This is a genomic window from Arthrobacter sp. 9V (assembly GCF_902506065.1).
Lineage (GTDB): Bacteria > Actinomycetota > Actinomycetes > Actinomycetales > Micrococcaceae > Arthrobacter.
The window spans coordinates 2,056,436-2,168,058 of the sequence record NZ_LR732912.1 but is presented as its reverse complement, the minus strand read 5'-3'; the positions used below and the strand labels follow the sequence as shown (position 1 = coordinate 2,168,058).

Genomic DNA, 111,623 nt, shown 5'->3' with positions numbered 1-111,623 from the left:
GGGGGTGGGGGCAAGACCTGATGTTAGTTCCTCCCACTCGTCCAGCAGGCTGGAGTCCACTTGGCGCACCAGTTCGCCCAACCAGGCAATCAGGTCCTCAAGGTCCTCGCGAAGGGAATCCTGGGGAACAGTCTGCCTCAGCGCACGGAAGCCATCGGCAAGGTAGCGCAGGACAATGCCCTCGGAGCGGGCCAATCCATAGAACTGCACAAACTCGCCAAAGTTCATGGCACGCTCGTACATATCCCGAATGATCGATTTCGGAGCAAGCTCAAAGTCACCCACCCAAGGGGCTGCTTTGCGGTAAACCTCGAACGCCTCGCCAAGAATTTCCGCCAAGGGCATGGGGTAGGTAACTTCGTCCAGCATGGCCATGCGCTGGTCATACTCAATACCGTCTGCCTTCATGGCGGCGACTGCCTCGCCTCTTGCCTTCTTCTGCTGGGCCGAGAGAATCTGGCGAGGCTTCTCAAGCGTGGACTCAATGACGGAGACTACATCCAAGGCGTAGGACGGAGACTCGGGATCAAGGAGTTCCAAGGCGGCAAGGGCAAAGGGGGAGAGGGGCTGGTTGAGGGCAAAGTTTGCCTGCAAATGCACAGTCAGCCGCACCGAGCGTCCCTCTGCCTCCTGTTCGTCGTCCGGAATGCGTTCCACCACACCCGCGGCCAACAATTCCCGGTAGATCCCTAAGGCTTTCTTCATCAGCCGGAGCTGCGCAGGGCGGCTCTCATGGTTCTCACTCAGCAACCGTCGGGTCGCTTGGAAGGGGTCGCCTGGCCGTTCCATCAGGTTCAGCAGCATCGCGTGGGTCACTGTGAAACTGGACGTCAGGGGCTCTGGAACAGACTCGACGAGCCGTTTGAAGGTGGGCTCGCCCCAGGACACAAACCCTTCCGGCGGCTTTTTCTTGACGACCTGGCGCAGTTTCTTCTGGTCGTCGCCAAATTTGGCGGTGGCCTTGGCCATGGCCTTGGTGTTTTCCACCACGTGATCCGGGGCCTGCACCACCACAGTCCCGGCGGTGTCGTACCCGGCACGGCCCGCACGGCCCGCAATCTGGTGGAACTCGCGCGAGTTCAGTGACCTGGTGCGTACGCCGTCGTACTTGCTCAAGGCAGTCAGCAGCACTGTCCGGATGGGCACGTTGATGCCCACTCCCAAAGTATCGGTTCCGCAGATGACTTTGAGGAGGCCGGCCTGGGCGAGCTGTTCCACCAAGCGGCGGTACTTGGGCAGCATGCCCGCGTGGTGGACGCCAATGCCGTGGCGGACAAGCCTGTTCAACGTCTTGCCGAAGCCGGCGGCGAACCTGAATCCGGCAATCAGCTCGGCGATCCTGTCCTTTTCGGCACGGCTGCACATGTTGATGCTCATGAGGTTCTGGGCACGCTCAATGGCTTCCGCCTGGCTGAAGTGAACCACATAAACGGGGACCTGCTTGGTGGAGAGCAGTTCTTCCAGCGTCTCGTGAACAGGGGTGAGGTGGTAGTAGTAATGCAGCGGAATGGGACGCTCCGCCGAACTCACAGTCGTGGTGCTCCGCCCGGTCAACTCTGTCAGGCCGGTCTCGAACCGGGAGACATCACCCAGAGTGGCCGACATCAGAAGGAACTGTGCCTGCGGAAGTTCCAGGAGCGGCACTTGCCATGCCCAGCCGCGCTGCGGGTCGGAATAGAAGTGGAACTCGTCCATGATCACGGAACCAAGCTCGGCCGAAGAGCCTTCACGGAGTGCAATGTTGGCGAGGATTTCCGCCGTGCAGCAAATGATGGGCGCGTCCTGGTTCACCCCGGAATCGCCGGTAATCATGCCAACGTTTTCTGCACCAAAGATCTCGCAAAGGGCAAAGAACTTTTCGGAGACCAGAGCCTTGATCGGCGCGGTGTAATAGCTCCGCTGGCCCCGCGCCATGGCCTCGAAGTGCGCTGCGATTGCTACCAGCGACTTACCGGATCCTGTGGGTGTGGCAAGGATGACGTTGGCGCCGGAGGCGAGTTCCATGATGGCCTCGTCCTGCGCAGGGTATAGCTGCAGCCCGCGGCCCTCAGTCCACTCCACGAACCGTGTGTAGATTTCGTCCGCGTCCAAGGGACCTGTTGCGGTGGAACCGGGAAGCTGCTCAAGAAGTTTCATTGGTTTCCAGCTTAGTGCCCGCACGGTTTAGGCTCAGCCCAGCAGGGATGCCAGACCCAAGGAGGCTTTCAATGAAGTGGGATCCGTCCAAATACGTGGAGTTCGGCAACCATCGCGACCGGCCATTCCATGACCTCGTCGCAAGGGTGCGTTCCGTGGAACCCGGGAAGGTGGTTGACCTTGGCTGCGGGCCAGGGAACCTGACCGCCACTCTGGCTGACCGCTGGCCAATGGCCAGGGTTGTGGGCATTGACTCCTCGGAGGACATGCTGCGCAAGGCGGATTCCCTTCGGCGCCAGGCACTTCCTCAGCACTCGCACGAACAACAGCCCGGCGGGTTGACCTTTGAGCAAGGTGACATCGCGGAGTGGTATCCGGACGCAGATACTGACGTGGTGGTCACCAATGCCGCCCTCCAATGGGTGCCCGGGCATCAGGAAATGCTGGCCGGCTGGCTTCGCCACCTCAAGCCAGGCGCGTGGTTTGCCATGCAGGTTCCGGGCAACTTCACCTCCCCTTCCCATACGCTTATGCGCCAATTGGCCGAATCCAGCGAGTGGTCCGGGCGGTTGAGCGGCGTGCTTCGGCACGATGGTGTGGTGGGCAGCCCTGCGGACTACTTGGGGATCATGCTCGACGCCGGATGTGCGGCAGACGCTTGGGAGACCACTTACCAACAAGTGCTGCAGGGGGAGGACCCGGTCCTTGAGTGGGTCCGCGGCACGGGGCTCCGTCCGGTGTTGGCTGCCCTGACGGCGGAGGAGGCTGCTGATTTCGAAGCCGAATATTCGGCCCTCCTCCGCGAGGCCTACCCTTCGACGAGCCACGGAACGGTCTTTCCGTTCCGGCGCATTTTCGCCGTAGCCCACAAGCCGGCATGAACAGGCAGAAATCATCGCAGTACGTAGTATTCACTTTCCCGCGCCGTGACGGCTTGTCCCTTCCCGGCGTCGCTGGTCTAATTCTCGGCATGGACCATGGACGCTTCGAACAACAGATGCCGCGGGTGGACCCGGCGCCGGACCGGAGTTCCCTGTGACTCCCACTGGAGATTTTCCGGGAAGCTGGCGCCCCAACACCGGCAGTGCTGTCGCCCTCTTTGAGCAGTTGAGACTGCGGATCATTGAACTCGTGGATGCCGGGGTCCTGGCCGTTGGCGCCAAGCTTCCTCCGGTTCGCAATCTGGCCGGGGTGCTGGACGTCGCCCCGCACACGGTGGCCCGGGCGTACAAGGAACTGGAGGCAGCCGGAGTCGTCGCTACGCGGGGGCGCAACGGCACCGTAGTCTGCGCGCGGGATGACCGCTGGGGAGCACTGGCGGGTGTCGCCGCGGAATACGCTGCCGCTGCCAAGGCGCAAGGCGCTTCGTTCGCCGAGGCCGTGCAGCTTCTCGCCGCGGCCTACGACGCCCACTGATACCGATCAGTAGCATGTGAGGCACGACATGGAAATTCGAAGAAGTTTTCGATTAGCATTGGTAGGTGCCCAAAGCCTTAGCTGAAGATACCGCCATGGACGCCTTGAACGGCGTCTCCGCCCTTTCCGATACCAAACCCGTCAAGCCGGATCTTTCCCGCTTGGTGGTCAAGGGTGCCCGGGAACATAATTTGCGCAACGTGGATCTTGATCTCCCGCGTGACGCAATGATCGTCTTCACAGGGCTTTCCGGTTCCGGCAAGTCATCCCTGGCCTTCGACACCATCTTCGCTGAAGGCCAGCGTCGCTATGTGGAGTCGCTGTCCGCGTACGCACGCCAGTTCCTCGGCCAAGTGGACAAACCTGATGTCGATTTCATCGAGGGCCTGTCGCCTGCGGTGTCCATTGACCAGAAGTCCACCAGCAAGAATCCGCGTTCAACGGTGGGCACCATCACCGAAATCTACGACTACATGCGTTTGTTGTGGGCGCGTGTAGGCCGTCCGCATTGTCCTGTTTGCGGCGAGCCCATCGCCCGTCAAACGCCCCAACAGATTGTGGATCAGCTCCTGGAGCTGGATCCGGGCACTCGATTCCAGGTCCTGGCACCCGTTGTTCGGGGCCGCAAGGGCGAATTTGTGGATCTCTTCAAGGAACTGACGGCCAAGGGCTATTCCCGCGCCCGCGTAGACGGCGAGCTGGTTCAGCTCAGCGATCCGCCCAAGCTCGGTAAACAGTTCAAGCACACCATTGAGGTTGTGGTGGACCGCCTTGTGGTCAAGGACGAGATCAGCCAACGACTCACCGACTCCGTGGAGACTGCACTGGGTCTCGCCGAGGGCCGCGTGCTGGTGGAGTTCGTGGACCTCGACGCCGAGGACCCCGCACGTATCCGCGCCTTCTCAGAGAACCTGGCATGCCCCAACGAGCACCCGCTGGCAATCGATGAGATCGAGCCCCGTTCATTCTCCTTCAACAATCCCTTTGGCGCCTGCTCTGCCTGCAGCGGCATCGGTACCCGGTTGGAAGTTGATGAAGAACTGATTGTTCCCAACCCTGAGCTCTCCCTGGGCGAGGGCGCCATAGCACCTTGGGCCCTCGGCACGGCCACTACGGAGTATTGGAATCGGCTCCTTGAAGGCTTGGCACATGAACTTGGCTTCTCCATGAAGACCTCGTGGGAGAAACTGCCCAAGGAGGTCCGGAATACGGTCCTCCACGGCAAGGACCACAAGGTTGTTGTTCAGTACAAAAACCGCTTTGGCCGTGAGCGTAAGTACAGCACGGGCTTTGAGGGTGCTATCCAGTACGTTCACCGCAAGCATGGGGAAACAGACTCCGACTGGGCACGCGACCGGTACGAAGAGTACATGCGCCAGATTCCCTGCCCCGAGTGCAACGGCGCCCGCCTTAACCCAGCCTCGCTGTCGGTGCTCATCAACGGCAAGTCGATCGCCGAGGTTGCAGCGTTGCCCATGCGTGAGTGCGCGGAGTTCCTGGGCAGCCTTACCCTGACCAGCAGGGAAGCCCAGATCGCCAACCAGGTCCTGAAGGAAATCCAGGCCCGGCTTACCTTCCTCCTGGACGTAGGTTTGGAGTACCTGAACCTCGAGCGCCCTTCAGGGACCCTGTCAGGCGGCGAAGCTCAGCGCATCCGATTGGCCACCCAGATTGGCTCGGGGCTGGTGGGTGTCCTTTACGTTTTGGATGAACCGTCCATTGGCTTGCACCAGCGCGATAACCGGCGGCTGATCGAGACACTCACCCGCCTCCGGGACCTCGGCAACACGCTGATCGTGGTGGAACACGACGAAGACACCATCCACGAGGCCGATTGGGTGGTGGACATCGGACCGGGCGCCGGCGAGCACGGTGGCCAGGTGGTGCACTCCGGTACCTACAAGGAGCTTCTGGAGAACACGGACTCACTGACGGGTGATTACCTGTCCGGACGCCGCAAGATTGACGTTCCCACCAAGCGCCGCAAGTATGACAAAAAGCGTGAACTCAAAGTTGTAGGTGCCAAGGAGAACAACCTCAACAATGTTGATGCCACGTTCCCCTTGGGACTTTTCACTGCGGTAACCGGCGTCAGCGGCTCCGGCAAGTCCACGCTGGTAAACGAGATCCTTTACAAGGTCCTCGCCAACAAACTCAACGGAGCCAAGCAGGTTGCCGGACGTCACCGCACGGTAGCCGGGCTCGAGCACCTTGACAAGGTGGTGCACGTTGATCAAAGCCCCATCGGCCGTACGCCCCGGTCCAACCCTGCCACCTACACCGGCGTCTTTGACAACATTCGGAAACTTTTCGCCGAGACCACCGAAGCCAAAGTCCGCGGTTATCAGCCTGGTCGCTTCTCCTTCAACGTCAAGGGCGGGCGCTGCGAAGCCTGTTCGGGCGACGGCACGTTGAAGATCGAAATGAACTTCCTGCCGGATGTCTACGTTCCCTGCGAAGTGTGCCACGGCGCCAGGTACAACCGGGAAACCCTCGAGGTTCACTACAAGGGCAAGACCATTGCCGACGTCCTGAACATGCCCATCGAGGAAGGTGCCGAGTTCTTCGCTGCCTTCACCCCCATTGCACGGCACTTGAACACCCTGGTGGACGTGGGCCTTGGCTACGTCAGGCTTGGCCAACCCGCAACCACATTGTCGGGCGGTGAGGCCCAGCGCGTGAAGCTTGCAGCCGAGCTCCAGAAGCGCTCCAACGGGCGCAGCATCTACGTCCTTGATGAGCCCACCACGGGCCTGCACTTTGAGGACATCCGGAAGCTGCTCATGGTTCTTCAGGGCTTGGTGGACAAGGGCAACACCGTGATCACCATTGAACACAACCTTGACGTCATCAAGTCCGCGGACTGGATTGTGGATCTTGGCCCCAACGGTGGTTCCGGCGGCGGAAAGATCGTGGCCACGGGAACACCGGAACAGGTGGCCAAATCCACTGAGAGCCACACGGCGACCTTCCTGGCTGAGATTCTCGGATAGTTATCCACGGGCCCCTGAAGGCCACAGCAGGAATATCTTCAGGACGTTGGAAGTATTCCGGTAGCGGCATGCGAGTTTCAGGCATGCCGCTACTCGTGAGAAACTAACCCGGTGACTCAAACAACGGTGCCCGTAATATTCGATCTGGACGGCACCCTTGTCGATCCTGCCGGCGGTATCACAGGAGGCATTTCTGCGGCCCTCCGGGAAATGGACCTCCCCGTTCCGGAACAAGCCGTGCTGAATTCCATGGTGGGTCCCAAACTCAGCGATTCCCTTCTGCATTTGGCGAATGTCCCCGGTGAATTGGTGGATGAGACCATTGAGCGATACCGGAGCCATTACAGGGAAACCGGTATTGGCCAGAGCAAGCTGTACCCCGGGATCTTTGACCTCCTTGAATTCTTCGCTGAGACCGGCAGGCCCGTAGCGGTCGCAACACAAAAGCCACAGTCCATTGCACGGCTGGTGCTGGAGCACCACAAAATTGCTGACTTCTTTGTTTCCATTCGTGGGGCCGCAGACGACGAATCCCTGGGGGCCAATACGGCGCCGGGCAAGGTTGAGATCGTCGGTGCCGCATTGAAGGACCTTCACTCGCAGCCTGCCGTCATGGTGGGGGACCGGCACCAGGATGTCGCTGGCGCCCTGGCCAACGGCTTGGACTGCATCGGCGTGAGCTGGGGGTTCGCATCCGAGGGTGAACTTGAGGAAGCCGGAGCAGTGGCCGTTGTAAGTACCGCCCTTGAACTGCGCACCAAAATTGAAGAACTTGACGCTGTCCGTACGGCAGCCCTGAGCGAGGTACAAAACGATGGCAGTCTTTGATGCGATCCGGTGGACAACCCGTGGCCTGATTTCCTCCACATGCCGGCCTACTGTCATTGGACTGGAGAACGTTCCCAAGGATGGACCGTTCATTGTTGCCCCCAACCATCTCTCCTTCCTGGACAGTGTCATTGTCCAGGCGCTGATGCCCCGCCCTGTAGCCTTTTTCGCCAAAGCAGAATATTTCACCACCAAGGGCGTCAAAGGTGCCGTGATGAAGTCGTTCTTCGAGGCTGTGGGTTCCATTCCCGTTGAGCGCGGCGAACAGGCGGCCAGCGTACAGGCGCTCAAGACGCTGCTGGACATCCTGGAGTCCGGGAAGGGCATCGGCATTTACCCTGAGGGCACCCGGTCCCGGGACGGCATTCTGTACCGCGGCAGGACGGGAGTGGGCTGGCTTGCCCTCACGACAGGTGCTCCGGTTATTCCGGTGGGCCTGATCGGTACTGAGAAGCTGCAACCTGCGGACAAGAACGCGGTGCGCCCCCAACACTTCACCATGAAGGTGGGCGAGCCTCTCTACTTCGACAAGACCGGCCCGGACCATTCGCTGCCGGCCAGGCGCGAAGTCACTGACAAGATCATGGATGCCATTGCCGTGCTCAGCGGGCAGGAACGGTCCACCAGCTATAACCAGAGCAAGTCTGTCGACTGATCTTCGGAACGCAGGGTACCCGGAAGGCCGCAGCATGCAGCCAGTGGCAATGACTGTCGTTCCGGTTCACTAGACTGGAAACGTGGCAGATCCAGCAAGTTACCGGCCCCAAACGGGTGAAATTCCCACCACCCCGGGCGTCTACCGTTTCCGCGACCCCCATGGACGGGTCATCTATGTAGGCAAGGCAAAGAACCTCCGTTCAAGGCTGAATTCATATTTCGCCAACCCTGCAGGTCTTCTCCCCAAGACCCATGCAATGGTCCACGCGGCCAGCAGCGTTGAATGGACCGTGGTGGGCAGCGAGCTGGAATCGTTGCAGTTGGAATACACCTGGATCAAGGAATTCAAGCCACGGTTCAATGTGGTGTTCCGGGATGACAAAACGTATCCCTACCTTGCCGTAACCATGGGTGAGAAGTACCCCAGGGTGCAGGTAATGCGTGGCGAAAGAAGGAAAGGCACCCGGTACTTCGGCCCCTATACAGCCGGCGCCATCAGGGAAACCATGGACACACTCCTACGGGTCTTTCCTGTGCGGAGCTGCAGCGCAGGAGTCTTCAAGCGGGCCGAGTCCAGCGGAAGGCCCTGCCTTCTGGGATATATCGACAAATGTTCGGCACCCTGCGTTGGACGCGTTACACCGGATGAGCACCGTGGGCTTGCAGAGGACTTCTGTTCTTTCATGGGCGGGGAAGCCAAACGTTTCATTGGCCGGCTCGAAAAGGACATGTCTGCCGCCGTAGCGGAACTGGACTATGAGCGGGCTGCCGGGCTCCGGGACGACATCATCGCACTCCGCAAGGTCTTTGAGCGCAACGCCGTGGTCCTCGCCGAGGATACCGATGCGGATGTCTTTGCCCTCCACGAGGATGAACTGGAAGCTTCCGTACAGGTGTTCCACGTTCGCGGCGGCCGGGTCCGCGGGCAACGCGGCTGGGTGGTGGAAAAAGTAGAGGACGCCACGACGCCGGAGCTCATCGAACATTTGCTGCAACAGGTGTACGGGGAAGACAGCGAGGTTCAAGGCCGTATTCCACGTGAGGTACTGGTCCCACAGAACCCCAGCAACCATGCTGAACTGGCCGAATGGCTGGGTGGCTTGCGTGGAGCCCGCGTTGACATTCGGGTCCCGCAGCGCGGTGACAAGGCCGCTTTGATGTCCACAGTGCGTGATAACGCAGAGCAAGCCCTCAAGCTTCACAAGACCCGGCGCGCAGGCGACATTACCGTCCGGTCCCTTGCGCTCCAGGAGCTGCAGGAGGCCCTGGAGATTCCGGTTCCGCTGCTGAGGATCGAGTGCTTCGATATTTCCCACGTCCAGGGGACCAATGTGGTGGCTTCCATGGTGGTGGTGGAAGACGGACTGCCCAAGAAGTCGGACTACCGAAAATTTTCCATTACGGGCCCTGCAGCTTCCGACGATACTGCGGCCATGCACGACGTCCTTACCCGTCGCTTCAGGCACTACCTGACGGACAAAGCGGCCCAGGTCCCCATCGTTTCCGGGGAGATCATCAACCCGACGCGAAGTGTCGCCAAAAGCAGCGCCGACCTTCCGCCGTCGGACGCTGAAGTACCCGCCCCGAAGGCCAAGTTCGCCTACCCGCCCAACCTCGTAGTGGTGGACGGCGGGCAGCCGCAGGTCAATGCGGCTGCGCGCGCCCTGGCGGAATTGGGCATTGATGACGTGTACGTGGTGGGTCTGGCCAAGAGGCTCGAAGAAGTGTGGCTGCCTGACAGTGACTTCCCCGTGATCCTGCCCAGAACGTCACAAGGGCTATACCTGCTGCAGCGGATCCGTGACGAAGCCCACCGGTTCGCCATTACGTTCCACCGGCAGAAGCGCGGCAAGGCGATGACGGTTTCGGCCCTGGACGGCGTTCCCGGCTTGGGTGAGGCCAAACGCAAGGCCCTTGTGGCACACTTTGGCTCGCTCAAAAAGATTAAAGCCGCGTCAGTGGAAGAGCTGACGGAAGCCAAGGGAATCGGACCGGCGCTGGCGGCCGCAGTGGTGCAGCACCTTGGTGTTGCTGCTGATACAGGTGAATCGGCACCTGCGGTGAACATGACTACCGGCGAAATCCTTGAATCTTAGCTAGGGTAAGAACTTGGCCGGTCGGCGCAATTGTGCTGCCGGGCGCTTGTAACCGGCAGCTTGCTCCACTGCGCCCCAAGCGGCCACCACGATCTTTTTTCCAATGACCACTTCCTACGAAACGGGGACAACTGATGGATGAGGCTACGGCAGGGTCCGGCACGGAGCAGGACGGCCTGACCCCCGTCAAGCCACCAGAAGCGGAGTTGCTGGTGGTAACCGGCATGTCGGGTGCCGGACGCAGCACCGCCTCTGACGCCCTGGAGGATCACGGTTGGTACGTAGTGGACAATCTTCCTCCGCAGATGCTGGGCACGTTGGCCGAAATTGTGTCGCATGCGCCCAAGTCGATTCCCAAGCTGGCTGTAGTGGTGGACGTTCGCAGCAAGGACCTCTTCACAGACATCCAGACTGCATTGGGGGCGCTGAGTGCCAGTGGCATCACTTTCCGGGTACTTTTCCTGGACGCCAACGACGACGTCCTGGTCCGCCGTTTCGAGCAGGGCCGCCGCCCGCATCCCTTGCAGGGCGGCGGGAGGATCCTTGACGGGATCGGGATAGAGCGTGAGGTCCTGCGCGAACTGCGCGAACATGCCGACGTCGTGCTGGACACCTCGGACTTCAACGTCCACGGCCTGGCCACTGCCATCACGGAACTTTTCAGCGATACGGGGCCAGTGACACTTCGCCTTAACGTCATGAGCTTTGGTTTCAAGTATGGGCTGCCGGTGGATGCGAACTTCGTAGCGGACGCCCGCTTTATCCCGAACCCCCACTGGGTGCCCCAGCTTCGGCCGCACACCGGCTTGGACCAGGACGTCAGCGACTACGTCCTTGGCGCGGACGGGGTCCAGGAATTTGTGGACCGCTACGTACGGGCTCTGGAACCGGTGTTGGATGGTTACCGCCAGGAAAACAAGCATTACGCCACGCTGGCTGTCGGTTGTACCGGCGGTAAGCACCGCTCAGTGGCTGTCACCATGGAACTTTCAAAGCGCCTGGCGCAGTACCCTCGTGTCACCGTGACCACCACCCACCGCGACCTGGGACGCGAATAGTGGGGGTTCTGACGGGACCGCTCCCGCTCATCCCGCCCAAGGGCGTTCCCGGCAGCCAGCAAAAGAAGAGCCCGTCTGTGGTGGCCCTCGGAGGGGGTCATGGCCTGGCGGCTTCGCTGTCCGCTCTGCGGCTGCTCACCTCCGAGCTGACGGCGATCGTCACAGTGGCTGACGACGGCGGCAGCTCCGGGCGCCTGCGTGATGAGTACGGCGTCCTCCCGCCCGGAGACCTGCGGATGGCGCTGAGTGCCCTCTGTGATGACACGGACTGGGGCCGGACCTGGCGTGACGTCATGCAACACCGCTTCGAGGCAGGCTCAGCCAAGGGCGGTTCGCTGGACAACCATGCCATGGGCAATCTGCTCATCGTTACACTGTGGGAACTGTTGGGGGACACTGTTGCCGGCCTGAAGTGGGCAGGAGCCCTGCTGGGTGCCCGTGGACAGGTGCTTCCCATGTCCAGCGTTCCGCTCACCATCGAGGGCAAGACCCGTGTGGAGCTGCCGGATGGTGGCCATGAACTGCGGAGTGTTCGGGGGCAGGCCAAATGTGCTGTGGCCGGGAAGTTGGAAGAGGTCAGGCTCCTGCCTGAAGCCGCTCCGGCCTGCACCGAGGCTCTTACGGCGATTGAGCTTGCCGATTGGGTCATCCTGGGCCCCGGCTCCTGGTACACATCGGTTCTGCCGCATCTGCTCTTGCCTGAGCTTCGGCGCGCACTGGGGGACACGGCCGCCAAACGCTGCCTCACCATGAACCTGGACGTCGAAACCAAGGAAACCTCCGGCATGACGGCAGCGGATCACCTGGACGTCCTGCGCCGATATGCGCCGGAGTTCACGGTGGACGTAGTCCTGGCCGATCCTGCCGCCGTGCAGGATCTTAAGGCCTTTGAGAAGGCGGCAGCGATGATCGGCGCCGAAGTGGTGTTGGGTAGAGTAGGGGCGTCGAGGCGCCGCCCCGTCCATGATCCACTGCTGTTGGCAGCGGCGTACCACGATATTTTCGGGAACAGTTAGGAACACGCGATGGCACTTACTGCGTCGGTCAAGGACGAACTGTCCCGGCTGGACATCAAGAAATCTTCGGTCCGCAAGGCGGAAGTTTCGGCAATGCTTCGTTTTGCGGGCGGTTTGCACATTATCTCGGGACGGATCGTCATCGAGGCCGAAGTGGACCTCGCTTCCACGGCGCGCCGCCTCCGGGCAGCGATCGCCGAAGTTTATGGACATCAGAGCGAAATCATCGTTGTTTCCGGCGGCGGTTTGCGCCGGGGGAGCCGCTACGTTGTCCGGGTTGTCCGTGACGGGGAGGCACTTGCCCGCCAAACGGGCTTGCTGGATGGCCGCGGACGCCCTGTCAGGGGTCTTCCGTCGGCGGTCGTCAATGGTTCGGCAGCCGATGCCGAGGCAGTGTGGCGTGGTGCTTTTCTGGCCCACGGTTCACTGACGGAACCGGGACGCTCCTCCTCCCTTGAAGTGACGTGTCCCGGACCTGAATCCGCACTGGCACTGGTCGGTGCAGCCCGCCGCCTGGGGATCCAAGCCAAGGCCCGCGAGGTGCGCGGTGTTGACCGGGTGGTCATCCGCGACGGCGACACCATCGCTGCCCTCCTCACCCGAATGGGCGCCCATGACGCCCTTATGGTGTGGGAAGAACGGCGCATGCGAAAGGAAGTCCGGGCCACAGCCAACAGGCTTGCCAACTTTGATGACGCCAACCTTCGCCGTTCAGCGCAAGCCGCTGTAGCAGCGGGTGCCCGGGTGGACCGTGCTCTGGAGATCCTGGGAGATGACGTCCCGGACCACCTCAAATACGCCGGCGAGCTCCGGGTGGCCCACAAGCAGGCGAGCCTGGATGAACTGGGCCGCCTCGCCGATCCGCCCATGACCAAGGACGCAATAGCGGGACGTATCCGCCGGCTTCTGGCCATGGCAGACAAACGCGCGTTGGATTTGGGCATCCCGGGCACGGAGGCAAATGTGACTCCTGAAATGATGGACGAGTAGCTCACACCCATAGAATCGAAAACGTGCGGAGGAAATACTGCAAGGCAACCGCGGGTTGTTCCCCGTGGAGGCAAGATGCAGTCTTCTTCGCCAAGGATTTCCGGCCGGCCCGCTGGCCGGATGACATAACGAGAGTTACCAACCGGACGTCAGTCCACTACATTGGAGGATTTCGTGACAGAGTACGTTCTGCCCGAGCTCGGCTACGACTACGCAGCACTCGAGCCGCACATTTCGGCAAAAATCATGGAGCTGCACCACAGCAAGCACCATGCGGCCTACGTTGCAGGCGCCAACAACGCCCTCTCCCAGCTGGCCGATGCGCGCGAGAAGAATGATTTCGCCAACATCAACCGCCTCTCCAAGGACCTCGCATTCCACACCGGCGGTCACATCAACCACTCCGTGTTCTGGAACAACATCTCCCCGGACGGCGGCGACAAGCCTGAGGGCGAACTGGCTGCTGCCATCGATGACGCCTTTGGTTCCTTCGATGCTTTCCGTGCACAGTTCAGCGCCGCTGCGCTTGGCCTGCAGGGTTCCGGTTGGGCTTTCCTGGCTTACGAGCCCATCGGTGGAAACCTGCTCATCGAACAGCTTTACGATCAGCAGGGCAACGTGGCAGTGGGCACCACCCCGCTGCTGATGCTGGACATGTGGGAGCACGCCTTCTACCTGGACTACGTCAACGTCAAGGCTGACTACGTCAAGGCATTCTGGAACATCGTCAACTGGGTGGACGTCGCCAAGCGCTTCGAAGCTGCACGCGCCAACGCCACGGGCCTCATCGTCCTCTAAGTGGTGAGATCCGGTTCACGCGGATGTAATAAAAGTCACCTTTAGCGTGAATTAGGGCGAAATGCTGAAAAGCCTGCCTCCGCAGTTGCGGGGGCAGGCTTAGTTAAACGTAAGATGGATCACGGAAGGCGGTTAGCCTTCAGCAATGTGGCTGGTCGCCCTCCGATCTGATAATCACCTCTGCCCAACGGCGTGCGGGGTCTGTTAGTTGGAAATATTTGATCCGACTCACTAGGCGTGCTTGCAAGAGCACCAAGGAGATTGACACATAGTGACCACCCGTATTGGTATCAACGGCTTCGGCCGCATCGGCCGTAACTACTTCCGCGCAGCACTGGCCCAGGGCGCAGACCTTGAGATCGTGGCAGTCAACGACCTCACCAGCCCCGAGACCCTCGCGCACCTCCTGAAGTACGACTCCGTGGGCGGCCGTCTGGCCCAGACTGTGGAAGTTGTGGATGGAAACCTGGTAGTCGACGGCAAGTCCATCAAGGTCCTTGCTGAGCGCGATCCCGCCAACCTCCCCTGGGGCGAACTGGGCGTCGACATCGTCATCGAATCCACCGGTTTCTTCACCAAGGCCGCGGCAGCGCAGAAGCACATCGACGCCGGAGCCAAGAAGGTCCTTATCTCCGCACCCGCCAGCGACGAAGACATCACGATCGTCATGGGCGTGAATCACGATCTTTACGATCCTGCAGCGCACAACATCATCTCCAACGCGTCCTGCACCACCAACTGCCTCGGCCCGCTGGCCAAGGTTGTCAACGACGCCTTCGGCATCGAGCGTGGCCTCATGACCACGGTCCACGCTTACACGGCTGACCAGAACCTGCAAGACGGCCCCCACGGCGACCTCCGCCGTGCCCGCGCTGCCGCCATCAACATGGTTCCCACTTCCACCGGCGCGGCCAAGGCAATCGGCCTGGTCCTGCCGGAACTCAAGGGCAAGCTCGACGGCTACGCCATCCGTGTTCCCGTGCCCACCGGCTCGGCAACCGACCTCACGGTCACTGTTTCCCGCGAAGTCACGGTCGAGGAAGTCAACGCCGCTGTGAAGGCTGCCGCAGAGTCCGAGCAGTGGGCCGGCATCCTGTCCTACACCGACGCCCCGATCGTCTCTTCCGACATCGTCGGAGACCCCGCTTCGTCCATCTTCGATTCCGGCCTCACCAAGGTCATCGGCAACCAGGTCAAGGTTGTTTCCTGGTATGACAACGAGTGGGGTTACTCCAACCGCCTCGTAGACCTCACGGAGCTCGTCGCATCCAAGCTGGGCTAGGGTAGACACATGACATCTCACACCCTCAACGAACTCATCGCTGAAGGTGTCCGCGGGCGGTACATTCTGGTCAGAAGTGACCTGAATGTGCCGCTCGACGGCTCTGCAGTGACCGACGACGGCCGCATCAAGGCCTCCCTTCCGGTCCTCAAGAAGCTCTCGGACGCCGGTGCCCGTGTGCTCGTAACCGCCCACCTCGGCCGCCCCAAGGGTGCCCCCGAGGACAAGTACTCCCTGAAGCCCGCTGCCGCCCGCCTGGCCGAGCTTGCGGACTTCAAGGTCCAGCTGGCCGAAGACACGGTGGGGGACTCCGCCAAGGAGCTTGCAGCCGCCCTCCAGGACGGTGAAGTCCTCGTCCTGGAAAATGTTCGGTTCGATGCCCGCGAGACCAGCAAGGACGACGCCGAGCGCGGCGCCTTCGCTGACGAGCTGGTTGCCCTCACCGGAAGCAACGGCGCATTCGTCGACGACGCCTTCGGCGCTGTCCACCGCAAGCACGCCAGCGTATTCGACGTCGCGACCCGGTTGCCGTCATATCTGGGCGATCTTGTCCACACCGAAGTTGAGGTTCTCCGGAAACTCACCACGGATACTCAGCGCCCTTACGTCGTTGTTCTTGGCGGCTCCAAGGTTTCAGACAAGCTGGCTGTCATTGACAACCTGCTGGGCAAGGCTGACACCATCCTGGTGGGCGGCGGTATGCTTTTCACCTTCCTGGCAGCAGCCGGACACAAGGTTGCGGGCAGTCTCCTCGAGCAAGACCAGATTCCTGTCGTCCAGGATTACCTCAAGCGCGCATCCGATGCGGGTACCTCCTTCGTGATCCCCACAGACGTAGTGGTCGCCAGCCGTTTCGCTGCCGATGCTGAGCATGAGGTCGTCAAGGCAGACGCGATTGAAGACAGCCGTTTCGGTGCTTCCGGAATCGGCCTTGATATCGGCCCGGAATCAGCATCTGCATTCGCAGCCCAGATCGAAGGGGCAAAGACCGTGTTCTGGAACGGCCCCATGGGTGTCTTCGAGTTCGAAGCCTTCGCCAGTGGTACGCGCGCCATTGCGCAGGCCTTGACGGATACGGTTGCCTTCACGGTGGTTGGCGGCGGAGACTCCGCAGCAGCCGTTCGCACCCTCGGTTTCGAGGATTCCCAGTTCGGCCATATCTCCACCGGGGGCGGCGCCAGCCTGGAATACCTTGAAGGCAAGGAACTTCCCGGCCTGAGCGTCCTGGACCGCTAAGCATCAACCGGCCGGCAGGGCGCCACCTGCGTCCTGCCGGCCGTTCCATTTCTCAACGCATTTCTTTGGAGTTCATGTGACTACCTCTGCCAATGGCAATTTCGTCCGCAAACCCTTCATCGCCGGCAACTGGAAGATGAACATGGACCACGTCCAGGGCATCACGTTGCTGCAGAAGCTGGCCTGGACACTGTCCGATGCCAAGCACGATTACAGCCGTGCAGAGGTGGCCGTCTTCCCTCCGTTCACCGACCTCCGGGGCGTCCAAACCCTGGTCCAGGGTGACGAGCTGGAAGTTGTCTACGGCGGCCAGGACCTTTCCCAGTTCGATTCCGGCGCCTACACAGGTGACATTTCCGGACAGTTCCTGAGCAAGTTGGGTTGTGCCTACGTCCTGGTGGGCCACAGCGAACGCCGTACCATTCACAACGAGTCCGACGCAGTCTTGAATGCCAAGGTCAAGGCTGCTTTCCGTCACGGGGTCACTCCGGTTCTTTGTGTCGGCGAGGGTCTTGAAGTCCGTCAGGCCGGGACCCACGTAGAGCACACACTGGCCCAGCTGCGCGCCGGAGTAGAAGGACTCACCGCTGAGCAGGCATCCGAACTTGTGGTTGCTTACGAGCCCGTCTGGGCGATCGGTACGGGCGAAGTCGCAGGGCCCGAAGACGCCCAGGAAATGTGCGCTGCCATCCGTGCCGAGCTGGCCGAACTCTTCGACCAAAGCGTCGCAGCGAAGACCCGCCTTTTGTATGGTGGTTCCGTCAAGGCCAACAATGCTGCAGCCATCATGGCTGAAAGCGATGTAGACGGATTGCTTGTGGGTGGCGCCAGCCTGGACCCCGCCGAGTTTGCTAACATTGTCAGGTTCGAGAGCCACCTCGTCACGGACTAGTCCGGCTCCCGTTTTCCGCTTCTTCGAAAGGCCGTCGTGGACGTTCTTCAAGTCATTCTGCAGATACTGCTGGGCATCACCAGCCTCCTGCTGACGCTGCTCATCCTCCTGCACAAGGGACGTGGCGGCGGTTTGTCCGACATGTTCGGTGGCGGAATGAGCTCGGGATTGAGTTCGTCCGGCGTAGCCGAGCGTAACCTTAACCGCTTCACCATCATTCTTGGCATCACGTGGGGAGCCGTGATCATCGGCTTGGGCCTGATCATGCGATTTACCTCGGGTGGCGACTCTTAGTCATTCCGCGAAAGGGAGGCTCCGTAAAAGGAGCCTCCCTTTTTCTTTGCCCATGCCACCCACAGCTACTGCCGCCGTCGGGCACCTCGCACTAGACTGACCCTGTTGGCCGTGAGGCCCGCAGGCCGTGACGGCCAACCACCGAGTCGCGAGGGGTTCGAACATGGTTCATGGCACGTCTGGATATCGGGGCACCCGCGTGGGCGTAGCCCCAGGTTCAACACCTCGCCATCAGAGCGACCACGGTCCCGGACAACAAGTGCCGCGTATTCGCGTCCCCTATTGGTGTGCCAAGGGACATGAAACGCGGCTTGTCTTTCTGAAACTCCCGGACGAACAGATACCCAAGACGTGGGATTGCCCCAAATGCGGCGCCCCCGCAACACGGGATGCAGGCAATCCCGCCCCAACAAGGCCCGAGGACGAGGTCTTCAAATCGCACCTGGATTACGTTAAAGAAAGACGCTCCAGCCAGGACGCCGAAGTAGTCCTGGCTGGAGCGCTGGATCGGTTACGCGCCCGCGGGGTCCTTCCGGACCAACTGCTGGGGGACTCGTGACGCCGCATTCTCGTCAATAAGCCACAACGTCCTTGCACGCCCAACAGGACCAGCTGCAGGAACCTGGACGGGGTTGGCACCTGCCAGGGCCAGGCCCACTGCTCCTGCTTTGTCCTCGCCGGCAACAACCATCCAAATTTCCTGGGCGGTATTGATCGCTGGAAGCGTCAAAGAGATCCGCGACGACGGCGGTTTTGGCGAGTTCTCTACGCCCACCACAGTCCGGGTCTTCTCGCGGATTCCGGCTTGCTCCGGAAAGAGGGACGCGACGTGCGCGTCGGGTCCTACGCCAAGCAGCAGGATGTCAAAGCGCGGCAGTATGCCGGGCTGCTCAGGCCTGGTGTCGGACGTGTCCGCTGCGTGCTCAGCCTCGGCGGCTGCCTTGAGTTCCTCAGCGTATGCAGCTGCTGCTTCGTCCGCTGTGGCATACGCGTCGGCGGAACCGGGTTCATGAACCCGGGCCGGATCGACCGCCAGATGGGCCAACAATGCCTGATGGGCCTGCCGGGTATTCCTGTCTTCACTGTCCGCAGACACAAATCGCTCGTCACCCCACCAGAAGTTAACCCTCGACCAATCGACGGCGGGTGCCGCGGCGGAATCGGCCACAGCTTTCAGCGTTCCGATGCCAACGGTTCCGCCGGTGAGGACCACCGTGGCCTCGCCGTGCTTGTCCTGGACATCCACAAGCTTGGTGATGAGGCGCGCCGCAATTGCGGCCATCAGCACTTTCGAGTCGGGGTGGATGCTTACTCTTGGCTCAGCGTGCACTGGTCTGGACTCTCCTCTGGCTGGTTAGTGGAAGTCCCATCGTAATCACTTCTCCGAAGACTTCGTCGGGGTCGAGCCTTCGAAGTTCTTCGGCGAGGCAGTCCTTGAGGCTTCGCCGGGGGAGTGTGATGCGCTGCGCAGGCTGCCCTGGTTGGGTCAGTTCCGCAACGGACAAACCGGGACGGAAGAGCTGAACGTCTCCGCTGGCGCGCGTCAGACGGACCCGACGGATGCCGGTACCTGCAGGGTCAGCCACAATCGTCACGGGCGCTTCCAGTGCCAAGCTGAGCCAGGCGGCCAGGAGCAGGGTGCTGGGGGAGTCGGAAGCCCCTTCAACGGCTACGGCGGATACAGGGTCACTGTCAACCTGGTCGAAAACCGCGGCGAGTTGCATGCGCCAGTTGGTCAGGCGGGTCCAGGCGAGGTCGGTGTCCCCGGCCTTGTACGTTGCGCGGATGTTCTCCAGCGCCAGGCGCGGGTCCGGTTCGTTGGCTGAATCGGTGATGCGTCGGTGAGCGATCCGGCCAATGGAGGTCTCACAGGCGCTTTCCGGGGCGCCGTGCGGCCACCAAGCCACGATCGGGGCATCGGGCAGCAGCAACGCGGCCACCAGTGATTCGCTCTCGTGTGCCATGTGCCCGTGGCCGCGCAGGACGATGACTTCGGATGCGCCGGCGTCGCCGCCTACCCGGATCTGGGCGTCGAGGCGGTCCGGTCCTTCAACGCCGGCGTCGGCCAGGACAATGATCCGGCAGGGGTGTTCCCTGCTGGCTTCATTGGCTGCCTCGATGGCTTCTTCTTCCTGCCCGGACTTGGTCACCACCACCAACGTCAGTACGCGACCCAAAGCGATCACGCCGCCTTGCTCGCGCAGGGACATGATCTTCTTGGAGATCTTTGAAGTAGTGGTATCGGGAAGATCTACAATCATGGCCTTCTCCAGGTTCGTCCGTCACGGGCCAGCAGGGCATCGGCCGAAGCCGGACCCCAACTGCCGGGCGCGTAGGGTTGCGGTTGTTCATCCAGGCCGGCCCAGTATTCCTCGAACGGATCAAGGATCTTCCAGGACAACTCCACTTCCTGGTGGCGCGGGAACAGCGGCGGCTCGCCCAAGAGCACATCCAGGATCAGCCGCTCATAAGCTTCGGGACTGGACTCGGTAAAGGAGTGACCGTAGCCGAAGTCCATGGTCACATCACGGACTTCCATCTGCGTGCCCGGAACCTTCGAACCCAAACGAATTGTGGCACCCTCATCGGGCTGGACACGGATCACCACGGCGTTCTGGCCGAAGTCATCCTCACCATGATCACGGAACAACAGATTCGGTGCACGCTTGAACACCACCGCGATCTCCGTCACGCGGCGGCCCAGCCGCTTACCGGCGCGCAGATAGAACGGCACACCGTTCCACCGGCGGGTATTGATATCCACCCGGATCGCAGCAAACGTCTCCGTCTTCGAATCAGCAGGAATACCGTCCTCGTCCAAATACCCGAGGACTTCCTCACCGCCCTGCCAGCCGCCGGTGAACTGACCACGCGCCGAATGCGTGGACAGGTCATCGGGCAGCTTGACCGCAGCGAGGACCTTTTCCTTCTCCGCCCGCAAATCATCGGCATTGAAGGAAATGGGCTCTTCCATGGCCGTCAGCGCCAGCAACTGCAGCAGATGGTTCTGCAGGACGTCACGGGCAGCACCCACGCCGTCGTAATAGCCTGCACGCCCGCCCGTACCGATGTCCTCGGCCATGGTGATCTGGACGTGGTCCACGTAATTGGCGTTCCAGAGCGGTTCGAACAACTGGTTCGCGAAACGCAACGCCAGGATGTTCTGCACCGTCTCCTTACCCAGGTAATGGTCGATCCTGAACACCGCATCAGCCGGGAACACCGATTCCACAATGTCATTGAGCTGACGGGCAGACTCAAGGTCATGGCCGAACGGCTTCTCGATCACCACTCGCCGCCACTGGCCCGGCTTCGCCTGCGCCAGACCGTGCTTGGACAACTGACGACAAACCTGCTCGAACGCCTTGGGCGGGATGGACAAGTAGAATCCATGATTCCCCCGGGTACCCCGGGTTTCGTCCAGCTCATCCAGGACATCACCGAGGCGCTCGAAAGCGTCGTCGTCGTCGAACTCGCCCTGAACAAAACGGATACCCGAAGCCAACTGCTCCCACACCGCTTCATCGAACTTCGTCCGTGCATGAGCCTTGACGTTTTCCTTCACCTCAGCGGCGAATTCAGCGTTGTCCCAATCACGACGTCCGAAACCCACCAAGGCAAAACTCGGAGGGAGCAGACCACGGTTGGCGAGGTCATAGACCGCCGGCATGAGCTTCTTACGGGCGAGGTCACCGGTAACTCCGAAGAACACCAACGACGACGGCCCGGCAATGCGGTTCAGGCGCCGGTCCCGCGGATCCCGCAAAGGATTCCGGGCAGTGCCGTTCCTAGTTTCTGGCATGTCTGGTTCTGTGCCTTAGCTTTCGAGTGCGCTGGCTTGTTTGGCCAAAGCAGAGACGAGTTCCTGGAGTTGAGCTACACCCGCCGCGCGATCGGTGAGGTGCAGGCGCAATACCGGGCGGCCGTGACCTTCCAGCACCTGGGCATCGCCCGAGGCCTGTGCGGCAATGAGCTGGCCGAACGTGAAGGGCCGCTCCGGGATCTCCAGATCCGTTTTTGACGCTGCCGTTACTTGAAGGAAAACTCCAATGGCCGGTCCACCCTTGTGGAATTGGCCGGTGGAGTGCAAGAACCTCGGACCCCAACCGAACGTCACTGGACGCCTGGTCACGGCCGCGAGTTCATCACGGACACCTTCCAGTGGCGCATACGAAATGCGGTCCAGGTAGGCCTGAACGCTCAAGTAACCATCCGGACCCAACTGGCCAAGGAGCGCCTGCACAGCTTCTGTGGCAGTCGACGCGGAGCCGAGCCATTCGCCGCCGCGTACTTCCACGGCTCCATCGGTGAACGCGGCCGGGGTGGGTTCAGGACGGGCATCAAGGAGCCCGCGCGCAGCAACCTTGGCAGCCTCGACGTCGGGCTGATCAAAGGGATTGATGCCCAACAGACGGCCCGCTACTGCAGTGGCGAACTCCCACACGAACATCTGCGAAGGCAGGCCACCGGCGATCGCAACCTCGTTCTCACGAAGCTCGACGTCGTCATCAGCACCAACCAGGCGTACCGCCAGGACGTCGGCGGCTCCGCCATGGGCCTCCGGGGAATCCGGGCCTGCAACCACCGGCAGGACACCAGTGCCCAGCTTGCCCGTGGACTCCGCGATCAGCTGCTCAGCCCAGTCAGCGAAACCCACAATGCCCGAGCCGTCCTCGGCGATGACAATCTTGTTGCGCAGAGGGTTGGTACCACCCAAAGCGATACCAAGAGCCAAACCAATGTTGTCAGCCGAATCCTCATTGAGAATCTCAGCTGCCTCCTCCGCTTCGTCCAGGAACGCCTGGATGTCCACACCGGCCAGACCACACGGAACAAGGCCGAATGCAGTAAGCGCCGAGAAGCGGCCTCCTACATTGGGATCGGCGTTGAACACAGCGCGGTAACCGGCCTCGCGGGAAGCCTTGTCCAAAGGCGAACCAGGATCCGTGACGATGATGATCCGGCTCTTGGCATCGATACCGGCGTCGTTGAACGCCTTCTCAAACACACGCCGCTGGGAGTCGGTCTCAACGGTGGAACCGGATTTGGAGGAAACCACAATTGCCGTCTCCGCCAAACGGTCTGCCAGAGCAGCACTGACCTGTTCGGGGTCTGTGCTGTCCAGCACGGTCAGCTCGACGCCGGCGGTACCGGCGATGACCTCGGGAGCCAAGGAGGACCCACCCATCCCACACAGGACAATGCGGGTCACTCCTTCGGCACGAAGGGCATCACGAAGTTCCACAATGTCCTCAACCAAAGGCTGGGACACAGTGGCAGCTTCTACCCAGCCGAGACGGATCGCAGACTCGGACTCGGCCTCAGGACCCCACAGTGTGTGGTCCTTCGCGAAAATCCGGGTTGCTATCTTTTCCTCAACCAAGCTGTCAATATGCTGCGCGATGGCCTCTTGGGCGGCACCGCTGGCGTCGTAGCTGATGGTGCTCATGTTAGTTAGGAAGCCTTCCGTGCAGTGGCGAGTGCGCCTTCGACGTCGGCGAGGAGTTCCTTCCAGGAGCCCACGAACTTCTCAAGGCCTTCTGTCTCAAGGAGCGTGACGACGTCGTTGTAGGAGACGCCGAGGGCTTCGAGGGCGTTGAGGGTCTCATTGGCTTCGTCATAAGTGCCGGTGATGGTGTCACCAGTGACTACCCCGTGGTCAAACGTGGCGTCCAGTGTCTTTTCCGGCATGGTGTTTACCACGCCGGCCGCCACCAGTTCGGTTACGTAAAGGGTGTCCGGGTAGGCCGGATCCTTGACACCGGTGGATGCCCACAGGGGACGCTGAGGGAGTGCGCCAGCCTCGGCAAGCACTGCCCAGCGCTCAGTGGAGAAGAGCTCTTCGTAGACCTGGTAGGCAAGGCGTGCGTTGGCAACGCCGGCTTTACCCTTGAGTGCCTTGGCTTCATCGGTGCCGATGGCGTCGAGGCGCTTGTCGATCTCGGAGTCAACGCGGGAGACAAAGAAAGATGCCACGGAGTGGATCTTGGAGAGGTCGTGGCCGTTCTCCTTGGCCTGCTCAAGGCCGGACTGGAAAGCGTTGATGACGGCCCGGTAGCGCTCCAGGGAGAAGATCAGGGTCACGTTGACGCTGATGCCCTCGGCCAGGGTTGCCGTGATGGCTTCAAGGCCTTCCAGGGTTGCCGGAATCTTGATGTGGACGTTGTCCTTGTTGACCTTCGCGTAGAGGTGCTTGGCCTCGGCGATGGTTCCTGCGGTGTCCCAGGCCAGGCGGGGGTCCACCTCGATGGAGACGCGACCGTCCACACCATTGGTGGCGGCGGCTACCGGGGCGAAAAGATCGCAGGCGTCGGCCACATCCGTCGTGGTGATTTCAAAGATGGTCTCTTCGACGCTGGCACCGGCCGCGGCCTTCGCTGCGATGGTGGCATCGTAGTCCGTACCGGCCGTGATCGCGGCGTGGAAGATTGACGGGTTGGTGGTCACACCAACCACGTTCTTCTCGTCAATGAGCTTCTGAAGCGTGCCCGTTTCCAGGCGGGTGCGGGAGAGGTCATCGAGCCAGATGGAAACGCCGGCGTCGGAAAGCTGCTGCGTGGGAGTGCTTGACATGTGTTTTTCTCCTGTGAGAGGGAAGCAGACGGTTATGCGTTGGAGTCTGCGAGGGAGTCTTTGGCGGCGGCGGCGACAGCTTCGGCGGTGATGCCGAATTCGTTGAAGAGCCGCTTGTAGTCAGCCGAGGCGCCGAAGTGTTCCAGGGAGATGGAACGGCCGGCGTCACCGACGAATTCACGCCAGCCCAGAGCCAGGCCGGCTTCAACCGAAACACGGGCCTTCACCGATGCCGGGAGCACCGACTCGCGGTAGGCCTCGTCCTGCTTGTTGAACCATTCAACGCACGGCATGGACACGACGCGTGCTGCGATGCCTTCGGCCTGCAATGCTTCGCGGGCCTGCACGGCGAGCTGGACTTCCGAGCCGGTGCCGATCAGGATGACCTGCGCGTCAACGGTTTCGCCGTCCTTGGAGGCCTCGGCCAGCACGTAGCCGCCCTTGGCCACACCTGCGGTGGAGCCGAACGTGTCGCCTGTTGCTTCGCCTTCGCCGCGGGCGTAAGTGGGGATGTTCTGACGGGTCAGGACAATGCCGGCCGGGTTCTCGTGGTTCTCCAGCATGGCCTTCCACGCTGCGGAAACTTCGTTCGCGTCACCGGGGCGGACAACGTCCAGGCCCGGGATGGCGCGCAGCGAGGCAAGCTGTTCCACCGGCTGGTGGGTGGGGCCGTCTTCGCCCAGGCCGATGGAGTCGTGCGTCCACACGTACAGTGACGGCACACCCATCAGCGCGCCGAGGCGGATGGCCGGGCGCTGGTAGTCACTGAAGATCAGGAACGTGCCGGAGAAGGCACGGGTGCGACCGTGCAGGGAGATGCCGTTCACAATCGAGGCGGCAGCGTGCTCACGGATACCAAAGTGGAGCACACGACCGTACGGGTTGCCCTTCCAGGCATCCGTGGAGCGCGACGTCGGAATGAACGACGGCGAACCCTCAATGGTGGTGTTGTTGGACTCGGCGAGGTCGGCCGAACCGCCCCAGAGCTCAGGCAGGACCGGGCCGACGGCGTTCAGGACCTTGCCTGAGGCTGCACGGGTTGAAACGTCCTTGCCTGCTTCGAACACGGGAAGTGCTGCATCGAGCTCAGCCGGCAGTTTCTTGGCCTCTACACGCTCCAGCAGGGCGGCGGCGTCCGGGTTGGCGGACTGCCATGCTTCAAAGCTCTCCTGCCAGGCAGCGCGTGCGTCGGCGCCGCGGTCCAGGACCTTGCGGGCGTGGGCCAGAACTTCTTCGTCAACGTCGAAGGACTTGGCCGGATCGAAACCAAGGACAGTCTTCAGTGCTGCGACTTCCTCGGCACCCAGGGCAGAGCCGTGGATCTTCCCGGTGTTCTGCTTCTTTGGTGCCGGGTAGCCGATGATGGTGCGCAGCGAGATGATGGACGGCTTGTTCGTCTCAGCCTTCGCAGCCAGCAGCGCCGAGTAGAGCTCCTGGACGTCTTCGACGTAGTCGCCGGTCTTGGTCCAGTCCACGCGCTGGGTGTGCCAGCCGTACGCTTCGTAGCGCTTGAGGACGTCTTCGGTAAAGGCGACGTCGGTGTCGTCTTCGATGGAGATGTGGTTCTCGTCGTAGATCACTACGAGGTTGCCCAGTTCCTGGTGACCGGCCAGTGAGGAAGCCTCGGAGGTGACGCCTTCCTGGAGGTCACCGTCGGAAGCGATCACCCAGATGGTGTGGTCGAACGGCGATTCGCCGGCGGGAGCATCGGCGTCGAACAGGCCACGCTGGCGACGCTGTGAGTAAGCAAAGCCAACAGCCGAGGCAAGCCCCTGGCCCAACGGGCCGGTGGTGATTTCAACACCTGCGGTGTGCTTGTACTCGGGGTGTCCCGGGGTCAGTGAACCCCAGGTACGCAGTGCCTCAAGGTCCTTCAGTTCCAGCCCGTAGCCGGAGAGGAACAGCTGGATGTAAAGGGTCAAAGACGTGTGACCGGGGGACAGGACGAACCGGTCGCGGCCGATCCAGTCCGGGTTCTTCGGATCGTGGCGCATCAGCTTCTGGAACAGCAGGTACGCTGCCGGAGCCAAGCTCATCGCCGTACCAGGGTGGCCGTTTCCGACCTTCTCCACGGCGTCAGCGGCCAACACGCGAACGGTGTCAACTGCCTTCTTGTCCAGATCGGTCCATGACAGTTCTTGCTCTTCCAAATGTGGCACGAAAACCGAGCCCCTCTCTGTGCTGACGGCAGGCGTACGGACACGGCACGCAGGAAGCACAGGATGGCGCCCGCTGCAATGTGTCTACCAGCCGTTCACCATTGAAACGTTGATCTCTCATCCAGACGCACGGATATCCGAGAATACGGTTTCCCGGATGGTCAACGTGTGCTGATCTGCTCAACAGCTTAGCCCTAAACGTGTCATGGAACTCAGGAAATCCCACTAACTGGACAGAAATTCCCTTATATGAATCACGATGGCCCGGCGGGGGAGTGAAGATTCGGAAACATTGACGTATTTTGCGGACATCGGCCCTCTTTCCGCCACGGTATGATATTTGGAGGCCAGCAGCGGTTCGTGCGCCCGTTTTGAGGGACGGCAGCCGCTGCGAGAACCCCAGAGCATAGAACAGAGTGACTGCCGCCGTGAGCACAACTGATACGCCCCTTAACGCGTCCCCGGCCCGGGGAAGCATCGGAATGTCCCGTAAATTCAAGGCGTATCTGGCTCTGACCAAACCGCGGGTCATCGAGCTGCTCCTGGTCAGCACACTGCCCACCATGATCTTTGCTCAACGCGGTTTCCCTTCAATCGGGCTGATCCTCGCCACCCTGGTTGGCGGCGCGTTCGCTGCCGGCAGTGCGGGTGTCTTCAACTGTTACATCGACCGCGACATCGACAAACTGATGCACCGCACGGAGAAGCGTCCGCTGGTCACCGGTGAGGTGACTCCGCGAGAGGCCCTGATCTTCGCCTGGATCCTGGGCGCCGCCTCCATCGCCATCCTATGGTTCGGCGCGAACCCGCTTTCGGCTTGGCTGGGCCTCGGTGCGATCGTCTTTTATGTAGTGATCTACACCATGATCCTGAAGCGGCGCACAGCCCAGAACATCGTCTGGGGCGGCGCTGCCGGATGCTTCCCCGTTCTCATCGCCTGGGCGGCAGTCACCAACACGGTCGAGTGGCCTGCCATTGTTCTGTTCATGGTGATTTTCCTCTGGACGCCTCCTCACTACTGGCCGCTGTCCATGCGGTACGGCGAGGACTACCGTAACGCCAACGTTCCAATGCTCGGCGCCATTGCCGGTGCGAAGGTAGTCTCCGTACAGGTAGTCCTCTACGCGTGGGCCATGGTTGCCTGCTCACTGCTGATGGTCCCGGCGGGCGGGGCAGGCTGGGTTTACACCATCGTCGCCGTTGCCGCCGGTGCATGGTTCCTTTACGAGAGCCACGCCTTGTACAAGCGTGCTCAGGGTGGCGACGTCTCCAACAAGGGCGCCATGAAGGTGTTCCACGGTTCCATCAGCTACCTCACGTTGCTGTTCATCGCCTTGGCTGTGGATCCGTTCATCGGGTCGCCGATCGTCGGCGGCTAGCACCGCCCGCTCACGTCCCTCGGGCATAACCCCAACGCTCCCTCACATCCCTCGGGCATAACCCCAACGCTCCCTCACGTCCCTCGGGCATAACCCCAACGCTCCCTCAGTTCTCAAAGGATGCAACCAATCGATCCAGCGGGGGAGGTGCCTTGCCGGAGGGCAGTGCGGAGACCAGCAGGGGCGCATACCGGATCTTGTTGCCGCTGCGGCCACCGAAAAACCTCCGCAGTTGTCTTTCCAGAGGCAGCTCCCGCAACGACGGCTGCCGCTGAAGAAGCTCAAACGATGCGAGCTCACCCTGTTCTGCAATGACGCTCAGCACCCCGTCTACGCCCAGGCAACGAACAAGTTCGTCCTCTAAATCAGCCTCACAGACCTGGAACCCCAGCTGGATCAGCGAAGCAGAGCCCATGCCTGCCTTGGTTAGGGCGCGGGCAATGCCCAGGGATTCACGTGAGTCACAGAGCCCCAGCAGCCGGTGGTTTTCTCCCTTCGGGCCATAGCGGTCGAGGAAATGGACAATGTTGGTAGCCCCACCCATCGGAACGATCGAAACTCGTTGTCTTTGCAGATCATGGCCCAGCCGCTGAGCCAACGCTTTCACCGCGAGACGGTCGCTCTCACCTTCCACCAACACCGTTGTCATCTGCACATGACCAGTATGGCCGACGAGAATGACGAGGCTCCGGGACGTCACGGGCCAGCACCTAGAAGCCCCGAGGCAGTACCTAGTTTGGGGCTTTGGGGCACCTAATTCGTGCTTAAACGCCACCTAATTCGTGAAAACGCGTCTAGGTGCTGGCCTCGAAGCCTTAGCGTTCGTGATGGAACAGAGTGGTTCCGCATCGCACGAACCTAGGGGACATACATGAAGAACATCTTGCGCACCGCCGGAGTTTTTGCACTTGCTTCAGCCTCGGTATTTGGTGGAGTCACTGCGGCCGAAGCTGCACCCACGTGCTCCAGCGGCCGAGTGTGCCTGTACGACAACTACTGGTTCACCGGCACCTCCAGATCTTTCGGTTGGGTCACGTACAACGTGGGTGTCGACGCCAATGACAAGGGAAGTTCCGTGGTGGTCGGACCGGCCTCAGATCCGGCTTCACCCTACGTATACCTCTATGTTGACAACAACTTTGTTGGCAACAGTGTGGTCTTTCGTGCAGGCAATGCATCAAATGATCTGCGCGGCATCTACATGACGCCTAACCGCAACTGGGACGATGAAATCACGAGCGTTTGGGGCTGAGGCATTGCCAATTCCAAAGAGGTTTGGGCTCGCAGGACGCAGTGCCGTGGCTTTGCTGGTGGTTGCCTGCATGACAACCGCCTGCTCCGCGCAGACTGACTCATCGCCGGCTCCGGTTCCAACCCGCAGCCTTCCCGCCGTGGACCGTGCACTTGGAGCTGGAGCCCGGGCTATCCTCAATGAGGCCACCGGGGAGATGGTGCTACCGATGAGTGCTTACTGGTACTCGGACCGTGAGAACGTTCTGGTCAACTACGCAGTGGCATTCCTTATCTATGACTGCGTTGAGGAAGCCGGTTTCACTGTGGCCACGTGGGGCGGTGACGGAAAAGCACTTCAGGAGCGCAGGTACGGACAATGGTCGCGGTCGTTGGCCGCGAAGAACGGAAATCTGCCACAGATCCGCATAATTCCAGGCCTGTTGCCTGCACAGGCGGAACGACCCGGCCAAAGCCCGGAGCGCGAGCGGGCAGAGGCCAAGTGCAGCAACACCGTGGGGCGTGCCGGCTTCCCGGAACTCCTTGAAGGCTTGGCAGGTGATCTCTCAGTCCAGCAACAGATTACTCAGGACGCCGTAGGGCTCACGGCCCGTGACCCTGAATATCTTGCGTATCGCGAAGCTTGGCAGGAATGCCTCGCTGAGAAGGGACTGAAGCTGGGCGCCGGTGATACCTGGACTGTCGAGTCGGGTGGCTCCAAGGAGGACGAAATCCGCGTTGCTGTACTCGACGTTGACTGCAAGGAGTCCAGCGGGGGTGCCCGAAAACCGTATGACATCTTCGCGCAGTACCAAGCTGCCCTGATAAAAGAGCATCAGGCCGAACTTAACGCTTTGGCTGAACAAAAGAAGGCCTCGGTTGAGCGGGCCAAGCAGGTTCTTCGCGATCACGGCGTGGCCGATGCGCGGCTTTGAGCTGCACCGAAGTGGCCCCGCCATGAAGCGGGTACCCCGCTGGTGGCTATTGTTAGTGGCCGTAGCACTGGTCTTGTCAGGGTTGGTCGCGGCCTATTGGGCTGGCTCCCAGGCTGCTGCTTTGGCCACGTCCCAGCAAGATGTAACTGCCGTGATTCCCGTTTCCGCCACCGTTGAACGTCGCGCAGTGGCCCAACAAGTCACGCTTGCGGGAATGGTGGTGGCCGGGAATACGTCCCCTGTCACTGCCAGCCTGGCAGACGGTACAGACAGGTTGATTCTTACCTCCACGCCCAAGGCGGTGGGAGATTTTGTGGAGCCAGGTGAATTGCTCGCCGTCGTTTCCGGGCACCCCCTCCTCGTTATGCCAGCCAGCGTTCCGCTGTACAGGGACATCATCCCGGGCGACTCCGGACCAGACGTGCGGGCACTTCAGGCGGCGTTGGCTGGCCTTGGGCTTGCCGTGAAGACCAATGGCACCTTTGACCAGCAGACACAACAAGCGCTGAAAACCTGGTACGGAAATGCAGGCTTCCCAGCCCCGGTTCCGCCGGCCTCGGCTCCTACCGAGTCAACCAACATGGCAGGGGCCAAGGCCGCACCTGCCGCTATGGTCCGCTGGCGGGACTTCGTCCAGGTGCCCGGTGATGCAGGCAGAATTGCCTCCCTCGCCGGGACTGGCGCGGTCCTGGCCGAGGACGGGGTCGTCGCACAGATTTCCGTCTCCGACGACACCATCGTCGCGAGGGCAGATGTCCTTCAAGCGGAGAGCTTCGCTGTCGGAACTTCAGTCACTGTCAGAGCAGGAGCACTGGCGGTGACTACCACGGTGACTGCGGTAGGTGGATTCACCGAGGGGGACAGCAGCAGAAATATCATTCCGGGGATGGACATCACAGCGTCGATTCCGCCGGGGACGACAGGCCTGGCTCCGCAGCAATCTGTCACGGTGACGTCCGGGAACGCACCGGCTGAGACGCTCGCGGTGCCGCTCCTCGCCATCCGACAGGAAATGGGCGTCGCCTATGTCCAGGTAGCCGGAGAAGCTGGTCCGCACCGGGTTGACGTCACCGTCACAGCGCAGGCTGACGGATGGGCTGCGATCGACAATGTGGAAGGCCTCGATGTGGGAGTCAAGGTGATGCTGCCGTGAGTGGGAAAGGAGAGGAAGAGCACGTCCTTGAACCCAAATCCCCTAGCCCAATTATCTCACTGCGAAATGCGAGCCGCGGATTTCCTGGCACCAAAGCCCTGTCCGGGGTGCACCTCGACATCTATTCGGGCGAGTTCCTGGCTATCGTAGGGCCCTCGGGTTCCGGCAAGTCAACTCTTCTCAACATTCTGGGCCTTTTAGACACACCGACCGCCGGCTCGTATCTAGTCCATGGGAACGATATGGGGGAGGTACCGGCCGCTGAGCGGGCGTCACTCCGGGCACGCGTATTCGGCTTCGTGTTCCAAGAATCGCATATGGTGGGTCGGGATGCCGCCGCCCGGAACGCCGTCCTGGGCCTCCGGGCACGCGGAGTCGCCTGGAAAGAGCAAAATCGGCTGGTCATTCCCACGTTGCGAAGATTTGGCTTGGAGGGTCGCGCAGCCACCCCCGCCGCTATGCTATCCGGTGGCGAGCGGCAACGCCTGGCGATGGCAAGGGCAGTCATAGGTGCTCCCGATGTCATTTTGGCCGATGAGCCAACAGGAAGCCTGGACACCGCCAATGGGCAAATAGTGGTTGACCACCTCCGCGAGCTCCAGCTGACCGGCACAACGGTGGTTATGGTCACCCACGATCCCGCCATCGCAGCTACCGCGGACAGGATCGTCACCATGCGGGATGGCGAAATCGTAGAGGACACAGGACATAAGGTCCGCGTACACGACGACGCCCACGAACACACGTATGTTGAGGGAGGCCAACCAAAACTGGTCCGACGGCGTCGCGACGAAATCATCGACCTCACGGCTGACGCGCTCTCCACCCTGACGATCCGCCCGGCCAAGGCGCTGCTTTTGGTGCTTGCCTTCCTTCTCGGCAGCGGCGGCTTGGTTGCAGCCGTAGGGCTCAGTGAAAGTGCTGCCGTCAAGGTTACCGCGCGCATAGACGCGGCATCCAACGATGAAGTGAGGGCTACACGGGACGGCGGATATGCCTCTTGGAAGCAGGTGTCTACTGACCTGGCAGCATCAAGGCTACTGTCTGGGGTCGTCGATGCAGGCGTTGTGGCCGATCTCCCGGCCACTGAAGCTCAACCGGCGACTTTCCGTCCGGGGGCCGTGCTGGAGGCACCCGCTTTCATTGGTGGAGTCCGCATCGCCGACGCCGCCTACCTTCGGCTGCAGGGCGCAACTCTCTTGTCCGGAGACAGCGCCTTGCTGGACAACTCATTCGGGGCCCCGGTGGCGGTGCTCGGTCAGGGCGCCGCTCGCCAACTGGGCATCGCAAAGCCGGGACCCGGCGTCGTCATCTGGCTCTACGGTGAGCCAGTGGCTGTGGCAGGAATCATCGACGATCCGGGACGGGACCCTGTCCTGGAAGGCGCCGTTGTGGTCGGCGTTGGGTCCTACCCAATAGCGTCAACCAAGGTGAACGCGAGCTTGGTCCTTCGTACGCACACAGGCGCGCCTGCGGCCATAGCGGAAGTCCTCCCAAAGGCCCTCAGTCCCGCGGCAGCCGAGGCAATCACGGTGCAGACCGTTGCTGACCTGAGGGATCTCAAACACGGAATAAACACGGACCTCGGCCGGATGGTGGCGATCGTTTCGGTGATCCTACTGGTTATTGCGAGTCTCAGTGCCGGTACCACCATGTATCTAGGAGTGCTTGGGAGGTCCCAGGAGATTGCACTCAGGCTCGCGCTGGGCATGCGTAAGAGCGCTCTGGCCTCCATGTTCCTGATGGAAGGGGCGGTAGTGGGTGTACTGGGCGGCACGGCCGGTTCTGCCGTAGGCGTGGGCGCGGCGCTTGCCTACGCCGAAAACGAGGGCTGGGTCCCGGTAATCCCGGCAACTGCGGCCCTTTGGGGTATTGGAGCAGGACTTCTCAGCGGCCTTCTCTCTGCGGTCTATCCGGCGGCAGTGGCCTCGCGGGCGAATCCGGCCCAGCTGATCCGGGGCTAGCTAAGTGGGCTGTGCTTTGCCACGTCGGCCGCATTGGTTGAGGCGCTCATCAGAACCGCAGCACCGAACATGTGTGCACCGACCAGGAGGGCCGGGATCCCGTTGTAGTACTGGGTAAAGCCGACGACAGCCTGCAAAAGTGTCACACCCAGCAGCAGGTAGGCCGCGGTACGGAAAGGGCCGCCGATCTTGTGGCGAAACACCAGGAACACAGCGAACAGGGTCCCGGCCGTGATCAGGTACGCGGGAACGGCGTGGATGTGGGAGAAGAGGTCCCAGTCGAGGTCGTTGCGGGGAGCATCTGCGTCTCCGGCGTGAGGCCCGGCTCCCGTCACGACGACGCCCAGCATCACCGAAAGTGCGGAGAAAACTGCCACGGCAAGCATTACAGGACGGGCGACGGCGGGAAGTGGCGTCAAGGTGCGGTTCATGAAGCGCCCTGTCCGCCCGTAAGCCCGGTTGACCAACAGGGTGGCAAAGACCACCAGGGCCATGGAGACGAGGAAGTGCAGGCCCACTACCCAGGGGTTGAGGCCGGACAGAACCGTGATTCCACCGATGATTGCCTGAGCCGGAATGCTGGCAAGAAGTCCCAAGGCAAGCAAGAAGAGATCGCGACGTTCCTTGCGGAGGTTCCACAGGTACACCAACATCATGGCGGCAACAGCCGCAAGCGCGAAGGTCAACAAGCGGTTACCGAATTCGATGAAGCCGTGAATGCCCATCTCCGGGGTGTTCACCAACGAATCGCTGGTACAGCGCGGCCACGTGGGGCAGCCAAGGCCGGAAGCGGTGAGTCTCACGGCGCCACCGGTCACCACCAGAATGGTCTGCCCTATGAGCGAGAACAACGCCAAACGACGCACGGCCTTGTTGACCTCCGTGGGCAGCTTGGATGTCAATCTCTGGACAGTTTTCGGTAGGCGTGATGCCGTGCTCACAGTCGTCTCACTTCTCAGTTCTGCGTTGGTGGTTGGTGCCTGGACGGGTTAGTTCCACTTGAACCATCGGATGGCCGCGGCGCCGGCCAGTACGGTCCACAGCAGGAGGACCAGGACAGCGGGGAAGGGAACGATGCCCAACAGGAAGGCGTCCCGAAGCGCTTGCCCTAATGCCCCGGAAGGAAGGAAATGAACGATGCCTTGAAGCAACGAGGGCAATCGTTCGGCCGGGACCACAATTCCGCCCAGAGCCCCGAGGAGAATCCACAGCAGGTTGGTGATGGCCAAGGTAGCTTCCGGCCGCACAGTACCGGCAACCAGCAGGCCAAGCGCAGTAAATGCAGCGGCGCCGAGAATAAGCAGCCCGAGCCCCGGAAGCCAGGCCTCCGGCCGTGGGTGCCACCCCAGCATGCCCGCAACGGCACCCACAACCACTACCTGAAGAAGAAGGACTACCAACACGGCCAGGATCTTGCCGGCAATGAGTCCGCCTCTGCCAAGGGGAGTAGTGGAAAGGAATCGGAGAACGCCGTAGCGCCGGTCGAAGCCGGTGGCGATGCCTTGGCCGGTGAAGGCCGTGGACATGGCACATAGCGCCAGGATCCCCGGCGTGGCGACGTCGACGCGGGATCCGCCGAGGCCGTCCAGCAACGGAGTGACAGCCAGGCCCACGAGCGCCATCAAGGGCAGGACCACAGCGAGGATGAGTTGTTCACCGTTACGCAGCATGGTGATGGTCTCATAGCGCCCCTGTTGCATGATCCGGCGCGGCAACGATGCCGGTCCGGCGTTGGGGGAAAGCAACTTACTCATCGGAGGTCCCTTCCTGAAATGTCCAGGAACACGTCCTCAAGACTGCGCGCTTCCAAGCGCAGTGAGGCGGGCATGATGTTCCGTTCAGCCCACCAGGCTGTCAGTGCCGCCAGATCTTTCGGCGCGATGGAACCCGTGATCGAGTAGCTCCCGGAGCGTGTCTCAGTCAGCTGGAGGTCCGGCCCCAAAGCTCCGGCAAAGTCGAGTCCGGCAGGCGCGTCGAAGTAGAGCGTCCGGTCCGTAATGGCAGAGTCCCCGGCATGATCATGCCGGAGCAGCTCGGCGACTGTTCCCTCAACTACGTTGTGGCCGCCGTCGATGATGTAGACGTAGTCCGCCAAGCGCTCCGCGTCATCCATCAGATGGGTTGTCAATACAATGCCCATCCCTGCATCCCTAAGCTCGGCTATGAGGTCAAAAACCATCTGCCGGGATTGCGGATCCAAGCCGGCGCTGGGCTCGTCGAGGAACAGGATTTCGGGATTTCCCACCAGCGCTGCCGCCAGGGCCAGCCGCTGCTTTTGTCCACCGGAAAGGCGGCGCACGCTGGTCCGGCTGAACTGGTTGATGCCCAGGCGTTCCACCAGGTCATCAACGTTCATGGGCCTTTGGTACATGCCGGCAATGTGTCGCAGCAGCGGTATGGGACGGGCCGACGGCGGGAGGCCGCCGTCCTGGAGCATCACACCTACGCGGGATCTCAAGTGGGCACCCGCCGTATCCGGATCCCCGCCAAGCAGGGAGATGCTGCCGCCTGTTCGCTTCTGGAGGCCTTGGGCGCATTCCAGGGTTGTGGTTTTACCGGCGCCGTTCGCTCCCAACAAGGCAGTCACTTGGCCGCGTTCGGCCACCAGGGAGAGTCCGCTGACCACCCTGAGCATTTTGCCGTCAAGGGAGGCCAGGGGGCCTACATCCTTAATGAGTCCATCTATGGTGAGGACAGGAGAATCGGGGGATCGCACCAGAGTATTCTACGGGAAGTAGTACGGTCACACTTGGCAGCTTGCAAAGGTCAGTCTTGCCTTACTGGATGCATGAAACAAATTACGACATGATTGTGTTGTGTATTCCATGAGCAGTCCAACTTCCATGCCCTCACGGCATGCTGCAGCAGCAGAGGCCTTCGTTGCCCCGCCTGCGCTGCCGGACGCGGATGACCGCACAAGGGACCGCGTCCTGAGCGCCGTCCTGGAGAACGGCCCGGTGAGCGCTGCTGAACTCGGCGACCTCCTCGGCTTTACGCCGGCAGCAGTCCGCCGCCACCTCGATCACTTGGAGCGCAGCGGCGTGATCGAGGTCAAGCGTGTGGCCAAGGCCGGTTCCGGCGCGGGACGTCCCGCACGCCGCTACGTCCTGAGCTCCCAGGGACAGTCCACTCTTGGCGACGATTACCTGAACATCGCCAGCTCAGCCCTCCGCCGCCTTCAGGAACTCGCCGGCGAAGGTGCAGTCCGTGAATACGCCGAGGAACGCTTCTCGGACATGGAACGGCGCTATGCTCCTGAGGTCGAGGCCGCGGGTGATGACATCACTGCCCGGGCCATGGCACTTTCCAAGGCACTTAGTCGCGATCGCTTCGTAGCTTCAGCCCATTCCATTGAGGCCAAAGCTCCGCTGCCCGCGGCGCTGTCAAGCGTCCAACTGTGCCAAGGTCATTGCCCTATTCAGCGGCTCGCGGCAGAGTTTCCCGTGTTTTGCGATACCGAGACCAAGGTCTTCTCGCGTTTGGTGGGCGTCGATGTCCGGCGCCTCTCCACACTCGCGCAAGGCGGACATGTTTGCACCACCCACATACCTACCGGGCGCCCGGCTGCCACGTCATCTCCGGATGTCGCAGAGCAGTCCGGGGACCCGTACCAGGAATCAAACAACCAGCAAGAAAGGCCGTGATGACGGACCAAATAGCAGAGAAAGCGGTAGCTGACGGCACTGTGATCTCGGAGATTCTGGAGAAGAATCCCGAACTGCACGGTATCGGAAACTACGAGTACGGCTGGGCCGACAAGAACGACGTCGGCGCCAACGCCCGTCGTGGCCTCAACGAGGAGGTCGTCCGCGACATCTCCTCGAAGAAGAACGAGCCCGAATGGATGCTCGATCTGCGGCTGAAGGGCCTCAAGTACTTCGACCGTAAGCCCATGCCTACCTGGGGTGCAGACCTCTCCGGCATCGACTTCGACAACATCAAATACTTTGTGCGTTCCACCGAGAAGCAGGCGGCAACGTGGGAAGACCTTCCGGAAGACATCCGGAACACGTACGAAAAGCTTGGTATCCCCGAAGCTGAGCGCAGCCGCCTCGTCTCCGGCGTAGCAGCCCAGTACGAGTCCGAGGTTGTCTACCACCAGATCCGTGAGGACCTGGAAGCCCAGGGCGTCATCTTCCTGGACACGGACACAGCACTGCGCGAGCACCCGGAGATCTTCCAGGAGTACTTCGGCACCATCATCCCGGTGGGCGATAACAAGTTTGCGTCGCTGAACACGGCCGTATGGTCCGGCGGATCGTTCGTGTACGTGCCCAAGGGCGTTCACGTGGACATCCCGCTCCAGGCGTACTTCCGCATCAACACCGAAAACATGGGCCAGTTCGAGCGCACGCTGATCATCGCAGACGAGGACTCGTACGTTCACTACATCGAAGGCTGCACGGCTCCGATCTACACTTCGGACTCACTGCACTCGGCTGTTGTGGAAATCATCGTGAAGAAGGGCGCCCGCGTCCGCTACACCACCATCCAGAACTGGTCCACCAATGTGTACAACCTGGTGACCAAGCGCGCTATCTGCGAAGAGGGCGCCACCATGGAGTGGATCGATGGCAACATCGGTTCCAAGGTGACCATGAAGTACCCGGCCGTTTACCTCGTTGGCGAGCACGCCAAGGGTGAGACGCTGTCCATCGCCTTCGCCGGCGAGGGCCAGCACCAGGACACCGGGTCCAAGATGGTGCACATTGCACCGAACACCAAGAGCTCCATCATTTCCAAGTCCGTGGCCCGTGGCGGCGGACGCGCAGCTTACCGCGGCCTGGTTCAGGTCCGCGAAGGCGCAAAGCACTCGGCCAACACGGTCCGTTGTGATGCCCTCCTGGTGGACACCATTTCCCGCTCGGACACGTACCCGTACATCGACATCCGCGAGGATGACGTGGTGATGGGCCACGAGGCCACCGTTTCACGCGTCAGCGAAGAGCAGCTCTTCTATCTGATGTCCCGCGGAATGCCTGAAGACGAGGCCATGGCCATGATCGTGCGCGGCTTCATCGAGCCGATCGCCCGTGAATTGCCCATGGAATACGCTCTTGAGCTGAACCGCCTGATTGAACTGCAGATGGAAGGGTCCGTCGGTTAACAATGACTGATATCACTACTGAAAAGGCGCGCATCGGCGCGCCCTCGGCCCAGCCGTTTATCAACGGCTTCACCGAGGAAGGCGAGAACCTTTCGCCCGTCAACACCGGAACAAACACCAGCACGACGTCGGAGCAGCCTTCTGCTGGTCCACTCGGCGGCGCTTCGGCCAAGAGCCACTCTCATGGTGGCGGCGTCGGCATCCCCGACAGCTCCCGCGCAGGGCGTCTGACTTCTTATAAGAAGGCAGACTTCAAGCCGCTGAACGGCCTTGAGGAAGACTGGCGGTTCACTCCGTTGAAGCGACTGCGCGGCCTTCACACGGACGTCCTTAACGGCGAAGCTCCGGCTGTCAGCGTCACCGCACCGGCCGGCGTCGTTGTTGAAACCGTTGGCCGCGATGACAAGCGCATTGGCCAGGCGGCCATCCCCGAGGACCTTGTGTCCGCCAACGCGTGGGAGAACTTCGCCGAGGCCACTGTGGTCACCGTTCCTGCCGAGCTGCAGGCCGAGAGCGAAGTTTCCGTCCTGATCACCGGCGCCGGTGAGGCACCTTCGGCCCAGCACATCGTGATTGTGGCAGAACGCTTCTCCAAGGCAGTGGTTGTTCTGGATCACCAGGGCTCCGCTGTTGTCTCCGAGAACGTGGAGATCATTGTTGAGGACGGCGCTGAGCTGACCGTTGTCTCCCTGCAGGAATGGGCAGATAACGCGGTTCACGCGTCATCCCAGCAGGCAAAGATCGGCCGCGACGCGAAGTTCAAGCACATCGTTGTCAGCCTTGGTGGCGACCTCGTTCGCGTCACGCCGTCCACGCGTTTCACGGCTCCCGGTGCCGACGTCGAAATGTTCGGCCTGTACTTCGCCGACGCCGGACAGCACCTTGAGCAGCGCCTGTTCGTTGACCACGCAGTGGCCAACTGCAAGTCGCGCGTTCTTTACAAGGGCGCCCTTCAGGGCCGTAATGCACACAGCGTGTGGGTTGGCGACGTCCTGATCCGCAAGGAAGCAGAAGGAACGGATACCTACGAGGCCAACCGTAACCTGGTGCTCACCGACGGTGCACGGGCCGACTCGGTTCCCAACCTTGAAATCGAAACCGGCCTGATTGAGGGTGCGGGCCACGCCAGCGCCACCGGACGTTTCGACGACGAGCACCTGTTCTACCTCATGGCCCGCGGCATCCCGGAAAAGGTTGCCCGCCGCTTGGTGGTCCGAGGCTTCCTCAACGAGATCATCCAGCAGATCAAGGTCCCGGCGATCGAAGATCGCCTGACCGCAGCCGTTGAGCGCGAACTCGCCGCGACCGACAACTAAGACAGGCCAGGCAGAGCAACAATGAGTGAAGAAACCAAGGGCGAACTGGTATGCAACGCCAATGACATCCAGGTCAAGCAAGCGCTGCGTGTCCTGATCGATGACTACCCCGTAGCCATCGTCAAGGATTCGATGGGCGAGATCCACGCCATCGCCGATACCTGCTCGCATGCGGACATCTCGTTGTCCGAGGGTGAGGTTGAAGGCTGCGCGATCGAATGCTGGGGACACGGTTCCCAGTTCGACCTCCGCAGCGGACAACCTCTCCAGCTGCCTGCTTATGATCCCGTCCCGGTTTTCGCCGTCACCATCGACGGAGACGACGTTTACGTGGATGTGACCAACGTTGTGAACGGCGCTTCGGTAGATCACTACTGAGCGCCCAGTACCGCCAGACTTACGAACGGAAAGAAAGAAGAGCATGTCAACTCTTGAGATCAAGGACCTGCACGTCAGCATCGAGACGGAACAGGGCACCAAGGAGATCCTGAAGGGCGTCAGCCTCACCATTAAGACCGGTGAAACACACGCCATCATGGGTCCCAACGGCTCGGGTAAGTCCACTCTTGCCTCCACCATCGCCGGACACCCGCGCTACAACGTCACCAGCGGCACCATCACGCTGGACGGCGAGGACGTTCTGGAAATGAGCGTCGACGAACGCGCCCGTGCAGGCGTCTTCCTGGCCATGCAGTACCCGGTGGAAGTTCCCGGCGTGACCATGACCAACTTCCTGCGCACCGCCAAGACCGCGATCGACGGCGAAGCGCCGGCTCTGCGCACGTGGACCAAGGACGTCAAGGCTGCCATGCAGCAGCTCCGTATCGACGCCGATTTCGCACAGCGTAACGTCAACGAGGGCTTCTCCGGTGGTGAGAAGAAGCGTGTTGAAATCCTTCAGCTGGAACTCTTCAAGCCGAAGTTCGCCATCCTTGATGAGACCGACTCAGGCCTTGACGTGGACGCCTTGAAGGTTGTCTCCGAGGGCGTCAACCGCGCCCACGAAGAGGGAAACATGGGCACGCTGCTCATCACCCACTACACCCGCATCCTGCGCTACATCAAGCCGGACTTCGTTCACGTGTTCGTTGACGGCAAGGTTGTTGAAGAGGGCGGCCCCGAGCTCGCAGACCGCCTTGAAGACGAGGGCTACGACCGCTACGCCCCAGGCGCCGGCGTTGCCGTTGCTCCTGCTGTGCAGGCCTAGTTAGGATCGTTCCATGACCGAAATCAACACGGCGCGAACCAGCCTCGAGGACGTCGAGGAAGCGCTCAAGGACGTCATTGACCCCGAGCTCGGGGTCAATATTGTGGACTTGGGCCTCCTTTACGGACTCAAGTACTCCGACGACGACGGCGCGCTCCTGATCGACATGACACTGACCACGGCGGCCTGTCCGCTGACGGACGTGCTTGAAGAGCAGGTTGGCAAGTCCCTTGACGGCGTAGTTGATGACTGGCGCCTGAACTGGGTATGGATGCCGCCATGGGGTCCCGAGCGGATTACCGATGACGGCAAGGACCAGATGCGGGCCCTCGGCTTCAACATCTGATCAGCATTCGCCCGCTCAGCGGGTATAAGGAAGGGTTCCGGGTATATCACCCGGAACCCTTCCTTTTTCATTTCGTCGTGCCTTATGGAGCAGTTACACCGAAGGTGTCGCACTTGTTGATGTCTCCGGTGGTGTACCCCTGATAGAACCATTTCTGCCGTTGTTCGCTGGAACCGTGCGTCCATGACTCGGGTGAGACGCGGCCGGTGGCTGCTTCCTGGATGCGATCGTCGCCGACTGCGGAAGCGGCGGAGAGCGCATCCTGCAGGTCCTGCTGGGTGAGGGGGTCAAGGAACGGTTTGCCGCTGGCGTCCGTTTGAGTCGTGGCATGCCGGACCCACAGCCCCGCATAGCAATCAGCTTGGAGTTCCACCCGGACGGCTCCTGATTGGGGCCCCTGCGGGTCCTGTTGCGCCTGATCAAGGTTTCCGAGGACATTCTGGATATGGTGTCCAAACTCGTGAGCCACTACATATTCCTGTGCAAGAGGACCACCGGAGGAGCCAAAGCGGGTCACCAGTTCATCGAAGAAGCCGGGGTCGAAGTAGGCAGTGGTGTCTGCAGGGCAGTAAAACGGACCCACGGCACTCGTGGCAGCCCCACAGCCGGTGTTGGTGGCTTCGCTGAAGATCACTGTCTTTGGACGCGGGTACTGGACGTTGTAGTCCGCCAGGTAATCAGGCCAGAATGCATTCAGACTGTTCACCGTGCCGGTGATCCGACAGTCCAGTCGTTTGTCCGCGTCGGCACCGGTCTGGCATTCCTGGAGGCCGCCTGCTCCCGCACTGCCGCTTTCGACGGCGGGGGGTTGGCCTCCGCCCCCGGTCAGGTCCCCAAGGATGTTGGGATTGATGCCAAAGAGTGCCAGGAGCAGCACCACTATGCCGCCGCCGATGCCACCACCTATTTTTGTCCCGCGGCCCATGCCACTGCCGCGTCGGTCCTCCACCTGGGAGGGGTCAAGCTGTGCGCCGTCATTGAAACTCATACAGTCAGAATAGACGTCACTTTTGGTGCCCGGTGCCGGACACTGCCGTAAAATTGTTTGGATGCCTTTCCTGGATAAACTTCAGCTCTGGGCCGAGGAGCGCCCCCACCACACCGCCGTCGTTGTGGGTAGCGGCCGGCTCACCTGGTCGGGACTCCGCGACGCCGCAGCCGGCCTGGTGGGGTCTGCCCCAGCCACTACTGTTCTGGCTGAGCCCAACTCTGTCCGCTTCGTGGAACGCTATGCGGCTGCTGTTGCGGGGGAGCGTCGCTGTGCCGTTCTGGACCCGGAGTGGCCTGCACCGATGATCGATGAAGTTTCTTCCCGCGTCCTCGGGACCAGCAGGCCGGTTGAGGCGGAACTGGTGGACGGGGATCCGGCGAGCACCTTCCTTATCGGCTTGACGTCCGGGACCACGTCGGTTCCCAAAGCCTTCACCAGGTCCCGGCGTTCATGGCAGATGTCGTTCGAGGCCTCCGTAGAGTTTTTTGGCCTCTCACAGGACGATCGGACCCTTGCCCCCGGGCCGTTATCGGCCAGCCTGAACCTCTACGCCCTCTCGGAGTGCCTGTACGCGGGCGCAGCTTTTCACACCCTTGAATCCTTCGACGTCGGCGACGCCCATGCTGCCATCAACCACGATGGCATCACCCGCCTGGTCCTGGCTCCCACGGCGCTGAGGTTGCTTAGCGAGAGGGGATTGGCCGGGGACGTTGATGCTTCCGGCATCCGCAGCATCATCTGCGCGGGTTCCAAGTTGGATGCCCGTACGTTGGAGGCGGCTCGTCGGTGGGCTCCACACGCGGCCATCTTCGAGTACTACGGTGCCTCTGAGTTGAGCTTTGTCTCCGGTACCCGACTGGCTGCGGGTGAACCGTTGGACGCCGGCGGTACAGGCATCGGCCTGCCATTTCCGGGGGTAGAGCTGAACATCCTCGATGACGCGGGCAGGGCACTCCCGGAGGGCGAGCACGGAAACATTAGTGTCCGCAGCCCAATGGTCAGCAACGGCTACCTGTGGGGCGACGACGGGCAGGCCTTGCGATGCCTGGATGGCTGGTACACGGTGGGAGACCAGGGCTTTCTGGAGAACGGTACCCTTCACATCCTTGGCAGGCGCTCGGACATGATCATCACCTCGGGAAAGAACGTCTACCCGCATGAGGTTGAGCTTGCCGTCGCATCCGTACCCGGTGTGGATGTTGCTGTTGCCGCTGGTGCGCCCGACGACATCCGCGGCCAAAAGGTGATTGCCGGCGTCGTTCCTGCCTGTGGTGCGCTTACTGCCACCCAGCTCCGCACGGGCCTGGATGGGCTGCTGGCACGGGACAAATGGCCAGTGCAGTACTTCGTGTTGTCGGAACTGCCCATGACGGACCGGGGCAAGATCAGCAGAAAAGTCCTCCTGGACTGGGTCAAGAATCATGACCCCCGGGCGCGGGCCCTTGCATAGCGGCGAGCCCTTGCATAGCGGCGGGCCCTTGCCTATGGCGAAGTCTTTGAGCAACCGTTCAGGTTTGCTCAGCGGATCCGATGAGGCACGGCAGCCGGTGATCATTGCTGCGCTGAGGTCGCCGATTTGCCGCGCCAACGGTCAGCTGAAGAGTCTCCGCGCGCCGGACCTCCTGGCACCTTTACTGGAGTCCCTCGTGGAAGCAGTAGGGGTGGAGCCCGGGGACGTGGAGGACGTGATCATGGGGAACGCCGTGGGCGGCGGCGGGAATGTGGCCAGGTTCGCCGCGCTCCAGGCTGGTTTGCCCATCAGTGTTCCAGGCATCACTGTTGACCGCCAGTGCGGCTCCGGCCTTGACGCCATTGCTCTGGCATCCCGGCTGGTTGCCGCCGGCGGTGACCCGCTGTTTCTGGCTGGCGGCGTTGAGAGTATTAGTACTGCGCCGGTACGGGCAAATAGGAGCGACGACGGCGGACTCGACTTCTACTCCCGGGCCAGCTTTGTGCCGCAACGGTTCGGGGACCCTGACATGGGTGTTGCGGCGGAGAACGTCGCACGTCAATTCGGCGTGACGCGCCAGAGACAGGACGAGTACGCTCTCCGGAGCCATCATCGAGCCGTTGAAGCCGCCAGAACGGGAGTCTTTGCGGAGGAGATTGTTCCGCTTCAAGGCAAAGAAAAACTGGTGGACTCTGACGATGGCCCCAGGGCTTCACTGCGCGCCCCGCTGATGGCGAGGTTCCCTGCAGCATTCGTGGCGGGCGGTTCAGTCACGGCAGCGAACTCATGCTTCGACGCGGACGCAGCGTCCGCCGTCGTCGTGACGTCGCTGAAACGCGCCCGTGCGCTTGGCGCGGTTGACGGGATGGTGGTTTTGGGCTGCCACACTGCGGGGGTTGATCCGGAACTCCTTGGTATCGGAGCCGCCCATGCTGCCCAAGGGCTTCTGGAGCGCCACGCACTGGCCGCAGCAGAGATTGATCTGGTGGAGTTCAACGAGGCCTTCGCCTCCCAGGCCATCGCCTGCCTGGAGTACCTGGGAGTTGATCCTCAAAAAGCGAACCTTGACGGCGGAGCGCTGGCCTTGGGTCATGGCTACGGAGCCTCCGGCGCGGTCCTGGTCACCCGCTTGATGGCGCAGGCGCGCCGCAGCCATGCATTGCGGGGCGAGAGCGCGCTGGCGTTGGCAATGATCAGCATCGCGGGAGGCATGGGAACCGCAGCTTTGCTGCAGTACATACGGCTCTAGCACCATGGTCCAGGCGCCTCCCGGCTTAGTCCCTCTCCGGTTCCCCCAGCCCACGGGCTGCCAACGCGTCACCGGTCTGGCGGGCATACGCCACTGTAGTGATGAAGACGGGAAGTACCAGTGCGCGGGGATTGCGTTCAAGGCCGCGTGCCCGCGCTGAGTCCCGCACGTCAGAGAATGCGCCAGCGATGAAGGGGATGCTCCTGAGCATTACGGCGATAGTCAGGGCGAAACGTTCCGGGTCGGCACCGAAACGACGGAATGGTTTTGCCATGGCCACCACGCCGTCAAGCAGGTCCTGCACGGGAGTTGTTGCCGTCAGGACTGATGCTGCCACCACACAGACGAGCACGTTCAGCACTATTCGGGCCGCCGTGGGCCCACCGAGTTGCCACCATTGAAAGAGTCCAATTACCAGCAGGATAGGCGCCACTAACCAGATAGCCCGGAGAAGTCGATGGAAGCCGGCGCCGGTGAGCAAGAACATTCCGCACATGATGAGGAAAATCATCAGCGAAACGGCCCAGTCCACAATAAGGAAGGACGCCGCTCCGCAGGCCGCCACCACCAGGAACTTCGCCCATAGGGGAGTGCGGTGGATGATCGAATCTCCACGAACATAGTTCGCAATCAAGAAACCATGGCCTCTCACTTGGACACATCACCCAAGCGGGCACCAGGCAGCGGAGCCGCGCAGAGCTCACGGTATCGGGCGACGCCCCCGGCAGCATCGCCGTCGAACACGATGCGCCCGGCCTCCACCACCAGCACCCGGTCCATATCAAGCGCGAGGTCGAGATCATGCGTGGACATGATGACCTGCTGGCCCAGTCCTGCTACCGTACGCCGCAGGAGTTCGCGGTTCCGGAGGTCCAGGAGAGTGGATGGTTCGTCCAGAACCAGCACAGCGGGTTCGACGGCAAGGACTGCGGCCAGGGCCAGCAGCTGCCTTTCCCCGCCGGAAAGTTCATAGATGCTTTGATCGGCCAGATGCAGCAAGCCGAATCGATCCAGGACTACTTCTGCCCGGGCCGCCCGCTCCTTCGAATTCCTGATGGAACGGCGCAGGGACAGTTCAACGTCTTCCCGGCCAGTGGGCATCACCAGTTGGGACAGGGGATCGGTGAAAACGAAACCCACATTGCCCCGGACACGACGGACGTCGGCAACAGTGTTGTCCCCGTGGACCGCTACAGAGCCTTCACTCGGTTCAACCAAGCCATTGATGAGCCTCAGGAGCGTGGACTTCCCGGAACCGTTGGCACCGATTACTCCGATCCGGCGCTCTGTCAGGTTCAGGGAAAAATCGTGCAGCAGGGTTTTGGGCGTGTCGCTGCCATCGACTGTGACACGCACCGAAACCCTGCTGAAACTGATGGAATTCATGGAGCGATTGTTTCCGTTTTACTTGACCCGACGTACCAGGACATCCGGGAAGGCTTTGTGGATTGCCATGGCGATGATCACAGCCAGGACGTTCTTAATGATATCTCCGGGGACAAAGGGGAGATCGGCGAGGAAGGCCTTGGGAAAGTCCAACTTGGCGTTGACCATCATGCCAAGGACACCCAAAGCGTGGATGACAACGATGCTGCTGACCATGGTTGCAGCGAAGAGCCACAGGGCACGGAACTTCACCGTCCTGCGGATGACCACCGATGCGAGGTAGCCGGTTGCGGCTGCCGCCATCGGAAACGCAATGATGTAACCGGCAGAGGGCGTGGCGAGGATGCCCAACCCGCTGCGGCCTCCACTGAAGATCGGCAGCCCGGCGAAACCAAGCAACACATACAGCCCGACGGCGGCGAACCCGCGCCCGGCTCCCAGCACCAATCCGCTGAGCATCACCGTCAGGGTCACCAAAGTAATAGGAACACCAAGGGCGCCCACCGGGATGCCGGGGAGGATCGCGGAGGCAGCTACGAGGGCAGCGAAAACAGCAATAAGGCCAAGGTCGGTGGCAGTCCAGCGTTTTCGGGAGGATGCGGTGCGCTGAGGCGTGTCAACGGAAGTGGAAGAGTTGGTCTGGCTCATGACGGTCCTATCGGATGTAATGCGATGCGATGAAAGTTCTTGTTTCCCCTGTTCTTGAGAGTACGGAGGGGACGGCAGCGGGATTTTGGAGTCTTTCCACAACACTGGCCCGGAATTCTTTGGCCGTCGGCACAGTTTTCTCCTTTGCTGGCCCGATGTCAGGCCGCGGCCCGGGTACCGGTAGACTTGAACAGGCTGTTCTCACGGCCACCCCGCCGCACTTATCGGACCCACCGGTCCCCGCGAGCGTTCCCCATTGAAAGGCATCACCCGAATTGATTACCGTCCAGGACCTCGAACTCCGCGCCGGCGCACGCCTGCTCATGGACCAGGTCAACTTCAGGGTGGACAAAGGGGACAAAATTGGACTCGTCGGGCGTAACGGCGCCGGCAAGACCACCCTTACCCGGGTCCTCGCAGGCGAAGGGCTTCCCGCAGGCGGTAAAGTCACCCGCAGCGGTGAGATCGGTTACCTGCCGCAGGATCCCCGGACCCCGGACATGGAACAGCTGGCACGGGACCGCATCCTTTCCGCTCGCGGCCTCGATGTAGTGGTAGGCAAGCTGAAGAAGGCCCACGAGGACATGGCCAGCGATGACGCCGCCGTCCAGCGCAAAGCAATGAACCGCTATGACCGGCTTGAGGCTGAGTTCCTCTCCGGTGGCGGTTACGCAGCGGAAGCTGAAGCCGCCGCCATCTCCTCAAACCTTGCGCTGCCGGACCGTCTCCTCAACCAGCCCCTCAAGACCCTCTCCGGTGGCCAGCGCCGCCGTGTGGAACTGGCGCGCATCCTTTACTCCGATGCCGAGACCCTGCTGCTGGACGAACCCACAAACCACCTCGACGCCGACTCCATCACGTGGTTGCGCGACTTCCTCAAGAACCACCAGGGTGGCCTGATCGTGATCAGCCACGACACGGACTTGCTCGAAGCAACCGTCAACAAGGTGTTCTTGTTGGATGCCAACCGTGCCCAGATCGACTACTACAACATGGACTGGAAGCGCTACTTGCTCCAGCGCGAAACGGATGAGCGCGCCAGGAAGCGTGAACGCGCCAACGCAGAAAAGAAGGCCCAGGTCCTGATTGACCAGGCAAACAAGATGCGCGCCAAGGCAACCAAAGCTGTTGCAGCCCAAAACATGGCCAAGCGTGCTGAACGGCTCCTGAGCGGTTTGGAGGCCGTGCGCGAAAACGACCGCGTGGCCGCACTGCGCTTCCCTGATCCATCACCTTGCGGCAAGACACCGCTGACCGCGGAAGGGCTGAGCAAGTCCTACGGTTCCTTGGAGATTTTCACAGACGTGGACCTGGCCATCGACCGAGGCTCCAAGGTGGTTATTCTTGGCTTGAACGGCGCCGGTAAGACCACCCTGTTGCGCATGCTTGCCGGCGTGGACAAGCCGGATACCGGCGACATCATCCCCGGGCATGGCCTCAAGGTGGGCTACTACGCCCAGGAACATGAAACGCTCGACGTCGACCGCACGGTCCTGGAAAATATGCGGTCTTCGGCTCCGGACATGAAGGACGCTGAAGTCCGCGGCATCCTGGGTTCGTTCCTGTTCTCCGGCGACGACGTCGACAAACCTGCCGGCGTCCTTTCCGGCGGCGAAAAGACCCGCCTGGCCCTGGCTACTATCGTGGCCTCCAGCGCCAACGTGCTGCTCCTCGATGAGCCCACCAACAACCTGGACCCCGCCAGCCGTGCCGAAATCCTGGGCGCGCTCAAGAACTACAGCGGCGCAGTGGTCATGGTCAGCCACGACGAAGGCGCAGTGTCAGCGTTGAATCCGGAACGCGTTGTTTTGCTTCCGGACGGCGTAGAGGACCACTGGAACGAAGACTACCTGGACCTGATCACGCTCGCTTAAGCCTGCCTGGCGGTCCGCTGCGCGGTGCTGTGTGGTTGCGTGCGCTGGCTTGCGTCCGCTGCGCGGCGTGGTTGATGTGCCGCGTGCTCGCTCGTTCCTCGCTTGGACGCACGCTACGCACATCAACCTCTCCGCTCCGCTGGTGGCCAAGTCACCTCATGCGAGTTATCGAACCGGCAGGGGTTCGGCGGCGGTGATGCGTGCTAGTTCTTCGTAGCTGATGGAAAACATGGAGTTGTGGTCTCCGGCTCCTGCCCACAGCAGTGGGTGTTCTTGGAGTGAAGTGTCCAGGATGGTTCTTAGCTTCTTTGGGTGGCCCAGTGGCGCTACTCCGCCTACCTCCTGGCCGGTGTGTTCCAGCACGAAGTCGGGCTTGGCGCGGCGAATCTTTGCTGTGCGCAGTTGTGTCGCTACCAGTTGCGTATCCACCTTGGCCGCACCACTGGCGAGGATGAGCAAAGGTGCGCCATCGAGCTCGAAAATCAGGCTGTTGGTGATGGCAGCAACTTCGCACCCCAGAACAGCGGCAGCGGCGGCCGCCGTCGGGACCTTGTCCTCGAAAATCCGGACGGTGTCCTGAGCGCCGGCAAGAATCAACGCTGACTTTACGTTGAGGACAGAGCCAGGGATTGAATCAGTAGCCTTGTGCATCCAGGATTGCGTCTTCCTCTTCTTCGGACGTTGGCCGCTTGTTCTTACGCGGAGCAGGCGCGCGCTTGGGAGGAGTACCTCCGGCTGCGAGAATCTGTTCGTCCTCTTCCTCTTCAGCATCAATTGCAGCGTTTCGGGCCTGTTGCCGTGCCGCGTAGCCAAAGCCGATGAACATCAGGACGCCAAAGGCGAACCATTGTAAAGAGTAGGAAAGGTGTGTTCCTTCTTCAGTGGCAGGCTTGGGGAAGGGAGTGGGCATCGGCTGCACCGACGGATTTTCACTGGCAAGTTGCCCGTACGCACCTGTGGCGATCGGATAGGGAAGTTCTCCTGCGAAGCTCGCCAGGTCAATGGAGGCCAGCTGACCATCCACCGCGCCACGGTCCAACTTGGGTTCGGCGGGCTTAAGGCGTGCCACCACTGTGACTTCACCCGTGGGAGGAGCCGGAATAACGTCAGGGCGGCCTGGCGTGTTGTTGCCGATGGGCAGCCAACCGCGGTCGATTACCACAGCTTCGCCGGTGGTCAGCCTGAAAGGAACAACGACGTCGTAGCCCGGCTGGCCGTTGAGGGGCCGGTTGCGCACAACCCTCTGGCCATCCAGGTCATAGCTGCCGCGCAGCTCAACCTGCGTCCATTCCCTTTCAGGGTCCAAGGTGTCGAATTGGCCCTTGATCTCCGAGTACGGGATGGGGGTGGCCGAGTAGTTACTCACCACGCGATTGATTTCCGCCAGCGTTTCAGCCCTGCGGTCCATCTGCCAACGGCCCAGGAAAACACAGGCTGTGGCGAAAATAACAGCCAGCACGAAGTACCCCAGCCACTTGCTGGAGAACAGAAAACGGTACATTCAGCCAGCCTCATTCGCTGTTGTTTGACTGGCCGTAAACGGGAGAATTTCTTTCCAGAGGCCACGCGTCTGCAGGTAATCCTCCAGCCAGTCCCGGTGTTCACCGCACGAAAGCCACACCTTACGGCGATCGGGGGTGTGAATGCGCGGATTGTTCCACAAGAGCTGCCACTCTGCGCCGGCACGGCACCCTTTGCGGGAGCACGTGGCCGGTCCTGTGGCGCGTTCGGACTCCCCGCTGGCCCTACCTTGGCCGCCGAGGTTGAAAATATTCATGAAGCCGCCCGTTCGTCGCCGGGATGTCCGGCCTCGCTCGCATGGCCCGTGGCGGGGCCTTCTGGTTTGCCCGGTGTTTCGTCATCCACCAGTTCCCCTTGGAGTACTGTTGGCGCGTCCACAGGAGGTTCTTCAGGCTCGGGGGAGCGTTCAAGTTCAGGGACGGCCACGTAGTCCAGCAAGGACTCACTGTGGTCCTCGGCTTTGTCATTGCCGTTGGCTATCACCACCGCAATCCACGGCAGGAAGACAGCGCCTGCGATGGCAATGATCTTGAACCAGCCATCAACCACGAAAATCAGAATGATGCAGACCATGCGAATACCCATGGCTACCGCGTACTTGATCATGCGATCACGCATGTCTTCGGAGTGCGCGGCAGCGGCATCCGTGATGCTGTGGACCTCGGGGTCGCCGGAAAAAGCGTCCGGTTCCCCGGGCACTTGCTGCAGGGGACTGTTTTCTCGTGTCACAACTGAATCATCACGCTCCAAAGGCCTTCCCCAATTCTCTCACCAAGGGCGTACCCACCCAAACCGCGCTGATCACCGGTTACCCGCCGGTTGCGGCGGGCTGCAGATAGGATCAACACAGGAAAATCCCTCTCTCTCATAGCGGCATGGCAATGCCGCGGAACCTGGAGCGAAAGCATGTCTGAAGCAGCATCCACCGGCCGCAGCGTCCTCATTACCGGCGGCAACCGGGGCATTGGCCTCGCTATTGCCGAATCGTTCCTTGCCAACGGCGACAACGTTGCCGTCACCTACCGAAGTGAATCAGAACTGCCTGAGGGGATCCTGGGGGTTAAGGCCGACGTCACGGACGAGGCGTCAATCGACGCTGCATTCAAAATCGTTGAAGAAGCCCATGGACCGGTGGAGGTCCTGGTTGCCAACGCAGGTATCACCAAGGACACGCTGTTGTTGCGGATGAGCGAGGACGACTTCACCTCAGTTCTGGACACCAACCTCACCGGCGCTTTCCGTGTTATCAAGCGGGCATCCAAGGGCATGATCAGATTGCGCAAGGGCCGCGTCGTCCTCATCTCCTCTGTCTCCGGGCTGTACGGCGCTCCTGGCCAGATCAACTACTCGGCTTCCAAGGCAGGCATGGTGGGCATCGCGCGATCCCTGACGCGCGAACTCGGCAGCCGGGGTATAACGGCCAACGTTGTCGCACCCGGCTTCATCAACACAGACATGACTGCCGAATTGCCCGAGGAAACTCAGAAGTCCTACCTGGCCAGCGTTCCTGCGGGACGCTTCGCCGAAGCTTCCGAGGTAGCAAACGTTGTGCGCTGGATTGCCAGTGACGAGGCCGCATACATTTCAGGAGCCGTGATTCCAGTAGATGGCGGCTTGGGGATGGGCCACTAGGCAACTAGTCTGGACGGCAGTTTTTGTTCGGGAGCCACAACGTATTTCATGCGTCCCGCTGGCAAGATGGAACCCGAGCCCACGGAATTTTGGATGAAGTGAACAAAAGGAGCACGAATGGGAATGCTGGATAACAAGACCGCGATCGTTACGGGGTCCTCCCGCGGAATCGGTGCCGAAGTTGCCAAGATCCTCGCAGGTGAGGGTGCCGCCGTCGTGGTCAACTACCGGCAGAAGGCGCCTCGCGCCAACAAGGTAGTAGCCGGAATCCAGGCATCGGGTGGGCGTGCCGCCGCGGTAGGTGCGGACCTCACTACCGATGAAGGTGTTCACGCACTGGCAAGTACCGCCATGGAGGAATTCGGCTCCCTGGACATCCTGGTCCTCAATGCCTCCGGCGGCATGGAATCGGGCATGGAGGAAGGGTACGCACTCAAGTTGAACCGCGATGCCCAGGTCAACATGCTCAATGCAGCCGTTCCCCTCATGCCCGAGGGCTCCCGGGTGGTCTTTGTCACCAGCCACCAGGCGCACTTTGTGGAGACCGTACCCACCATGCCCGAGTATGAGCCTGTGGCGAAGAGCAAGCGGGCCGGCGAGGACGCCCTGCGCGCTCTCCTGCCCAACCTTGCGGATAAGGGCATCTCTCTTGTTGTTGTTTCCGGGGACATGATCGAGGGCACCGTGACGGCCACTTTGCTTGATCGCTCCAACCCGGGAGCCATTGAAGCGCGCCGCGCAGAGGCCGGCAAGCTGTACTCCGTTGAGGAGTTCGCGGCTGAGGTTGCCAAGATGGTAACCGCCGACGTCGAAACCGGTCACACCGAATATGTGGGCGGTGCCGACTACTTCGACAAGACGTCCGAGTAGCCAGCAGCGCACACCCCTCCAGCAGCGGTCCGGGACACGAGTCCCGGGCCGCTGCTGCGTTAACGAGCGGATACTCCAGGAAAATGACGATTTCATAAATAGTTCAGTTTTTCGCATCACGAAATGCAAATTGTTGTTTCAGTTATATCGCTTTGCATTATGGGATTTCATCTGATTGACTCTCAAAAGCGCCCTCGTCCTTGATTTTATGCGGGCCGCACAACCCAGGTGGAAAGTCCATGCCACGCCTGCCACCTCAGATAGCAGTGGAAGCTTCGCGGAGGACTCACAGGGGCGTTTATTGTCCCATTGCCTTAGGAGCTTTCTTTGGACCTGTTATTGCACGCAGAAGATATTCATGCCTCGTATGAGCATCGACGAATCCTTAAAGGCGTTGCACTTTCGTTAGGACGCGGCGAGATCCTGGGTCTGATCGGAACAAACGGTGCAGGCAAAACCACTTTGATGGGCGTACTGGCCGGTTCCCACCAACACGAAACCGGGCTCATGACCCTTGCCGGGGAAAAGTACGCGCCGGAAGGCATCGAGGAAGCTCAAGCGTGCGGCGTTGGCCTCATCCCGCAGAACTTCACGATCGACCCCCAACTAACCATCGCAAGCGCCATTTTTCGCGGCACTTTCCAGGCCGACAAGCCGCATGGGGAACTCCGCGACCAAGCAAGCGAACTGATACGGGAGATCGGCGTCAGCTTGGATCCCGACGCCAGGATCGGATCGCTCATCCGTGCTGAACAGGCTCTGGTGGAAGTGCTGAGGATGGTTGCCGAAGAAGCTCAGTTGGTGATCATGGACGAGGTGGCTGCCTCGCTTCCTGACCATGACGTCGCCGTACTCCATCAGGTGTTGCGGATGCTGGTCAGTCAAGGACGGGCCATCATTTACATCACGCATCGCCTGGACGAGGTCCGATCCATTGCGCATCGCATAGCCGTCCTCAGGGAAGGCCGGGTGCACAAGATCCTGGAGGCCAGCCGCACCAACGTCGAGGAACTGGCCTTCCTTCTGCTTCAGCATGAGCTCGAAAGCAGCTCCCGGCCCAGCGATGCCCCTGACGGTGATGAACTCCTGCGGGTAGTGGGCCTCGGCATGGAGGACAAAGTTCGCGACGTTACTTTCAATGTGGCCAAAGGCGAGATTTTCGGGCTGGTGGGAACTCATCGCTCAGGGGTCTACGAGCTGGTCGAAGCGCTTGCCGGCGTCCGTCCCGGCACCTCGGGAAACATCTTCATCCACGGCCAGGAAGTGACAGTTCGCACGGTGCAGGATGCCCGCCGCTTGAAAATCGGATACTTGTCCGATGCTGTTGAAGATCCCAGTGGCACAGGGACCATTGTGGAAGGCCTTCAGCTCAGCCCTGATGAGGGAGAGCCGAATCTTCGGGATGAGATCACACAGCTGCGCGGAGTTGCCGACGTGATTCGACGCATGCGCATCAGCACCACCAACATCCACGGAAATATCAGCACGCTGTCGGGCGGCGACCGTCAGAAAGTGCAGCTGGCCAGATGGATGGCCACTGACTGTGATGTATTGATCCTCAGCCATCCAAGCCGCGGCATAGACATCGGCGCCAAGGAAGCCGTTTACCGGATGCTCAACGAGCTCAGCCAAACAGGCGTGGGCATCATCCTCCTGTCCTCCGATCTGTCCGAACTGATCAGCTGGTGCCACAGGGTTGGTGTAATGCGCGACGGCGAACTAGTCACCATCGAGGCTAATGCCAATACCAACGAGGACGTCCTGATACACCATATGTTGGGCGTGAAGTTCGAATCGGGCGGCAGCGATGCGAGGCGTGTGAGGACCTAACCCGAGCGGTCTTCGCTGCGAAAAAAAGGGGGCGGTGGCGCATCACGCGCCGCCGCCCCTTTTGCCGTTCCCAGCGGGACTAGATGGTGATGTCCTTGGCAAGGTTCTTGAGCTTGTGCCGGGCAAGTGCCAGGTTTGCATAGGTGCGGTCCAGCACGAGGTAGACAAATAGGCCCTTTGATCCACTCGAGTTCAGTACGTTGATGAGGTGGTACTGGGTTCCGAGGGTAATCAGGATGTCTTCGATGTCGCTGTTGAGGCTCAAATCGGCCATGGTCCGCAGTTTGGCGCTCACCACGTTTGAGTTCCCTGCTGCAGCAACGCCGAGGTCGAAGCCAGGGCTTCCGCCTTGGGCCAGGGCCATGCCGCTGGTGTAGTCCACCACGGCGGCACCGGTGGATCCTTCGATGGCCAGCAGTTGCTTTATGGCTTCATCCAGTGTGCTCATATCGAGTTGTTCCTGTTCTGTTATGTCATCGGCGGCGTCGGGGTCGTGGGCAGTTGATTGGAATCGGTCGTCGCGTTTCCACCATTTCCAGGTGCGCTCGGAACGGTTCACTTCCTGCCCTCGCAATTTGTCATACCGGCCTGCCGCTTTCTCCGCGGGAGTTAATGATGAGGGTCTTACTTTACACAACAAATACCACCGGCAAAGCAAAATACTATTACCGCGACCACGGGTTTTGACCTCATCCTCAAAGGGTGACAATTCCATAAATAATTGCAGTTTCCGCGTCACGAAATTGGCATTAGTGTTTCGCCATGGTTCTTATGCAGCGAAAGAAGGCACCTAGGCACCCGGGTACGGCAAAGCACCGACGCGAAACCACGCCGGTGCTTTGTGGGAGGACAACAAGGCGCCGTAGGGGACGTGACGCCAGGACGTCAGACGTTCGCTATATGCCGCACGGCGTCAAGATACGGCATGGTGATCACTGCATCAGCCACGGCGCGGACAGCTGGCTTGGCATTGAAGGCGACACCTATGCCGGCAGCACTGAGCATGTCAAGGTCATTGGCACCATCGCCCACCGCAATGGTGTGCTCAAGGCCGATTCCCTCAGCCGCGGCCCACTCGCGCAAGTACTTTTCCTTGGCGGCCCGATCGATAACCGCGCCCAGAACCTTACCGGTCAACGCGCCGTCGACGATTTCCAGCTCGTTGGCAATCCAATAGTCCAAGCCAAGGTCATCTGCGATCGGACCCAGGATTTGATTGAATCCGCCGGACACAACCGCCACCACATGGCCGGCCTTCTTAAACGCCGCTACCAGTTCGGCAGCACCAGGGCTGAGGCGCACCTCTTGACGAACAGAATCGACGACGGCGGCAGGAAGTCCGGCGAGGACGGCAACGCGGGCATGCAAACTCCGGGCAAAATCCAACTCGCCGCGCATCGCAGCTTCGGTGACGGCAGCCACTTCTTCTCGCTTGCCCGCGTGAGCTGCCAAGAGTTCGATGACCTCTTGTTGGATCAGGGTGGAATCAACATCCATGATCAAGAGCTTCCGGGAGGCCTCCCGAAGGGCAACAGGGACAACAGCAGTGTCCACCCCTTCTTCTGCGGCCTCTGCGACCAGCCGCCTCATGGTAGCGAGGTCCGCGTCCCCGCTCACTAACAGACCGGCGGTATGGACACCGAAGCGGTCATCTCCGCCGTGTGATTCCGACGACACCGATGCCCCGGCGCCGGCCAGTACTTTGAGCACATTCTCCAGTGATGCGGGGGACAAATTCACGCCGTAGCTGACTGCAGCCAAGTTCGAAGTCATGGCCTCAATCCTACTGAGAGTGCTGCGGGCGCCCGAATTCGTTTCGGCCGCTAGAGCAGGAGTAACACCGGTTATCAGTCATGTGCGTTTTTGTCCTAGTGTCTACTGCTATGAGTGATGTTCTGGAATTGGCTTCCGTCAGCGTTGTCCGAGGCAAGAAGACCCTGCTGGACAAGGTTGACTGGGAAGTCAACGAAGGCGAACGCTGGGTCATACTGGGGCCAAACGGCGCCGGCAAGACCACGCTCCTCCAGATAGCTGCCGCCCGCATGCACCCAAGCAGCGGCAAGGCCGGAATCCTCGATGAGACGCTGGGACGCGTTGATGTCTTTGAACTGCGCCCCCGCATCGGCCTCTCTTCGGCAGCACTGGCCACCCAGATCCCGGAGCACGAAAACGTCCTGAACGTGGTGGTGACCGCAGCCTATGGCGTCACCGGTCGCTGGCGCGAGGGCTACGAGCGCGACGACGAACGCCGGGCTTTCGCCCTGCTCAATGACTGGGGGATGGGACCCCTGTTGAACCGCACCTTTGCCACGCTGTCCGAGGGTGAGCGCAAGCGCGTGCAGATTGCCCGCGCACTGATGACAGACCCGGAGCTGTTGCTGCTCGACGAGCCTGCAGCTGGCCTTGATCTGGGCGGGCGCGAAGAACTGGTACACAAGCTGGGCGAACTCGCCAAGGACGAAGCAGCTCCTGCCATGGTCCTTGTCACCCATCACCTTGAAGAAGTACCGCCTGGATTCACACATGCCATGCTGCTCCGTGAAGGCGGAGTGGTTGCTGCCGGTCCCATCAAGGAAGTCCTCACCGAGGAGCACCTCAGCAACACCTTCGGTCTCGCCCTGGACGTCTCGGAAAGCGGTGGCCGCTACACTGCCACCGCTCGCCGCTAAGCCGGCAGGTCTCAACAGTGGAAATCTTTAGCAGCATCCTGGTCTTTTTCGCGGGCTTGTGGGCCGGTACCATCAACGCGGTGGTCGGTTCCGGCACGCTGGTAACGTTCCCCGTGCTCATTGCCCTTGGCATCACTCCTGTAGTCGCTTCCATGAGCAACGCCATGGGCCTTGTTGCCGGCACAGCGGCGGGAGCCTGGGGATACCGCCGCGAGCTGGCAGGCCGCGGAAGGCAACTTCTGAAGCTGCTGCCTGCGTCATTGCTTGGAGGCATCACAGGCGCTTGGCTGCTGCTGCACCTGCCGGAAAAGGTGTTCCACTATGTTGCCCCGGTCCTGCTGGTCCTTGCCCTCCTGATGGTCCTGTTCCAGCCCAAGCTGCAGGCCTGGGTGCGAAGCAGGGAAGAGAACCCTGAACACGCCATCCGGGACCGGAGCCACGGCATCCTCCTGGTGGTTTTGGTATACCTGGCCGGCGTCTATGGCGGCTACTTCGTTGCTGCGCAGGGCATTCTTTTGGTGGGCATCCTTGGGGTGTTCCTCAGTGGAACCATGCAGAACGCCAACGCCATGAAGAACTTCCTGGTGCTGGGCGTCAACATGGTAGCGGCTATCTCCTATCTTCTCTTTGCCTTTGACCGCATCAACTGGCTCGTGGTCTTGCTCATCGCCGTGAGCTCCACCATTGGCGGGCTTGTCGGTTCCAAAGTAGGCCGGAAGTTGTCTCCCCGGGTTCTCCGGGCGGTCATCTTCACCCTCGGCATGGTGGCCCTTGGCTTCATGATCGCCAACCTGCTGAAATGATCACCCGGTGACCTTCCACTATCTTGAGTCAGCCAATGATCCCCGTGTGACGGACTACACCACGCTCACTGATGTTCACTTAAGAAAATTGCGCGAGCCCCGGGAAGGCATGTACATTGCCGAATCCTCCAAGGTCCTCCGCAGGGCCCTGGCGGCGGGCCACCAGCCGCGTTCCTTTTTTCTGGCGGAGAAATGGCTGGAGGACCTGGACGACGTCTTCAAGGCCCACCCTGACGTCCCGGTCTTCATCGGCAAAGCATCATTGCTCGAAGAAATTACCGGGTTCCATCTACACCGCGGTGCCATGGCTGCCATGCACCGGCCGGCGCCTGTTCCTCTGGCGGACCTTCTGGCAAATGCGCACAGAATTGCCGTTCTGGAGGACATTGTGGACCACACAAACGTGGGGGCGATCTTCCGATCCGCCGCCGCGCTGGGGGTCGATGCTGTCCTCGTTTCGCCACGCTGCGGGGACCCCCTCTACAGACGCAGCGTTCGCGTGAGCATGGGCACCGTTTTCCAGGTGCCCTGGGCGCGACTTGAAAGCTGGCCGGCCGGTCTCAGCCAACTGAAAGTGCAAGGCTTCACTGTGGCGGCCATGGAGTTGACGGACGACGCTGTGGACCTGGACGATCTTGCGGCCCGTGAGATTCCCAAGCTGGCGCTGGTCCTTGGGACTGAAGGGGCGGGCATGAGCGAAGAGACGTTGGCCGCAGTCGATCTAGCCGTAAAAATCCCCATGCGGGCAGGGGTCGATTCCCTCAACGTTGCTGCCGCCTCGGCCGTGGCGTTCTGGGAACTCCGTCCACGCGACTAAGCGAGGTTCGTGCCGGATGGCCGTTTCCGCTATGATTGGTTGTTGGCCCGTCCGCTGAAATGTCCGCATTGCAGCAGAGGGTCACCTCCATTCATACCTGGCAGCTGGCAAAATCCAGCTGCGTGAACAAAAGGTCCCATTATGAAGTCTGATATCCACCCGAAGTACGAAGCTGTTGTTTTCAACGACTTGGCTTCCGGTACGCAGTTCCTGACCAAGTCCACCGTGTCTTCCTCGAAGACCATCGAGTGGGAAGACGGAAACACCTACCCGGTTATCGACGTCGAAATCTCTTCGGAGTCCCACCCGTTCTACACGGGCAAGCAGCGCATCATGGACTCCGCTGGCCGCGTCGAGCGCTTCAACGCCCGCTTCAAGGGCTTCGGCGGCAAGAAGTAACCACTTCACCCCAAGCTTTTTCAAAGCCCGCATTGCTGAATCTTTCGGCAATGCGGGCTTTTGCGTTTTCCGGCAAGATGGAGACCATGACTTCCCACCCGGCCAACGAATCAGACCTCCGCAGCGACTCCTCGCGCCTTCACGGGGAATACAAGGTTCCGGGCGGCAAACTCGTCGTGGTGGACCTGGACATAACGGACGGGCGATTCTCCCGGGTTTCGCTGAGCGGTGATTTCTTCCTGGAGCCTGATGAAGCCCTTGAGGACATCAACCGGGCACTGACCGGCCTACCGGAGAACTCCACAGCGGCAGACATCGCCCAGGCAGTCTCGGCCGGACTGCCCAAAGGTGCCGTGCTCTTCGGTTTCTCCGCCGAAGCGGTGGCTGTGGCAATACGCCGGGCGCTTTCCAAGGCCACCGGATGGGCAGACCACCAATGGGAGGTGATCCCGCCAACAGTTCTGCCCACGCAGGTGAACGTTGCCTTGGATGAGGTGCTCACCACCGAGGTGGGAGATGGCCGGCGTAATCCCACCTTGCGTTTTTGGGACTGGGAAGAACCATCCGTGGTGATCGGAAGCTTCCAGTCGGTGCGCAACGAGGTGGATCCGGACGGCGTCTCGCGGCACGGTATTACCGTGGTGCGTCGCATCAGTGGCGGTGGTGCCATGTTCATGGAATCGGGCAACTGCATCACCTATTCGCTGTACGTGCCGCAGACGCTGGTGGACGGAATCAGCTTCGCCGACTCCTATGCGTTCCTGGATGCGTGGGTGATGGCAGCGCTCGAAAAGTTGGGCATCACCGCCTTTTACGTACCCCTGAACGACATCGCCACCGATCAAGGCAAGATCGGAGGTGCAGCGCAGAAACGGCTTGCGAACGGCGGCATGCTCCATCACGTCACCATGAGCTATGACATCGACGCCGACAAGATGGTGGATGTCCTGCGCATCGGCAAGGAGAAGCTCTCGGACAAGGGAACCCGTAGCGCCAAGAAGCGCGTGGACCCCTTGCGTCGCCAGACAGGCCTTGCACGCTCAGCAATCATTGGCGCCATGAAGGATGTCTTCATGGAGCGCTATGGTGCTGTTGAATCCCGGCTCACCGAAAGCGAGCTCGAAGAGGCCAGGAAGCGCGTGGATGAAAAGTTCGGCACCGAGGAATGGCTGAACCGGGTTCCCTAGGGCTTCCCGGTCAGCTTTCCCCGGTCAGCCGGCCGCTTGGGCGGTCAACGCCCGCAGCAGGTGGTTTCGCTGCTCGATGATTATGCGCCGCAGGGCTCGGGGAGCGTCAGGGTGGTCATGAAGCCACTGGTCCGTCCGCACCAGCACCGGATGCTCGGCAGGCAGCGTGCCTTCGGTATGATCCTGGGCTCCTGGGAAGAGGCCACGGACAATCCGTCCGGCAATTTCAATACTGCGTTCGGACCAGACGCGCTCAAGGCACTCAAAGTAGGGCTCGATGTAGCGTTCCAAGAGATCTGCGGGAGCAGTAACGAACCCGGCTATCGTTGCGCTGAGGATCTCATTGGAAAGACCGGTGCTGTTGACGGTCGAATCCCAGGCTGCTGCCTTGACTGAGGCCTCGGGTCGGGCTGCGGCGGCCAGAGCATGGCCTTCTTTGCCCGAGGCTGTGGTGTCAGAGTCAAGCTCCCGGTCCAGCTCAGCGAGGGACGCCTGTCCATGGGCTGCCAGTGCCTGCCACAGGCTCCACCGCAGTTCAGCGTCCACAGCCAGGCCTTCAACCACGGTGGTGCCTTCCAGGATTTCCCGCACCAGGCCTTGTTGGCTCTCTCCGTGCCGGGAGACGTCGGCCAGAGTCCTGGCCCAGGCGAGTTGCTGATCAGAGCCGGGTGCAGCACACCTAAGCTGCTCAGCGGCTACTCCCAGAAAGCCTTTTCGCACACGGGCGCGGGACTCCGCGGCCACGTACCGTTCAATGGCGCCTGCAGCGTTGCCCAGCACATTAAGCAGGACACCTATGCCCGTTTCAGAGGGCGCAAACTGCTCGACGGCGGATACGTAGCGCGCCGCTGGAGTGACGCCATCCCGCGCGGAATCCCAGAGCGCGGTCCAGCAAAGAGCACGTGCCATGGGGTCCGAAATCCTGTTCAGGGATGTCCGCACTGTGTGCTCGGATTCGCTGTCCAACCGGACTTTGACGTAGCTGAGGTCATCATCGTTGATCAGAAGCAGCGCTGGCCGGCGCTTTCCCTGCAATTCGGTCACCAGCGTGCTGGGACCGGCAACATCTACGTCGATGCTTTCCGTCCGGACCAAGGCACCGGCCGCGTCGGCGTCATACAAGCCCAGCCGCATACGATGCGGACGGAGTTCCTGGTGCCCGGTGAGGGGATCGATGGCTTCTTGTTGGAGCGCCACGGTACCCATGACTCCGCCGTCTTCAGCGATGTCGGCGGCAATGGTTGAGATTCCGGATGTTTGCAGCCACTGGCGTGCCCACTGGGCAAGGTCCCTGCCCGAGGCAGCACTGAGCGCCTGGAGGAGGTCCCGCAGGGACGTGTTACCGAATTCGTGGTCACGGAAGTACTGGCGGGACCCGGCGATGAAGGCATCAAAACCCACATAGGCCACTAGTTGCTTCAACACCGATGCGCCTTTGGCGTAGGTGATGCCGTCAAAGTTCTGTTTGGCGGCCTCAAGGTCCGGGATGTCCGCCACGATCGGGTGGGTGGTGGGCAATTGATCCTGCACGTAGGCCCAGGCTTTGCGCTTACTGGCGAAATTTACCCATGCCGTGTCCCAGTCGGTAGCGCGGTCCACGCCCAAGGTTCCCATGTAGTCGGCGAACGATTCCTTAAGCCAAAGGTCATCCCACCAGTTCATGGTCACAAGGTCCCCGAACCACATGTGTGCCATCTCGTGCATGAGGGTATTGGCTCGTGCCTGGTACTGGGCATCAGTGGCGCGCGAGGCGTAAACATACTTCTCGGTAAACGTCACCAGCCCGGGGTTTTCCATGGCGCCAAGGTTGTATTCAGGCACAAACGCCTGGTCATACTTGCCCCATGGGTAGGGGTAGGCGAAGAGGTCGTTGAAGAACGCCAGCCCGCTCTTGGTCAGCCGGAATAGTTCGTCGGTGTCGAATGAGCCTGCCAAGGAGGCGCGGCAGAAAAGTGACAGCGGCACATCAAGCCGGGTGCCGTCGTCGAGCATTGCTCCCCAGTGATCCGTGGCCTTGAAGTACGGGCCGGCGAGCACCGTGGTGATGTAGGTGGACATTCGCTTGGTGGTGGCAAAATCCCACAGCACGGCAGAGGAGTCGCCGGCCACCGGCGTGCGCGCCTCCTCCACCCCATTGGACGCAACTTCCCATCCGACGGGGGCAATGACGTGGAAAGAAAATTCGGCCTTGAGGTCCGGCTGCTCGAAGTTGGCGAAGACGCGGCGACTGTCCGCGGGCTCGTATTGCGTGTAAAGATAGCATTGGCCATCCGCGGGATCCACGAAGCGGTGCATGCCCTCACCGGAGCGGCTGTAGAGCGCTGTCCCGGTAACGGTCACGGAGTTTTCGGCATCGAGGCCTTCCAGGATGATCCTGTCGCCGTCCACCACTGTTCCCACGTCCAGTCCACGGCCGTTCAGCACCACTGATTGCACACCGCCGCCAATGAAGTCCAGGAAGGTAGCGGTGCCGGGGTCGGCTGAGAAGGAGACCGTGCTGGTGCTCGAATACCCGGCGACAGCGGGATCTGCCGCGTCGCGGACATCGAGGGTGACGTCGTAGCTGTGGGTGGTGATCAGGGCTGAACGGATTGCGGCTTCATCGCGCGAGAGATTGTGATTCGACACACAGCTATCTAATCATGACCCATGCAGCCCCAAGGCCCAGGGAGGCGATGAGCAGCCACGAGCCCAGTGCCACCAGAACGGCGCGCCCTCCTGTGTGTATCAACGTGCGTACCCGCACGGCCGAACCCAGCCCGAACAGCGCCGTTGCCAAGAGAATGTCTTGGACAGCGGCCGCAATTTCCAGTCCGGCGTGCGGTGCCCAACCCAGTGATCGAAGTGCCACCATAGATAGGAAACCCACCACGAAAAGTGGGACGACAGGCGGGAACCGCCCCTCGGAGCCATCAGCAGGATCATCTCCGCCATTATTTCGTTTCCTCATGTGGACCACCCGTTGGTGCACCCCGGCGGCAGCCGCGACCGGCGCCAGCAGAACCACGCGCGTCAATTTGACGACGACGGCGATCGCCAGTGCCGAGGTACCGGCGGTCTGCGCCGTGGCCACCACCTGGCCGACGTCATGCACGGAGGCACCGGTCCACGCCCCGAATTGTTCGGGATTGAGGTTCAGTGGATGCATGAGCAGGGGCAGAACACCGATTGCGAGGGTGCCGCAGAGTGTCACCAGAGCTACCGGGAGCACGGTGTCTTGATGCTTGATCCGGCGCACAGCTGCCATGGCCCCGATCGCGGACGCCCCGCAAATGGAAAAACCTGTGGCGATCAGGAGGGCAGCTTCTCCGGGGAGGCGCAGAAGACGCGCCAACCCGTAAGTCCCGGCGAAGCTCACCAACACCACAGCGGCGATCAGCAGGAGGGACAGCCACCCAAGGCCGAGGACATCACCGATGCTGACCTTGAGGCCGAGCAGCACGATCCCGGCACGCATGAGGTGCTTACCTGCGAAGTCGAGTCCTGGCCGGGCGCGCCCCGCGGTGAGAACAGCAGTGCCCGGTATATTTGCTGAGAGCAAGCCCAACGCAACAGCGAGTGTCATGGCCGGGACAGCCGGAAAAACGCTATGGATGGCGAAGGCAAGACCCGTTGCGGCGATGCTCAGGACCAACCCGGGCCCCAGCCGGGACAGCTGGGGCGCAAGACTCTTGAAGGGCATGCCTCAACCCTGCCGGATGGGGGCACGGAAGGCGAACCGGGAGCATCCGGAAACGGCGACACAACCAGCGCGTAATGCGCCCGACTCAAAAAGGTGATTACCTGAATCCCATGTCTGACCTATTCCAGGATTACTCCGAGGCCGCTGCGCGCAGCGGCGCCTATGACGAGATGTTTGCCCAAGGCCACGTTGCCAGAAGATCCTACGGTCAGGTTTCCGGAGCTCTCCGCGAGCTTTCCCTGGCGGATGTCACCGCCCGCGCCGACTCCATGGCACGCACCTTCCTGGACCGTGGCGTGACGTTCGACTACGCGGGGGAGGAGCGGCCGTTTCCCCTGGATATTGTTCCGCGCGTCATTCCCGCCGACGAGTGGGATGTCCTGGAGCGCGGCGTTGCCCAGCGGGTCAAAGCTTTGGAGGCTTTCCTCAACGACGTTTACGGACGAATGGCTGTGGTCACCGACGGTGTGATTCCGCGCCAATTGGTGACCACCAGCGCACATTTCCACCGCGCGGTGCACGGTTTCGAGCCCTCTGGCGGCGTCCGCGTCCATGTTTCCGGTATTGACGTTGTCCGTGATGCAGCCGGCACATTCCGCGTACTTGAGGACAACGTCCGCGTACCGTCGGGGGTCAGTTACGTCCTGGAGAACCGGCGCGCCATGGCCAAGGGCTTGCCCGAGGCTTTCGGTCAGCAGCACATCAGGCCGGTGGAGGAGTACCCCCGGCGCCTCCTCTCGGCCCTGCGCAAAACTGCTCCCGCAGGCGTGGACGATCCCACCGTGGTTGTCCTGACACCAGGTGTGTTCAACAGCGCTTACTTTGAGCACACCCTTCTTGCAGGACTCATGGGCGTGGAGCTCGTTGAGGGCCGCGACCTCATTTGCCGCGGCAACCGTGTTTACATGCGGACCACAGCCGGTGAGCAGCGCGTGGATGTGATCTACAAGCGCATCGATGACGATTTCCTGGACCCGCTGCAGTTCCGCTCCGATTCCATGCTCGGTTGCCCCGGTCTGGTCAATGCCGCCCGCGCCGGGGGAGTGACCATTGCCAACGCTGTAGGCAACGGCGTAGCCGATGACAAGCTCGTGTACAGTTACGTCCCTGACCTGATCCGGTACTACCTTCACGAAGAGCCGATCATCGCCAATGTTGACACTTTCCGGCTTGAGGAAAAGGAAGCCAGGGAGCATGTTCTGGACCGCCTCGAGGAACTGGTGGTCAAGCCCGTGGACGGTTCCGGCGGTAAAGGCCTGGTCATCGGACCGGACGCCACCAAGGACGAGCTTGACGCCCTTCGCAAGCGCGTCATTGCCGATCCCCGCGGTTGGATCGCACAGCCGGTTCTGCAGCTCTCCACGGTACCCACACTCTCCGGAGATAAGTTCGGCCCACGCCACGTGGACCTGCGTCCTTTCGCAGTCAACGACGGCGACGACGTCTGGGTCCTGCCCGGCGGCCTCACCCGCGTGGCGCTCAAGGAGGGTTCCTTGATTGTGAACTCCAGCCAGGGAGGCGGCTCCAAGGACACCTGGGTTTTGGCCGACTCTCCGCAGCTGCCGGCCGAAATCATTCCCCGCCAATCGGTCACGGTCCGCGAGCAAGTGTCGGTGTGGCCGGTGGAAAGCAACTGGCGGGACCGCCAAACGGAGCAGCAGCAGTGATGGCGCTCCATCAACATTTGAACTTCGATCTGCACCACGCGAAGGAGGCAGTTCCATGCTGAGCCGCATTGCTGAGTCACTCTTCTGGATCGGACGCTACGTTGAGCGCGCCGATGGTACTTCAAGGATTTTGGATGTACACCTTGAGCGCTTGAACCACCTGCCCCTTGAGGAACAGCGCAGCGTCGCCCGGGAGCTCCTTGCCGTTATGGGTGCCAAACCGCAAGGTGAGGAGTTCGGCCTCCCTGAACTCCTCCACGCGCTGGCCTATGACAAGCACAGCGCGTCTTCCATTGCAGGTTCGCTGGGCGCAGCGCGTGAAAATGCCCGGCGTGCCCGCGAGACTGTTTCCCAGTCTCTTTGGGAAAGCCTTAACACCACTTATTACGGACTCAATCAACACCGCAAGGACGTTGTAGGGACCTACCGGTTCTGCAACTGGGTTTTGGAGCGCACCGCCATGGTCCGCGGTCTCGCGGATACAACGGTCAGCCATGATGAGAGCTGGTTGTTCATGGTGCTCGGGCGTTCCCTGGAACGCGCCGATATGACTGCCCGCATGTTGTCCACCCGCGATGTCCAGTCAGCTGGAATGTCCTGGGTGAACATGCTGCGGTGCGCGGGAGCGTACGAGTCGTTCATCCGGACCCGCAGGGCGGCGTTCGGGGACCAGCACGCGGCGGAGTTCCTGCTGCTGGACCGATTGTTCCCGCGTTCGATCGTCTATGCGTTGCGCGATGCCGATGAATGCCTGGCAAAGTTGGATCCTTCGGCACAGCGTGTCGGATTCATCAACGATGCCCGTCGAATCGTGGGCCAAGCCCGCACGTTCCTCGAGTTCCATCGCACGGACGATCTCATGTCCGAACTGCCTGAACACATGGAACGTGTGCAGAAGGCAGTGACGCAAGCATCGGACGCCATTTCCCGTAAGTACTTCAATCAGGCTGATGAGCACGCCTGGGTGGGAGAAGTTTCATGACCCGGCTGAGCATCGTTCACAAAACCGCCTATAAGTACAACCGCCGGGTGACCCTGTCCTACAACGAGGCCCGGATGACCCCGCTGACTGACGGTCAGCAGGTAGTCCTGGAAGCTTCGCTCAAAGTCTCCCCGCATCAGGCTTCAGTCAGTACCTATCGTGACTATTGGGGCACGCGGGTTACCGCGTTTGATATGCAAATGCCGCACGAGAGCCTTGAGGTCCTCGCCACAGCTACTGTTGAGGTGCACCGCACCGAACGGGTGGCAACAGAAGATGACATCGTGGGATGGGACGTCATTGCCTCGGAGAAGGTTCAGGACGAATTCAGCGACTGGCTGCCCCAGTCCCGTCTCAGCGGCCCGGGTGAGGAGGTCCTTGAGATCATTCCGGACGTTGTCAAGGGGAAGAACCCCCATGAGGCCGCGCTTGCCGTATTTGCGTGGATGGCCGGCGAGATGACCTACATGAAGGGCACCACCGGGGTCACCACTAACGCCGAACAAGCATGGTCCCAGCGCCAAGGTGTTTGCCAGGACCTGGCGCATCTGGCCATCGGCGCCTTGCGCTGCAGTGGCATACCGGCCCGGTACGTATCCGGCTATATCCACCCACGCTCCTCGGCGGACATCGGCGAAACTGTAGCCGGCCAATCACATGCATGGTTGGAGTGGTGGGATGGAGAATGGCGTAGTTGGGACCCCACCAACCACAAGCCGGCAGGGGACTACCACGTCACCGTAGCCCGCGGCCGTGACTACCGCGACGTTCCCCCGTTGAAGGGCATCCTCTCCGGCGGAGGCGGCTCCGGTCTTTCCGTATCGGTGGAGATCACGCGCCTCGCCTAGGCGCTGAGTTCCCGCACAGATAAGGCCCTTAAGAACTGCTCTTAAGGGCCTTATCTGTACTCAAACCCGAGGTTTTCTACCAGGGTGACGGTTTGTAATCCTTGAGGAATACGCCGTACTGGTCCTCACCCTTTTCGCCCATCACTATGGGGTCGTAAACACGCGCCGCGCCGTCCACCAAATCCAAAGGAGCATGGAATCCTTCTTCCATGAGCCGGACCTTTGTATAGTGCGGCCTTTCGTCCGTGATCCATCCGGTATCCACCGCGGTCATGAGGATGCCGTCTGAATCCAGCATTTCCTGGGCGCTGGTGCGGGTCATCATGTTCAACGCAGCCTTGGCCATGTTGGTGTGGGGGTGTCCGGGGCCTTTGTAGGCGCGGGAGAACTGTCCCTCCATGGCCGAGACGTTGACGATGTACTTCCTATGGGCGGTGGACCGCTTCATGGCTTCGCGAAGGCGGCTAACCAGCAGGAAGGGCGCCGTGACATTGCACAGCTGCACTTCGAGCATCTCCAAGGGGTCCACCTCGTCCACAACCTGGGTCCAGCTGTTGATGGAGGCGAGGTCCGGAACAAGGCCGCCGGCATCGATCGCCGTTCCCGATTCAATCCGTTCCAACGACGCCGATCCGGTGGAGAGCGCCAGAGAGGTGATCGCATCGCCGGCCAGGACGGGATGTTCGGTGACACTGCTGGCGAGGGCGAGTGGGTGTTTGTCATGGGCGTGCCCGAAAGTTACCAGCTCGGGGCCACCGTTTGCGGTTTCAAGAGCCGCCGGCAAAGGCTCGTCCTCTGCATCGACCAAGGGCTTGTAGGCATTTCCGGAGCGCCGCACGGTTTGGGCTGCATTATTGATAATGATGTCCAGCGGGCCCGCCTCGCTGAGTGAGTCGGTCAGGGCCATCACTTGTGCCGGGTCGCGGAGATCAATACCGACGATCCGGAGCCGGTGCAGCCACTCGCCGCTGTCTTCCATGGCAGCGAATCGCCGCGCAGCGTCTTTGGGGAAGCGGGTGGTGATGGTGGTGTGTGCGCCGTCCCTGAGCAGGCGCAGCGCGATATACATCCCGATCTTGGCGCGCCCGCCGGTCAACAAGGCGCGTCTTCCTGTGAGATCCGTGCGGGCATCGCGCTTACTGTGGCTGAAGGCTGCGCATTCAGGGCAGAGCTGGTGGTAAAAAGCGTCTACCTGCGTGTAGTGCTTCTTGCAGATGTAGCAAGGTCGCGAGCGGATGAGGTGGCCTGCTATCTCGCCTGTAGCGGACGGGGCCAGCTTGTTGCCACGGGTTTCGTCGTCAATGCGGTCCGGGGCAGCCGTAGCAGTCATCGCGATGACGGCGCGGTCGGCCTCTGCGATGGAATCGCGCTTGGTGACACGGCGGTGGCGTTTGACGGCTTTGAACATCTTGCCGGTGGCACGGCGGACAGCAACGTAGTCCGGGTGCTCTTCGTCATAGACGTGGATCGTGGTCAGAACCTTGAGGCAGGCCTGGATCTCTTCAGGCGTCAGATCGGTGGAGCTCATTGACCTGATTTTACAGCCTTGGGAGCCGGAGGCCTGCCTCGGGTTCTGTCTGCGTCAGCGGCGAAGTTACCTGCTAATGCGAGGCGGCCTGCGCCGCGGCATCGGCCACGCGTGATTGGATGCCGGCCGCCACCTTTTCCGCGGAGTCGCGGATGTCGGGATCATCATGGGTGGCAGCCTTGACAGCTTCCGGCAGTCCGCGGCGATGCTGCGCAGACAAAGCAAGCTCTGCCTCACCGGGCTCGGGAACAACCTGGCCCTTCGCCAGCACCGTAATGCCGGACTCCGTGACCTTGTATCCGCGCGCCTTATCCAAGGCGGGGTCCAGGCCGATAGCCGCGCCCGCTGGAACCTTGACGTTCTTATCCAGAATGGCCCGCTTGATCACGGCGCCCTCGCCCACCCGGACTTTGTCCATCAATACCGAGTCCTGAACACGGCTTCCTGCCGCCACGTAGGCGTCGTTGGAGATCACGGAACCTTCAACGATTCCACCGGAAACCACCACGCCGCTGGCAACAATGGAATCGAGAGCCGTTCCCACTGTGTTGTTCTCGCCACGGACAAACTTCGCAGGGGGCGAGATGCTCTGGCGCGTGTAGATCGGCCACTCGGAGTTGTAGAGGTTGAAGATGGGCACAGGGGAGATGAGATCCATATGAGCGTCGTAGAACGAGTCGATGGTACCGACGTCGCGCCAGTACGTCCGGTCCCGATCCGTGGCGCCCGGGATGTCATTGAGCGTGAAGTCGTAGACGCCGGCTTCGCCTTGGTCTACGAAATACGGAATGATGTCTCCGCCCATGTCGTGCTTGGTATCGAGACGTTCTGCATCCACATGCAAAGCCTCAACCAGGGCGTCTGCGTTGAAGACGTAGTTGCCCATGGAGGCAAGGAACTGAGTAGGGTCAGCTGCCAGCCCGGGGGTGCTGGCCGGCTTTTCCACGAAAGCGGCAATCTTCTGAGGATCGTTCTGGTCTACTTCGATCACGCCGAACTGGTTGGCCATGTTCAGCGGTTGCCGTACTGCAGCTACCGTGGCTTTGGCGCCGCTCGCAATGTGCTGCTCCACCATTTGGGAGAAGTCCATGCGGTACACGTGGTCAGCGCCGACCACTACCACGATGTCCGGGGCGTCATCATGGATGAGGTTCAGCGATTGATAGATTGCATTGGCACTGCCAAGGAACCAGCTCTTGCCCACACGCTGCTGCGCGGGAACAGAAGCCACATAACGGCCCAGTTGAGTTGACATGCGCCAGGTTTCCGAGATGTGCCGGTCAAGGCTGTGCGATTTGTACTGCGTAAGTACCACGATTTTCAAATATCCCGAATTAACGAGATTGGATAGTGCAAAGTCAATTAACCTGTAGCCGCCTGCGAACGGAACCGCGGGCTTGGCCCGATCCGCCGTCAGCGGCATCAGTCGATTGCCTTCTCCGCCTGCCAATACTATTGCCAGAACTTTCTTCAACGCCATGGTCACAGCTCCCCGTACGTCTTCGTATCCCCCAAAAGTCCGATTTTCCGGACTCTTTCACACTAGAACACATACGCCGGAACGACTACGTTGGTTAGCGTGCGAATAGACATTGTGACTAAAGAGTTCCCTCCGGAAATATATGGCGGTGCCGGTGTCCACGTTGCCGAGCTCAGCCGGGTGCTGGCAAAGCACGTTGACCTTCATGTCCGGGCGTTCGGCGCGCCCCGTGACGCCGACTATCATGGGGCCACTGTGGCGTCCTACGCCACGCCCGAAGACCTCGGCGATGCCAACGCCGCCCTCCAGACCCTGGGCGTGGACCTGAGGATTGTTCCGGACATTGCGGGAGCGGACGTTGTCCACTCGCACACCTGGTACGCCAACATGGCCGGACACCTTGCCTCGCTGCTCCACGGCATTCCCCATGTGCTCAGTGCTCATAGTCTGGAGCCGCTGCGTCCCTGGAAGGCTGAGCAGCTTGGCGGAGGCTATGCGTTGTCTTCCTGGGTTGAGAAGACCGCGTACGAAGCAGCCGCGGCGATCATCGCCGTCTCCGATGGCATGCGCCAGGACATCCTCCGCAGCTACCCCGATGTTGATCCGGACAAGGTCCGCGTGGTCCACAACGGGATCGATGTTTCTCTCTGGGAACGCGACGAAGAGGATGACGCAATCCGTGCGCTGGGCATCGACCCCGCCAAGCCCAGCGTTGTCTTTGTGGGACGCAATACCCGCCAAAAGGGCGTACCGTACCTGCTCCGCGCCGCATCCAGCCTGCCTGAGAACGTCCAACTGGTCCTTTGTCTTGGGGCCGCGGACACTCCAGAGCTCGCCGCCGAGACTGCACGCCTCATTGAGGAACTGCAGGCCAAGCGCGAGGGAGTCATCCTCATTGAGCGGATGCTGCCGCGAAAGGAACTCATCCAGGTCCTCAGCCATGCCACGGCGTTCGCCTGCCCTTCGATTTACGAGCCCCTTGGAATCGTGAACCTTGAAGCCATGGCCTGTGGAGCCGCCGTAGTGGCAAGCGCCACGGGCGGCATTCCCGAGGTTGTCCAGCACGGCGAAACGGGACTTCTGGTGGAACTGGAGCAGGTAACCGATGGCACGGGTACGCCGCTGGACCCGGAAAAGTTCGTGAGCGATTTCGCCGCCGCCCTGAATGAGGTGGTAGCCGATCCCGCGCGGGCACGCGAGATGGGCATCGCCGGGCGTCGCCGCGCGGAGGAGCACTTCTCCTGGGAGTCCATCACTGAGACAACACTTGAGGTCTACCGCTCGGTCCTGCGGTAACCCCCGAGGCTCCAACAGCAGGCCAAACCTCGACGGCGCCGCCCAGCTTGGGTTCTAACGGTCGTTGCAACACCCTAGATTTTTGGGAGTTGCAACGACCGTGCCGCATTTAAGCGATGTTTCCTCGGAGTCCCGGAAGTTTGCGAGATCTACCCCTGAGCAGAGGGAGGCTTTCTTCAGGGCTTNCTTGGCAGCGAGGGTCCAATGAGAACACCAACGGACTTCTACGCCAATACTTCGAAAAAGGCACGGACCTTTCCGTATACGGGCCCGAAGACCTCGAGCACGTCGCCCAGGAACTCAACGGCCGCCCACGCAAAACGCTCGACTGGGATACCCCAGCCGAGCGTCTGCGTGATCTACTAATGACCACATAACACCAGCAGTGTTGCAACGACCACTAGAAACCGCCCCTTGGCGCGGACGGCGCCGTCGTGCTTTAACCGCTGGTTTGGTGGTGCTTTAGCCGCTGGTCATAACTGCGGAGAAACCCGAGTGCTACTTGCCGGCCTTGGAGGCCTTGAGTGCCAGAAGCGTCTTCTCGTCCGCGGGTGCGCTGCCGCTGGCCCGCTGTTCACGGAAGTGCTCGCGGGCGGCGTCCTGACGCGTTGCTTCGGCGCCGGTGGCAATGGAGGCACGGAGATGCTCCGGGCCATAGCCGAAGGCGTCAACCAGATCCACGGCGTGCGGACGGATTTTTACCAGCAGGCGGTTGATGTAGGTACCAACGGTCCTGCCGCGCTGCATGGACAACCTTCCGTTCATGAGGTACCAGGAGAGGTGCTTCTCAATCAGCGACAAGCCGAACAAGTCCCGCAGCCACGTCAGGACTCGTTTGGTTCCCTCATCTGTTACCTGCGCGAGGGCTTCAGTGAAGGCCTCCCACTGCAGAAGTTCGGCATGCGCTTGGGCTGCTTCGATGAGTTCGTGTTGGTGCTGGTTGAAAAGTGCGGCGGCTTGGTGCTGGGGAAGCTTGTTGGCCCCCTTCAACGCAGCACCTACTTCGGCAACCATCGACTGAACGCGGTCGGCCAGGAGGGTGCGTTGACCTTCCTCGTCCCGCAACGCCAAAGCCGCCTTCTGAACCGAACCGGTATCGGCCACGAACTGGGCCACCTGCCGCAGGCCCGTCCTGTGAAGAGCTACACCGGCTGCCTGATCCACCACATAGCGGGCAAGGACGCCAAAGTCAGCGCTCCGGAATTCCTTCGCGTAGTCCGCCAGGAGCCGCTTGGCAACAAGCTGCAGAAGGACGGTGTTGTCTCCTTCAAACGTCACATATACATCCAGGTCCGCTCGCAGGGAAGCAAACCGGTTCTCGATCAGGAAACCTGCGCCGCCGCACGCTTCGCGGCATTCCTGCAGAGTGTCCAGGGCATGCCAGGTACTGAGGGGCTTGAGGGCGGCGGCCAGCGTTTCCAGGTCCTGACGGTCAGCATCGGTGTCGTGGGCGCCGGAGAACACGTCATCGAACTTCTGCAAAAGCTGTTCGTGCGCGAAGCTGGCAGCGTAGGTGGTGGCCAGCCGGGTGAACAAGCGGCGTTGGTGACGCTGGTAGTCCAGCAGGACTTCCTCATCAGTGCTCGAGGAGGCGTTGAACTGACGACGCTCAGTGGCGTACTGGATGGCGGTCTTGAGCGCCAGCTTGCTGGCAGCCACTGCGGCGCCGTCAAGGGAAACACGGCCCTGGACCAGCGTTCCAAGCATGGTGAAGAAGCGGCGTCCCGGGCTTGCGATGGTGGAGGAATACGTGCCGTCCACAGCCACGTCGCCATAGCGGTTCAAGAGGTTGGTACGGGGGATGCGTACATCGGTGAAGTGCAGCCGGCCATTGTCGATGCCGTTTAGTCCACCCTTGATCCCGTCATCTTCGCCCCCGATGCCCGCAAGGAACTCCTTGGTAGCAGGATCGCGGAGTTCCACATAAAAGGCGTGGACACCGTGATTGACGTTCTTGGTGATCAGCTGGGCAAACACAACAGCGGCCAGGCCATCATTTGCCGCGTTGCCTATGTAGTCCTTCCACGCCGCCCGGAAGGGGGTATTGATGACGAATTCCTGATTGGCTTCGTCGTAAGTTGCAGTCGTGGCAATGCTGGCCACATCCGAGCCGTGGCCTGTCTCGGTCATGGCAAAGCAACCGGGAATTTTGAGGCTCATGATCCCGGGGAGCCATTTGTCCTGGTGCTCCGTGGTGCCGAGATGCATCACTGCAGAGCCGAAGAGACCCCATTGGACGCCGGCCTTGATCTGAAGGGACGGATCAGCTGTGACGATCTCTTCAAAACCGGCTATGTTGCCGCCGTGGTCATCCGAACCTCCCAGACGGGTAGGGAAGGCGCGATGGACGGTGTTGTTGTCCACCAGGAACTTCAACTGCTCGAATACGCGTGCGCGGTGTTCGGTGTGGTGCAGGCCTTCAATCTTCTGCACCACCGGATTGCCCGCCACTTTGCGGGCCTCATGGCGGATGTGCGCCCATTTGCCGAGGAGTTGCTCGCCCAGGGCGGCGACATCCACCACGGGTTCGGCGCCAGTGGCAGCGGCGCCCTTACTGCCCGTGGGGTGCTGGGCGGATGCGGTCCGGTCCACTACTTCAGTCATGTTGCTTCCTTCTTTGGTTCCGACAACTGATGAGTCATTGCTGGTGTCACGTGGATGCCTTGAGTGCCGGGGCTATACCGAGGCACAGCCAGTCCGTGATCTGCGCGGCCATTGTTTCCTGGTCCGGCTTGGAAGTGCCTGCCGGGCTCCCCAGCCACATTTCCCCGGCGTTCCTGACCAGCCCGATGGCAGCGGTGGGCCAGTACACAATCACCGCTTCCTTCTCTTCGCCCAAGTACTCCCGCATGGGCGTGGCGATCATGTCAGTGATTTGCTCAAAAAAGTGTCCCAGCGCACCGGAGGCGGCAATGGCGTCCTGCGCTGAGGCTTCACCGGGGGTGAGGCGGGTGATGAACGCGTAGACGTTGGGGCTGGATTCGGCCATCTGCAGATAAGCAGAGACCATGGCGAACAGTCCTTCGCGGGGGGTTTGGGCCAGCTGCGCGGCCTCCTGCATGCGTCGCTGCATTTGTCCCAGCACTACTTCGCCCATTGCTTGCTGAAGGCCTGCCTTGTCCCCGAAGTAGCGGTAGAAGACCGACTTCGAGGTACCTGCGGCGCCGGCGATGTCCTCCATGGAGGCGTCGCTTCCAAGCCTATGGACGGCCTTTCGGGCGGTTTTGATGAGTTCCCGCCGGCGCTCCTCACGATGGGATTGCCACCGGGCCGCACGTCCATCCATAACGGCTCCGGCCGCGAGGGCACCGGGGACTTCAACCGCAAACTGTGGAGAGCCTGCGGTGCTGGCGGATTCTTCGTGGCGACTGTTCACGATACCCAGCGTATCAGGTACGCTGGGTATCAGTAACTGGCATTGATCGAAGGAGACAAGCATGGCTGCAGCAGACGTGACTACGAATGGCCCCTCGGACCCGGCTACCGCCCCCCGCGCAACGCGCTCGGCAGTTATTGTGGGCGGCAACCGCATCCCGTTCGCCCGAACCGGCGGCGCGTATGTTAAATCCTCCAATCAGGACATGTTGACCGCCGCACTGGAAGGGCTCATTGCCAGGTTCGGACTCCAGGACGAACGTATTGGCGAAGTAGCAGCCGGGGCAGTGCTTAAGCACTCAAGGGACTTCAATCTCACCCGGGAGGCCGTCCTCGGCTCTGCGTTGTCGCCGGAAACTCCGGCTTATGACCTCCAGCAGGCCTGTGCCACCGGCTTGGAGACCGTCCTCGGGCTGTCCAACAAAATCAAGCTGGGGCAGATTGAATCAGGAATCGCCGGCGGGGTGGACTCTGCATCCGACGCCCCGATCGCCGTCAGCGAAGGACTGCGCGAGATCCTGCTGGATCTGAACCGGGCGAAGACCACCGTACAGAAACTGAAGATCATCGGCCGGATTCGACCCAAAGATCTGGCCCCCGATGCCCCCAATACGGGAGAGCCCCGCACCGGGCTGTCCATGGGCGAGCACCAGGCCCTCACAACTGCGCAATGGAAAATTTCCCGGGAAGCCCAGGACGAACTTGCGTACAACAGCCACCGCAACCTGGCAGCAGCGTATGAACGGGGTTTCTTTGATGACCTCATCACCCCGTACCGCGGCCTGAACCGGGACTCCAACCTCCGCGCGGACACCACGCTGGAGAAGCTCTCCACCCTCAAGCCCGTCTTCGGCAAGAACCTGGGCTCCGAGGCAACCATGACCGCCGGTAACTCCACACCCCTGACGGACGGCGCATCCACGGTCTTGCTGGCAACAGGTGAATGGGCGGATGCCCACGGTCTGCCCAAGCTCGCTACTGTTCTGGACGGCGAGGCAGCCGCCGTCGACTTTGTTCACGGTAAGGACGGCCTGCTTATGGCCCCGGTCTTCGCGGTTCCGCGCCTTCTGGCCCGCCACGGGCTCACATTCGAGGACATCGACTTCTTCGAGATCCACGAGGCCTTTGCCGGAACGGTGCTGAGCACCCTGGCTGCGTGGGAGGACGAAGAATTCGGCAGGACCCGCCTGGGCCTGGACGGTGCGCTCGGAAAGGTTGACCGTGCCAAACTCAACGTCAACGGATCCTCCTTGGCCGCCGGCCACCCGTTCGCCGCAACGGGTGGCAGGATCGTAGCTTCACTTGCGAAGATGCTGCATGAGAAGGGCACCGTCGATGGCCGTCCTGCCCGTGGCCTGATTTCGGTGTGCGCCGCCGGCGGTCAGGGTGTCGTAGCCATTCTGGAAGCAGCGTAGGGGGAGCGACATGACTGACAAGTACACACAGCTGGTGAGCCATGGATTGGGGAAGGACGTAGCCAAAAGGCTCGGTCTGCCTCAGCCGGTGGTGCTTCGCCGCTACCAACCCGGCGCGCCGCTGGTTACCGGCCCGGTCCTGGTCAGTGGCGACAGCGCCGGAGCAGATGATCTGGCTACCACTTTGCTTGGATGGGGCTTGGACGTCCGGCGGAACGCGTTGCCCAAAGAGAAACTGGGGGCAATCGTGCTGGTCCTTGACGCCGTCCAGCACCCGGAGGACCTTGGCAAACCCGTCCTTACGGCAGGCGCCTCCTTGCGGGACCTGGCGCCCAACGGACGTGTAGTCACCATCTCCCGGACTTCGCAGTCAGCCGGGAACCCGGCATCTGCTGCTGCACGGCAGGGCATTGACGGCTTGTTACGCTCCCTCGCCAAGGAACTGCGGGCGGGCGCTACAGCCAACGGCATTCTCCTAGACGAGCACCTGGATGAACATCTGGCAACCACCAGTCCTTCGGCGCTGGGTGCGCTGCGGTTCTTCCTCTCCGGCCGATCCGCTTATGTGGACGGACAGTTCCTCACCGTCCGTTCAACGTCAGGCAGCTTGCCCAACGACGCCGATAAGCCCTTGGCCGGGAAAGTTGCAGTTGTTACCGGCGCGGCCCGTGGGATCGGTGCAGCGATCGCCAGGACCCTGCACCGCGACGGAGCAAAGATTGTGGCTGTGGACATCCCGGCTGCCGGTGACCACTTGGCAGCTGTAGCCAATGAAGTCCGGGGGACGGCGTTGCAGCTTGATATCAGCCGGGATGACGCCGGACACCGCATCATTGAACACGCGGTGGAACGCCACGGCCGGCTCGACATCGTGGTTCACAACGCAGGAATCACCCGCGACCGGCTCCTTGCCAACATGGATGAGGCCCGCTGGCGGTCAGTCATCTCCGTCAACATTGCCGCTCAACTGAGAATCAACGAAGCCCTTCTGGCCTCGGAGCATTTCAAGAACTCGCCGCGCATCGTCTCAGTTGCTTCCACCAGCGGAATCGCCGGAAACAGGGGGCAAACCAACTACGGCGCATCCAAGGGTGGTGTCATAGGCATGGTGAGGTCCACGGCAGCCTTGCTGGAACCTTTTGGCGGGACCATCAACGCTGTTGCCCCGGGCTTCATCGAGACCGAGATGACTGCCAGGATGCCGTTCGCGATCCGTGAGGCTGCGCGCAGGCTAAACTCTCTCAAGCAGGGCGGCCAGCCCCAGGATGTGGCCGAGGCCATCGCGTTCCTGGCCAGCGACGCCTCCGGTGGCATCTCCGGAGAAGTGCTGCGCGTCTGCGGGCAACAACTGGTGGGAGCATGAACCATCCCCAGCCCGTCGTCCTGGACGAACTGCCCTCGCTCTCCAAGCTGTACGTCAATGCAGCCGCAACGGCAGCCCGTCGTCGGGTCCTCGGAGCATCCACGGGCAAGAAGCGGCTTCCTGCTGTCAGTCACGAGGTCAAGGGAGTACGGGCCGACGTCGGGAATCTTACGGCCTACCAGCATCTGGTAGGGGAGACGGCCAGCGATACCTTGCCTGCCGGCTACGTGCATGCCTTGGCGTTCCCCGTGTCCATGAGCGTCATGAACCGTGATGACTTTCCGCTGCCGCTTCTGGGCATGATCCATCTGAGAAACAAGATTGAACAGCTGGCGCCCATTCAGTTCGCCCAAGATCTGGACATCCGATCCTGGGCGGAGAACCTCGCCGGGCACAAAGCCGGAACGCAGTTGGATGTGGTCTCAGAAGTCCGGGCCGGTTCCATCGATGAAGTGCTGTGGCGCGGGACCTCAACTTACTTGGCCAAGGGAGTCTTCCTGCCAGGGATAGACAAACCGGGCAGTCCCAATGGCGCCACCGGGCCCAGCGAATTCGTCCCTCCGAATCCCACCGCGGTATGGCAACTGAACTTGGACACAGGCAGGAATTACGCCGCAGTTTCCGGCGACTTCAATCCGATTCACTTGAGTGTCCTCTCGGCCAAGGCCCTTGGCTTGCGGGGCTCCATTGCCCACGGCATGTACTTGGCCTCCCGGGCACTGGCGGACGTAGGAGCCGTCAAGGCGGACTCGTTTGCCTGGGATGTCACTTTTGAAGCACCGGTCTTTCTTCCGGCACGCGTTGCGTTGGACATCACCACTTTGCAGACGGAGTCCGGAAATTGGAAACGCTCGGACTATGTTGCGTGGAACCCCCGTAGCGGCAGGCGGCACTTCACCGGGAGCGTTACTGCCCTGGCCTGAAGCACGACACCAACCCAAACGTAAGATGGCGGCGGCCACCACCAGGTGGACGCCGCCATTTTTCGTTAAGGACAACCGAAGAAACAGTTGTGATGAAGCTCGCAAGAAACAGCTGCCCATGTGAACAGCAAGAAAAGCCAGGCAAACAAAACAAGGCCCGAAATCCATGGATTCCAGGCCTTGCGATGGTGCGCGGAGGGGGACTTGAACCCCCACCCCCTTTCGAGGACTAGCACCTCAAGCTAGCGCGTCTGCCATTCCGCCACCCGCGCAGGTGGTGTTCAGATAGTCCGTTTTGCGCCTTTCGGCGCTTCACTTTCCTCCGAAGCAGCGAGAAAAACTCTAACACGGTTTCAGGTCGCTGAAAAATCGGCACCGCTCCGGGCAGATCCAGCACCAGCCCGGCCGGCGCTACGACACACAATTCTGACGTCTGCAACCGCTGGTGGGTAGGCTGAGGGAACAAGGGACGTCAGACGCCGCGCATACCGCAGCCCTCGTCACCCGGACCTGCAGCCCAGCCACGCAAGGAGAGTTTCCATGTCTGTCATCCGCCCTGAAGACGAAGTTGTCCGGATCTGCCAGGAGCTCATCCGGATCGACTCCTCCAACTTTGGCGACGACACCGGACCGGGAGAGCGTGCAGCAGCAGAGTACACCGCCGGGTTGATCACCGAAGTGGGCCTTGAAGCCGAGATTTTTGAGTCCGCGCCGGGGCGAGCGAACGTGGTGACGCGCATGGCCGGCGAGGATCCCTCGGCCGACGCCCTGGTGGTTCACGGACACTTGGACGTGGTTCCTGCCCTCAAGGACCAATGGAGCGTAGATCCCTTCAGCGGCGAGCTGAAGGACGGCCTGGTCTGGGGCCGCGGTGCCGTAGACATGAAGGACATGGACGCCATGATCCTTTCCGTTATGCGCAACTTCGCCAGGACGGGACGCAAACCCAAACGCGACATCATCTTCGCTTTCTTCGCCGATGAAGAGGCCGGCGGCACTTACGGTGCCAGGTACGCCGTCGAACACCGACGTGAACTCTTCGACGGCGCAACCGAAGCGATCTCGGAAGTGGGTGGCTTCTCCGCCACTATCGGAGGACAGCGGACCTACCTTCTGCAAACGGCGGAAAAGGGGTTGTCGTGGTTGCGTTTGCTCGCCCATGGGCGGGCAGGCCACGGCTCCCAGATCAATACTGACAATGCCGTAACCCGCTTGGCCGCGGCCGTCACCAGGATCGGAGAATACAAGTGGCCCGTGGAGCTCACTCCCACTACCCGGCAGTTCCTGGACGGCGTCACGGAACTGACCGGCGTCGAGTTTGATGCCGACAACCCGGACATCCTTCTGAAGGAGCTTGGCACAGTGGCGCGGTTTGTTGGTGCCACCCTTCAGAACACCTCCAACCCCACGTTCCTGCGCTCCGGCTACAAGCACAACGTGATTCCGGAGTCGGCCGAGGCGTTCGTTGACTGCCGCACGCTTCCGGGCCAGCAAGAGCTGGTGTTCGAGACCATCAAAGAACTCGCCGGAGACGGCATCGAGATCAACTACGTCAACAAGGACGTTTCCCTGGAAGTACCGTTTGCCGGGAACCTGGTGGATTCCATGATCGATGCCCTTCACTCCGAGGACCCGGGCGCGAAAGTCCTCCCGTACACGCTCTCAGGTGGCACGGACAATAAGTCGCTGAGCAAGATCGGGATCACCGGTTACGGTTTCGCCCCCCTGATGCTGCCCGATGATCTGGACTTCACGGGAATGTTCCACGGCGTTGACGAGCGCGTGCCGGCAGAATCCCTTCAGTTTGGAGCCCGGGTCCTGAACACGTTGCTGAGCAATTACTAGAAGGAGCCCTCCGTCATGACTCCCGAAGAAATCCTTCCCGACGAACTGCTTGAACGGCTTCGCGGGCGCGCCGCCGGCTACGACCACAACAACCAGTTCTTCCACGAAGACCTTGAAGAGCTGGCCGCAGCCGGTTACCTGAAACTGTTTGTGCCGGAGGCCGACGGCGGTTTCGGGCTGGGACTCGAAGCGGTGGCTTCCTTGCAGCAGCGTCTCGCCACGGCCGCACCGGCCACAGCGTTGGCCGTCAATATGCATTTGGTCTGGACCGGCGTCGCGCAAGTCATGGCCGCCCGCGGTGACGCATCGCTGGAGTTCGTCTTAAAGGAGGCGGGGCAGGGCGAGATCTTTGCTTTCGGCATTTCCGAAGCGGGCAACGATTCCATGCTGTTCGATTCCGGGACTGTTGCCGAGCCGTTGCCTGACGGGAGCTACCGTTTCACCGGGCGGAAGATCTTCACCAGCCTCTCCCGGGGTTGGACCCGCCTGGGAACCTTCGGCAAGGATTCCGAGGCGCGGGAAGGTGCAGGGGAGCTGGTCTTTGGCTTCCTCCGGCGTGATGAACAGGGACATGAAACGCTAAGCGACTGGGACACGCTGGGCATGCGGGCCAGTGCCTCCAACACCACTCTCCTCCACGGGGCCGTGATTCCGGCGGAGCGGATCTTCCGCAAATTGCCCGTGGGACCTGGAAAAGACCTTCTCTTCTTCGCGATCTTCGCATGCTTCGAGACGTTGCTCGCCGCCGTGTACACCGGCGTTGCCGAGCGTGCCTTCACCCTGGGGGTGGCGAATGTGAAGCGCAGGGTTTCAGCGAAACACGGTGGCCGTAGCTATGCCCAGGACCCGGATATCCGCTGGAAGGTGGCCGACGCTGCCCTGGCCATGGATGGGATCGCGCCGCAAATCTCATCCCTGGCCAGGGACGTGGACAACCTGGTGGACCACGGAGCCCAATGGTTCCCCAAACTTGTAGGACTGAAGTCGCGGGCCACTGAAAACGCACGCTACGTAGTGGACTTGGCGATCCGTGTCACAGGAGGATCCAGCTACTTCCGCGGGTCCGAGATGGAGCGGTTGTACAGGGATGTCCTGGCGGGAATCTTCCATCCTTCCAACGACGAGTCCGCCCATAACACCGTGGCGAATGCATGGTTGGGCCAGCTGGAGGACTAGCCGCACCAACCCGGCCGGGTGGCGCCTCCGAGTTACACGGTTCGTTGAACTGAATAGACTTTGCGGCGAAGCCAGAAGCGTCGCCCGCCTCCCAGGTAGAGCACGCTGCGCTCGAGTTCCCACTTGCCGTACTCGGAGTGTTCGGCGAGTCGTCGCCGGGCTTCCGGCAGCGAGTCGTCAGGTCCTACCGTCAGAACGAGGTATTCGTACTGACGTGCGTAGTCTCGTTGGCGCTCAACGGAGCTGCCCGGAAATTGTTCTCTCATCCCTCTCCATTTTCGTCTTTTTCCGGCTAACGTGAAGTCATGAGCATCGATCCGCGTGTCGCGCTTCAATCATTGACTGCCGCCCTGGAAGAACATCTGGCTGCCGCATCGGCCCGGCGGGGTGAAGGCGACCCCAACGTGGAGGCGGCTTTTTTCGCCGTCGCTGATGCCTTCGAGGTTTATGAAGATGCCCTCTACGAGGCCTACTCCGAGGTTACTCCGCTGCAGGTCTTTGATGACGAGGATGATGAAGACGACGACGTCCTGGACGAAGATCTGGAGATTGTGGAGGACTGACTACCCGGATGAACCGGCCACCTCGAGGTGGCCGGTTTTTTTGTGTCATTTGCGGGATCCAAGGTGCCGTTTCCGGCAGTGATTTCTGCCGTTTTAGCCTTCAAGGACTGCAACAAAGCACGTAGTGCCGTGGTTGCCTGCTAGGTACTCGCACGTAGGTGTCATGGGTAATCCTGCGCAAACTTGAGTACCGACTACTGGTGCGCCACCACAGCGCCGCCGCTTCACTGATTAGTAGGCAATGGCAGGTCTGCAAAGAAGGCTGACATGGTGAAAGTTCCAGTGTTGCGTACGGGCAAGGTAGCTGCACCCCAGGGCGCGGACCACGCTTCAGTGCGTTCAGTCTTTCCCGCAAAAACTGCCATCGTCGACGTCAATCCGCCGGCGTCTCCCTGGATTGACAGGACCGTTGCTGCACAACTGTCCGAAAAGGCGGGACTGGCGGCACCAAAGTCCGAGGTCACCCTGGACTTCGTGCCGCCAGTCACCCGCGAAGCTCCACGGAGCACGTCCACCCGCCGAGGCCGCACCGATTGGGCGCAGTCACTCACCAACAGTCTTCGCCTGACGGACACGGCCTTGGTCGCTGCTTCTGTATTCGCCGGCTTCGCCCTGAACACCCGCGGGTTGTCATTATCTGCCGAAAGCCCCGAGTACACCCGCCACCTGGCGATGGGACTGATACTAGGACTCCTGTGGTTGGGGTCTTTGGAGGTCTACCGCACCCGTGATCCCAAAGTCCTTGGCGTTGGTCCGGAGGAGTACAAGCGCGTCCTCTCAGCCAGTTTCAGGGTCTTTGGATTCCTGGGGATTGTGGCCGTGGTTTTCCGGCTTGACGCGGTCAGTTCGTTCGTTCTGGTCTCCTTGCCGCTTGGCTTAGTGTCGCTCACCGGCAGCAGATGGAGTTTCCGCCGATGGTTGAGCCACGAAAAGTCCCGTGGCCGCTGCCTTTCCCGCGCCATTGTTGTAGGCGAACCCCAAGATGTCAGGTACGTCATCAAACAGATCAACCGGAAGTCCGGTGCTGCCTACGACATCCTCGGAGCATGCCTCCCGGGCGCCCGGCGTGGCGCGGTCCTGAAGGTGGACCACCTGCGCGTCCCCGTCCTGTCATCGATCTACGGCATTTCAGATACTGTCCGTCAAACAGGGGCCAATGCAGTTATTGTGGCTGGCCCCGTGCCGGGCGGAAATCAGTTCATCCAGGAGCTCGGATGGCGGCTCGAGGAGAATGCGGCCGAACTTGTCCTCGCCGCAGCCCTGACCAACGTTGCCGGCCCGCGCATCCACTGGCGGCCGGTGGAGGGCCTTCCTTTGATGCACGTGGACATTCCCCACTATTCCGGGGGTAAGCACACGCTGAAGCGGTTGATGGACATCACGGTCTCGGCCTCGGCATTGCTGCTCCTGTCACCGATCTTGCTGCTCCTCGCCGGCATAGTTCACCGGGACAGCCCCGGACCCGTTCTTTTCCGCCAGGAACGGGTTGGCAGGAGGGGCACCACGTTCCGCATGCTGAAGTTCCGTTCCATGGTTGTGGATGCAGAATCCCGACTGGAGGAGCTCAACACCCAGGATGAGGGAGCGGGCGTCCTGTTCAAGATCCGCGGGGATCCACGGGTCACACGGTGCGGACGATGGATGCGTAAATACTCGCTGGATGAATTGCCCCAGTTCTGGAATGTCCTGGTGGGCAACATGAGCCTGGTGGGGCCGCGGCCGCCACTGGCCAGGGAAGTCAGCGGATACGAACGTCATACGCACCGCCGGCTGCTCATCAAACCCGGCATCACCGGCCTGTGGCAGATCAACGGGCGGTCCGACCTGCCATGGGATGAGGCCGTGCGACTGGACCTCTACTACGTGGAGAACTGGTCCATAGCGGGAGATCTCATGATCATGTGGCGAACTTTCAGGGCAATGATCCAACCGAACGGAGCCTACTAGCCAAGGGCTACTGGCCAGGAGTCGAACAACACCAAACGAATCGGACTGTCAACACAGAAGCAGAGTGGGAAATGACCATACGAACCATTCCATCAGGACAACTGAACGGCCACGGACCAGTGCCCAGGCTTCGCATCGCTGTGGTGGGAGCCGGATATTGGGGCCCCAACCTCGCCAGGAACCTCAAAGCCAGCCCGGACTGGGACCTGGTAGCCATCTGCGACCTCGACGTCGAGCGAGGTATGAAGCTCGCAGAGAGCGTAGGCGGGGTGGCCGTGGTCGAATCCCTGGATGAGCTGTTGGATGGCTACAACCTCGATGCGGTAGCTGTAGCGACGCCGGCACATACCCACCATGGGGTGGTGATGACGGCCCTGCGCGCAGGCAAACATGTCTTGGTGGAGAAACCGCTGGCTGATAGCCGCGCCAAGGGCTTGGAGATGGTGGAAGAAGCGAAGGCCAGGGGTCTGGTCCTCATGGCAGACCATACGTACTGCTTCACGCCGGCGGTCCTCAAGATCCAGGAATTGGTGGCCAGCGGCGCGCTGGGTGAGATCCTGTATGTGGACTCCGTCCGCATCAACCTTGGCCTGGTCCAACCGGATGTCAACGTTTTCTGGGACCTGGCCCCGCACGATCTGTCCATTTTGGACTTCGTCCTGCCCGGGGGCCTGCACCCTACGGAAATTTCGGCCCACGGCGCAGATCCCCTGGGAACCGGCAGGGACTGCGTGGGACACCTCACCTTCGGTCTGCCCAACGATGCCATGGTCCACATTCACGTGAATTGGCTCAGCCCCACCAAAATCCGCCAAATGATCATCGGCGGGTCAAAGAGGACCTTGGTGTGGGACGACCTCAATCCCCAGCAGCGCCTGAGCGTGTACGACCGTGGTGTCAGCCTGGAACATCAGCCCAGGTCTGCCGCGGACAAGCGTACTTCAGCCATTTCTTACCGGCTGGGGGACACCTGGTCCCCGGCCCTGCAGGAACGGGAGCCGCTTGGCCAAGTAGTGAGCGAACTTGCTTCCTCCATCCGCAACCGGACAACGCCACGCACAAGCGGCGAATCCGGGCTCCGCGTATTGTCCGTCCTCGAAGCCGTCACGCGAAGCTTGGGTACCGACGGACAATCAACCATAGTGGCCGGGAATGAAGTCTCCCTTCAGGTTGCACGGTGAAAAAGCTTTCAGGGGCACGCATCCTGGTTACCGGCGGTGCCGGCACCATAGGCTCAACGCTGGTTGACCAGCTGATCGACGCCGGTGCGGCGCACATAGACGTCCTGGACAACCTCGTCAGGGGCCGACGCGCGAACCTTGACGACGCACTTTCCACTGACAGGGTGCTGCTGGTTGAAGGCGATTTGCGCGACCGCGACCTCGTCCACGACCTCACCCGCGGCAAGGATCTGCTCTTCCATCAGGCGGCCATCCGCATTACCCAATGCGCGGAAGAGCCACGGCTGGCCCTTGAAGTGCTGGTGGATGGGACCTTCAACGTCTACGAGGCTGCCGCGGCGCACAAGGTTGACAAGCTCATCTCAGCATCAAGCGCCTCCGTTTACGGAATGGCTGAAGAATTTCCCACCAAGGAAAGCCACCACCATCACAACAACGACACCTTCTACGGCGCGGCTAAGTCCTTTAACGAAGGCATGGCCAGGAGCTTCCGCGCCATGTCAGGCCTGGACTATGTGCTGCTGAGGTACTTCAACGTTTACGGTCCCCGCATGGACGTCCACGGCCTGTACACCGAAGTCCTGGTCCGTTGGATGGAGCGAATAGTCGATGGCAAGCCTCCGCTGATTTTCGGCAGCGGACAGCAAACCATGGACTTCATCCACACCGCGGACGTCGCAAGGGCCAATGTGCTGGCTGCAGTCAGCAATGTCCGCGAAGGCGTCTATAACGTGGCCAGCGGAACCGAAACCAGCCTCGCTGAACTGGCACAAACCCTGCTCAAGGTCATGGACTCACCACTTCATCTGGAACACGGTCCCGAGCGCGCCGTCAACGGTGTTGCCAGACGCCTTGCCGACGTCACGGCAGCCAGGAAAGACCTGGGCTTCGAGGCCGCCGTAGATCTGGAAGAAGGGTTGCGTACACTCGTCTCCTGGTGGCGTCCGCTGCGGGAAGAAATTGCCGCAACCCGCTCGGTAGGCCGCCCGTCTGTACCGGCAGTTGGTGCGCGATGACCATCTCCGAAACCCAAGTGGGCCGCATCGATGTCATGAAGCCCTGGCTCGGTGAAGAAGAGGCACAAGCGCTCGCTGAGGTCATCGCCTCCGGATGGGTAGCCCAGGGGCCCAAGGTACGCGAATTCGAGGACGCCTTCGCGGCAGGTCAAAATGCAGCGTTCGCCGTTGCAACCTCGAGCTGTACCTCGGCACTGCATTTGGCCCTCATTGTTGCCGGCGTCGAAACCGGCGACGACGTCGTGGTGCCCTCCTTCTCGTTTATCGCTACCGCAAATGCCGCTACTTACGTGGGCGCGCGGCCCGTTTTCGCCGACGTCGATCTTCATACAGGCTGCGTCACGGCGGCAACCATCAAGGCCGCCGTGACTCCCGCTACGCGGGCGGTCATCGCCGTTGACCAAGGTGGTGTCCCTGTTGATTTGGAACCCATCCGGGCCCTTTGTGATCCCCTCGGGATCATGGTGGTGGAGGATGCGGCGTGCGCAATCGGCTCCCGGTACCGCGGACTACCGGTGGGTGCCAACGCGGAGGTGGCAGCTTGGTCCTTCCACCCGCGCAAGATCCTCACCACAGGAGAGGGCGGCATGCTCACCACTTCGCGGCAGGACTTCGGTGACAGGGCACGGCGACTCCGCGAACACGCCATGAGCGTTTCTGCCGCTGACCGGCATGCCAGCCTGCTCGCCCCCTCGGAGGAGTACCTCGAAATCGGGTTCAACTACCGCATGACCGATCTTCAGGCCGCCGTCGGAATCGTCCAACTCGGGCGCCTCGAAGCCGCTGTCCGGCGTCGGCGCGAACTCGCTGCTGCCTACGCGAGTGCCTTTGCCGGGGTAGAGGGACTCCGGCTGGTGGGCGATCCCGGGTATGGCACGAGCAACTTCCAATCGTGCTGGCTGGAAGTGGGTCCGGCATTCCCCCTGGGACGTGAAGCTCTCATGGCACATTTGGCCTCGGACGGCATTTCTGCCCGACGCGGAATCATGGCCGCGCACCGGCAGCCTGCCTACGCCGGTGCAGACTCAGGTAACGCTGAGCTGGGCGTCACGGAATGGTTGTCTGACCACACACTCATCCTCCCGCTCTACCACGAACTGGCGCTGCACGACCAAATCCGCGTCATCGACTCCGTGCTCCGCGCGGCGGGAAAGCCATGAGTGAACTACTCCTCATTGCTGCAAGCGGCCTCGCCCGGGAGGTGCTTGCCATGGTCCGCAGCAGCGGGCCGTTCGACGTCGTAGGGATCCTTGACGACGACGAAGACAAGCTCGGCCGTGTAGTGGACGGGGCCCACGTGCTGGGTCCTGTGCGTGAGGCCATGAACTACCCCCATGCGTTGCTGCTAATCTGCATTGGATCAGGGAGCGGCCGGGAAAGCGTCGTGATGAGGCTCCGTGCCCTGGGGCTGGACGAAAACCGCTACGCCACAGCGATCGATCCGTCCGTGCACGTTCCCGAGGGATGTGTGATCGGCCGGGGAAGCATCATCCTCGCCCATGTGAGCATCACTGCGTCCGTGACCATAGGCGAGCACGTTGTGGCCATGCCAGGGGTCACCTTCACCCACGATGACCTGATCGGCGACTACGCCACGTTTGCCTCCGGGGTGTCCCTCGGAGGCAATGTCCACGTAGGCAGGGCCGCATACCTTGGAATGAATGCCAGTGTCCGCGAGCGCCTGAGCATTGGTGCGAAAGCAACCATAGGCATGGGGGCCGCGGTCCTTGCCGATGTTCCTGATGATGAAACCTGGGCCGGCGTGCCGGCAAAGGTGATCCGCCGGGGAAACACGCCGGAGTTGGAGGGTGTCCAGTGACACTTCGGAACCCGGTCGCTTCACGGCGTACGCCGACGCCCAACAGAGCCTTTGTGATCAGCGTGGTCAATGCGTTCATCACCAGGATCGGGACAATCGGCATTGGAATAGCGCTCGCACGTTTGCTTGGACCCGAGGAATTCGGAACGTACGCCGTTGCGTTTGTTGCCCTGGTTGCGGTCTTGAGCTTCAACGAGCTGGGCGTCAGCCTGGCGATCGTTCGTTGGCCGGGTGATCCGAAATCAGTGGCTGCCACCGTGACTACTATTTCAGTGACGTGCAGCCTCCTGCTGTTTGGCGCCTCCTATGTGGCTGCGCCCTACTTCACTTCCGCCATGGGCAACGAAGCAGCAACCGATGTGGTCAGGGTCCTGGCTTTCTGCATTGTGCTCAATGGACTGGTGGCTACCCCTGCGGCCCTTTTGCAACGCAATTTCCGGCAAGGCCAGCGCATGGTTATTGACCAGGTGAATGTATGGGTGGGGGCTGGCGTCTCCTTGCTAATGGTGATCGCGGGAATGGGCGCCATGAGCTTGGCCATTGGCCGCGTATTGGCCAGTTTGGTGGCTGGTGTTCTGTTCCTCATCTACTCACCTCTGCCTTACCGTTTCGGATTCTCACCGCAGTCCGCCAGGCAGCTCCTGGTGTTCGGCCTTCCCCTGGCCGGCGCAAGTGCGGTGGTCTTTGCGGTGGGCTACGTTGACCAGCTCATTGCGGGACGGCTGTTTGGTCCGGTAGTTCTGGGGTTCTATGTAATGGCCTTCAATATGGCGGGGTGGCCCTCAAGCCTGCTGTCCCAACCCCTGCGTAGCGTGGCGCCGGCAACGTTTGCCCGGCTGCAGGACCGGCCCGAGGACATGAGGGAAGCTTTGCTGGCCATGATCGGCGCGTTGTCGGTGGTGGTATTGCCGGTATCGGCGGTCATGATCGGATGCGCCATGCCTCTTGTCAGGGTGGTCTATGGGGAAGCTTGGGCCCCGGCGGGAACGGCCCTGATGTGGTTGGCCCCGCTGACAGTGTTCCGTATCCTCCATGAACTGCTCTACGACTATTTGGTGGTTCTGGGATCATCGCTGTCCATATTGAATGTGCAGGTAATTGCACTGTTCGCCCTGGTTCCGGCCTTGCTGGGCGGTGGTGCGCTCGCAGGGATGCCTGGACTTGCTGCAGCGCCGGTGCTGGTAGCCTTGCTGGTCACCTCGCCTCTCTACCTCAGGGCATTGCGACGGGCGAACGTATCGCTGGTGGCTGTGGGGAAGCGGCTTTGGTTTCCATTTGCGTTGGCTGCCCTGACGACGGCGGGCTGTTTTGCGCTGACGGATGCCATCGATTTTCCGCTCGGAGCCGTCCTCGCGTCTACGGGCGTTGGCATTATTGCGATGGCATTGCTGATGGTTGTTCGACGTCAAGACCTGCGGGACGTCAGGCGCTGGGGCCGTGGACGGGACGTGTCACCGTCATGAGGATCCTTGTTTATCCGCACGACCTCCGTATGGGCGGCAGCCAGCTCAATGCGATCGAGCTGGGTGCCGCGACCCAAAGCCTGGGTCATGAGGTGGTGTTGTTTGGGCAGCCGGGTCCGTTGGCGGACGTGGCCGTTTCCCGGGGCATGGAGTTCGTTCCCGCACCGATTCCGGGTAAGCGACCCTCGCCCGCTGTGATCAGTGCCTTGGTACGTACGGTCCGCGAGCGCAGGGTGGACATTCTCCACGGGTATGAGTGGCCGCCGGCGCTGGAGTGCCTTGCCGCTTCGAAACTGGTCCCTGGCTCTACGGCCGTGGCCACTGTCATGTCAATGGCTGTGGCTCCCTTCATCCCCAAGTCCATGCCCCTCATGGTGGGGACCGGGCAAATCCATCAGTGGGAGGTTTCACGCGGCAGGGGGACTGTGCACGTGATGGAACCGCCGGTGGATACGGAAGCCAACCAGGTTTCCACGACGCCGGGCCTGGACGCGTTCACACGGGCCGTCGGCCTGACCGACCGTGTCCTGAACGTTGTGTGCGTTACCCGTCTGGCGTACGAGCTGAAGCTGGAGGGGATCATGAGCGCCATGGACACAGTGGGATTGATGTCGGCTGAGCGGCCCGTGCGGCTGATCATTGCGGGAACGGGCCCGGCCAGGGACGAGGTGGGTGCCCGGGCTGCGCTTGTCAACGCGGCGACTGGACGGGAGACGGTAACGCTGACAGGTGAATTGTCTGATCCCCGACCCGCCTACGCTGCTGCAGATGTGGTGCTGGGCATGGGAGGTTCAGCGCTTCGTGGGCTCTCCTTCGGAAAGCCGCTTGTGGTGCAGGGTGAGCGTGGTTTCTGGGAGCTGCTGACGCCCCGTTCCCTGCCTACGTTTCTGTGGCAAGGATGGTACGGATCCGGTCCGGGTACAGCAGGCCAGGGACATGAAGCGTTGGGCGTTATCCTGCGAGGGCTCATGGATGATGAGCAATTGCGTAACACCTTGGGCGTTTACGGCCGAAAAGTCGTCGAGGAGAGGTTCTCCCTTGAATCCGCCGCCCCACGTCAGCTTCGCCTTTATCAGGATTTTGCCGCTTCCCGCCCTGCTCCGGCCTCGATTCTGGGCTCGGAACTGGCCGCAGCGGCAAGGTATGCCGGTTATGTCGGAAAACGACGTTACCAACGCATTCTGAAAAGGCTGCCGATGGACGATTTCAATTCCCGTCCTGTAGCGATGGCGGCCACGGCGTCCACCAGATCCTCGGAGGTGCGGGCATGAGCGGCACCATCATGTACATCTCTGGTGGGCAATGGGATGGAGTTCCCGGAACGGATAGATTTCTGGCGGAGGCGTTGAGTAACCGGGCGAACGTCATCTGGGTGGATCAGCCAATCTCCGTAGCCAGGAACGCAGAGGTTCGTCGTCACGCCCTTGGCAGCCTTCGGGGAGTAACTGAGAGGGTAACCAACTCGGTTGAGAGGTTGCGTCTGCCTGCCTTACCTGGCTTCAGCCGGCCACTAATACGGCGTTCAACCGAGGTCATCGCCAGCTCGTCCATTCAGTCAACAGCCACAAGGGTGACCGACCGCATTGCCGCGGTTATCAACGCTTCCCCCTTGGTTCAGTTCCCGCGCGGGTTATCGGCACCCCGGCTTCTGCATGTGACCGATGACTGGCTTGCCTCCTCGGAGCTCATGGGTTTGTCCGCTGCTCATGTTGAACGGGTCCTGCGCGCCAACATCGCTGCCGCAGACCTCGTCACGGCAGTGTCGCCCGGACTGGCACAAAAGATTTCTGCCTTCTCGGGCAGGACAGTGGAATTCCTTCCAAATGGTTGCAGGGCGCCCGCTTTGGCCGAAGCCGTAGGCGCCCGCCAACCCGTGGCTGTGTTGGTCGGTCAACTCAATGAACGCCTGGACTTTGACACACTCAGCGAACTGGGGCGGTCCGGGATTCCAGTCATGGTGTTGGGCCCCAGAACCGAACGTGCACCGTCCGCCAGGAAACGGCTCGACGAATTCCTGTCCTGGCCCACTGTTCAATGGCTCGGCGAGGTGTCACGTCTCGAGCTCGCAAAAGTGCTGGGCACAGCCACTGTAGGTCTAACCCCTTACACAACGTCCGAATTCAACCGGTCAAGCTTTCCACTCAAAACGCTCGAATATCTCGCTTTCGGGTTGCCCGTTGTTGCCACTGACCTGCCGGCTACGCGGTGGATCGGCTCGGAATTCGTGAACATAGCAACTTCGTCACGTGACTTTGTGGAGCTCGTTCGATCGAACCTGGCGACCCACCTGACCGGTCACCAGCGGCGGCTCGTCCAAACCACGGTGCAGGAGCACACGTGGGATGTCAGGGCAGAAAGACTGCTTTCCCTTCTAGCTCAGCAGCCAACCACGGAGCCGGTGTCCTATCAGGCTCCCCGTCACATTGGGAGCACATAATGCAGTTGCGTACCGTTCTCGCGAGCGTAGCCCGGCGGTGGTATGTGGTGGTTGCCGGCATTCTTGTTACCGGACTGCTGTGCCTGGCCGTCCAAACCACCGCCCCGGAAAAATACAAGTCGCAGGCCAGCCTCGTCCTCATGCCATCGAGTCAGAGCATCGGCGATGCGGGAAACCCATATCTCTATCTGGGCGGAATGAGCGAAGCTCTTGACATCCTGATCCGAAAAATCACATCACAGCCTGTCAGGGAACGGCTCCTGGCCAACTATGGTTCGGCAACCTACGTGGCAGAACCAGACCGCGGCACCAGCGGCGCGATCCTGGTCATTACGGCCACTGCGGACAACCCCGAGGAGACCACGGCACTCCTGAAGGCCGTGATGGATGAAACTCCCCGCTCGCTCAATGACATGCAGGAAGCCCTCAACGTTGCAGTGCCTGCAAGGATCACCACAATGAGCCTTCTGGTGGACCGGGAAGCCGTCCCTGAAGTAAAGGCCCGCACACAGCTGGTTCTCATCTCCGCGGCCGGCGGGATAACACTGACGCTGGTCCTGTCCGTCCTGCTGGATGGCTTGTTGATGACCAGGGCCCGCCGCAAGGAAGCCTCAAGGACCGATGTACGCCCGGAAGAGGACAGTGCTCCTCCAGGTCGACGCGCCATGCCGTTGTCGTCGGGTTCAAGCTAGTCATGACTGCCTCAACCATCCTCGGTATCCTGCTGCGCCGTTGGTATATGGTGGCTCTCGGACTGGCCCTGAGCATGGCTGCCCTTGGTGCGATCCGCTCTTCAGAACCTGTCTTTTGGACTGAAGCTGACGTTACTTTCCTCGCCCCTGAACGCGAACCGGCTTATTGGATCTCCGGTGGCAGCGCCATGACGTTAACTGAATTCGCTGACATTGTCCGGCGTCGCGTCAATCAGGAAGCACCATCGATAGATCTCGCCCTGACCCGTGGAACCCTCTACGGGGCCGGTGTTCAAAAAGGGTTCTCCGTGACTCTTCCCGCCAACGGCGGGCAATGGAACAAAACGTTCAGCCAACCGGTGCTAAAGGTCCAAGTAGTGGACACCAGCGCCGAACGAGTGAACCAGGTCCTTGCAGGAGTACTCGACCACATCAATGACGCCACGATTCGCCTACAAAACGAAGCATCCGTCAAGGCGGACCTCATTTCCACACAGACAACTCCGTCACAAGCGGAAGTCATCTTCGGGGGAGGAACGCCGGTGACCCGCATCAAAGGGGCCGTGGTGTGGGCAGGCCTGTCCTTGGCCCTCACATCATTCCTTACCCTCTACGCTGATCGCATTTTGGCACGCCGGAGGCAAAACCTTACCGCCACTCTTCAAGGAGGGTCGTAATGCATCCAAGCAATGAAAAGACGAACTTACCGCCCGGCGTCAGCTACTTGGACACCTCGGAACGGAAGGACGTTTCATGGTTTGTCATCATCTACTTATTCGCAACGTGCCTGTTTCCCTCCAATCTGACCCTCACCGCGCTGGGATCCGTTGGCCGCCCCACCACACTGTGCGGACTTCTGGCATTTGCCTGGTGGCTCCTCTATCAGTTGCAACGGACAACACCAACGCGCGCAGGGGTCCAAGCAGTCCGAATCGCCATGGCGATTTTCCTGGCCGTGGCCTTAACAAGCTATTCGTTGGCGATGCTCCACGGCGTGCCTGATTCAGAAGCCAGCCCCGCAGACAGCGGGCTCATCAGATTGGCCAGCTGGGCCGGAATTTTTCTGCTTATTAATGACGGACTCTCCAGCCGCCAAACGCTGATCAAAGTGCTCCGGTGGCTCGTCATTGCCGGGACGGCAACGGCAGCACTGGGCTTGATGCAGTTCGTCACGGGCTCATCGCTCGTGGAGTGGATCCGCATCCCGGGGTTCAGCGCAGCTTCCGAGCTGACAGGAGTCCAATCCAGAGGAGGATTCGTGCGTGCGGCAGGCATGGCCAGCCACCCCTTGGAGTATGGAGTGGTGCTTGCCGCATCCCTCCCTATCGCCATTGCGCTAGCCATGACAGACCGCACCAAAGGCAGGCTCCTGCGTTGGCTTCCTGTGGCCGCCATCTCTGCAGCTGCCGTCCTGTCCGTCTCAAGGTCGGCGTTGATGGCCTTCGGCGTCGCAGTCCTTGCCCTCATTCCGTCCTGGCCGAAAAAAGTCCGGCTAAGGGCCATGCTGCTCGGGGTCGTTCTCGCCGCGGGAATGTACATGCTCACTCCCGGGATGCTAGGCACACTTCGAGGTCTTTTCACCGTTGGAACCGCGGACCCGAGCATCAACTCCAGGACAAGCGCCTACACCACAGCTTTTGGCATGCTGGCGAACAACCCCATCGCAGGACGCGGATTCGGAACATTCCTACCGGACTACGTGATCGTGGACAACCAATTCCTCGGCATTCTGGTGGAACTGGGCTTCGTAGGACTGACGGCCTTCGTAGCCCTGATTCTGTGCGCCATCATTTGTGCCTTGCGTGCCCGCAGGCTGGCCACGGATGATCAAATGCGCCAAGTCAGTCAGGCCGTCCTCGCCTCAATCACCGCGATTGCCGTGACTTTCGCCTTCTTCGACGGCTTGTCCTTCCCCATGGCGGCCAGCCTCTTCTTCTTCATGCTCGGAATCGCCGGAGCGCTGTGGCGCCTGGCACGACAAACCCATCAAACGCAACCAACGCGTCAAAGCGGCGCTGAAGCGACGTAGCAACTTTGGAAAGCCGGCCAGGAAAGCGGACACCATGAAGCGGACAACAACAGCGATACTCGGTGTCATGGCCCTGTGCCTTATCGCAGCAACTGCAGTCGCCATTGGCCTCCCCATGCCTGGCCCGCTCTCCGATACAGAACAAGGAACCCCATCACCTCACAGCACACCGACGCACCTACCCGGCATGGAAGTCCGCGAAATCGATGGTGGCCTCGGCTTCTACTCGCGGTTCACCAACGGCCTACCCATCGAACCGGAATTCTTCCCGGTTGGCGTGTGGTTCGAAAGCGCTTTGGAAAAGGACTATGTGGCAAAGGACCGTGCCGCCGGACTTAACACTTACGTCGTTCTAACCACAGACTCCGATCTCAACCTCGTGCGGGCCTCAGGTATGCACGCCATTCCCACGTACCCGGCAGCCCAAGCATCCGGTTACGCCCTGGGTGACGAAGTGGACATGTGGGCCGGCGCCGGGGACTCTCCTTGGACCGGCAAGTACCCGGGTGAAGGCCCTATCTGCGTCCCGGAACAATCCAAATGCGGCTACACGGTCCAGAAGAAGCTGCGCACGTCCGCACCGGCAGGAATCATGACCTATGCGAACTACGGCAAAGGGGTAACCTTTTGGCTCTCGGACGAACAGTCGCGGGCATTCATCAACGGAACCCAGGACCTCGTATCAGCAGATAACTACTGGTTCACTGACCCCAACATCTGCGCCCAAACAGAGGGCGGAGCAATCACCGGCAATACCAAGGACCTGACAGCGTCCGAATGCCGGCTCGCGGCCAACTACGGATGGACCGTTGAGCGCATCCGAAAGCTCACCGAGGCAAAAGCACCCGTCTGGGGATTCGTCGAAGTTGGACACCCTTTTGAAGACTCACCGCAGGCGGGAACCATCACCGGACAGCAAATACGTGCAGCAGTCTGGAGCAGCCTCATCCACGGAGCCCGCGGAATCGTCTACTTCAACCACAGCTTCGGCGGTGACTGCGTCACCCAGCACGTGTTGCGGGATTGCCCAGGAGAAACCCTGCCGGCAGTCACTGCAGTCAATACGCAAATCAAAAACCTCGCCCCCGTCCTCAACGCCCCCTTCCTTGACGGCGCCACCACAGTCACCGGACCAGTGGACCTGGCCACCAAACTCCACGACGGCCGCGTCTACGTTTTCGCAGGAGCGAACAAGAGCACCGGCGGAACGGCCACCTTCACTGTGAAATGCGGCGGCAGCACCGCCGTCGTTATTGATGAAAACCGGACCATCCCCATAGTGGAGGGAACCTTCACCGACGCCTTTGCTGACGGCAACGCAGTGCACCTCTACAGCATCGAGGGCGGCGGGAGCTGCGGCTACTGACTAACGGCTGCTATCGTCCCGCTCCCAGCGGGGCAGCGCCTTACGGCTGAACAGCGGACGACGGCGGCCCGCACCGGCGAAAGCCACATAGACAGCGGCATCAAAGACACTTAGCGGCCCCCTCACCGAGGCAAGCAACTGCCGCACGGTCCGCCCGGTCGATGCCCCGCCGGATACCCTATCCTGCTCAGCATTCCCCCTATAGGTACGCCGAAGAACAGACAACAGCGCCGCACACGTCCGAGGCGTCCGAACCACCACGGGCTCAGTGGGCAACACCGCTTTCTCATGGGCGGAAAACAGCCGATCCACATAGTAGTCATCACCGGTGAGTGCAGGGAAAGCCCCCAACCGCTGGTGCCCGGAAAAGCTCAACGCATAAGCACCCGCACCCCACAGCCCCTCGGAAGTCCCCGGAATACGGGAACGGGCGCGATAGTACGCCCTCACCCAAGCAGAAGCACCCTGGGTGTCATACCGAAAAGCAGGACGCGCAGCCAACAAGGACCCGCCTTCCAAAGCAGCAAACACCGAATGAAGCGCAGGGGCACTGACCTCAATATCAGCATCCAGGTAAAGGCGCGGCCAGCGGTGCGTTGCTCGGTCCGCAGCGTTCAACGCCGCAGTCTTGGACGCCTCCGGAACATTGAGCACCTGAACACCCCTGTACCGGGACGCAATGGCCTCCGTGCCATCCATGCACCCATTACACGCCACCACCACATCAACTGTGCCCCACCCGATAACCTCGCCCAAGGCCTCAAGTGTCCTGCTGATAACCCCGGCCTCATTATGTGCAGGGATGATCACCGCACCGGAAGGATGGGCCCCGGTCATGGCATGCCCGCCCTCGAGCCCTGCGTCGCGTGGGGGAGTGCCTCCCAACGCCGCTGACTCAACACAGCCAACGCCGCATCCCTATGCCCCGGCTTGTTCAAACGCGCAACCTCAGCAGCCAGGACAGCACCACGGAAAGCCAGCGCCCGCCCACGCCCAAGATACTTCGCCGCATACCGGACCCGGTTCACCGACATCAGGGCAGCCAACTGCGGCGAAGACCCCGAACCCCCACGCTCATGCCACATCCGTGCGGAAGGCTCAAACCAGATGCCAAAACCCGCGTCCCTCACCCGATGGCAATAATCCGTCTCCTCCGAATACAAAAAGAACTGCTCATCCCAAGCACCCACGGCACCCGCAGCCGCAGCACTGATCAGGAGGGCCGCACCCGTAGCCCAATCAACCCGGTGCCCATGCAAATAACTCTCCGGGTCAAAATCCATCTCAGACAACCAACCCGGCCTGCCCTTCACATGGCTACCCAAAGCCGCATCACCCAGCGCTCGCAGAACGCCCGGTTCACGGCGCAACGACGGGTAAATGCTGCCGTCATCGTCCAGCAGGACCGGTACCACCGCGCCGGCGCCCTGCTCCTTCATGCGTCTGAGCATGGCAGTCACCGCGCCCGGCTCCACGCGAAGGTCCGGGTTCAAAATCAGGTAGCTCCCGGCTTCCCCTGCCACGGTCATCGCGGCATTGATTCCACCGGCGTAACCAAGGTTTCCCCCCGTTCGCACCGTTGTGACATCAGGGTGATGGGCGAGTTCCAGCACCGTTCGCTCATCGGCGGAATTGTCCGCCACCACCACTTTGATGGACACCTCGGCTGCTTCCTTGCGCAGGCTTGCCATCAGCGGTCCGACGTCGTCAGCGTTGTTATAGGTGACAACCACGACGGCGACGTCGGCCGCTTCGGTGACAGGCACGAACGATCCCGGAGCCCGGCTGGGCACGGGTTCCGGGACAGGATTGCCAGTGGTGGAAAACCGGGTTCTTCTCTCAAGGATGCAACTGCTCGAAGTCCTCAGCTTCACATACGCCTCCGGCCCCTCTACCAGATAGCGGCGTGCCAATCTGCGGGGTTCCAGCATGAGGCGCCACGCCCATTCAAGGCCGTGCGAGCTGGCCCATAGGGGAGCACGCCGAACATTTCCTGCCAGGAAGTCCACCACGGCACCGAATGCCAACAGGACCTTGGCACCGGTCAGGTGCCCGTACTCTGCTATCCAGAGTTCCTGCCGGGGTTTTCCCAAACCCACTACCAGGACGTCGGGGGCGGCCGCCCGAATCTCCTCGGCAAGCTTGCGGGAGGCGGCGGCGTCCCCCAGCGTGGACCTTGCCGGAGCCCACCAGCCCACAACCGCCAGCTCAGGCCGCTCTGTTGCAAATTTCCCTGCGATCAGTTTCTGGGTCTCCTCGGATCCTCCCAGGAATCCGAGGTGCAGCCCCCGTGCAGCAACGCCGGCGAGGAGGGGTTGAATGAGGTCGCTGCCGGCCAACCGCGGCCAGGTCTTCGAGGTGATTCGTTGTGCCTCGGTGGCCAAAGGCGCTCCGTCGATCAGGGTCAACCATTCAACGGGCCCCGGCGGGTCCAGCGTGCCTATCCAGCGGCTTCCGGTTCCAAAGTGCCGGATGTGGTCCAAATTTGCGGAACAAACACCCAGAGGTGGCCCATCAGGGGCGGCGGCACGATCAAGAATCTCCCGAAGGGCGCCCTCAGCGTCCATGAGCTTTACCGGGGCACCTCCCAAACTCACCCAGGGGGTTTCCGATGCCGGGACGCCGGAACCGGCAGTTTTTTGTTGACGCTGATCGGGGAGTCTTCCGACGGCGACACCGCGTCGCGGGTAGAGGTGGGGGACTGCCCTGTGGAGGAGCTCTCCAGTGGGCATGATTTTCGGTAGCAGCATTCTCGGCTCCAACTCAAGGCATCACCATGTGGCCGACGATCCGAGGCTGCTGCACTGCCTGGATCGTCGGTGGCGGACCTGTGCCGCCGTGTCAACATGTTCATTTGAGTTGTCTCCCGGCCTCCTGCAAGAGAGGCTGCCGTACGGCTACTTTAGGACGTTTCTCCTCACTCCGCTAGAGTTCCAGGCCCTTGAGGTACTCAGCCAGTCGCAGGGGCGCCGGGGGTGGATCAAATCCGGTCGCGCGGATTCCTGACAGATCCAGCACGCTGCTGCGCGGCCTTGGAGCAGTGTTGGGTTTGGCGTAATCCGCTGCACTGATGGGCGCCACGAGAGCCGGATCCGCACCCAACAGACGGTAGACATCGCGCGCTATTTCATGCCATGTCTGTGGTTCTCCGTCATTGCTGAGGTTGTACGTCCCATAGGCGGCTTTGCTGTGGAGCAGGTGACGAATGCCCGAGGCGATGTCAGAAGCGAAGCTCAGCCGCCCCCATTGATCATCCACCACCGTTGGCGAGGCGCCCCGGGTGGCCAACGAGGCCATGGTTCGAACAAAGTTCTTCCCTTCGCCCACCACCCAACTGGTCCTGATGATGTAGTGCCTTGGCACGGTGGCTGCCGCGAGATCTCCGGCCGCCTTGCTCTGTCCATAAACGCCCAGGGGAGCGGGAACCTCGTCCTCCATGTGAACCTCGGCTGTGCCGTCGAACACGTAGTCGCTTGAGATGTGGACAAGCGTCAATGAATGCTCGACGGCGGCACGCGCCAGACGCGAAACAGCAGCAGCGTTGATGGCCCAGGCAGCTGAACGTCCTTCCGCGGTTTCAGCAGCATCCACCCCGGTGAAAGCAGCGGCATTGATGATGGTGGAGTAATTGCGCCAGGTAACTGCCTGGTAGGAGGGCTCAGCTGTGATGTCGAACTGCGCGCGGCCGGCGAATTCCACTGTGGAGTCATCCGCGAAAGCAACTCGAAGGGCGGATCCCAGCTGGCCGTCCGCGCCAAGGACCAAGGTGCGCCTCCGGCTCATAGGGGCAACGTCACCGAGTCGCGGATGCTTCCTGTCCTGATCAGAGACGACGGAACTCTCCAAAGGGATCGGCCATGGTACGGCTACCCGCTCATCGGCAACGTTGAGGAACGTATAGTCCCTTTGCGACTCCGCGCTCCAATGGTCATTGACCAGGTAGGTGTAGGCGGTGTCATCCTCCAGGGTCTGAAAGGCGTTGCCCACACCGCGCGGGACGAAGATGGCCTGGCCAGGGGTCAGTTCTGCGGTAAACAGTGTTCCGAACGCCGGCCCCTCGCGCAGGTCAACCCAAGCGCCGAAGATCCGTCCCGATGCCAGTGAAATGAACTTGTCCCAGGGCTCTGCATGGATGCCACGGACGGTTCCACGGGCGGCGTTGAAGGAAATATTGTTCTGTACCGGGCCGAAGTCCGGCAGTCCGGCGGCAAGCATTTTGGCGCGATGCCAGTTCTCCTTGAACCAGCCTCTGCCGTCCCCGTGAACAGGAAGCTCAAAGAGCAGCAGTCCGGGGATGGGCGTGATTCTCGAACGTAGCTGCTGTCCCTGTTCCACGCTTTAGTGTCCTTGGCCTGCGTAGTTGGACTCGGTTGCTGCTTTCTGCGGTCGCCACCAGGATTCGTTATCCCTGTACCACTGGACCGTGTCAGCCAGTCCGGCGTCGAAGTCAGGGTACCCTGGCGCCCACCCAAGCTCGCCTCGCAGCTTGCTTGAATCGATGGCGTACCGGAGGTCATGGCCCGGCCTGTCCGTCACCAGCTCATAAGCGTCCCGGGGCTGGCCCGCCAAGGCAAGGAGCATCTCCACAACCTCCCGGTTGGACCGTTCCCCGTCTGCGCCAATCAGGTAAGTTTCGCCCACACGGCCACCCTCCAGGATGGCCAACACTGCGGAGGAATGGTCTTCTACATGGATCCAGTCGCGAACGTTGCCTCCGTTGCCGTAAAGGCGCGGCCGGTTCCCGTCCAGGATGTTGGTAATCTGCCGCGGAATAAATTTCTCCACGTGCTGGTAGGGGCCGTAATTGTTGGAACAATTGCTGATGGTTGCCTTCAGGCCGAAGGAGCGCACCCACGCGCGGACCAGCATATCCGAACCCGCTTTTGTTGCCGAATAGGGACTTGTTGGCCGGTAGACGGAATTCTCAGTAAACCGCCGGGGGTCATCCAGGGCAAGGTCGCCATAGACCTCATCGGTGGAAATGTGATGAAAGCGTGTGCTGTGCTTTCGCGCAGCTTCGATCAGGGTGAACGTCCCCGCAAGATTTGTATCCAGGAAGGGGCGGGGGTCCTGCAGCGAATTGTCGTTGTGGGACTCTGCTGCGAAATGCACCACGGCGTGAACCGATTCCGTCAGCGCGTCAACCAGCGGGGCATCGCAGATGTCGCCCTTGACGAAGGTGAAGCGCTCAGGGGGCAGACCGGAAAGGGATTCGATGTTGCCGGCATAAGTCAGTTTGTCCAACACCGTGACATGGAGCGCGGTGTGCTCCATGATGTAGTGGACAAAGTTGCATCCGATGAATCCGGCCCCGCCGGTGACAAGGATTCTCTGCATGGCCCTAGAGTAACCGCCCGCGGCATTTCGGGGCATAGGTGAGGACGGCAGGTTTGCGAGGAATTGTTCTTGCAGGTGGAACGGGTTCAAGGCTTCACCCCATCACGCTCGGAATCAGTAAGCAGCTGGTTCCGGTGTTCGATAAGCCCATGATCTATTACCCGCTGTGCACCCTGATGCTGGCGGGAATTCGCGACATCCTGGTCATTACTACACCCGGTGATGCCGCGCAGTTCCAGCGGCTCCTCGGAGATGGCTCACAGTTCGGCATCAATTTGAGCTATGCCGAGCAGCCCACCCCCGACGGCCTTGCCCAGGCTTTCATCCTGGGGGAGGACCACATCGGAACAGGCAACGTGGCCTTGATCCTGGGTGACAACATCTTCAACGGACCAGGCATGGGCAACCAGCTTCGGCACTACGCTGACGTCGACGGCGGTGCGATCTTCGGTTACTGGGTCAAGGACCCCTCCGCCTATGGTGTGGTGGAGTTCGACGAGCAGGGCATGGCCATCTCCATCGAAGAAAAACCCGCAGTCCCCAAAAGCAACTATGCCGTTCCGGGGCTCTACTTTTATGACAACAACGTAGTTGCCATGGCAAAGGACCTGAAGCCCTCTGCCCGGGGGGAACTGGAGATCACCGATATCAACCGGACATACATGGAGCTTGGCCGCTTGCATGTGCAGAAGTTTCCGCGGGGTACTGCCTGGCTGGACACCGGGACCTTCAGCGACCTCAATGATGCGTCAAACTATGTCCGTACCACCGAGAACCGGCAGGGTTTGAAAATCGGTGCTCCCGAGGAGGTGGCGTGGCGCATGGGCTACCTGAGCGATGACGAACTCCGCCAGCAGGCCGCCAAACTCGCCAAGAGTGGCTACGGCAGCTACTTGTTGGACATCCTGGACCGGCAATAGCGGGAACTAGGCAGCTGAGACGTCCTCAAGGGCGCGCGCAATCTCGGCCGGCAGAACCGTCAATTGCGCGTCCAGCAGTTCCTTCAGCTGAACAGCGTTTCTGGGGCCAATGATTGCGGTGGCAACACCTGGCCTTGAGAGCAGCCAGCTGAGGGATACATCCATGGGAGTCCGGCCCAGTCCACGGGCTGCCATCGCCACGGCTTCCACTACGCGGGACGCGGGGGACTCAAGATAAGGCTCAACGTAACCGGCCAGGCGGCTTTGCGCCGCACGGGAATCGGCAGGAATCTGCCCCCGGTATTTACCGCTGAGTACGCCACGGCCCAAGGGCGCCCACGCCATCAACCCCAGTCCGGCGTCTTCCACGGCAGGGACGAGTTCGGCCTCTGCTTTGCGTTGGACAAGGGAATATTCGGACTGGTTTGCCACGAGGGTGAACCCGGCCACGGCCGCTGCCTTGGCTGTTTGCCAGCCGTTGTAATTGGAGATCCCCACATAGCGGGCACGTCCGCTCCGCTGGGCGAGCTCCAAGGCAGAGAGCGTTTCGTCCAAGGGCACGTTCGGATCCCACTCGTGAGCGAACCAGATATCGATGTAGTCCGTGCCAAGCCTCGCGAGGCTGGCATCAAGGGCGGACAGCATCGCGCCCCGGGATGCGTTGATACTTCGCCTGGAATCGGACGACGACACGCCGGCTTTGGTGGAAATCACAATCTCGGAGCGGGCCACAACGTCGCCCAGCATGGATCCCAACATGGCCTCTGCCCGGCCATGCGCATATGAAGCGGCGGTGTCCACAACAGTGCCTCCGCCGGCAACAAATCCGTGGAGCAGTTCTGCAGCATCCTGCTCGTCAGTCTCCTGGGCCCAGGACATGGTTCCAAGGGACAATGAGGACACACGGAATCCACTGTTTCCGACATAACGCTGCTGCATAGCAGCTAGCTTACGGGGAGTTGGAGTACTTCATGACGTAGGGTCTATTCACGTGAACTGGATAGAAGCAGCCTTGCTGGGCCTGGTGCAGGGCCTCACCGAATTTCTCCCGATTTCCTCGAGCGCACACCTGCGGATCGTGGGCTCATTCCTTCCCGATGCCTCGGACCCCGGTGCTGCCTTCACGGCCATCACGCAGCTGGGCACGGAAACCGCCGTGATTGTCTACTTCTGGCGTGACATCGTCAGGATCGTCCGGGCCTGGTTCGGCTCCCTCACGGGCAAGGTGGAGCGCAACAATCCGGATGCCCGCATGGGCTGGCTGGTCATCCTGGGCAGCCTGCCGATCATCGTCCTGGGCCTGTTGTTCCAAGACCAGATCGAGTCAGTGCTGCGCAGTATGTGGATCGTTGCCACCATGCTGATCGTGTTCGGCATGATCCTCGCTGTTGCCGACGCCATTGGCCGGCAGGAGCGGGATCTCACCCAATTGAGCTACAAGCACGGCATTCTCTACGGCTTCGCCCAAGCAATGGCCCTGATTCCCGGTGTTTCCCGCTCCGGCGGCACCATCACCGCCGGCCTCCTCATGGGGTACACCCGTGAAGCGGCTGCCCGGTACTCCTTCCTCCTGGCCATACCCGCCGTGTTTGGCAGTGGCCTGTACCAGCTCTACAAGACCGTTTCCAACGAAGGTCTTAGTGGTCCCTACGGCCTCCCCGAGACTGCGCTGGCCACAGTCATCGCTTTCGTGGTGGGATACGTCATCATCGGCTGGTTCTTGAAGTTCGTCTCCACCCGCAGTTACCGGCTGTTCGTTTGGTACCGGATCCTCCTGGGCCTGGCTTTGTATGTCCTGCTCGGTTTCAATGTGATCAGCGCCTAGCACTAAGGTTGAGTCGTGAAATCGTGGACCTCCCGCCCTGTACCTGAGCTGCCCGGCACTCTGCCGCAACTACGGCTGTATGACACAGCCCTCGGCCGGGTGGTGGACATTGAGAGACAGCCGGAACAATCAATGTATGTCTGCGGCATCACCCCGTATGACGCTACGCATATGGGACACGCGGCCAGTTATGTGGCTTTTGATCTCCTGAACCGTGCCTGGCGCGATGCCGGCGTCCGGGTCTCCTATGTACAGAACGTCACGGACATAGACGATCCCCTTCTGGAGCGCGCCACAGCCACCGGCGTGGACTGGCGCGAATTGGCCCAGAGCCAGATCGAACTGTTCCAGACAGACATGGACGCCCTGAACGTCCTCGCGCCGAACCACTACATTGGTGCTGTCGAAGCCATCCCGGACATAGTTCCTGCCATCGAGCAGCTCATCGCCGACGGCGTGGCCTATCGCGTTGCCGGCTCCGAAGGAGATCCGGACGGCGATGTGTACTACGACGTCCAGACTGCCGGCAAGCGCTCGGACGCCACAGATGCCTGGACACTGGGCGACGTCTCCGGCCTGGGCGAAAAGGAAATGCTGGAGCTGTTCGCTGAACGGGGTGGAGACCCTTCCAGGGCCGGAAAGCGCCATGCTTTGGATCCTTTGCTGTGGCGCGTTGCCCGCGAGGGCGAGCCCAGCTGGCCCGGAGCCACCCTGGGCGATGGCCGTCCGGGTTGGCACATTGAATGTACGGTGATCGCGCAGAAGTACCTTCCCGCCCCCTTCACCGTCCAAGGCGGTGGATCGGATTTGGTTTTCCCGCACCATGAAATGGGCGCGGGCCATGCCTATTCACTCTCCGGGGTTCCACTGGCCCGGCACTATTCACACGCCGGCATGGTGGGGCTGGACGGGGAGAAGATGAGCAAGTCCAAGGGCAACCTGGTTCTTGTCTCAAAACTTCGCGCTGCCGGGGAGGAACCTGCGGCAATCCGACTTGCCATCCTTGCCCATCACTATCGCTCCGACTGGTCATGGACCGAAGCAGAGTTTGCCGAAGCCAAGGAACGGCTCAAGCAATGGCGCCAGGCCCTGGACCACGCCCCTGCCGGCTCAGCGGCGTCCGTTATAGCAGCGATGCGCAACGAACTTGCCAATGACCTCAACGCTCCCGGTGCGATCGCCGTCGTCGATCACTGGGCAGAAGAAGCAACCAGCTCCGGTGCGGACAGCTCAGCACAGGATGCCGCGCTTGTTAGCGACGCCATCGATGCGCTACTCGGGGTTGAAGTCTAAGCAACCCAATAACCCAGGCAACTCAGGTAACGGCTACGGCCCTGACTTCATGTCAGGGCCGTAGCTTCTTTCAGGGGAAGCGGCCTCTTAGGGACGCTCTTTACCGCGCCTCTTCAAGTAACGCTCGAATTCACGGGCTATGGACTCCCCGGATGCCTCCGGCAGGTCAGCGGTGTCCTTCGCTTCTTCGAGTTGCCGTACATAAGCAGCAATCTCCGGGTCCTCGGTTGCGAGCTCATCCACTCCGCGTTCCCAGGCTTCAGATTCTTCAGCCAAAGGTTGGCTGTCCAACGGGACCTGCAAGAGGTCTTCGATCCTGTGCAGGATGGCCAGCTGCGCCTTGGGGGAGGGCGGTTGGGCAACGTAATGGGGAACCGCTGCCCACAGCGAGACCGTAGGCAGACCTGCAAGCATTGCGAACTCTGCCAGGACACCCACAATGCCCACCGGCCCTTCGTACTGTGAGGCTTCCAGGTTGAGGCGCTCCCGCAGGGAACTGTCTTCCGTGGTGGTGCTCACCGGGATGGGACGGCTGTGAGGAACGTCAGCGAGCAGCGCGCCCACCAGAATCACTGAATCCACCTTGAGGGCTTCAGCATGGACCAGTATCTCGGTGGTGTAAGCACGCCAACGGTAGGAGGGTTCGGTACCGAGTACCAGAACCACATCCACGTTGCTGTCCGGGACTTCGGCTTTGTAAATACGCGTTGAAGGCCATTTCACCTTTCGCGCGCCCGAGGAAGTCCGCCGCACAGTGGGACGGGTGAACTGGAAGTCGTAATATTCCTCAGCGTCCACCGTGGCGACCTTCTTGCCGCCCCAGAGCTTGTTCAAGTAGTGCAGCGCATCACTGGCGGCCTCACCGGCGTCGTTCCAGCCCTCAAACGCGGCGAGCATTACGGTGACACGCTGGCCGTCCGCGGGTTCCTTGAGGAAACGCTCGGGCTCCGCGGTGATGTCCTGTCCTTCGGGGGTCCCGTCCACACTGTTCATCCACTCACCCTACGTCCAAGACCCTTGTGGATGCATGGCATTTCACGCCGAAGCGTGTCCGCGATTCGCCCACAGCGCAACCCGCGGACGGCCGCCCGCCAGGTTCCACGTAGACTGGAAACCATGCATTCCTCACCCAGCCAGCCCCTCCTCAAAGCCGTGCTCTGGGATATGGATGGCACACTCGTGGACACCGAACCCTATTGGATCGCTGCCGAGCGGGAGCTGGTTGAGTCCCACGGCGGGAGCTGGTCCCACCAGCAAGCCATGCAATTGGTGGGACAGTCCTTGCTTCACTCGGCGGCCGTCCTCCAGGCCGCCGGCGTCGAGCTCGAGGCCCGCGAAATCGTGGACACATTGAGCGAACAGGTGATCACACAGGTCCGTAAAGAGGTTCCTTGGCGGCCCGGTGCCCGCGAACTGCTGGACGACCTCCACCAGGCCGGTATTCGCTGCGCCCTGGTCACTATGTCCGAGGGCCCGTTGGCCGGCGTTGTGGTGGAGAGCCTTCCCAAGCCCTACTTTGAGTTCATGGTCACCGGCGATTCCGTGACCAACGGGAAGCCGCACCCGGAGGCCTACCTCACGGCCGTAGAGAGGCTGAGGCTGGAGGATCCTTCCGTGAGCATCCACAACTGCGTTGCCCTCGAGGATTCCATCCCGGGAGCCACCGCGGCCATTGCATCAGGCGTGGTCACCGTTGGAATTCCCCATCAAGTGCCCCTTCCGGAAGACCCCCGAATGATCACGTGGCCTACGCTGGTTGGCCGTACGGCACCGGATCTCCAACGACTCGTGGCTGACCGTTTCGCCGCAGCGAACCTGCTTGAAGGGGCCAACTAGGTGACCAGCCCGTCCACACCGCACCACGCACAAAGCAAAAAACGCGATGGTATCCCGCTCGGGAGAATCGCCGGCATTCCGGTCTACTTGGCCTACTCGTGGTTCATTATCGCTGGCTTCACGGTGATCGTGTACGGCCCCGCGCTGCTGGTTCGAACGCCCGATCTCGGCGTCGGAGCGTATTTCGTCGCCTTGGGATACGCCTTGCTCCTTGCGGTATCCGTGCTGGTCCACGAGTTGGCGCATGCTCTCAGTGCAAAGGCCTTCAATTGGCCCTCGGAAAAAATCGTGCTCAACCTTTGGGGCGGCCATACCCAATTTGAGAGCTTCACAGCTTCGCCGGGTCGCTCGGTAGTGGTCGCCCTGGCCGGACCTGTCTCCAACTTCGTTTTGGCGGCCGGGATGTGGGCCGTGCTCTCCACCGGTGTTCTGAGTGGTGTCCCGGATACCCTCGCGAACATCCTGATGTGGGCCAACCTCCTGATCGGCTTGTTCAACGTTCTTCCCGGCCTGCCGCTGGATGGCGGCCGCCTGGTGGAGTCCGCCGTTTGGAAAGCCACCGGCAGCCAGGACAAAGGCACCATCGCCGCCGGTTGGTCAGGTCGCATCATCGTCGCCGCGCTGGTTATCTGGTTCATCGGACTGCCACTCCTTAACGGCACCCCCTTGGACATCAGCCTCATACTCATCACCGTGCTCGTCTGTGGTTTCCTTTGGATGGGCGCCTCGAGCTCCATCCACCACGCGAAGCTGCGCAGCCGCCTCTACCTGGTCAGTGCCGCCGGCCTGGCAGAACCTGCAGTAGGAGTGGCGAACTCGGCCACGGTGGCAGACGTCCTGGCCATCTCACCGGCCGGAAGTCCCGCCGTCGTCATTTGCGGTCCGGACGGCAAGCCTCAAGGCGTTGTGGATTTCAGCGCAACCCTCGGAGTGCCCGCCGCATCTGCGGCGACGACGCCCGTTACCGCCGTGTCACACGCCCTGGGTGCCGGCGCTTATGTCCCTGAATGGTCCAAGGGGCAGGAATTGATCCAGTACTTGGCTCGTCTGGACGGCGGCGAATACGCTGTGGTTGATCACAACGGAATCGTCACGGGGCTGCTTCGGCAACAAGCTGTAGTGACTGCCATTACAGGTAAGGAAGCACGCAGGAGCGGGCGCGCCTGACTGCGTTGCCGGTAGAGTTACATGCCGGCGGTTAGACAAAAGTAGAGCCATTGACTTTTTGGCGCCCACCAGCCGGTCAGACACCGCGGCCCAGCCGTACAGGAGCGAGGAACACCACATGAGCAGCGAAACCGCCGCCCCCGCAGCAAGCACAGGCACTGACGAGTCAGCCAACGGTCCGGCCGCACAGCCGACGGGTGCTGCACGACGCCGCGGGCCTTTCCGTGTGGGCGAGCGGGTCCAGCTCACGGACGAGCGCGGGCGGATGAATACCATCACGCTGGAGGTGGGCGGGGCTTTCCACACCCACCGGGGTTTCCTGAACCATGATGAAATCATCGGCAAGGTTGATGGTTCCGTGGTCAGCAACAACGTTGGCCAGCAGTATCAGACGCTGCGCCCGCTGCTCTCTGACTTCGTTCTGTCCATGCCCCGTGGTGCGGCAGTGGTTTACCCCAAGGATGCCGCCCAGATCGTCACCATGGCGGACATCTTCCCCGGCGCGCGGGTGGTTGAGGCAGGTGTCGGCTCCGGTGCGCTCTCCATTTCCCTGTTGCGCGCAGTCGGCGACGGCGGCTACCTCCACTCCTTCGAGCGGCGCGAAGAATTCGCGGACATCGCCCGTGGAAACGTTGAGACCATCTTTGGCGGTCCCCATCCCGCATGGCAGATCTCCCTGGGTGACTTCCAGGAAGAGGTTGTCAAAGCAGAAGCCCCGGGTTCCGTGGACCGGGTTGTCCTGGACATGCTCGCTCCCTGGGAGTGCTTGGACGCTGTGGCCACTGTCCTGGCACCCGGTGGTGTCTGGATCAATTACGTGGCTACTGTTACCCAGTTGTCCCGCACCGCCGAAGCGATCCGCGCTGATGGCCGCTTCACTGAGCCGGATGCCTGGGAATCAATGGTTCGTGGCTGGCACCTGGAGGGCTTGGCTGTTCGTCCGGACCACCGCATGGTGGCCCACACCGGTTTCCTCCTGGTTACCCGCCGCCTGGCTGAGGGAGTCACCGGAATTTCGGTGAAGCGCCGCCCGTCCAAGACTGAATTCAGCGAAGAGGACCTCAACGCCTGGACCCCTGCAGCAGTGGGGGAGCGCGCCGTCTCTGACAAGAAACTGCGACGTGCAGCGCGTGACGCAATTGCCGGGACCAACGTTCAGGATGATCCCTCAGTCACAAACTGACAAAGGTCACAATAGGGTTCGCATTCCGAATGTCACACAGCACCCTGAGCTTTTCGGGACTAAGGTCTTGTTAAGCGCAGGAAGGGGCTGATGAATCGTGGATACGTCAAACAACGACCTTGGACGGCCGACGCCGGAAGATGCAAACGGCGAAGCGGAGAATGCGGCAGGCCGGAGGCTCGGCGCTGTTCAACCGCCGGAGACCTCGAGTGAGCTGACTGTTGCCGAACGGCAGATCAACATTCTTCGGGACAAACTTCGCCACATCGACCGCCAGTTGGCTGCTGCCACCCAGAACAACAGCAAACTTGTCAGCATGCTGGAAACAGCCAAGGCTGAGATCCTTCGCTTGAAGGGCGCCTTGGAGCAGGAGGGCCAACCCCCATACAGCTTTGGCACCGTGGTGCAGATCAACCCGCGGAAGCAGCCGGCTGCCGGCAGTTCAGGACAAGCCGCCACTGAAGAGTCCGTGGACATCTTCAACGCGGGGCGCAAGATGCGTGTTGGCGTCAGCCCGCTCGTGAACCTCAATCAGCTTGCCGTCGGGCAGGAAGTTCTGCTCAACGAGGCACTGCTGGTAGTGGCGGGCCTCGGCTACGAACGTGCAGGCGAACTTGTCACCCTCAAGGAAATGCTGGGCAAGGACCGGGCGCTGGTGGTTGGCCGTGCCGATGAAGAGCGTGTGGTCCGGTTGTCGGGGGCGCTCCAAAGTGTTCACCTGAAAGTCGGCGATGCTTTGTCCCTCGACTCACGGACAGGCTATGCGCTGGAGAAGGTTCCCCGCGCCGAAGTGGAGAACCTGGTCCTCGAAGAAGTTCCGGACATCACCTATCAGGACATCGGCGGCCTTGGCCCGCAGATCGAGCAGATCCGCGATGCCGTGGAGTTGCCGTTCCTCCATCCGGACCTCTACCGCGAGCATGGACTGAAGGCCCCTAAAGGCATCCTCCTCTACGGTCCTCCAGGCTGCGGCAAGACCCTCATCGCCAAGGCAGTAGCGAATTCCCTTGCCGCCCGGGCAGCGGAACGTGCCGGCAACACCGATCTCAAGAGCTACTTCCTCAATATCAAGGGGCCCGAGCTCCTGGACAAGTACGTGGGAGAGACTGAGCGGCACATCCGGCTGATCTTCTCCCGTGCCCGTGAAAAGGCTTCGGACGGCAGCCCCGTGGTGGTCTTCTTCGACGAAATGGACTCGTTGTTCCGCACCCGCGGTACCGGCGTTTCCTCGGACGTCGAAACCACCATCGTGCCTCAGCTGCTCAGTGAAATCGACGGCGTGGAGCGTCTGGACAACGTGATCGTTATTGGCGCCTCCAACCGTGAGGACATGATCGATCCCGCCATCCTTCGTCCCGGTCGCCTCGACGTCAAGGTCAAGATCCAACGACCCGACGCCGAAGCTGCCGCCGACATCTTCGCCAAATACATCACAACTGACCTGCCCTTCCATCCTCAGGACCTGGCGGAGTACGGCGGCGACGTCCAGGCCACTGTGGATGCCATGGTCCAGCGCACGGTGGAGGCAATGTACTCCACAGAGAAGTCCAATGAATACCTTGAGGTCACCTACGCCAATGGC

Annotated in this window: 101 protein-coding genes and 1 tRNA gene (1 of these 102 cut by a window edge); 67 read left to right on the top strand and 35 right to left on the bottom strand. The window is 61.3% G+C overall.

All coding sequences use genetic code 11. From position 1 onward, the window contains the following. Positions 1-2,136 (bottom strand): DEAD/DEAH box helicase (locus BACI9J_RS10200; protein WP_236558645.1); only part of this gene is annotated, 2,136 nt, incomplete at its 3' end. A 71-nt stretch (positions 2,137-2,207) separates the two neighbouring features. Between BACI9J_RS10200 and BACI9J_RS10195 the strand changes: the two genes are divergently transcribed. The 15 genes from BACI9J_RS10195 to BACI9J_RS10125 all read left to right on the top strand — a co-directional run bounded on the left by BACI9J_RS10195 (position 2,208) and on the right by BACI9J_RS10125 (position 18,251). Then, the gene (locus BACI9J_RS10195) at positions 2,208-3,017 is read left to right on the top strand and encodes a trans-aconitate 2-methyltransferase (RefSeq protein WP_159734267.1); all 810 of its coding nucleotides are present in this window, start codon (positions 2,208-2,210) and stop codon (positions 3,015-3,017) included. A 154-nt stretch (positions 3,018-3,171) separates the two neighbouring features. Then, a complete protein-coding gene (locus BACI9J_RS10190; RefSeq protein ID WP_159734266.1) occupies positions 3,172-3,552 on the top strand; it encodes a GntR family transcriptional regulator in 381 nt (126 codons plus the stop codon). A 65-nt stretch (positions 3,553-3,617) separates the two neighbouring features. Next, positions 3,618-6,545, top strand: a complete 2,928-nt coding sequence (gene uvrA / locus BACI9J_RS10185; protein ID WP_159734265.1) for an excinuclease ABC subunit UvrA — start codon at positions 3,618-3,620, stop codon at positions 6,543-6,545. Between the two features lie 111 nt (positions 6,546-6,656). After that, complete coding sequence (locus BACI9J_RS10180) at positions 6,657-7,373, top strand: HAD hydrolase-like protein (RefSeq protein ID WP_159734264.1); 717 nt, start codon at positions 6,657-6,659, stop codon at positions 7,371-7,373. Then, on the top strand, positions 7,360-8,028 hold the full coding sequence (locus tag BACI9J_RS10175; RefSeq protein WP_142939241.1) for a lysophospholipid acyltransferase family protein: 669 nt from the start codon (positions 7,360-7,362) through the stop codon (positions 8,026-8,028). The genes BACI9J_RS10180 and BACI9J_RS10175 overlap by 14 nt, the downstream gene beginning before the upstream one ends. 82 nt (positions 8,029-8,110) lie before the next feature. After that, positions 8,111-10,126 (top strand): excinuclease ABC subunit UvrC, encoded by a 2,016-nt coding sequence (uvrC, locus tag BACI9J_RS10170; RefSeq protein ID WP_159734263.1) that lies wholly within the window; start codon positions 8,111-8,113, stop codon positions 10,124-10,126. A 134-nt stretch (positions 10,127-10,260) separates the two neighbouring features. Continuing rightward, positions 10,261-11,184: an RNase adapter RapZ gene (gene rapZ / locus BACI9J_RS10165; protein WP_159734262.1), complete on the top strand. Its 924-nt coding sequence runs from the start codon at positions 10,261-10,263 to the stop codon at positions 11,182-11,184. After that, positions 11,184-12,200, top strand: coding sequence for a gluconeogenesis factor YvcK family protein (locus BACI9J_RS10160; protein WP_159734261.1), 1,017 nt, complete (start codon positions 11,184-11,186; stop codon positions 12,198-12,200). Before rapZ ends, BACI9J_RS10160 begins: the two co-directional genes overlap by 1 nt. 9 nt (positions 12,201-12,209) lie before the next feature. Further along, positions 12,210-13,190, top strand: coding sequence for a DNA-binding protein WhiA (whiA, locus tag BACI9J_RS10155; RefSeq protein ID WP_017198459.1), 981 nt, complete (start codon positions 12,210-12,212; stop codon positions 13,188-13,190). A gap of 174 nt (positions 13,191-13,364) precedes the next feature. Continuing rightward, a complete protein-coding gene (locus tag BACI9J_RS10150; protein ID WP_159734260.1) occupies positions 13,365-13,988 on the top strand; it encodes a superoxide dismutase in 624 nt (207 codons plus the stop codon). A 271-nt stretch (positions 13,989-14,259) separates the two neighbouring features. After that, entirely contained in the window at positions 14,260-15,270 is a 1,011-nt protein-coding gene (gene gap, locus BACI9J_RS10145; RefSeq protein ID WP_141284130.1) for a type I glyceraldehyde-3-phosphate dehydrogenase, read from the top strand. 9 nt (positions 15,271-15,279) lie between these two features. Further along, on the top strand, positions 15,280-16,506 hold the full coding sequence (locus tag BACI9J_RS10140) for a phosphoglycerate kinase (protein WP_159734259.1): 1,227 nt from the start codon (positions 15,280-15,282) through the stop codon (positions 16,504-16,506). Positions 16,507-16,582: 76 nt separating this feature from the next. Beyond that, a complete protein-coding gene (gene tpiA, locus BACI9J_RS10135) occupies positions 16,583-17,398 on the top strand; it encodes a triose-phosphate isomerase (RefSeq protein WP_159734258.1) in 816 nt (271 codons plus the stop codon). Between the two features lie 36 nt (positions 17,399-17,434). Beyond that, entirely contained in the window at positions 17,435-17,692 is a 258-nt protein-coding gene (gene secG / locus BACI9J_RS10130; RefSeq protein ID WP_024821019.1) for a preprotein translocase subunit SecG, read from the top strand. Positions 17,693-17,855: 163 nt separating this feature from the next. Then, positions 17,856-18,251, top strand: a complete 396-nt coding sequence (locus tag BACI9J_RS10125; RefSeq protein ID WP_159734257.1) for an RNA polymerase-binding protein RbpA — start codon at positions 17,856-17,858, stop codon at positions 18,249-18,251. Here the strand turns inward: BACI9J_RS10125 and pgl are convergent. From pgl to tkt, 6 genes are read right to left on the bottom strand one after another with little or no spacing between them, the layout of a single operon-like run. Beyond that, entirely contained in the window at positions 18,204-19,022 is an 819-nt protein-coding gene (pgl, locus tag BACI9J_RS10120; RefSeq protein WP_159734256.1) for a 6-phosphogluconolactonase, read from the bottom strand. The two genes, BACI9J_RS10125 and pgl, sit on opposite strands and share 48 nt — an antisense overlap. Next, positions 19,012-19,953 (bottom strand): glucose-6-phosphate dehydrogenase assembly protein OpcA, encoded by a 942-nt coding sequence (locus tag BACI9J_RS10115; RefSeq protein ID WP_026540626.1) that lies wholly within the window; start codon positions 19,951-19,953, stop codon positions 19,012-19,014. The genes pgl and BACI9J_RS10115 overlap by 11 nt, the downstream gene beginning before the upstream one ends. After that, positions 19,950-21,494, bottom strand: coding sequence for a glucose-6-phosphate dehydrogenase (zwf, locus tag BACI9J_RS10110; protein ID WP_159734255.1), 1,545 nt, complete (start codon positions 21,492-21,494; stop codon positions 19,950-19,952). The genes BACI9J_RS10115 and zwf overlap by 4 nt, the downstream gene beginning before the upstream one ends. Before the next feature lie 15 nt (positions 21,495-21,509). After that, positions 21,510-23,141 carry a glucose-6-phosphate isomerase gene (locus BACI9J_RS10105; protein ID WP_159734254.1) on the bottom strand — a complete coding sequence of 544 codons (1,632 nt, stop codon included), beginning with the start codon at positions 23,139-23,141 and terminating at the stop codon, positions 21,510-21,512. A gap of 5 nt (positions 23,142-23,146) precedes the next feature. Further along, positions 23,147-24,265, bottom strand: a complete 1,119-nt coding sequence (gene tal, locus BACI9J_RS10100) for a transaldolase (RefSeq protein WP_159734253.1) — start codon at positions 24,263-24,265, stop codon at positions 23,147-23,149. Positions 24,266-24,297: 32 nt separating this feature from the next. Then, the gene (tkt, locus tag BACI9J_RS10095; RefSeq protein ID WP_201296554.1) at positions 24,298-26,424 is read right to left on the bottom strand and encodes a transketolase; all 2,127 of its coding nucleotides are present in this window, start codon (positions 26,422-26,424) and stop codon (positions 24,298-24,300) included. A 416-nt stretch (positions 26,425-26,840) separates the two neighbouring features. Between tkt and BACI9J_RS10090 the strand changes: the two genes are divergently transcribed. Further along, positions 26,841-27,803, top strand: coding sequence for a heme o synthase (locus tag BACI9J_RS10090; protein ID WP_159734252.1), 963 nt, complete (start codon positions 26,841-26,843; stop codon positions 27,801-27,803). A 106-nt stretch (positions 27,804-27,909) separates the two neighbouring features. Here the strand turns inward: BACI9J_RS10090 and BACI9J_RS10085 are convergent, their stop codons facing one another. Continuing rightward, positions 27,910-28,452, bottom strand: coding sequence for a TOPRIM nucleotidyl transferase/hydrolase domain-containing protein (locus BACI9J_RS10085; RefSeq protein WP_236558845.1), 543 nt, complete (start codon positions 28,450-28,452; stop codon positions 27,910-27,912). A 222-nt stretch (positions 28,453-28,674) separates the two neighbouring features. On the opposite strand from BACI9J_RS10085, the gene BACI9J_RS10080 reads away from it, so the two are divergent. The 4 genes from BACI9J_RS10080 to BACI9J_RS10065 all read left to right on the top strand — a co-directional run bounded on the left by BACI9J_RS10080 (position 28,675) and on the right by BACI9J_RS10065 (position 33,085). After that, the gene (locus tag BACI9J_RS10080; protein WP_159734250.1) at positions 28,675-29,055 is read left to right on the top strand and encodes a peptidase inhibitor family I36 protein; all 381 of its coding nucleotides are present in this window, start codon (positions 28,675-28,677) and stop codon (positions 29,053-29,055) included. A gap of 139 nt (positions 29,056-29,194) precedes the next feature. Continuing rightward, the gene (locus BACI9J_RS10075) at positions 29,195-29,968 is read left to right on the top strand and encodes a hypothetical protein (RefSeq protein WP_159734249.1); all 774 of its coding nucleotides are present in this window, start codon (positions 29,195-29,197) and stop codon (positions 29,966-29,968) included. A gap of 55 nt (positions 29,969-30,023) precedes the next feature. Next, entirely contained in the window at positions 30,024-31,121 is a 1,098-nt protein-coding gene (locus tag BACI9J_RS10070) for a peptidoglycan-binding protein (protein ID WP_159734248.1), read from the top strand. After that, a complete protein-coding gene (locus BACI9J_RS10065; RefSeq protein WP_159734247.1) occupies positions 31,118-33,085 on the top strand; it encodes an ABC transporter ATP-binding protein/permease in 1,968 nt (655 codons plus the stop codon). Before BACI9J_RS10070 ends, BACI9J_RS10065 begins: the two co-directional genes overlap by 4 nt. Here BACI9J_RS10065 and BACI9J_RS10060 read toward each other — a convergent pair. From BACI9J_RS10060 to BACI9J_RS10050, 3 genes are read right to left on the bottom strand one after another with little or no spacing between them, the layout of a single operon-like run. Continuing rightward, positions 33,082-34,026, bottom strand: a complete 945-nt coding sequence (locus BACI9J_RS10060) for a COX15/CtaA family protein (protein WP_159734246.1) — start codon at positions 34,024-34,026, stop codon at positions 33,082-33,084. The genes BACI9J_RS10065 and BACI9J_RS10060 overlap by 4 nt on opposite strands. Positions 34,027-34,074: 48 nt before the next feature. Next, a complete protein-coding gene (locus BACI9J_RS10055; RefSeq protein ID WP_159734245.1) occupies positions 34,075-34,839 on the bottom strand; it encodes an ABC transporter permease in 765 nt (254 codons plus the stop codon). After that, on the bottom strand, positions 34,836-35,801 hold the full coding sequence (locus BACI9J_RS10050) for an ABC transporter ATP-binding protein (RefSeq protein WP_159734244.1): 966 nt from the start codon (positions 35,799-35,801) through the stop codon (positions 34,836-34,838). Before BACI9J_RS10050 ends, BACI9J_RS10055 begins: the two co-directional genes overlap by 4 nt. A 109-nt stretch (positions 35,802-35,910) precedes the next feature. Here BACI9J_RS10050 and BACI9J_RS10045 point away from each other — a divergent pair, with 109 nt between their 5' ends. Genes BACI9J_RS10045 through BACI9J_RS10020 form a run of 6 tightly spaced genes read left to right on the top strand, consistent with a single transcriptional unit; the run spans position 35,911 to position 41,061 of the window. Continuing rightward, positions 35,911-36,729 carry a helix-turn-helix domain-containing protein gene (locus BACI9J_RS10045; protein WP_159734243.1) on the top strand — a complete coding sequence of 273 codons (819 nt, stop codon included), beginning with the start codon at positions 35,911-35,913 and terminating at the stop codon, positions 36,727-36,729. Beyond that, positions 36,729-38,192, top strand: coding sequence for a Fe-S cluster assembly protein SufB (gene sufB / locus BACI9J_RS10040; RefSeq protein ID WP_011774792.1), 1,464 nt, complete (start codon positions 36,729-36,731; stop codon positions 38,190-38,192). The genes BACI9J_RS10045 and sufB overlap by 1 nt, the downstream gene beginning before the upstream one ends. A 2-nt stretch (positions 38,193-38,194) precedes the next feature. Continuing rightward, on the top strand, positions 38,195-39,508 hold the full coding sequence (gene sufD, locus BACI9J_RS10035; RefSeq protein WP_159734242.1) for a Fe-S cluster assembly protein SufD: 1,314 nt from the start codon (positions 38,195-38,197) through the stop codon (positions 39,506-39,508). Positions 39,509-39,529: 21 nt separating this feature from the next. Continuing rightward, positions 39,530-39,886: a non-heme iron oxygenase ferredoxin subunit gene (locus BACI9J_RS10030; RefSeq protein WP_089595076.1), complete on the top strand. Its 357-nt coding sequence runs from the start codon at positions 39,530-39,532 to the stop codon at positions 39,884-39,886. Between the two features lie 43 nt (positions 39,887-39,929). Then, positions 39,930-40,715, top strand: coding sequence for a Fe-S cluster assembly ATPase SufC (sufC, locus tag BACI9J_RS10025; protein WP_014921882.1), 786 nt, complete (start codon positions 39,930-39,932; stop codon positions 40,713-40,715). 13 nt (positions 40,716-40,728) lie between these two features. Continuing rightward, the gene (locus BACI9J_RS10020; protein ID WP_089595078.1) at positions 40,729-41,061 is read left to right on the top strand and encodes a metal-sulfur cluster assembly factor; all 333 of its coding nucleotides are present in this window, start codon (positions 40,729-40,731) and stop codon (positions 41,059-41,061) included. 82 nt (positions 41,062-41,143) lie between these two features. On the opposite strand, the gene ypfJ is transcribed toward BACI9J_RS10020, so the two are convergent. Then, entirely contained in the window at positions 41,144-42,049 is a 906-nt protein-coding gene (gene ypfJ / locus BACI9J_RS10015) for a KPN_02809 family neutral zinc metallopeptidase (protein WP_159734241.1), read from the bottom strand. Positions 42,050-42,110: 61 nt separating this feature from the next. Here ypfJ and BACI9J_RS10010 point away from each other — a divergent pair, with 61 nt between their 5' ends. Then, positions 42,111-43,502: a class I adenylate-forming enzyme family protein gene (locus BACI9J_RS10010; protein WP_159734240.1), complete on the top strand. Its 1,392-nt coding sequence runs from the start codon at positions 42,111-42,113 to the stop codon at positions 43,500-43,502. 34 nt (positions 43,503-43,536) lie between these two features. Continuing rightward, the gene (locus BACI9J_RS10005) at positions 43,537-44,751 is read left to right on the top strand and encodes a thiolase family protein (RefSeq protein ID WP_236558639.1); all 1,215 of its coding nucleotides are present in this window, start codon (positions 43,537-43,539) and stop codon (positions 44,749-44,751) included. 25 nt (positions 44,752-44,776) lie between these two features. On the opposite strand, the gene BACI9J_RS10000 is transcribed toward BACI9J_RS10005, so the two are convergent. The 3 genes from BACI9J_RS10000 to BACI9J_RS09990 are packed head-to-tail and all read right to left on the bottom strand — an operon-like array spanning position 44,777 to position 46,785. Beyond that, positions 44,777-45,403: an energy-coupling factor transporter transmembrane component T family protein gene (locus BACI9J_RS10000; protein WP_159734238.1), complete on the bottom strand. Its 627-nt coding sequence runs from the start codon at positions 45,401-45,403 to the stop codon at positions 44,777-44,779. Beyond that, positions 45,400-46,137, bottom strand: coding sequence for an energy-coupling factor ABC transporter ATP-binding protein (locus BACI9J_RS09995; protein ID WP_159734237.1), 738 nt, complete (start codon positions 46,135-46,137; stop codon positions 45,400-45,402). Before BACI9J_RS09995 ends, BACI9J_RS10000 begins: the two co-directional genes overlap by 4 nt. Positions 46,138-46,155: 18 nt before the next feature. After that, positions 46,156-46,785 carry a biotin transporter BioY gene (locus tag BACI9J_RS09990; protein ID WP_159734236.1) on the bottom strand — a complete coding sequence of 210 codons (630 nt, stop codon included), beginning with the start codon at positions 46,783-46,785 and terminating at the stop codon, positions 46,156-46,158. Between the two features lie 275 nt (positions 46,786-47,060). On the opposite strand from BACI9J_RS09990, the gene BACI9J_RS09985 reads away from it, so the two are divergent. Next, the gene (locus BACI9J_RS09985; protein WP_062068715.1) at positions 47,061-48,659 is read left to right on the top strand and encodes an ABC-F family ATP-binding cassette domain-containing protein; all 1,599 of its coding nucleotides are present in this window, start codon (positions 47,061-47,063) and stop codon (positions 48,657-48,659) included. Positions 48,660-48,824: 165 nt separating this feature from the next. Here BACI9J_RS09985 and BACI9J_RS09980 read toward each other — a convergent pair whose 3' ends face one another. Genes BACI9J_RS09980 through BACI9J_RS09965 form a run of 4 tightly spaced genes read right to left on the bottom strand, consistent with a single transcriptional unit; the run spans position 48,825 to position 50,930 of the window. Then, positions 48,825-49,310, bottom strand: coding sequence for a YbaK/EbsC family protein (locus BACI9J_RS09980; RefSeq protein ID WP_159734235.1), 486 nt, complete (start codon positions 49,308-49,310; stop codon positions 48,825-48,827). Beyond that, positions 49,294-50,160 carry an SURF1 family cytochrome oxidase biogenesis protein gene (locus BACI9J_RS09975; RefSeq protein WP_159734234.1) on the bottom strand — a complete coding sequence of 289 codons (867 nt, stop codon included), beginning with the start codon at positions 50,158-50,160 and terminating at the stop codon, positions 49,294-49,296. Before BACI9J_RS09975 ends, BACI9J_RS09980 begins: the two co-directional genes overlap by 17 nt. Beyond that, entirely contained in the window at positions 50,161-50,436 is a 276-nt protein-coding gene (locus BACI9J_RS09970) for a hypothetical protein (RefSeq protein ID WP_159734233.1), read from the bottom strand. It lies immediately after the preceding gene. Further along, a complete protein-coding gene (locus BACI9J_RS09965) occupies positions 50,433-50,930 on the bottom strand; it encodes a DUF3099 domain-containing protein (protein WP_159734232.1) in 498 nt (165 codons plus the stop codon). Before BACI9J_RS09965 ends, BACI9J_RS09970 begins: the two co-directional genes overlap by 4 nt. 156 nt (positions 50,931-51,086) lie before the next feature. Between BACI9J_RS09965 and BACI9J_RS09960 the strand changes: the two genes are divergently transcribed. The 3 genes from BACI9J_RS09960 to BACI9J_RS09950 all read left to right on the top strand — a co-directional run bounded on the left by BACI9J_RS09960 (position 51,087) and on the right by BACI9J_RS09950 (position 54,512). Beyond that, complete coding sequence (locus tag BACI9J_RS09960) at positions 51,087-51,812, top strand: beta-ketoacyl-ACP reductase (RefSeq protein ID WP_159734231.1); 726 nt, start codon at positions 51,087-51,089, stop codon at positions 51,810-51,812. A gap of 117 nt (positions 51,813-51,929) precedes the next feature. Next, positions 51,930-52,682, top strand: a complete 753-nt coding sequence (locus tag BACI9J_RS09955; RefSeq protein WP_159734230.1) for an SDR family oxidoreductase — start codon at positions 51,930-51,932, stop codon at positions 52,680-52,682. A gap of 327 nt (positions 52,683-53,009) precedes the next feature. Continuing rightward, positions 53,010-54,512: a sugar ABC transporter ATP-binding protein gene (locus BACI9J_RS09950; RefSeq protein WP_159734229.1), complete on the top strand. Its 1,503-nt coding sequence runs from the start codon at positions 53,010-53,012 to the stop codon at positions 54,510-54,512. A gap of 79 nt (positions 54,513-54,591) precedes the next feature. On the opposite strand, the gene BACI9J_RS09945 is transcribed toward BACI9J_RS09950, so the two are convergent. Both BACI9J_RS09945 and serB read right to left on the bottom strand, forming a co-directional pair. Then, on the bottom strand, positions 54,592-55,071 hold the full coding sequence (locus BACI9J_RS09945; RefSeq protein ID WP_236558637.1) for a hypothetical protein: 480 nt from the start codon (positions 55,069-55,071) through the stop codon (positions 54,592-54,594). A 326-nt stretch (positions 55,072-55,397) separates the two neighbouring features. Continuing rightward, a complete protein-coding gene (serB, locus tag BACI9J_RS09940) occupies positions 55,398-56,285 on the bottom strand; it encodes a phosphoserine phosphatase SerB (protein WP_159734228.1) in 888 nt (295 codons plus the stop codon). A gap of 110 nt (positions 56,286-56,395) precedes the next feature. On the opposite strand from serB, the gene BACI9J_RS09935 reads away from it, so the two are divergent. From BACI9J_RS09935 to BACI9J_RS09915, 5 genes are all read left to right on the top strand, one after another. Beyond that, the gene (locus BACI9J_RS09935) at positions 56,396-57,181 is read left to right on the top strand and encodes an ABC transporter ATP-binding protein (RefSeq protein ID WP_159734227.1); all 786 of its coding nucleotides are present in this window, start codon (positions 56,396-56,398) and stop codon (positions 57,179-57,181) included. Positions 57,182-57,198: 17 nt separating this feature from the next. Continuing rightward, entirely contained in the window at positions 57,199-57,984 is a 786-nt protein-coding gene (locus BACI9J_RS09930) for a sulfite exporter TauE/SafE family protein (RefSeq protein WP_159734226.1), read from the top strand. Positions 57,985-57,991: 7 nt separating this feature from the next. Further along, positions 57,992-58,801: a TrmH family RNA methyltransferase gene (locus BACI9J_RS09925; RefSeq protein ID WP_159734225.1), complete on the top strand. Its 810-nt coding sequence runs from the start codon at positions 57,992-57,994 to the stop codon at positions 58,799-58,801. Between the two features lie 141 nt (positions 58,802-58,942). After that, positions 58,943-59,200 carry a type B 50S ribosomal protein L31 gene (locus BACI9J_RS09920; RefSeq protein ID WP_017200906.1) on the top strand — a complete coding sequence of 86 codons (258 nt, stop codon included), beginning with the start codon at positions 58,943-58,945 and terminating at the stop codon, positions 59,198-59,200. Positions 59,201-59,286: 86 nt separating this feature from the next. Then, a complete protein-coding gene (locus tag BACI9J_RS09915) occupies positions 59,287-60,387 on the top strand; it encodes a lipoate--protein ligase family protein (protein WP_201296553.1) in 1,101 nt (366 codons plus the stop codon). 24 nt (positions 60,388-60,411) lie between these two features. Here the strand turns inward: BACI9J_RS09915 and pepN are convergent, their stop codons facing one another. Both pepN and BACI9J_RS09905 read right to left on the bottom strand, forming a co-directional pair. Beyond that, positions 60,412-63,015 (bottom strand): aminopeptidase N, encoded by a 2,604-nt coding sequence (gene pepN / locus BACI9J_RS09910; protein ID WP_159734223.1) that lies wholly within the window; start codon positions 63,013-63,015, stop codon positions 60,412-60,414. Positions 63,016-63,019: 4 nt separating this feature from the next. Beyond that, a complete protein-coding gene (locus BACI9J_RS09905; RefSeq protein ID WP_159734222.1) occupies positions 63,020-64,069 on the bottom strand; it encodes a YeiH family protein in 1,050 nt (349 codons plus the stop codon). Between the two features lie 110 nt (positions 64,070-64,179). Between BACI9J_RS09905 and BACI9J_RS09900 the strand changes: the two genes are divergently transcribed. From BACI9J_RS09900 to BACI9J_RS09890, 3 genes are read left to right on the top strand one after another with little or no spacing between them, the layout of a single operon-like run. Then, on the top strand, positions 64,180-65,736 hold the full coding sequence (locus BACI9J_RS09900; protein WP_159734221.1) for a circularly permuted type 2 ATP-grasp protein: 1,557 nt from the start codon (positions 64,180-64,182) through the stop codon (positions 65,734-65,736). Between the two features lie 55 nt (positions 65,737-65,791). After that, positions 65,792-66,718: an alpha-E domain-containing protein gene (locus tag BACI9J_RS09895; protein ID WP_062068749.1), complete on the top strand. Its 927-nt coding sequence runs from the start codon at positions 65,792-65,794 to the stop codon at positions 66,716-66,718. Next, positions 66,715-67,566, top strand: coding sequence for a transglutaminase family protein (locus tag BACI9J_RS09890; RefSeq protein WP_159734220.1), 852 nt, complete (start codon positions 66,715-66,717; stop codon positions 67,564-67,566). Before BACI9J_RS09895 ends, BACI9J_RS09890 begins: the two co-directional genes overlap by 4 nt. A 76-nt stretch (positions 67,567-67,642) precedes the next feature. Here BACI9J_RS09890 and BACI9J_RS09885 read toward each other — a convergent pair whose 3' ends face one another. Together BACI9J_RS09885 and glgC are read right to left on the bottom strand one after the other, a co-directional pair. After that, entirely contained in the window at positions 67,643-69,094 is a 1,452-nt protein-coding gene (locus BACI9J_RS09885; RefSeq protein WP_159734219.1) for an SDR family NAD(P)-dependent oxidoreductase, read from the bottom strand. A gap of 73 nt (positions 69,095-69,167) precedes the next feature. Continuing rightward, a complete protein-coding gene (glgC, locus tag BACI9J_RS09880) occupies positions 69,168-70,580 on the bottom strand; it encodes a glucose-1-phosphate adenylyltransferase (RefSeq protein WP_201296552.1) in 1,413 nt (470 codons plus the stop codon). A gap of 93 nt (positions 70,581-70,673) precedes the next feature. On the opposite strand from glgC, the gene glgA reads away from it, so the two are divergent. Together glgA and BACI9J_RS09870 are read left to right on the top strand one after the other, a co-directional pair. Beyond that, positions 70,674-71,870: a glycogen synthase gene (gene glgA, locus BACI9J_RS09875; RefSeq protein ID WP_159734217.1), complete on the top strand. Its 1,197-nt coding sequence runs from the start codon at positions 70,674-70,676 to the stop codon at positions 71,868-71,870. A 186-nt stretch (positions 71,871-72,056) separates the two neighbouring features. Continuing rightward, positions 72,057-72,247 (top strand): transposase (locus BACI9J_RS09870; RefSeq protein ID WP_442858639.1); only part of this gene is annotated, 191 nt, incomplete at its 5' end. A 121-nt stretch (positions 72,248-72,368) separates the two neighbouring features. Here BACI9J_RS09870 and BACI9J_RS09865 read toward each other — a convergent pair. Both BACI9J_RS09865 and BACI9J_RS09860 read right to left on the bottom strand, forming a co-directional pair. After that, entirely contained in the window at positions 72,369-74,474 is a 2,106-nt protein-coding gene (locus BACI9J_RS09865) for an acyl-CoA dehydrogenase family protein (RefSeq protein WP_159734216.1), read from the bottom strand. Positions 74,475-74,520: 46 nt separating this feature from the next. Further along, entirely contained in the window at positions 74,521-75,156 is a 636-nt protein-coding gene (locus BACI9J_RS09860) for a TetR/AcrR family transcriptional regulator (RefSeq protein ID WP_159736419.1), read from the bottom strand. A 151-nt stretch (positions 75,157-75,307) separates the two neighbouring features. Between BACI9J_RS09860 and BACI9J_RS09855 the strand changes: the two genes are divergently transcribed. Genes BACI9J_RS09855 through BACI9J_RS09845 form a run of 3 tightly spaced genes read left to right on the top strand, consistent with a single transcriptional unit; the run spans position 75,308 to position 78,946 of the window. Further along, positions 75,308-76,660 carry an acetyl-CoA C-acetyltransferase gene (locus BACI9J_RS09855; RefSeq protein WP_159734215.1) on the top strand — a complete coding sequence of 451 codons (1,353 nt, stop codon included), beginning with the start codon at positions 75,308-75,310 and terminating at the stop codon, positions 76,658-76,660. A gap of 10 nt (positions 76,661-76,670) precedes the next feature. Then, a complete protein-coding gene (locus tag BACI9J_RS09850; protein ID WP_159734214.1) occupies positions 76,671-78,023 on the top strand; it encodes a 3-oxoacyl-ACP reductase in 1,353 nt (450 codons plus the stop codon). Continuing rightward, positions 78,020-78,946, top strand: a complete 927-nt coding sequence (locus tag BACI9J_RS09845) for a MaoC family dehydratase (RefSeq protein WP_159734213.1) — start codon at positions 78,020-78,022, stop codon at positions 78,944-78,946. The genes BACI9J_RS09850 and BACI9J_RS09845 overlap by 4 nt, the downstream gene beginning before the upstream one ends. A 186-nt stretch (positions 78,947-79,132) precedes the next feature. Here BACI9J_RS09845 and BACI9J_RS09840 read toward each other — a convergent pair. Continuing rightward, positions 79,133-79,218, bottom strand: a tRNA-Leu gene (locus tag BACI9J_RS09840). Positions 79,219-79,486: 268 nt separating this feature from the next. Between BACI9J_RS09840 and BACI9J_RS09835 the strand changes: the two genes are divergently transcribed. Together BACI9J_RS09835 and BACI9J_RS09830 are read left to right on the top strand one after the other, a co-directional pair. Next, positions 79,487-80,791 carry a M20/M25/M40 family metallo-hydrolase gene (locus BACI9J_RS09835; protein WP_159734212.1) on the top strand — a complete coding sequence of 435 codons (1,305 nt, stop codon included), beginning with the start codon at positions 79,487-79,489 and terminating at the stop codon, positions 80,789-80,791. Between the two features lie 15 nt (positions 80,792-80,806). Beyond that, a complete protein-coding gene (locus BACI9J_RS09830; RefSeq protein ID WP_159734211.1) occupies positions 80,807-81,967 on the top strand; it encodes an acyl-CoA dehydrogenase family protein in 1,161 nt (386 codons plus the stop codon). A gap of 32 nt (positions 81,968-81,999) precedes the next feature. Here the strand turns inward: BACI9J_RS09830 and BACI9J_RS09825 are convergent, their stop codons facing one another. Further along, the gene (locus tag BACI9J_RS09825; protein WP_017200923.1) at positions 82,000-82,233 is read right to left on the bottom strand and encodes a DUF5703 family protein; all 234 of its coding nucleotides are present in this window, start codon (positions 82,231-82,233) and stop codon (positions 82,000-82,002) included. A gap of 39 nt (positions 82,234-82,272) precedes the next feature. Between BACI9J_RS09825 and BACI9J_RS09820 the strand changes: the two genes are divergently transcribed. The 13 genes from BACI9J_RS09820 to BACI9J_RS09760 all read left to right on the top strand — a co-directional run bounded on the left by BACI9J_RS09820 (position 82,273) and on the right by BACI9J_RS09760 (position 96,480). After that, positions 82,273-82,530 (top strand): hypothetical protein, encoded by a 258-nt coding sequence (locus BACI9J_RS09820; protein ID WP_159734210.1) that lies wholly within the window; start codon positions 82,273-82,275, stop codon positions 82,528-82,530. A gap of 267 nt (positions 82,531-82,797) precedes the next feature. Further along, positions 82,798-84,477, top strand: coding sequence for a sugar transferase (locus tag BACI9J_RS09815; RefSeq protein ID WP_159734209.1), 1,680 nt, complete (start codon positions 82,798-82,800; stop codon positions 84,475-84,477). A gap of 71 nt (positions 84,478-84,548) precedes the next feature. Continuing rightward, positions 84,549-85,658 (top strand): Gfo/Idh/MocA family protein, encoded by a 1,110-nt coding sequence (locus tag BACI9J_RS09810; RefSeq protein ID WP_159734208.1) that lies wholly within the window; start codon positions 84,549-84,551, stop codon positions 85,656-85,658. Next, a complete protein-coding gene (locus BACI9J_RS09805; protein WP_159734207.1) occupies positions 85,655-86,674 on the top strand; it encodes an NAD-dependent epimerase/dehydratase family protein in 1,020 nt (339 codons plus the stop codon). The genes BACI9J_RS09810 and BACI9J_RS09805 overlap by 4 nt, the downstream gene beginning before the upstream one ends. After that, positions 86,671-87,834 (top strand): DegT/DnrJ/EryC1/StrS family aminotransferase, encoded by a 1,164-nt coding sequence (locus tag BACI9J_RS09800; protein WP_159734206.1) that lies wholly within the window; start codon positions 86,671-86,673, stop codon positions 87,832-87,834. The genes BACI9J_RS09805 and BACI9J_RS09800 overlap by 4 nt, the downstream gene beginning before the upstream one ends. Beyond that, complete coding sequence (locus tag BACI9J_RS09795) at positions 87,831-88,493, top strand: acetyltransferase (protein WP_159734205.1); 663 nt, start codon at positions 87,831-87,833, stop codon at positions 88,491-88,493. The genes BACI9J_RS09800 and BACI9J_RS09795 overlap by 4 nt, the downstream gene beginning before the upstream one ends. Further along, positions 88,490-89,956 (top strand): oligosaccharide flippase family protein, encoded by a 1,467-nt coding sequence (locus BACI9J_RS09790; protein WP_159734204.1) that lies wholly within the window; start codon positions 88,490-88,492, stop codon positions 89,954-89,956. The genes BACI9J_RS09795 and BACI9J_RS09790 overlap by 4 nt, the downstream gene beginning before the upstream one ends. Next, the gene (locus BACI9J_RS09785) at positions 89,953-91,227 is read left to right on the top strand and encodes a glycosyltransferase family 4 protein (protein ID WP_159734203.1); all 1,275 of its coding nucleotides are present in this window, start codon (positions 89,953-89,955) and stop codon (positions 91,225-91,227) included. The genes BACI9J_RS09790 and BACI9J_RS09785 overlap by 4 nt, the downstream gene beginning before the upstream one ends. Further along, complete coding sequence (locus BACI9J_RS09780; protein ID WP_159734202.1) at positions 91,224-92,393, top strand: glycosyltransferase; 1,170 nt, start codon at positions 91,224-91,226, stop codon at positions 92,391-92,393. Before BACI9J_RS09785 ends, BACI9J_RS09780 begins: the two co-directional genes overlap by 4 nt. Continuing rightward, positions 92,393-93,085: a hypothetical protein gene (locus BACI9J_RS09775; RefSeq protein ID WP_159734201.1), complete on the top strand. Its 693-nt coding sequence runs from the start codon at positions 92,393-92,395 to the stop codon at positions 93,083-93,085. Before BACI9J_RS09780 ends, BACI9J_RS09775 begins: the two co-directional genes overlap by 1 nt. Before the next feature lie 2 nt (positions 93,086-93,087). After that, a complete protein-coding gene (locus BACI9J_RS09770; RefSeq protein ID WP_159734200.1) occupies positions 93,088-93,762 on the top strand; it encodes a hypothetical protein in 675 nt (224 codons plus the stop codon). Further along, on the top strand, positions 93,762-95,114 hold the full coding sequence (locus BACI9J_RS09765; protein WP_159734199.1) for an O-antigen ligase family protein: 1,353 nt from the start codon (positions 93,762-93,764) through the stop codon (positions 95,112-95,114). The genes BACI9J_RS09770 and BACI9J_RS09765 overlap by 1 nt, the downstream gene beginning before the upstream one ends. Before the next feature lie 34 nt (positions 95,115-95,148). Continuing rightward, on the top strand, positions 95,149-96,480 hold the full coding sequence (locus BACI9J_RS09760) for a hypothetical protein (protein ID WP_159734198.1): 1,332 nt from the start codon (positions 95,149-95,151) through the stop codon (positions 96,478-96,480). Here the strand turns inward: BACI9J_RS09760 and BACI9J_RS09755 are convergent, their stop codons facing one another. From BACI9J_RS09755 to rfbB, 4 genes are all read right to left on the bottom strand, one after another. Further along, on the bottom strand, positions 96,481-97,317 hold the full coding sequence (locus tag BACI9J_RS09755; protein WP_159734197.1) for a glycosyltransferase: 837 nt from the start codon (positions 97,315-97,317) through the stop codon (positions 96,481-96,483). Next, on the bottom strand, positions 97,314-99,230 hold the full coding sequence (locus BACI9J_RS09750; protein WP_159734196.1) for a WecB/TagA/CpsF family glycosyltransferase: 1,917 nt from the start codon (positions 99,228-99,230) through the stop codon (positions 97,314-97,316). The genes BACI9J_RS09755 and BACI9J_RS09750 overlap by 4 nt, the downstream gene beginning before the upstream one ends. Positions 99,231-99,405: 175 nt before the next feature. Further along, positions 99,406-100,815, bottom strand: a complete 1,410-nt coding sequence (locus BACI9J_RS09745) for a sugar nucleotide-binding protein (RefSeq protein WP_159734195.1) — start codon at positions 100,813-100,815, stop codon at positions 99,406-99,408. Between the two features lie 3 nt (positions 100,816-100,818). Next, positions 100,819-101,817: a dTDP-glucose 4,6-dehydratase gene (rfbB, locus tag BACI9J_RS09740; RefSeq protein WP_159734194.1), complete on the bottom strand. Its 999-nt coding sequence runs from the start codon at positions 101,815-101,817 to the stop codon at positions 100,819-100,821. A 53-nt stretch (positions 101,818-101,870) separates the two neighbouring features. On the opposite strand from rfbB, the gene rfbA reads away from it, so the two are divergent. Then, a complete protein-coding gene (gene rfbA / locus BACI9J_RS09735; RefSeq protein ID WP_159734193.1) occupies positions 101,871-102,737 on the top strand; it encodes a glucose-1-phosphate thymidylyltransferase RfbA in 867 nt (288 codons plus the stop codon). 6 nt (positions 102,738-102,743) lie between these two features. On the opposite strand, the gene BACI9J_RS09730 is transcribed toward rfbA, so the two are convergent. Then, entirely contained in the window at positions 102,744-103,676 is a 933-nt protein-coding gene (locus BACI9J_RS09730) for an aldo/keto reductase (protein WP_159734192.1), read from the bottom strand. 52 nt (positions 103,677-103,728) lie between these two features. Here BACI9J_RS09730 and BACI9J_RS09725 point away from each other — a divergent pair, with 52 nt between their 5' ends. Together BACI9J_RS09725 and mshC are read left to right on the top strand one after the other, a co-directional pair. Beyond that, positions 103,729-104,562: an undecaprenyl-diphosphate phosphatase gene (locus BACI9J_RS09725; RefSeq protein ID WP_159734191.1), complete on the top strand. Its 834-nt coding sequence runs from the start codon at positions 103,729-103,731 to the stop codon at positions 104,560-104,562. 15 nt (positions 104,563-104,577) lie between these two features. Continuing rightward, positions 104,578-105,855 carry a cysteine--1-D-myo-inosityl 2-amino-2-deoxy-alpha-D-glucopyranoside ligase gene (mshC, locus tag BACI9J_RS09720; protein ID WP_159734190.1) on the top strand — a complete coding sequence of 426 codons (1,278 nt, stop codon included), beginning with the start codon at positions 104,578-104,580 and terminating at the stop codon, positions 105,853-105,855. Between the two features lie 87 nt (positions 105,856-105,942). On the opposite strand, the gene BACI9J_RS09715 is transcribed toward mshC, so the two are convergent. After that, the gene (locus BACI9J_RS09715) at positions 105,943-106,848 is read right to left on the bottom strand and encodes a PAC2 family protein (protein ID WP_159734189.1); all 906 of its coding nucleotides are present in this window, start codon (positions 106,846-106,848) and stop codon (positions 105,943-105,945) included. 30 nt (positions 106,849-106,878) lie between these two features. Here BACI9J_RS09715 and BACI9J_RS09710 point away from each other — a divergent pair, with 30 nt between their 5' ends. From BACI9J_RS09710 to arc, 4 genes are all read left to right on the top strand, one after another. Then, positions 106,879-107,691 (top strand): HAD family hydrolase, encoded by an 813-nt coding sequence (locus tag BACI9J_RS09710; protein ID WP_159734188.1) that lies wholly within the window; start codon positions 106,879-106,881, stop codon positions 107,689-107,691. Beyond that, positions 107,692-108,858 carry a site-2 protease family protein gene (locus BACI9J_RS09705; RefSeq protein WP_159734187.1) on the top strand — a complete coding sequence of 389 codons (1,167 nt, stop codon included), beginning with the start codon at positions 107,692-107,694 and terminating at the stop codon, positions 108,856-108,858. It abuts the gene before it with no gap. Between the two features lie 118 nt (positions 108,859-108,976). After that, on the top strand, positions 108,977-110,041 hold the full coding sequence (locus BACI9J_RS09700; protein ID WP_159734186.1) for a tRNA (adenine-N1)-methyltransferase: 1,065 nt from the start codon (positions 108,977-108,979) through the stop codon (positions 110,039-110,041). A gap of 97 nt (positions 110,042-110,138) precedes the next feature. Then, positions 110,139-111,623 carry the 5' portion of a proteasome ATPase gene (arc, locus tag BACI9J_RS09695; RefSeq protein WP_201296551.1) on the top strand. The gene runs 324 nt beyond the window's last position, so only the first 1,485 of its 1,809 coding nucleotides appear in the window; its start codon is at positions 110,139-110,141; the stop codon falls past the right edge of the window.

Coding starts and splice junctions, on each gene's coding strand:
- BACI9J_RS10195 (WP_159734267.1), top strand. CDS start 2,208: ATGAAGTGGGATCCGTCCAAATACGTGGAGTTCGGCAACCATCGCGAC.
- BACI9J_RS10175 (WP_142939241.1), top strand. CDS start 7,360: ATGGCAGTCTTTGATGCGATCCGGTGGACAACCCGTGGCCTGATTTCC.
- rapZ (WP_159734262.1), top strand. CDS start 10,261: ATGGATGAGGCTACGGCAGGGTCCGGCACGGAGCAGGACGGCCTGACC.
- whiA (WP_017198459.1), top strand. CDS start 12,210: ATGGCACTTACTGCGTCGGTCAAGGACGAACTGTCCCGGCTGGACATC.
- BACI9J_RS10140 (WP_159734259.1), top strand. CDS start 15,280: ATGACATCTCACACCCTCAACGAACTCATCGCTGAAGGTGTCCGCGGG.
- BACI9J_RS10125 (WP_159734257.1), top strand. CDS start 17,856: ATGGTTCATGGCACGTCTGGATATCGGGGCACCCGCGTGGGCGTAGCC.
- BACI9J_RS10115 (WP_026540626.1), bottom strand. CDS start 19,953: ATGATTGTAGATCTTCCCGATACCACTACTTCAAAGATCTCCAAGAAG.
- zwf (WP_159734255.1), bottom strand. CDS start 21,494: ATGCCAGAAACTAGGAACGGCACTGCCCGGAATCCTTTGCGGGATCCG.
- BACI9J_RS10105 (WP_159734254.1), bottom strand. CDS start 23,141: ATGAGCACCATCAGCTACGACGCCAGCGGTGCCGCCCAAGAGGCCATC.
- tal (WP_159734253.1), bottom strand. CDS start 24,265: ATGTCAAGCACTCCCACGCAGCAGCTTTCCGACGCCGGCGTTTCCATC.
- BACI9J_RS10085 (WP_236558845.1), bottom strand. CDS start 28,452: ATGACAACGGTGTTGGTGGAAGGTGAGAGCGACCGTCTCGCGGTGAAA.
- BACI9J_RS10080 (WP_159734250.1), top strand. CDS start 28,675: ATGAAGAACATCTTGCGCACCGCCGGAGTTTTTGCACTTGCTTCAGCC.
- BACI9J_RS10055 (WP_159734245.1), bottom strand. CDS start 34,839: ATGAGTAAGTTGCTTTCCCCCAACGCCGGACCGGCATCGTTGCCGCGC.
- BACI9J_RS10045 (WP_159734243.1), top strand. CDS start 35,911: ATGAGCAGTCCAACTTCCATGCCCTCACGGCATGCTGCAGCAGCAGAG.
- sufB (WP_011774792.1), top strand. CDS start 36,729: ATGACGGACCAAATAGCAGAGAAAGCGGTAGCTGACGGCACTGTGATC.
- sufD (WP_159734242.1), top strand. CDS start 38,195: ATGACTGATATCACTACTGAAAAGGCGCGCATCGGCGCGCCCTCGGCC.
- BACI9J_RS10030 (WP_089595076.1), top strand. CDS start 39,530: ATGAGTGAAGAAACCAAGGGCGAACTGGTATGCAACGCCAATGACATC.
- sufC (WP_014921882.1), top strand. CDS start 39,930: ATGTCAACTCTTGAGATCAAGGACCTGCACGTCAGCATCGAGACGGAA.
- BACI9J_RS10020 (WP_089595078.1), top strand. CDS start 40,729: ATGACCGAAATCAACACGGCGCGAACCAGCCTCGAGGACGTCGAGGAA.
- ypfJ (WP_159734241.1), bottom strand. CDS start 42,049: ATGAGTTTCAATGACGGCGCACAGCTTGACCCCTCCCAGGTGGAGGAC.
- BACI9J_RS10010 (WP_159734240.1), top strand. CDS start 42,111: ATGCCTTTCCTGGATAAACTTCAGCTCTGGGCCGAGGAGCGCCCCCAC.
- BACI9J_RS10005 (WP_236558639.1), top strand. CDS start 43,537: ATGGCGAAGTCTTTGAGCAACCGTTCAGGTTTGCTCAGCGGATCCGAT.
- BACI9J_RS09995 (WP_159734237.1), bottom strand. CDS start 46,137: ATGAATTCCATCAGTTTCAGCAGGGTTTCGGTGCGTGTCACAGTCGAT.
- BACI9J_RS09990 (WP_159734236.1), bottom strand. CDS start 46,785: ATGAGCCAGACCAACTCTTCCACTTCCGTTGACACGCCTCAGCGCACC.
- BACI9J_RS09980 (WP_159734235.1), bottom strand. CDS start 49,310: ATGCACAAGGCTACTGATTCAATCCCTGGCTCTGTCCTCAACGTAAAG.
- BACI9J_RS09975 (WP_159734234.1), bottom strand. CDS start 50,160: ATGTACCGTTTTCTGTTCTCCAGCAAGTGGCTGGGGTACTTCGTGCTG.
- BACI9J_RS09970 (WP_159734233.1), bottom strand. CDS start 50,436: ATGAATATTTTCAACCTCGGCGGCCAAGGTAGGGCCAGCGGGGAGTCC.
- BACI9J_RS09960 (WP_159734231.1), top strand. CDS start 51,087: ATGTCTGAAGCAGCATCCACCGGCCGCAGCGTCCTCATTACCGGCGGC.
- BACI9J_RS09955 (WP_159734230.1), top strand. CDS start 51,930: ATGGGAATGCTGGATAACAAGACCGCGATCGTTACGGGGTCCTCCCGC.
- serB (WP_159734228.1), bottom strand. CDS start 56,285: ATGACTTCGAACTTGGCTGCAGTCAGCTACGGCGTGAATTTGTCCCCC.
- BACI9J_RS09935 (WP_159734227.1), top strand. CDS start 56,396: ATGAGTGATGTTCTGGAATTGGCTTCCGTCAGCGTTGTCCGAGGCAAG.
- BACI9J_RS09920 (WP_017200906.1), top strand. CDS start 58,943: ATGAAGTCTGATATCCACCCGAAGTACGAAGCTGTTGTTTTCAACGAC.
- BACI9J_RS09915 (WP_201296553.1), top strand. CDS start 59,287: ATGACTTCCCACCCGGCCAACGAATCAGACCTCCGCAGCGACTCCTCG.
- BACI9J_RS09905 (WP_159734222.1), bottom strand. CDS start 64,069: ATGCCCTTCAAGAGTCTTGCGCCCCAGCTGTCCCGGCTGGGGCCCGGG.
- BACI9J_RS09900 (WP_159734221.1), top strand. CDS start 64,180: ATGTCTGACCTATTCCAGGATTACTCCGAGGCCGCTGCGCGCAGCGGC.
- BACI9J_RS09895 (WP_062068749.1), top strand. CDS start 65,792: ATGCTGAGCCGCATTGCTGAGTCACTCTTCTGGATCGGACGCTACGTT.
- BACI9J_RS09890 (WP_159734220.1), top strand. CDS start 66,715: ATGACCCGGCTGAGCATCGTTCACAAAACCGCCTATAAGTACAACCGC.
- BACI9J_RS09885 (WP_159734219.1), bottom strand. CDS start 69,094: ATGAGCTCCACCGATCTGACGCCTGAAGAGATCCAGGCCTGCCTCAAG.
- BACI9J_RS09865 (WP_159734216.1), bottom strand. CDS start 74,474: ATGACTGAAGTAGTGGACCGGACCGCATCCGCCCAGCACCCCACGGGC.
- BACI9J_RS09860 (WP_159736419.1), bottom strand. CDS start 75,156: ATGGATGGACGTGCGGCCCGGTGGCAATCCCATCGTGAGGAGCGCCGG.
- BACI9J_RS09855 (WP_159734215.1), top strand. CDS start 75,308: ATGGCTGCAGCAGACGTGACTACGAATGGCCCCTCGGACCCGGCTACC.
- BACI9J_RS09850 (WP_159734214.1), top strand. CDS start 76,671: ATGACTGACAAGTACACACAGCTGGTGAGCCATGGATTGGGGAAGGAC.
- BACI9J_RS09845 (WP_159734213.1), top strand. CDS start 78,020: ATGAACCATCCCCAGCCCGTCGTCCTGGACGAACTGCCCTCGCTCTCC.
- BACI9J_RS09835 (WP_159734212.1), top strand. CDS start 79,487: ATGTCTGTCATCCGCCCTGAAGACGAAGTTGTCCGGATCTGCCAGGAG.
- BACI9J_RS09830 (WP_159734211.1), top strand. CDS start 80,807: ATGACTCCCGAAGAAATCCTTCCCGACGAACTGCTTGAACGGCTTCGC.
- BACI9J_RS09825 (WP_017200923.1), bottom strand. CDS start 82,233: ATGAGAGAACAATTTCCGGGCAGCTCCGTTGAGCGCCAACGAGACTAC.
- BACI9J_RS09820 (WP_159734210.1), top strand. CDS start 82,273: ATGAGCATCGATCCGCGTGTCGCGCTTCAATCATTGACTGCCGCCCTG.
- BACI9J_RS09815 (WP_159734209.1), top strand. CDS start 82,798: ATGGTGAAAGTTCCAGTGTTGCGTACGGGCAAGGTAGCTGCACCCCAG.
- BACI9J_RS09810 (WP_159734208.1), top strand. CDS start 84,549: ATGACCATACGAACCATTCCATCAGGACAACTGAACGGCCACGGACCA.
- BACI9J_RS09800 (WP_159734206.1), top strand. CDS start 86,671: ATGACCATCTCCGAAACCCAAGTGGGCCGCATCGATGTCATGAAGCCC.
- BACI9J_RS09795 (WP_159734205.1), top strand. CDS start 87,831: ATGAGTGAACTACTCCTCATTGCTGCAAGCGGCCTCGCCCGGGAGGTG.
- BACI9J_RS09785 (WP_159734203.1), top strand. CDS start 89,953: ATGAGGATCCTTGTTTATCCGCACGACCTCCGTATGGGCGGCAGCCAG.
- BACI9J_RS09780 (WP_159734202.1), top strand. CDS start 91,224: ATGAGCGGCACCATCATGTACATCTCTGGTGGGCAATGGGATGGAGTT.
- BACI9J_RS09775 (WP_159734201.1), top strand. CDS start 92,393: ATGCAGTTGCGTACCGTTCTCGCGAGCGTAGCCCGGCGGTGGTATGTG.
- BACI9J_RS09770 (WP_159734200.1), top strand. CDS start 93,088: ATGACTGCCTCAACCATCCTCGGTATCCTGCTGCGCCGTTGGTATATG.
- BACI9J_RS09765 (WP_159734199.1), top strand. CDS start 93,762: ATGCATCCAAGCAATGAAAAGACGAACTTACCGCCCGGCGTCAGCTAC.
- BACI9J_RS09760 (WP_159734198.1), top strand. CDS start 95,149: ATGAAGCGGACAACAACAGCGATACTCGGTGTCATGGCCCTGTGCCTT.
- BACI9J_RS09755 (WP_159734197.1), bottom strand. CDS start 97,317: ATGACCGGGGCCCATCCTTCCGGTGCGGTGATCATCCCTGCACATAAT.
- BACI9J_RS09750 (WP_159734196.1), bottom strand. CDS start 99,230: ATGCTGCTACCGAAAATCATGCCCACTGGAGAGCTCCTCCACAGGGCA.
- rfbB (WP_159734194.1), bottom strand. CDS start 101,817: ATGCAGAGAATCCTTGTCACCGGCGGGGCCGGATTCATCGGATGCAAC.
- BACI9J_RS09730 (WP_159734192.1), bottom strand. CDS start 103,676: ATGCAGCAGCGTTATGTCGGAAACAGTGGATTCCGTGTGTCCTCATTG.
- BACI9J_RS09715 (WP_159734189.1), bottom strand. CDS start 106,848: ATGAACAGTGTGGACGGGACCCCCGAAGGACAGGACATCACCGCGGAG.
- BACI9J_RS09710 (WP_159734188.1), top strand. CDS start 106,879: ATGCATGGCATTTCACGCCGAAGCGTGTCCGCGATTCGCCCACAGCGC.
- BACI9J_RS09700 (WP_159734186.1), top strand. CDS start 108,977: ATGAGCAGCGAAACCGCCGCCCCCGCAGCAAGCACAGGCACTGACGAG.